We start from the raw sequence: 108,233 nt of genomic DNA, 5'->3' as shown, positions 1-108,233 counted from the left end.
CCGCGGACCCACCAACCTCGACAACCCCGCCCTCCCCAGCGGCGAACACCACCGACGCATCCACCACAGCGAATGGAACATCCACATCGGAACCGACGGCCATCCAACCTGCATCCCACCACCCTGGATACCCCGACAACGCACCGGCCACGACGGAGAAACCCACCTGACACGGTGGGACCTCACAGCGTGGCGTGTTCGACTCGCACCCTGCCGCGTAGATACTCCACAAGCCTGCACACCAGGTAGATCGCGAACGAGATCGCGGTCACGAACGCGCTGATCGGTACACCGGGCGCGAGCGAGAGCACGATGCCACCCAGCACGGCCACCTCGGCGAAGATGATCGCGAGTACCATCGCCCGCGTGGGGCTGGACGTCACCCGGCATGCGGCGGCCGCAGGTGTGACGAGCAGGGCGAGCACCAGCAGCATCCCCACCGTCTGCACGCCAAGAGCGGTGGCGATTCCGACGAGCACCGCGAACAGCGGTGTCAACCACGCTACCGGCACGCCACGTGCGGCCGCTACCACCGGATCAGCGCTCGCGAACAGCAGCGGCCGGTATACCAGTGCCAGCACCAGCAGCACCGCGACGGTGCTGACGGCGTACACCGCGAGGTTGCTGCGGTCGATCGAGACGACCTGGCCGATCAGCAACCCGAGCTGGGTGTGGGCGCGGCCAGGGTAGAGCCACAGCAACAACACCCCCACACCCAGACCGAAGGCCAGCACCACACCGATCACCGAGTCCCGTTCGGAGGACTTGCCGCCGAGGATCCCCAGGAGCAGCGCGGCGACGACCGCACCGGCGATCGCGCCATACTCGACAGCCATCCCCTCGAACACCAGGCCAAGCAGCAACGCGGCTGCGGCACCGGTGAACGCGAGCTCGGCGGTGCCGTGCACCGCGAACGCCATCCGCCGCATCACGATCAGCGGGCCAAGCGCACCTGCCACCAGGCCGAGCAGCGCGGCCGCGAGCAACGCGTTCTGCACGAAGTCCAGCCCGAGTAGGCGCATGGTGAGCTCGATGTCGAACAGGTTCTCCATCACGACACCCGTTCCGCCACATGGTGCGGCTCGTCCTCGCACAGTGCAACCTGAGCCCCTGCGACGTGGAGCTGCCCGGCGATCCTGACAACCTCGACGGGGGTGTTGTAGAGGCCCGTCAATGTCGCGGAGTTCATCACCTCGTCCGGGGCTCCGATACGGAAGTCTCCGGCGTTGAAGTACAGCACACGATCCACATAGGAAAGTACCGGGTTGATCTCGTGGGTGACGAACACGACGGCGGTGCCTGCGTCCCGCCTACGCTTGTCGATCAGCTCACCGACGCTGCGCTGGTGCGTCACGTCGAGCGAAAGCAGCGGCTCGTCGCACAGGAGCACGCTCGGCTCCCCAACCAGGGCCTGCGCTACCCGCAACCGCTGCCGTTCCCCGCCCGAGAGGCGAGTGATCGGCTGGTGCGCGAACGGGGCCGCGCCGACCGCCTCGACCGCCTCAGCGATCCGGCGATCCCGTACCCTCCTGCCGCGCACACCCACACCCCAGCGGTGCCCGTCGAGGCCCAGACCGACGAGATCGACACCGCGCACCACAGGTGCCTCCTCGGTGGTGCCCTGCTGGGGGATGTAGCCGATCCCCGGGGCGCGGCGGGTATGCCGCACCCCGGGGAAGGCGACCGAGCCCGCGCTGAGCGGCAGCTGTCCGAGCAGCACCTTCAGCAGGCTGCTCTTTCCCGAACCGTTCGGGCCGAGCACAGCCAGGAACTCGCCTCGCGCGAGGTCGAGGTCAAGACCGGACCACAGGGTGCGCGAGCCGAAGCTCAGGCTCGCACCCCTGACCTGGACCGCTGTGTCCGTCATTGCTCAGCCGCTGCCACCAGTTCATCCAGTTGACCAGCCACCCATTCGACATAGCCAGCAACACCCTCGGGCAACGTCTCGCTGATGTCAACAACCGGGATTCCCGCCTCCTCGGCCTCGGACACCACCGTCCGGGTGACGGGCGTGTCCGTCTGCGGGTTGTTGATCAGCACGTCGATCTCGCCGTTGCCGATGGCCTGCAACACCTCGTCCTGCGCCGCAGCGGGGACGTCGGAATGCGCCTCGATAGCGTCGCTGAAGTCCTGCGGCGTGATGTCGTCGATGTGCGCGGACTCAAGCAGGTAGTAGGCAACCGGCTCGGTGGCGATCACGGTCAGGTCGGGGTGAGCCTCGCCCAACTCGTGCAGCTGCTCCTCCAACCCGTCGAGTTCGGTGATGAACTCAGCGGCATTGTCCTCGAACTCCTCGCGGTGCTCGGAACTCAGCTCGCCCAGCTCGTGCGCGACCTCCTCCGCAACCGCCTTGACCGTGTCGAGGTGGTACCAGACGTGCTCGTTCACCCCGTGCCCGTGATCGTGGCCGTGGCCGTGCTCGTCCTCGTGGCCGTGCTCGTCCTCGTGGCCATGCTCGTCCTCGTGGCCATGCTCGTCCTCGTGGCCATGCTCGTCCTCGTGGCCATGCTCGTCCTCGTGGCCATGCTCGTCCTCGTGGCCATGCTCGTCCTCGTGACCGTCCTCAGCGAGCCCGGACAACTTGAACGCCTCGATCGTCAGCAGGTCGTCTTCCTGCTCGGCGAACTGCTCGGCGAAGGGATCGAAGCCGCCGCCGTTATAGACCATCAGGTCCGCCTCGGCGGCGATCAGCCCGTCCTCCGGGGTGCTCTCGTAGGTGTGTGGATCGACCGCCGGATCCTCGATGATCGAAGCGACATCGACGTGGTCCCCCCCGACGGCCTCCACCACACTTCCCCAAGCGGTCGTAGACGCGGCGACGGAGATCTCGCCACCACCTTGGCCGCCTGACTCCTCGTCCCCCTCGGCTGCACAGGCCGCGGCGACGAGTGCGGCTGCGCTCAGCGCGGACGTCGTGCTCAGCAGCCTCCATCGCTTATCGGCTCGTTCGGTCGTGGTCATCGCATCAGACTCCATACAGTTCGGGCACGCGGTACCAATCGATAATGGAAACGGTTGTCGATTTATCTTACACCGTCCGGGCGATGAAGCCGAGATGTCAGCACTCTGCGTGATACAGCGCACGGCGACGAAAACGGAAACCGCGCATACGAACGGCACCCGAATACGTGAAGCGCCGCTGTTGCACGGCGAGAGCCAGCCGGCAATCGGGCAGCCCGTACGAGGACCAATGTTGTCGCTATATCGATATCGTGACTTCATCACGCCGGGTGCGCTGGACACCGGAGCTCATTGCCGGTACGGCTATAGCCCGGCCCGCAACCCTCGGCTTCTGAATCGGCTTCTGAACCGTTACGGTTCCATTCATGAGCCGCCCGATACGCACCAGACGGCAAGCGACACTGGCGTCGCTTGCGGCCGAACTCGGCGTGTCACGTACCACCGTCTCCAACGCGTACAACCGCCCCGACCAGCTCTCCCCTGAGCTGCGGCGACGCGTCCTGGAGACGGCGAAGAAGCTGGGCTACCCCGGACCGGATCCGGTAGCCCGGTCGCTGCGTACACGCAAGGCGGGCGCCATTGGTCTGCTGCTGACCGAGAATCTCTCCTACGCTTTCCGGGACCCGGTGGCGCTCGGTGTACTCGAGGGCATCGCGCTCGCCTGCGAGGACAGTGGCATCGGTCTGCAGCTGCTCCCCGCGGGCCCCGGCAACGACGACGTCTCGACAGTGCACCGCGCGGGGGTGGACGGCTTCATCGTCTACTCGGTGCCCGACGACGACGCCCACCTCGCCGGGGTGCTGCAACGGCCGGTCCCGACGGTGATCATCGACCAGCCGTTGATCGACGGGGTGGACCGGGTCGGCCCCGATGACGAGGCCGCCATGACCTCCATCGCGAACCACATCATCGAGCTCGGCCACCGCTCCATCGGCGTGCTGTGCATGCGGCTGTCCCAGGACCGCAACGACGGCCCCGCACCCTTGCTGCGGCAGCACCAGGCGCACTACCACATCCAGCGCACCCGGTTGAACGCGCTGGCCACGACCTTCGACAACGTGGGAGTGGACTGGTCCACGGTCCCTGTCGTCGAGCGGTTCGACCATACCGTCGCCGACGGTGCCTCAGCCGCAGCCGAACTCCTCGAAGCCGAACCACAGGTCACCGCACTGATCTGCACCTCGGACATCCTCGCGCTCGGCGCGCTGGAGGAAGCCGTGCGCAGGGGTCTCCGGGTGCCCGCCGACCTCACCGTCACCGGCTTCGACGGCATCGCCGACGCCGAACGCGCTGGGCTGACCACGGTGCACCAGCCGGTGAAGGAGAAGGGCCGCGCCGCGGGGGACCTGCTGCTCGACCCGACCCGCACCACCGGAACCGCCCCGGGCTCCGCTCAGGTCATCACCCTGGAAACCGAGCTGAAAATCGGCACCACCTCGGCACAGCCCCGCACCACGGAGCAGCACTGGTTCGGCCTGTAACAGCCCGGCAACGCTCGGGGTGACCTGCGTCCAACTGTATTGCCGGAACACATATGCACGGGATGCAATAGCTCAGCGAACCACCGATAGCCGAAGGGAACCGCCGTGACAACCACCGACGAACTCCTCAACCGCAACGCCGAGCGCACCGTCCCGGCAACCACCGGTGGGTCCTCAGCCGTGCCTTCGCGCAACGTGGCCGTCGTGACCTGCATGGACACCCGGATCAGCCCGTACGAGGTGCTGGGCTTGCACACCGGCGAGGCCCACGTCCTGCGCAACGCGGGCGGAATCGTCACCGACGACGTGATCCGCTCGCTGGCGCTGAGCCAGCGCAAGCTGCAGACCCGCGAGGTGATGGTCGTCCAACACACCGGCTGTGGCGTCGGCACGGTCACCGAAGACGGCTTCAAGGACGAACTGGAGTCCGCCACCGGCGTGCGGCCGACGTGGTCGGTCGAGGCCTTCGCCGACGTGTACGAGAGCGTGCGGCGCTCGGTCCGGCGGGTCCGCAGCAGTCACTTCCTGCCGCACGCCGACCAGGTACGTGGCTTCGTCCTGGATATCGATTCCGGGAAGCTCACCGAGGTGAGCTGAGCGCCACCTGGCACAGGCGTGATCATGGTAGGGCTACCATCGCCGTACCATGACCATCGATCCCGACATCCTCATCGACTGGTTCGACGACCACGCGCGGGACCTGCCGTGGCGATCGCCGGACTGCGCGGCGTGGGGCGTGCTGGTCAGCGAGATCATGCTGCAGCAGACCCCGGTGGCACGGGTGCTGCCCGTCTGGCAGGAATGGCTGCGTCGCTGGCCGAGTCCGGCCGCGCTCGCCGGTGCCAGCCAGGCCGAGGTGCTGCGCGCGTGGGGCAAACTCGGCTACCCGCGCCGCGCGCTGCGACTGCACGCGGCGGCGAGCGCGATAGCCGAACAGCATGACGACACGGTTCCAGCCGACGTAGCAGCCCTCGAGGCGCTACCGGGAATCGGCACCTACACCGCGAGGGCGGTGGCCGCCTTCGCCTACGGACGGCGCGTCCCGGTGGTCGACACCAACGTGCGCCGGGTCGTGGCACGGGCCGTGCACGGTGCGGGTGATGCCGGACCGTCGACGAGCACCAAGGACCTGACCGACGTCGACGAGCTGCTGCCCGCATCCCAGGAACGGGCAGCCCGGTTCTCCGCTGCCCTGATGGAGCTCGGCGCACTGGTGTGCACAGCGCGGTCGCCGCGCTGCCAGGATTGCCCGGTTCGCGCCAGCTGCGCGTGGCAGCGGGCGGGCAAGCCCGCCTATACCGGCCCCGCCAAGCCGGTTCAGCGTTTCGCCGGCACAGATCGCCAGGTCAGGGGACTGCTGCTGGACGTGCTCCGCGATACGGCGGAACCGGTGACGAAAACCCGGCTCGACACGGTGTGGCCACAAGACGGCCAGCGGGATCGCTGCTTAGACTCACTACTGGCTGACGGGCTCGTCGAGCAGACCGCGGACGGCAGGTTCGCGCTACCGGGAGAGCAGTAGATGGCAGCGGAGTCGAGGCACACGCGGCGCTGGGCGCTGCGAGGTGGCCTCACGCTCCTGGCAGGCGTCGCTGGCGGCGCCACCGCCGTTCCCAGCGCGGTGGCGCAGCCGTCGGGCTCTGCGGGCACCGCAGCCGAACCCCAGGTATTCGGCACCGAGCGGTGGCTGGCACGGGAACCTGCGGAGCCCGTCGACGTCGCGAGCTACCCACCTTCCTACATCGTGGTGCATCATACGGTGAACCCCGGCAACAATTCGGACTTCACGCGGCGGCACGCCTTCCGCATCTCCCGCTCGATCCAGGATTTCCACATGGACTCCCGCGGCTGGATCGACTCCGGGCAGCAGTTCACCATCAGCCGGGGTGGTCACATCACCGAGGGTCGCCACCGTAGCCTCGAGATCCTGCGTGGCGGCAGGCACCACGTGGTGGGCAACAACGTCGGTGGGCACAACGACGAGGTCATCGGCATCGAGAACGAGGGCGACTACCGCACCGAGGACGTCCCGGACCGGCTGTGGAGCTCGCTGTGCGACCTGGTCACCTACATCGCCGACCGGTACGGTATCCCGCCGGAGCGGATCGCGGGACATCGCGACTTCAACACCACCGCGTGCCCCGGTGACGTGCTCTACGCCCGGCTGGACGAGCTACGGGCCGAGGTCGGCAGGCGGCTTGGCAGGCCGGTACGCGGCAGGCCTGCGCGGTCAGAGTGGCCACTGCTCCGGCCAGGGGATCAGGGCGAGCAGGTGCGGGTGGCGCAGCGGCTGCTGCGCGATCACGGCGCGCGTGACGTCGAACCGGACGGGGTCTTCGGGGAGGTAACCAGGGACGCGGTCGTGGAGCTCGGCCGCAGGTACGGCGCGGAAACCGCGACGTGCTGCGGCAGCACGCACGGAGACGAGCCCGGCATGCTCGGTGCCGACCTGTGGCCGAAGCTCGCGGGCAGCCCGCGGATGTGATCTGCCCCCTGGCGGCTTACCCTTGGCGCATGGCTGTCGTAAAGATCAACGCGATCGAGGTCCCCGAAGGCTCCGGCCCCGAGCTGGAACGCCGGTTCGCCGAACGCGCCCGCACCGTCGACTCCGCACCCGGTTTCCTCGGCTTCGAGCTCCTCCGCCCCACAGGTAATGAGAGCCGCTACTTCGTCTACACCAAGTGGGAGACGGAGGAGGACTTCCAGAATTGGGCCAACGGCCCAGCGAAGGAAGCGCACGCCGGTGAGCAGCGCCAGCCGGTGGCCACCGGTGCGAGCCTGCTCGAGTTCGAGGTGGTGCTGCGCAGCGAGCCGGTCGCCAGCGGTGAGGAGCCCACGGGCCAGCAGGAGCACACCTGACGGTGACCGCGCTGTCCACGAGATACGCGGATGCCGCCGAGCTCGTCGCCGCCGCCGACGGTTTGCTGGTTTGCGCGGGTGCGGGCATGGGGGTCGATTCCGGGCTGCCCGACTTCCGTGGCAACGAAGGTTTCTGGCGCGCCTACCCGCCCTATGCCAGGCTCGGGCTGGGTTTCACCGACCTGGCAGATCCCGCGCACTTCGCGACCGACCCCGAGTTCGCCTGGGGTTTCTACGGTCACCGCCTCGAGCTCTACCGCCGCACCGAGCCTCACCGCGGTTTCGGGCTGCTGCGGCAGTGGGGTCAGCGCACCGGTGGTGGTGTACGGGTGTTCACCTCGAACGTCGACGGCCAGTTCCAGCGGGCCGGTTTCCCGCACGAGCAGGTCTGCGAGGCGCACGGCTCCATCCACCACCTGCAGTGCCTCGCAGGATGCACCGGTGAGATCTGGCCCGCCGACGGGTACTCGGTGACCATCGATCCGGACACGATGCGAGCCCGGCCACCACTGCCGAGCTGTCCCGGTTGTGGTGCCGCCGCCCGCCCCAACATCCTCATGTTCGGCGACGCCGATTGGATCGCCGACCGGAGCCAGGAGCAGCTGACGCGGCTACGCGCCTGGCAGCGGGAGCGGAGGTCGCTGGTGGTGATCGAGCTCGGTGCAGGCACGGCGGTCCCCACCGTGCGCCGCTACGCCGAGGCCGCCACTGCCACGTCTGGCGCGCTGATCCGCATCAACCCGCGGGAACCGGAGACGCGCTCGGGGACCTCGCTGCCCACCGGTGCGCTCGAAGCGCTGCAGGAGATCGACCGGCGGCTACGGGAGGTCGTCCGGCGGTCGCACCGATAACAGGAATGATCACTCCTCTCGGAGTGCGGTGTCGGCGGGAAGGCCCGCTGCCCTGTAGGCCGGATACACCCCGCCGAGCATCAGTGCGGCAGCGGGGAACCCCAGGAGGCCGAATAGGATACTCCAATCCGGGAACAGAATCTCATCGGGAACTGAGACGCCAAGGATGTTCTCCCCGGCGAGCAGAGTCGAACCGATAGCTCCCGTTGCCGTTCCGACGGCGACTCCCACTAGCCCGGCGAGCAGCCCGTATGTGGCGAGCTCGCCTAGCAACGTGCCGGTAATCCGGGTGCGAGTGAACCCCATAGCGGTCAGGACGCCAATGTCGCGCCGCCGAGTACGGGCGACGTTCGCGCCAATCGAAATACCGGAGCCCAAGCAGTACAGACCGACGACACCGAGCAAGCTCCACCCGAGGAGCTCCACAACAGTGACGGACTCACCGAGGCCAGTAAGTTGCCCTTGCAAGCTCTCGGCATAGAATCCACGTTCAGTGAGCGCGCGTTGCACGCCGAGGACCTCGTCGCCGGATTCGGCTTCCACAATCGCTTTCGGAAACGGAACACGGGTACCCAACGATCCGGGAGGAACTCCCTCCCTGGCAGCCGCGATCTCGATCGCGGTTTCATGCGCGAAGTAGGCGGCTCCCGGCCCGTCGGGATTCCCGAAGCCTGAATCGTAGACTCCGACGACCCGCACATCACGGTACGCAGGCTCGCCAGTTTCGGGGCCGCTGCGTTCGGTGTACTCGATTTCCAGAGTATCGCCCAGGTACTCGGCCAGGGCTTGGCCTTCGAAACGGTCAGGCAGGATCACCTCGTTAGGTTGCAGTGGCAACACGGGGTCCCGAATGGCTTGCACGATCGGGGGTTGGCCAACGTCAATGTGCGGTGTAGCCCAGAGCGCACCGGCGGGAACGGACTGGTCAGTGAATAGGAAGCCTTCCTGTACCCAGGGCTGTACTTGCCGCACACCGGGAATCCGGCCCATCTCCTCCAGCGCATCGCGTGTCACCGGCCGCACGTCACCGATATGCTCGGACGACACGGTGACGCTACGGTACGCGCCAGTCTCCGTGACCTGTTCCTGGGTATGCTGCTGAGCAGCATCACCCACCATCATCACCCAGATCACGAGGACTACCCCCACAGCACTCAGCACAAGCAAGCTACGTTGACGACGCAGATCGGAACGGACGTGACGACGAACAAGCAAGCCGTCGAACATGATCTCTAACGCACCTCCTCCGCGCTCGTCGTCAGACGTCCAGCATCGAGATAAGCGACGCGGTCTGCTACGCGCCCAACAGCAGCGTCATGTGAAGCGATCACTACGGTCCGACCGGAGCGTGCGACGCTGGAAAACGTATCGAGCACCTTACGAGCTGCCGTCTCGTCGAGTCCCGAGATTGGCTCATCGGCGAGCACGACCGGCGGGTCATTGATCAACGCACGAGCCAAACCAACCCGCTGGCGCTCCCCGCCGGAGAGCTCTTCGGCACGTGCATCGCCCCGATCCGCGACCGCGAACTCCTCCAACAGATCCGCAGCCCGATTGCGGATCGACTGTCGCGCTCCGTGCCCCGCGATGAGCACGTTCTCCTGTGCGGTCAACGCTGAGAGCAGGTGATGGTGTTGAAAGACGAATCCGAGCAACCGAGCCCGGAGCCGCGCGGCATGCGGATTCGACCGCAGATCTGCACGCTGTCCCGCCAACCACACCTGGCCAGCATCCGGGCGTATGAGCAGACCGATGATACCGAGCAACGTGGACTTACCCGCCCCGGATGCTCCTCGAATCCACAACACCTCGCCCCGATCGGCAGTCAACGAGACATCCCTAAGCACCGAACACCCGGGAAACGACTTCGTGATGCCGCTCAACTGGACGCCCGGATCGGGTGCGAGCTGAGACTCGCTTCCAGCTGTTGTCATCTATGGTCCAACCCTTCACGGATCACCAAGGCAGTAGTCGCCAGGCCACACTCCGATGTCCCGCGATCAGGCCGGTACAGCCGGGTAAATCCCTGGCAGCCACGCAGCTCCGTCGTCCATGTATAGGCGTCATCCAGTAGCGCATTGTATTCGGATTGCGGTAGGTCTCCAGCGATCGCAGCGACCCCAGCAAGGAGCTCACGAAGGGTGAGCTCCTCGTACCCGGCTCGCAACAGGTCAGGGGTATCGTCCAGCAAATCTCGATAGTACTCCGTAATCCGTTCCTGCTTTTCCTGCGCAACGAAGGGTCGTAGGCCGAGTAACGTCCATGCCTGGTAGCGATCCTCGTCATCGCGTACCGGAAACGGCTCAGGGACGTGTAACTGCGGCACCTCGCCGCCCAGCTGCTGTAGCATATTGACCAGCATCCACACCGAGTCGAGCTGCTCACGGAACAGCGGTCCCTCCAACTTCCGGCGCAATGTCGCGGAGGCCTCCGCGCGGAGCTCGTCGTCGACGTCGTCAACCTGAAGCAGTGTCGTCGCACCGTAGGCGACATCGAGGTCCGCACCCCGGCGCCGTGCCTCGTTGATCTCTTCACGCACCGCCTCGCGGGTTTCCGGTCCGAGAATTTCCTCAGCCGCCTGTGCGTAGGAAGCGAGCCATGCCACGAGGTAGGTGGTCCGCAACGTACCGAACGCATGGACTCGCTTCCTGAGCAGTCCGGATTCGTCATCGATCCGATCAGCACTCTGCCCAACCAGACCGGACAACGCGGCAGTATCCCCTGACGCTTCGAGCCACACACGCGAGGCGAACCCGACGAGCGGGTCATCCAAGTCGGCCGGATCATCCAACACAGGGCTAACGAGCTGCCGGGCGTCCGCAGCACGCGTGGGAGCCACTTGCCCGGTCACGTGCCGCTCCACGCACAGTGCTCCGTACAAGTTCATCATGCTCGACAGATCATGCACCTCCGGCACGGGCGGCACCTCGATCCCCGTGGTCCAGTCGCGGCCGTCGTCCAGGATCGCCGCGGCATCCAGTGCTCGGCACTGTGCGTAAGGACGAGACACCTCGTCAACCCGCTGAGGCAGTTCGTCGAGCAACCGCTGCCGACGCTCGGCGGCCAGCGGGACGTCCGCGAGCTGGGCTACCTCGAGCATCGCGGCGACCTCCGCTATCCAGCGTTGCGAATCGTCCCGATCCAGCCGCATCGCCGACATGTCCACGTGCTGTCGCAGTAGATCCCGCGCGTCCGGCCAGTGCCGCAGGGTCTGCGCCACCCACCACTGCCCCCACACCGGCTCTTCCGCCACAACCTGGCTCGCGAGCTCATCGAGGCGGTCGATCGAACCTGACTCCGGCAATTCGCCGACCTCAGCCAGTACCTCGAAGACGTACGTGCTGGCCTCGAACGAGGCACCCCCACCCCGTCAGCCGCAGGATGCTTGTACAGCCCGGCGGAATCCCGTAACGACAGCAGGTCCTCGGCCAACTCTTGTTGTGCTGCATCTAACGGTAGCTCCCGCCACCACCATCGCAACGGATCGATCAGCAGGAAGCCGACCAACAACACGATCAACACCAAGGGTGAGCCGTACCGGGCGGGTGGCCGCCCCAGCCAGGGGCGACCACCCGCCGACTTCTCAGCCGACACACTCACGTAAGATCAAAGACCTTATCAGAAAAGTGACGTTGTGTTCGCATTTACCGTAACTGTTTGCCCATTATAAAACGCAGCCGCTGTCACTGTATTCTCCGTCCATACTGTGCGCCAATTTACAGAGAAGTTACCAGACAAGTACGAGCCTCGCTGGCCACCGCTGTTGGTCCAAGTGGTACTCACACTGGAACCACTGTCACCGAACGCGTCCACACTCGCACCGAGCCCGTAGCCATCGATCGTGGTGGTGTTCCGAACCCAATCCGACCCCGAAACAGGGGAGTGCCCACCTTCAATGACAGCGGACGTATTATAATCCCGACTTCGCGACACTGCGCTCTCCGTCCAGATGTTCGCATTCAGCGCAGCACTATTGGTGAAGGGCGAGCTGTTGCTGTCACTTGCGAGCGGCTCAACCCCATCCGGGCCATCGAGTGCGCTCTCCTGAGCCGCTGCGGCTCCCGGCAACGCTAGAGACCTGTACATGCTGCCATGGCCGCGACAGTACGACGTACACGAGGCATACCAAGACTCCTTCCCCAGTCAAACATAATATCGATTCCCTGTAGCAATACGGGAAAACAAAAAATCTCTCATAAATGAGATCGAATACGAGCGGAAGCTCACCCCCAGATGAAACTTAGGCCATCCCAGTCACAAAAAACACTACCAATAGCAACCAAGTCACACAACTCAAAAAATAGAACTAAACGTGTACGTCAAACGGAGCAGCTGCGTAACGTGGTCAGGCACTGCTGCACTACAGCAGAAAGCTTGCCGATCCCCTAATATCGGCACTTGCTCGGGGTTCCTTATGCGAATGTCGGCAGATACACCACGATGGTTCAGTGGAGATGGTTCCCAGTTTCCCGGTCGGCAGCCGACCCGCATACCAAGGGCCGGCCCCTTTCAGGGCCGGCCCTTGGTATGGTCGACAACTTACGACTCGGAGGCCTCGCCGCTCTCGCTGCCGCCGCTGCCCTCACCGCCGGTCGCCGCGACGTCGACCGGGGGTGCGTCGGGCACGTCGGCGGGGCGAGTCTCGCCGCGGAAGACGAAGTAGGCGTCTTCGTGCCTGCCCGTCTCCTCGTCGTAGTTCTCCACGTCGACGACGACGATCTGGCCGGACTCGATCTCGCCGAAGAGGATCTTCTCGGACAGCTGGTCCTCGATCTCGTGCTGGATGGTGCGCCGCAGTGGCCGCGCACCGAGCACCGGATCGAAACCACGCTTGGCGACGACCTGCTTGGCCCGATCGGTCAGCTCCAGCGCCATGTCCTTCTTCTTCAGCTGCGTCTCGACCCGCTCGGTCATCAGGTCGACCATCTCGATGATCTGCTCCCTGGTGAGCTGGTGGAACACGATCACGTCGTCGATGCGGTTGAGGAACTCCGGCCGGAAATGCTTCTTCATTTCCTCGTTGACCTTCTGCTTCATCTTGTCGTAGCGGGTTTCCTCGCTACCGCCGGAAGAGAAGCCCAAGCTCACCGACTTGGAAATGTCCTGGGTACCCAGGTTCGACGTGAAGATGAGCACGGTGTTCTTGAAGTCGACTGTGCGGCCCTGACCATCGGTGAGCCTGCCGTCCTCGAGCACCTGCAACAGCGTGTTGTAGATCTCCTGGTGGGCCTTCTCGATCTCGTCGAAGAGCACCACGGAGAACGGCTTACGGCGAACCTTCTCGGTGAGCTGGCCGCCCTCCTCGTAGCCGACGTAGCCGGGGGGAGCACCGAACAGCCGCGATGCGGTGTAGCGGTCGTGGAACTCACCCATGTCGATCTGGATGAGGGCGTCGTCCTCACCGAACAGGAAGTTCGCCAACGCCTTGGACAGCTCGGTCTTCCCGACACCGGAGGGACCGGCGAAGATGAACGACCCCGATGGACGCTTGGGATCCTTCAGCCCGGCGCGGGTCCGGCGGATCGCCTGAGCGACGGCCTTGACCGCGTCGTCCTGGCCGATGATCCGCTTGTGCAGCTCGTCCTCCATGCGGAGCAGCCGGGTGGTCTCCTCTTCGGTGAGCTTGAAGACCGGGATACCCGTCCAGTGGGCCAACACCTCGGCGATCTGCTCGTCGTCGACCTCGGTGACGACGTCCAGGTCGCCGTCCTTCCACTGCTTCTCACGCTCGGACTTCTGGCTGAGCAGGGTCTTCTCCTCGTCGCGCAGCGACGCGGCCCGCTCGAAGTCCTGCGCGTCTATCGCCGACTCCTTCTCCCGCCGCACGTCGGCGATCTTCTCGTCGAACTCGCGCAGGTCCGGCGGCGCGGTCATCCTGCGGATCCGCATCCGCGCACCCGCCTCATCGATGAGGTCGATCGCCTTGTCCGGCAAGTACCGGTCGTTGATGTAACGGTCGGCCAGTGTGGAAGCCGCGACCAGCGCCGAGTCGGTGATCGAGACACGGTGGTGCGCCTCGTAGCGGTCCCGCAGCCCCTTGAGGATCTCGATGGTGTGCTCCAGCGAGGGCTCGTTGACCTGGATGGGCTGGAAGCGGCGCTCCAGTGCGGCGTCCTTCTCGACGTGCTTCTTGTACTCCTCGAGCGTGGTGGCGCCGATGGTCTGCAGCTCACCACGGGCGAGCATCGGCTTGAGGATGCTGGCCGCGTCGATGGCGCCCTCGGCGGCACCGGCACCGACCAGGGTGTGCAGCTCGTCGATGAACAGGATGATGTCGCCGCGCGTCTTGATCTCCTTGAGCACCTTCTTCAAGCGCTCCTCGAAGTCACCGCGGTACCGCGACCCGGCGACGAGCGAGCCGAGGTCGAGGGTGTAGAGCTGCTTCTCTTTCAGCGTCTCCGGGACCTCGCCCTTGACGACGGCCTGGGCGAGCCCCTCGACCACCGCGGTCTTGCCGACACCGGCCTCGCCGACCAGCACGGGGTTGTTCTTGGTGCGGCGGGACAGCACCTGCATGACCCGCTCGATCTCCTTGCTGCGCCCGATGACCGGGTCCAGCTTGCCTTCCCGTGCCGACTGGGTCAGGTTGCGACCGAACTGGTCGAGCACCAGCGAGGACGACGGGGTCCCTTCGCCGCGGCCGCCACCTGCCTCGGCAGGTTCCTTGCCCTGGTAGCCGGACAGCAGCTGCAGCACCTGCTGGCGCACGCGGTTGAGGTCGGCGCCGAGCTTGACGAGGACCTGCGCGGCCACGCCCTCACCCTCACGGATGAGGCCGAGCAGGATGTGCTCGGTGCCGATGTAGTTGTGGCCGAGCTGCAGCGCCTCGCGCAGCGAGAGCTCAAGCACCTTCTTCGCGCGCGGCGTGAACGGGATGTGCCCGCTCGGCGCCTGCTGACCCTGGCCAATGATCTCCTCGACCTGCTGGCGGACACCCTCGAGCGCGATCCCCAGGGACTCGAGCGCCTTGGCAGCGACACCCTCACCCTCGTGGATCAGACCAAGAAGGATGTGCTCGGTGCCGATGTAGTTGTGGTTGAGCATCCTGGCCTCTTCCTGGGCCAGCACAACCACCCGCCTCGCGCGGTCGGTGAACCTCTCGAACATTCCCACTCCCTCGACTGCTGCGTCGGCGGTGATGAGGCAGCCACGCCGGTGGACGTGGCCTTTTCAGCACCGTACGGACCACTGTAGTAGTCATCCCCTGCTCCCTGGGCACCCACTACAGCCGAATTCCACCTTCGAACGGACCGTCTCACTTACCTGCCGTCGACCGCCGTCGACCGCGTTGCCCGCCGCCGGGCTGGTCGGCGGCCTCGAACCACTTCACCACGACCGTGCCCGCAACGCATACCCGCGGACACGGGCCGCTGACGCCCACGGGCGCGGCTGGATGACCGCCCGCAGGCGACGTCCCGCTAGCGGCACGAAAACTTGCTGGTCACACCCTGACAACGTGGCAGCCTACGCCCGGGATTCCCGAAGCGGACAGCTGTCCGCCGAGCGCGAACACGGAGGTTAGCGGCCGTTCGCTCGTCTCGGCTCCGACCGGCGCAGGCATATACCGGCCAGCACAGCCACCGAAGTGACGTACGACATCTGCACGATCGACACAGACACGATAAAGTTAGGCATACCTAAGCACCCGAACGGAGCAGCGGAGGTCGCGATGCGCGCACGGACATCACTCCGTGACGCCCCACGCGCCACACCCGCCCTGTCCGATTCCCTCACCCGGATCAACCAGCGCCAGGAGCTGGTCACGATCGAGCTCGGCGCCGGCACGCCGGAACCATCGCGGCGACCGATGCGGCGGCAGGACCGGCACCACTGCGCCGGGATCCTCGCCGAGGGTTTGGCAGGCTGGCACGCGATCACCGCCCGGTGGTTGCAGCAGGAGTACGGCGAGGCACCCGAACGCACCGTCGCGGCCCACGTCCGCTCCTGGTATCTGAACGTGCCCGCGTTGGCAGGGGCGCTGCTGTTCCACCACGACCGGCGGGTGCCGTGGCTGCGCCCCGCGGACCTGTCGTTCCGTCTCGCCGCCGACGGCAAACCGGCGCCCGAGACGATCACCCTGCACAGTGCCGCCTTCGCCTGCCTGCCGGATGATCCGGCGGCGGGCGATCCCGCGGCCACCGTGGTGGACTGCGAGCACAGGCTGGCCGCGCTACTACGCGCCCGCTATGCCGCGCACGGGGCAGAATTCGTGCGCACGTACCGACCTGCTGTGCGATTCGGCAGTCGCAATCTGTGGGGTGCGGTCACCGACGCGCTCGACATCAGTATGTGGCGCGCCGGAAAGCACGCGGGCGACGAGGCCGCGGGAGTGGCCGACGCCGCATTGCTCCTTCCGGAAAAGTCCGCGCCGTTCACCTCGGCGTCGACCCTACGACAGGCTTCCGGGAGTAACAGTCATACCGAGTGGACGCGCCGCAAAGAATCGTGCTGCTTCCACTACCTGCTCGCCGACGGCAAGGGAGAATGCGCCACCTGTCCCAGAGTGGTTCCGCCACGTCGTGAGTGATCGAACGGCCCGAGCTCGATCGATCACTCACGACGTGGCCATCCACCACTCACTTCCGCTTGTGATAGGCGTCGACAACCTCGCTCGGGATACGACCGCGATCGGATACCTGATATCCGTTCTTACGCGCCCACGCGCGAATCGCCTGGTTCTGCTCCCTGTCAACCGAAGCGCTACGGCTCGCGCGTCCACCGCCGCTCTTACTCGAGCTCTTCTTCCTGCCACCCGCGCGGCGGGCGTGTTCGATGTACTGCGCCAGCGCGTCCCTGAGCTCCTCGGCATTCTCCGCGGACAGGTCGATCTGGTACGTGACACCGTCCAAACCGAACTCGACCGTCTCCTCGGCCTCCCCGCCGTCCAAGTCATCGATCAGCGATACGAGTACCTTCTGCGCCATTCGTTTCCTCCAGCACCAGAATGATCTACGGCTCCTACACGTGCAATGCCAACCTACCGGATCGCAACGACTGCATCTGCCACGTATTAGTACTCTAATTCCACTCTAATCGCAAATCCGATCCGGGGTCACACACCGGGCCCCGCCTCCACTATTAGTCATGATGTGCGGGGTTCCCCGGAACGTGCCACCCCAAGAACGATCGGTCGACCACCCAACCCCCGTGATTCTTCCCGATTCCGGCATACCCGGGAAGCTGCTGAGCACGATACACCTATCGAACACGCTCGAATGGTTGCACCGGCTCGGGATCGCCTGGTTCGCGTCGTGTTCCGGCGGCGACGGTAACAATACCAGCCGCTTTACCAGGCACGGAGCGGGCCCGCGCGCGGCTTGTCCCGGGATCAGTCGGGAGAATCCGCGCCCTTCACCGAGCGGGCTGCCACAGAAAATCCACCCTGATGATGGGATACCGGACGCGGATCACGAACGGTCGCTAGCAGCGCTAGCGCGCGTTTCGCTCGAATGCCAGCCGCAACCCCATCAGGGTCAGGTCGGGCCGGTGATCGGTCACGGTCGCCAGTTCGTGCACCAGCAACGGTGCCAATCCGCCGGTGGCGACCACCGCCACCTCTGATCCACCGGCCATGCCCCCCTCGCGCAGCTCGTGGATGATCCGGTTCACCAGGCCGTCCACCTGCCCGGCGAAACCGTACAGAATGCCGGATTGTAGGCACTCCACCGTGGTCTTGCCGATCACCGACCGAGGCGGCACCAGCTCCACGGCACGCAGGGCAGAGGCACGGGAGGCGAGTGCGTCCAGCGAGATCTCCACCCCGGGAGCGAACGCCCCACCCAGGAACTCCCCGGCGGCCGACACCGCGTCGACCACCGTCGAGGTGCCGAAATCCACCACCACGCACGGGCCGCTGTGCAGGTGGTACGCGGCCACCGCGTTGGCGATCCGATCCGCACCCACCTCCCTTGGGTTGTCGACGCGCAGCGGCAGACCGGTACGCACCCCCGGCTCGATGATCACGGCGGGAATCAGCTCGTAGTAACGCGCGAACATCACGCGCAGCTCCCGCAGCACCGGCGGAACCGTGGACAGCGCGCTGATCCCGGTGATCTCACCGGCATGCTCGCCGAGCAACCCGCGCATGGTCAGCGCGAGCTCGTCGGCGGTGGTGTGCGGCTCGGTCCGCATCCGCCAGTCGTCGACGAGTTCGGCAGCATCCCCCTTGCCTCCGTAGAGGCCGATGACGATGTTGCTGTTGCCGACATCGACGGTGAGCAGCATCGCGGGCGCCTAGCCGCCCGCCCTGGCGAGGGTGGCTGGCCGTTCCACCGGCACGGCCCCGCTGACCAGCCCGGAACCTTCCGGCGCGTGCCCGGGGTCACCGCCCGATTGCTGGATACGGTTATCGGCGTCCACGAACAGGATCCGCGGCTCGTAGCTGACCGCCTCGTCATTGCTCAGCTGCGCATACGACAGCAGGATCACCAGGTCACCCGGGTGAACCAGGTGCGCGGCTGCTCCGTTGATGCCCAGGATCCCGCTATCGGCCTCACCGGGGATCACGTAGGTCTCCAGCCGTGCGCCGTTGGTGATGTCGACGATCGTGACCTGCTCGCCCGGCAGCAGGTCGGCCTCGCGCATCAGCGTCTCATCGACGGTGACGGACCCGACATAGTGCAGATCGGCCTGGGTCACGGTGGCACGGTGGATCTTGGACTTCAGCATGGTGCGGTACATGAATCACCCTCCTGGGTCGGTGTCCGGCGGGGTACCGAGCACGAGACCGACGTTGTCGATCAGTCGGGTGCTGCCCACCCTGGCGGCGATGAGCAGCCGAGCGCTCCCCTCGGCGGGCGCGGGCTCCAGTTCCGGCCCCCGCAGCTCCAGGTAGTCGACCGCGACCTCGGGTTGGGCCGCCAGCGTCGCGCGGGCGGCCTCGTACACCGCCTCGGCGCCGTGCACCCCCGCGTGCGCCCCCGCCGTCAGCGCGGCCGACAGCACCACCGCCTGCTCCCGCTGCTCGGCGTCGAGGTAGCTATTGCGGGAGGACAGTGCCAGCCCGTCGCGCTCACGCACGGTCGGAACACCGATCACCGAGGGTTCCATGTTCAGGTCACGCACCATACGCTTGATCAGCACGAGCTGCTGGTAGTCCTTCTCCCCGAACAGGGCGTAATGCGGCCGCATCACCTGGAACAGCTTGGCGACCACGGTCAGCACCCCGCTGAAGTGCCCCGGCCGGTGTTCCCCTTCCAGCTGCTCACCCAGCGGTCCCGGATCCACGGTGACCGAGGCACCTTCCGGGTAGAGCTCGGTGACCTCTGGGGTGAACACCAGCTCCACCCCGGCCCGCCGCAGCGCTTCCAAATCGTCGTCGAGCCGTCGTGGATAGGTCTCGTAGTCTTCACCCGGCCCGAACTGCAGCGGATTCACGAAGATCGACACCGCAACCACCGCGTTCGGGATGCGACCGGCTCGGCGCACCAGCTCGAGGTGCCCCTCGTGCAGCGCACCCATCGTCGGTACCAGTGCGATCGTGCTGCCGACCTGGCGGAGCGCGCTCGCGGTGCGCGTGGCGTCCTCGGCACGGTGCAGCACGTTCAGCTCGCCCCTGGTGAACCGTGTCGCGTTCGGGATCATCGGCTACCCCCCAGCGTGCTCTCGATCTCGGCAGCGGCACCCTCAGCCAGCAGCCCGTCCTCCCTGGCGCGTTCCGCGGTGCGCCGCGCCAGTGCCGTGTAACAGTCGGCCACCCTCGGGGCCCGCTCGCCGAGCACCTCCAGGTGGGTGCGCACGGTTTCGGTGTCACCCCGCGCGACCGGGCCGGTGAGCGCGCGACCGCCGTGGCGGAGGGCGTTGTCCAGCGAAGCCGACAGCAGCGGGCCGATCAGCCGCTCGGCGTTTCCGATGCCGGCGTCGCGCAGCACTTCCACGCAGTCCGCGACCAGCGTGAGGAGATGATTGGCACCGTGGGTCAGCGCGGCGTGGTACAGCGGCCGGACACCTTCCGCGATGCGCACCGGCTCGGCCCCCATCTCCACCGCCAGCGCCTCACCGACCTGGTAGGCGGCCTCGTCGCCGTCGCCAGCGGTCACGCCGACACAGCACGCCGCGAGACGCTGGATGTCCTCCTCGCGACCGGTGAACGTCATGGCGGGGTGCAGCGCGACACACAGCGCGCCCACACCTGCCGCCGGTGCCAGCACGTCGACACCGTGTGCCCCCGAGGTGTGCACCACGATCTGGCCGGAACGCAGCGCGCCAGCGGCTACCAGGCCGCGCACCGTACCGGCAAGCGCGTCATCGGGGATCGCCAGCACGACCAGATCGCTGCGGGCGGCCACCTCGTCCGGCCGCGCGAGCTCCACCCCGGGCAGCAGGGTCTCGCAGCGACGTATCGAAGCGGCTGATACACCGGATGCGGCGATGACGGAATGCCCCGCCGTCGCCAGGGTCGCGCCGAGAACGCTGCCCACCCTGCCCGCCGAGACGACACCGACGGACAGCCGCGCTGGCCGCTCCATAGATCGTTGCTCCTTCGCTCGTTCCAGTCCCGCTCGGGCACCGAACGCTGCCGGGTACCGGACGATGTGAGCGCGAGAGTAACCGAGGTGTCGGCGTGCGCGCCTACCGGCCGTGACCAGTTTCACCTGGTCCCGGGACACGGCCTTGGGTCACGCACGCCGCCTGCGCCTGCGCGGCTGAACCTCCGAACCGTAGGAGGCGAGCAGCTCGCTGACCGGTCTGCCCGCGGAATGCGACCCACCGGTGTCGGGTTCGGGGCCGCCCGCGTTGCTGTCCGACCTGCCGGGGCTCTCGCCCTGCTGCCCGCGTGGTTGGCCGTCGTCGGCGCCCCACTGTTGCCAGGTGCGCGGTTCGTGCTCGTGCCTGCGGGGCACCTCGGGCCCGGGCCGCGCGCCCTCGTGGCTGTGCCGGGCGGCGCGCGAGGCCGCTGCCACTGTGGCAGGCCGCTGGCGCTGCTGGCGTCCCCCGGTTCGCGTGGTAGGGCGATCCGAGACCGAGAACCACGGCGACGGGGAATCCGCGACCGGCGCGCCGTTCCCGCTGCCATGGCCGTTGCGGTACGGCTCGCCGTGATCGGTCACCGGCGCGAACGTGTCGGTTGGCGGGTCAACCTGCCGTGCCGCTCGTCCCTGATCGGACACCACCCGGCCCGCGCCCTGCTCGAGGTACTTGAAGTCGTCGCCCGACGCCCGCATGCGGGTGGCTTGCGCGGTCAGCGCGATGCGCTCGTACAGCACCTCGCCGTCGAGCAACTGCCGCAACGTCTGCTGTAGTTGCTCCAGCTCCGCCCGCAACGCGTTCACCTGCTCCTGCGCGTTGCTCTCCAGCTCTCGGCGCTTGCGCAGCTCGAACTCGAGCTCGTGCTCCTTGCGCGCGGCGATCTCCCGTTCGAGTTCGCGCTCGTAGATCTCCTTCGCGTTGGCCGCCGAGGCCGCCGACTCCTCTGCCTGCGCGCGGTACCTCGTCGCCACGATCGCCGCGAGCAGCACCGCCCACAACGCGGCGACCAGCCCCAGCCGCAGCAGCCTGGTATCGGCCGACAGCAACAGGACGCCCGTCGCCGCCACGACGAGTACCCCGCCGAGAACGGCCATGACGGTACCCGCGCGCCCGCCGCCAGCGACCTTCATGAGGCTGAGCCTACCTTCCAGTGACCATACCGATACCAACTCGGTACTTTCGTTGTCCACCGTTACGCGGTTTGTGGGCTTCGTTTGTCACCGATTCCATCTCGTACCGGCTCGCCGTAACCGGTCGCCCACGGTGTGTGGGCACGTGTTCACGCGTGCGGGTCCCTGCTCTCGTCCCGATCATCCATCCCAGGGGCGCGGCAGCAGTGTTCCAGCCAGAGGGCGGCGCCGATCAAGCACGCCGCGCAGATCGCGCCCACCACGGCCGCGGGCAGGTCGTCGCCTGCCGCGGCGATCGTGCCTGCGCGCGGTGCCAGGTAGGCGATCCCGGCAAGCCATCCCCCGACCATGATCGCCCCGAGCAGCGAGGACGCCTTGGCCAGAACGGCGAACCGTGCGATCAGGATCGCGTCGTAAACCACCCTGCCGCTTGCGATCCGGTTGCGCGCGCTCGCGGCGAACCCGAGCTCGATCAGCGCGAGAACCAGCAGGGTCCCGCCCGCGAGCGTCGGCAGATCCGGCATGGCGTGGTAGGCCTGATCGAACAGCAGGTACCCGACTCCGAACCCGATCAGGCCAGCGGTCAGCAGGTCCCTGGCCCGCGTGAATCGCATTCGCTCAGCGTATCCGGGCGGGCTCGGGTCCTGCGGCACGGGCCGTCACACCAGCCGCAGGTCGTCCCTGCGCCGCACCGCCTCGCGATCGGCCTCGTCGAGCCCATCCAGGAGATCGGTGACCGCGCCGTACCCCGACAACCAAGCACCGGGGTCGGCATCCAGCCAGGGGATCAGCACGGTGGCGCGGGAGGCCGCGCCGGGATGCGGCAACAGCAGCTCCGGATCCTCGGAACGGATCCCGTCGACGGTCACCACGTCCACATCCAACGTGCGCGGCCCCCACCGCCGCTCGCGGACGCGGCAGGCCAGCTGCTCGAGTCGCTGCGCCCACCGCAACCACGCCCAGTGGTCGAGCTCGGGGTCGGCGACCACACACACCGCGTTGAGGAAATCCGGTTGGTCGGTCACTCCCCACGGCCGGGTCTCGTACACCGCGGAGATCGCCAGCACCGCCCCGCCCAGGCCGGCCACGGCTTGCCGCAGGTACCCGATGCGGTCGCCCAGGTTCGATCCGAGGGACAGCACTGCGCGGGTCACCCGGCTCGCTCCCTGCTGACCGTCACCGACACGTCATCGAAACCGACCTCGATCGGAGCCTCTGGCTTGTGCACCGTCACCTCTACCCGTTGGCCGCCCGCGGTCAGCACCTCGTCGGCGATCCGCCCGGCGAGCGCTTCGATCAACCGGTAGGGCGCGCCGGTCACGATCGCCGCGACACGCTCGGCCACCGCGCCGTAGTCGATCGTGTCGACGAGCTCATCGCTGCGCTGGGCGCGTTCCAGATCGGCCCACAGCACCACATCGACGACGAACTCCTGGCCCCGCTGCCGTTCCCAATCGAAGTAGCCGTGGTACCCGGTGGCGCGGAGCCCGCGCAGGGCGATCCTGGTCGAGCGGGCCGCGGACGCAGGCACGCTCACGATTCGCCCGCCATCGCCGCCGCGACGGTCACCGCGTCCACCGATGCTCCGACCTCGTGTACCCGCACGCCCCACGCGCCTGCCCGCGCGACCAGCGCCGAGATCGCGGCGGTGGCCACCTCGCGGCCGTCGGGGTCGCGGGGCCTGCCGTGCTCGTCGGCGAGCAGCGCGCCGAGGAAGCGCTTGCGTGAGGCACCGACGAGCACCGGGAATCCCTCGGCGGCCAGCGTGCCGGTGTGGCGCAGCAGCTCCCAGTTATGCTCTGCCCGCTTGGCGAAGCCGATCCCTGGATCGAGCACGATCGATTCCGGAGCCACACCCGCGGCCACCGCGGCATCCACCCGCGCGAGCAGCTCGTCCCGCACCTCGCCGACCACGTCGGTGTAGCTGGCCAGCGTGTCCATCTCCTTGCTGTGGCCGCGCCAGTGCATCAGCACGAAGGGTGCGCCGGTCGCGGCGGCGACCTTGACCATGTTCGGGTCGGCCAGCCCGCCGGAGACATCGTTGATCACTACGGCGCCCGCACTGATCGCCGCCTCGGCCACCGCAGCGCGCGTGGTGTCCACCGAGAGCGCGATCCCGTCGGCGGCCAACGACTCGATCACCGGAAGGACCCGTTCGATCTCCTTGTCGGCAGGAACCCGGTCGGCACCGGGACGGGTGGACTCCCCGCCAACGTCGATCAGGTCGGCCCCGCGTGCGTACATGACTTGGGCGTGGCGGACCGCGTCGTCGATGTGGAAGTACCGGCCCCCGTCGGAAAACGAGTCCGGTGTGACGTTGAGCACGCCGACCACGGCACAGCGGTCCTCACGGCGGGGGACGCCCGCCCGTGCGGTGAACGCGAGCACGCTCATCGACGTCCCTTGATCAGGGAAAGCGCCTCCGACCGCGTGGAAGCGGAGGTTTTCAGCATCCCGCGCACCGCCGAGGTCGTGGTCCGCGCTCCTGGCTTGCGGATTCCCCGCATCGCCATGCACAGGTGCTCGGCCTCGACCACCACGATCACTCCCCTCGGCTGTAGCCTGCGCTCAAGGGCGTCGGCGACCTGCGAGGTCAGCCGCTCCTGCACCTGCGGGCGCTTGGCGTAGAGATCGACCAGCCTGGCGATCTTGGAAAGCCCCGTCACCCTGCCGTGCTCGTCGGGGATGTAGCCGACGTGGGCGACACCGTGGAACGGGACAAGGTGGTGCTCGCAGGTGGAGAACATCGGGATGTCGGTGATCAGGACCAGCTCGTCGTGGCTCTCGTCGAAGGTCCGGTCGATCACCTCGGCCGGATCGGTGTGCAGGCCGGCGAAGAGCTCCCGGTAGGCACGCGCCACCCGCGCCGGGGTCTCCTGCAGGCCTTCCCTGTCCGGGTCCTCGCCGCAGGCGATGAGCAGCTCGCGAACCGCCTCCTCGGCACGCTCGGCATCGAATGCCCTGCCCGCGGCCGCATCCCACTCATGCTCGGTGCCGGTGTGCCCGTCTCCGGACACGTCGCCGTTCACGCCACGCGAACCGAGCCGGGCCACATACGTCCCGAGCTGCTCACCGTCGATGTTGCCCATCTTGCCCGTCGGGGTCCCCTCGCTGCTGTCCCTGCTGACCTTCACCGTACTGCCCCTCCGCGGGCAGCTCCCCTTGCTGGTGCGGGGGCTGCTGCGGATCGGCGGGTTGTCGCGGCTGCTCGCCGGTGCCCGTACCGCGCTGGTCCTGCGGCCACCAGGGCTGCCGGTTCCGGCCGGACGGTGTCGTCGCGGGCTTCCAGCCGGGTGGTGCGCCGTAGTTCGGCGGTCCGTACCGGTTGCCCCCGTGGCCGGAGCCATCCTGCTGCGGGCCGCCATGTGGCCTGCCGTAGCCGGGATAGGGCTGGGCGCCGTTCCCGCCTGCCTGCCTCGGGTCCTGCTGCTGCCTGCCCGGCCAGCCGCCCCCGTTGGGATCGGCCGGACGGTAGGCGTACGGGTTCGCCGGGGCGTTCCCCCGCTGCTCCTGCCTACCGCCCTGACGATTGTCCTCGGCAGGCTGCGGCGCGCCGTTGTCGGTCGCCGTGGCCGAGGCCACCGGCTCCGGGCGCGGCTGCTGATTACCCTGCTCGCTGCCCTGCTCTGCGGGAGGCGGCCACGGCTCTCCCCGCTCGGCCGCGATCTCGGCCGGGGTCTTGATGGGTGGCTTCTCGGATGGCTCGCGGGAACCGAAGTCGTTGAAGATCGTGATCCTCGGCCGCTTGTTCACATTCGAGAAGATCCGCTCCAGGTCGGGGCGCTGCAGCGTCTCCTTGCGCAGTACCTCGTACACCAGGTCGTCGAGCACGTCGCGGTAGGTCGACAGCACCTCCCACGCCTCGGTGTGCGCGGTCTCGATCAGCTTGCGCACTTCCTCGTCGATCTCGTGCGCCACCTCGAGCGAGTAGTCGGCCTCCTTGCCCGCCGAGCGGCCGAGGAACGGATCCCCCTGGTCTTGGCCGTACTTGACCGCGCCGAGTCGGGCGCTCATGCCGTACTCCTTGACCATCGCCTTGGCGATCTTGGTGGCCTGCTCGATGTCCGAGGACGCCCCGGTGGTGGGCTCGTGGAAGACGAGCTCCTCCGCGGCACGCCCGCCCATGGCGAAGACCAGCCTGCCGATCATCTCCGAGCGGGTCATCAGGTCTTTGTCCTCCTCGGGCACGAGCAACGCGTGCCCGCCCGTGCGGCCGCGCGGCATGATCGTGAGCTTGTACACCGGCTCGATGTCCGGCATCGCCCACGCCGCCAGCGCGTGCCCGCCCTCGTGGTAGGCGGTGATCTTCTTCTCCTTCTCGGAGATGATCCGGCCCTTGCGCGCGGGACCGCCGATCACGCGGTCCACCGACTCCTCCAGCGCGGTCTCGTCGATCTCGTGCTTGCCGAGCCGGGCCGTGAGCAGCGCCGCCTCGTTGAGCACGTTCTCCAGGTCGGCTCCGGACATGCCCGCGGTGCGCTTGGCCAGCCCGTCCAGGCTGACGCCCTCGGCGAGCGGCTTGCTCCTGGCGTGCACCTCCAGGATCGCCTTCCTGCCTCGCAGGTCGGGCGCCTGCACCGGGATCTGCCGATCGAACCGGCCGGGCCGCAGCAGCGCCGGGTCGAGGATGTCCGGGCGGTTGGTCGCCGCGATCAGGATGATGCCGCCCTTGGAATCGAAGCCGTCCATCTCGACGAGCAGCTGGTTCAGCGTCTGCTCGCGCTCGTCGTGACCGCCGCCGAGCCCTGCACCGCGCTGCCTGCCGACGGCGTCGATCTCGTCGACGAAGATGATGCACGGCGCGTTCTGCTTGGCCTGCTCGAACAGGTCCCGTACACGGGAGGCGCCGACACCGACGAACATCTCGACGAAATCGGACCCCGAGATGGTGTAGAAGGGCACCCCAGCCTCGCCTGCGACAGCGCGCGCCAACAGCGTCTTGCCCGTACCGGGCGGCCCGTACAGCAGCACGCCCTTGGGCACCTTCGCTCCCAGCTCGTGGTAACGCCCCGGGTACTGCAGGAAGTCCTTGATCTCGTGAAGTTCCTCGACAGCCTCGTCCGCCCCCGCGACGTCGACGAACTTGCTGGTCGGCATGTCCTTGGTGAGCTGTTTCGCCTTGGACTTGCCGAAGTTGAGCACTTTACTGCCGCCGCCCTGGGCCCTGCTCATGATCCAGAAGAGCAACAGCAGCAACAGGGCAAGCGGGATCATGTAGATCAACATCTGGCCGAGCAGCGTCGTCTGCGTCACCGAGGTCTCGACCTCGACGTTCTGCCCGACCAGCTCGTTGTAGATGTCCGCCGAGATCCGCTCCGGGTACTGGGTGATGACCTGGTCGGTTTGCTCACCGTCGACGCTGATCGGCTCATTCAGCGACAGCAGCAGCTGCTGTTCCTTGTCCTCGATCTCCGCCTCGGTGATGTTTCCCGCGGAGACCTGCTCCATCGCCTGGGACGTCGGGACTTCGGCGTAACCCCTATGGTCGTCGAGCAGCGAGGAGAAGACGAGGTAGAGCACCACGGCGAGCGCGATCCACACCAGTGGGTTCTTGAGGAGGCGCTTTCGGTCCATGCTGATCGGCCGCCTACGGCCTTGACCCTCCCTGACTCGACCTTGGAGTTTGCGATGCCTGGTCACACCGTGTCGCGTGCAGGCAGCGCTGCCCGTGCTCTCACTGATCGCCGCACTCGACCTGCGCACAGTGACCCGTCGCGGACATCACAGTGTCGCAGGCGATGTAGCAGCCGATACCGGCCAGCCTGCAGCACCGATACCGCGTTATCTCAGGGTACCGCCCACCGCCGTGACGGTGTGCCATGGAGCCGGATGTCGGGATCGGCACCATCGGCACCCTCCGGGTCAACGGGTGGCCGGGAGGTCTTGTTCCACAACCGTGGGCGCGCTCCTACGACTTGTGACCCAGTTCGCCCACGACCTCACCGACCAGCTCACCAAGGCGTGTGCGCAGCGTCCTGGTGTCAGCCGGTGACACGGTGAGCCAACGGTGCCCATCCTGGCCGGTCCGTGCCAGGCTCAGGTAGCGCCCGCTCGCGGTGTCGAACCAGGCGAGCACCGGTGAGCGCCTGCGGGCGCCGAACTCGTCTCGCGCGTTGGCCGCGAGCTGACCTCCCCGCAGCCGTGGCTGCGCGACCAACCTGGCGTAGTCCTGCCGCTGGTCACCGGCGGTGCGCTCGGACAGCTTGGGGTGGGAGCTCGACCTGCGGCCGAACCCGAGTCGCTCGGCGAGGCCACCCTCCTGCCGTTCCGCAGCGGACCGTACGGCACCGCCCGCGGCGGTCGCAGGCACCGCGGCGGTACGCGCGGCATCGGCCGCCGAGATCGTGACGGAGCGTTCCGCGCCGCGCGAGCTCGGCGGCAGCAGGTTGACGATCTCGGTGACAGCGCCGTCCTGGTAGATCGACCGTAGCCGGATCCCCTCGCTGTCCTGCACGGCGAGTACCCCGCCCTGTCCGTCGCTCGCGGCGATCCCGGCGACCGGTGCTGCCCCTACCTCTGGGACGTGGAGCGTGTCGATGCTCATGCTGGCGCGCGCGAGCAGCATCAGCCAGTACCCGACGGTGGGGTCCAGCCTGCCGTAGGAGTCCCTGACGCCCTCCGCCCTGAGCTGCTCGTCCACGCGGTGCCGCAGGGCGGTGCGCTCGGCGACCGTCGCCCCGTGCGATGGCACCCGAAGCGGGTAGGGGAGCTCACCGAGCCCGGCCGACTCCCACAGGAAGTCGAAAGTCACCGGCGCGAAGAACCGCGCCGACGTTCCGTTTGCCACGATCTCGTGAACCTCCCCACGTGAGCCTGCTATCCAGCCACCGATGTCCGGCGTACCCCGGCAAGCATCTCACCGATACGGTGCCGCAGTGTCGGCGCGTCGGCAGGCGCGATGGTGACCCACTCCCGGCCGTCACCACCACGGCCTGCCTGTGTCATGTAGCGCCCGCTCTCGGTGTCGAACCAACTCAGCACCGCCGACCGTGCCTTGTCACCGAAGGGTGACCTACCGTTAGCGCCGATCTGCCCGCCACGCAGCCTGGGCTGCGCGTGGAGCCGGGCCAGCGCCTTGCGCTCGGTGTCGGTCTGCGCCCGGACCTCGCCGTTACCGCCCGAGCGCGCCAGCTCCTCACCCGGCCTTCGCTGCAGGAAGTCCGCGCCTGGTCCTGCCATGAGCTGCTCGACCGGCACGGTGACGGACCGCTCCGCGCCCCGCCGCCCGTGTGGCAACAACGACACGATCGCCGTCGCCAGACCATCCGGATCGGCCCGGTCGAGCACCAGCCCGCGCTCGTCCTGCACAGCGAGTACCGCCCGGTCTCCGGTGGCAGCCGCCAGCGCGAGCACGGCCGGGTTTCCCGGCTCGTGGATGTGCACCGAGTCTACGCTCAGCCGCGCCCCGGCCAGCACGTCGAGCAGCTCGGCGAGATCCTGCCGCACCGTGCCACGCTCATCGGCCAGACCACGCTCGGCGAGCTCCCCGAGGGTCCGCCTGCGCAGCGCCGCCCGCTCGGCCATGGTCGCGCCGTGTGAGTGGAGCTCCAGCGGGTAGGGGAGTTCCCCAGCGCTGTACGACTCCCACAGGAAGTCCAGCTCCACCGGGGTCAGCGGCCCCGCCACCGGCATGACCCGCCCTCACTCGTCCTCGTCGACAAGACCGATCACCGGTGGGGCCATGGCTTCGCCCGGCCCGAACAGCTCATCCGGATCCGGCTCGATCAGGTACGACTGGTGGCTGTACTCCTCGTCCTGCGCCCCGGAACCGCCTGCGCCTCCCGCGGCACCGCCGACCGCGCCCGCGGGCGCCACCGGCCCTGCTGCCGGGGCCATGCCCCCGGCAGCCGCGTGCGGGTGCGCGCCGTGCGGCTGCCCGGTCTGCCCCGCAGCGGGCTGACTGGCGGCGGGGTTGGCCGCGGCACCCGAGCCCTCGGGTGCCGCCGGGCCCGTGGCGTGACCGCCCACCTGGTCACCCTGTTGCTGGGCATGCAGCTGGGCATCCTGCGGCTGGCTGCCCTGCTGCTGCGCGTCGTGCCCGCCGTGTCGCTCGCCTGGCCGCTTGCTGGCCGTCTGCTTACCCTTACCGAGGGCCTTCGCGCCCCCGACACCGAGTCCGGTAGCCAGCGCCGCGGCACCCGCTCCTGCCGCGACCCCCATACCGGCACCGCCGCCTTCGGAGACCGGAGCCTGGCCGGTGGTGGTGACCGGTCCGGCCGGAGCACCGACCGCGCCAGCGGAATCACCACCGCCGATCCCGGCGCCACCCGGCTGCTGGCCCGCCGCCGCGCCGCCCGCTGCCGCCCCGGCGGCAGGGACCTGCTGCCCACTACCGGCGCCGCCGAACGTCTCCGCGGTCGGTGCCGATCCGACACCGATGCCGCTACCGTAGCCCCCGATACCGGCACCATCGGCGTCCCCGGACCCGGTCGCGGGCCGCAACGACAGCGACTCCGGCCCGAAACTCGGCGTGCTGCAGTCGACGTCCTCCATGGCGGCCGTGTAGGCGTTGCAGTAGGCGACCTGCTGGGCCTTCACGTTGCGGGCCGTGTCGGCCTGCTCCTTGAGATCCTGTGTCATCGCTTCCGGCCCCCCTGCCAGCAGCGCGTCCAGCGCCTGGTCGGCGTTGAACTCCGCGGGGGGTGGCATCTTCTTGACCTCAGAAGCAGCCGCGGCCTGCTCGGTCATGCGCTGCCCCATGGCGCGGGCGGCCTCACCCGCCGACTCGCTGGACCGCGCGATACCGGCGATCGCGCCCTGCGCCGCCCCGGAAGCCTGCCCGACCCAAGCGTGCCCGAGCTCGCGGACGGCGTCGAAGAGCTGGTTCGACAGGTCGGTCAGCGAGGCCCCGTGCTCCATCCACGCCTGTCCCGTGGCGTCGACGGTGCCCGGGTCGTTCTTCAGCGTCGCCCCGTTGTACAGCTGGTGGGTGTCGAAGCCGTACCAGTTCGGCGGGTTGGTGATCGCGCGATCGGAGCCGTAGTGGAATCCCCCGCCACCGCGCAGCCGTTCGACCAGCGCCTCGTGACTGCCGTTCGACGCCACCGGCACCGGTCCCGGCTGGTAGCCCTGACCGCCGCCACCTGCCGGCTCTCCGGAGCCCTCGGGCGCCTGCTGCGAATCGGCCTGACCGTTGGCCTGCTCGCCACTCGAATAGCCTGTGCGATCGGAATCCATGATTCCCCCTGTCCGTTGTGCCCGTAGGTCGCGGCTCACGCGACGCCTGGATTGGAGCTCGCCAGCACGCTCGCTACAGCTGCCTGTTGAGCGAGGCCGCCGTCGCCGACTCCATCTCGTCGTAGTTGCGGATCGCGGCGTTGATCGCCTGCTCCACCTGTTCGTACTGCGCGTGCAGGTTCCGCAGCGCTTGCAGGTAGGAATCGCCGTAACCGCTGGCCCGATCGGCGTACTTGGCCGACATCGCCTCACCGACGGGATTGGCCCCCAGCTGCGGGAGGACCCCCACCTCGGCGGTCCTGGAGATCAGCGATTCCACCGCATCCTTGCCCGCGCGGATCTTCGACAGCACCGCCTGCGCGGCGTCGGGGTCGATCCCGATCTCGCCGCTGGCTGCGGCCTCCATGAACGCCGCGGTATCCATACCGCTGTAGGACATGGTCACTCTCCCCTGTAGTCATCGGCCGCCCACGGCCGTGGCTCGTCCCTAAGACTAACGCAGACCTGCCGCCGCTACGACGCGTTCCGGGAGAAAAAGGTTCCGTTTCTCCCTCTGCCGAGTGCGCCCTGCCAACCCTCCTGACGTGACGCCGGGACACGGGCGGCTTAGTCCTGGTAGACGTGGGGAGACAAGGTGGCGATGTACGGCAGATCGCGGTACCGCTCGGCGTAGTCGAGACCGTAACCGACGACGAACTCGCTCGGGAGGTCGAAACCAACATACTTCACCGGGACATCCACCTTCACCGCGTCGGGCTTGCGCAGCAACGAGCACACCGCAAGCGATGCCGGGTTGCGCGTGGCCAGGTTGCGCATGAGCCAGGACAGCGTCAGTCCGGAATCCACGATGTCCTCGACGATGAGCACGTCCCTGCCCGAGATGTCGCGATCGAGGTCCTTCAGGATCCGCACGACCCCGGACGAGGAGGTCGCCGAGCCGTACGAGGAGATCGCCATGAACTCCAGCTGGGCGGGGATGGGCAGGGCGCGCGCGAAGTCGCTCATGAACATCACCGCGCCCTTGAGCACACCGACGAGGAGGAGGTCGTCCTCGCTTCCCGCTGGATAGTCCGCGGCGACCAGTTTGGCGAGTTCAGCCGTCTTGTCGTGAATCTCCTGCTCGGTGATGAGCACGGACGCGATGTCGCCGGAGTACACGGTCTGCATCCCCTCTGCTCGGGTACCTGTTTCCTACCTGGCCTCGTCGCATCCCGGACCGTCGCCACCGTCCCGGTGCCGCGGCATGCGATGCACATGAAGCTTCCCATGCGCCCTACTCGCCACCAAGTTCCCCGGTAGCCATACGCCCCCCTGTCCGCGCCACGCACCGACCAGATCGTCGACAGACCGCAGGTGGCCGTCGGTGAGGTCCCGCGCCCCGGCGTCGAGCAGCCATCGGCGGATCGCCCTGCGGCGCACCGCCCGGTGCGCCGCGGCGAGTACTGTGGTCTCCAGCTCACCGGCACCGTCCGACCCCGCGGTGGCTGTCGTGCTCGACGCGCGCGCGTACAGCTGCCCAGCCAGCTCGTCCAGCGCGGTGAGGTCCTCGCGCAGCTGACCAGCGGTCCGCGCGAGGGCGCCTGCCACGCCGCCCTGCAACACCTCCTCGAGCAGCGGCAGCACCTCGCCCCGCAGCCGCGCCCGGGTGAAGCGCGGATCCTCGTTGTGCGGGTCACGCCATGGCCGCAGCCGCAGCTCCTCGCAGGCGCGCTCGGTTACCGAGCGCGGCAGGTCGAGCAGCGGTCGCGCCCACGGCGGATCGACCGGCAGCATGCCTGCCACCGACCGGGGACCGGAGCCCCGCCCGAGCCCGAGCAGCACCGTCTCGGCCTGGTCGTCCCGGGTATGCCCCAGCAGCACCAGCCCGTCGCCTTCCGGCATGGCACCCCGCAGCGCGGCGTATCGCGCCCGCCTGGCCGCCGCCTCCGGACCACCACCATCGCCGACGTCGACGCTGAGCACCCGAACCGTGTCAAGCCCGAGCGACCGCGCGGTTCCCGCCGCCCACTCCGCGATCCCGGCCGAGCCCTCTTGCAGGCCGTGGTCGACAACCAGGCCGCGGGTGGCGAGCCCGAGCCGCGCGCCGCAGTACGCGGTGGCCTCGGCCAGCGCGAGCGAGTCAGCGCCCCCGGACACCGCGACACCGACGACACCGCCGCGCAGGTGCGGCGCGCAGTCGTCACCGGTGAGCATGGCGCGGACCGCCGAACGGACCCGCAGGCAAGCGTGCGACACGACGCGGCTGGTCATCTCACCCGTGGACCCTGCGAAGCCACGCATCGGGTTCGGAGAACTCGCCGCGTGCCGGCAACGTCTCCGGCGACTGCCACACCGCGTTGAACCCGGACATCCCCACCCGGTCGACGACATGCCGGGTGAACGCGGCCCCTTGCTCGTACTGCTTGATCTTGGCGTCGATACCGAGGAGGCTGCGCAACAGCCTGTCGAGCAGGCCGCCGCCCTTGCGACGCTCGGTGAACTTGCGCCGGATGGTGGCCACGCTGGGCACCACCTCCGGCCCCACCGCGTCCATGACGTAGTCCGCGTGCCCTTCGAGCAGCGTCGCCAGCGCGATCAGGCGGTCGAACGCCTGCCGCTGCTCCGGCGACTGCAACGCTTCCGCGAGGCCGAGCGGGCTCGCCGTACCGCTGCGTGCCTGCCGGATGGCCTCCGGCAACCTGCCGAGCGAGCGCGCCGTGGTGTCGTCCATGGCGGCGATGAACCGGCCGACCTCGGTCGCGAAGTACTCCCGCAACCACTCGATCGCGGTGAACTGCAGCCGGTGGGTTGATTCGTGCAGACACACCCACATGCGGAAGTCGTCGCTTGCGACGCCCATGGCGCGTTCCGCCTGGATGACGTTCGGCGCCACAAGCAGCAGCCGTCCCGCATCGGTGCCGCCGTCGCCCGGGGTGCCGAACGGGTCGAACTGCCCGAGCACCTTCGAGCCGAGGAAAGCCAGCGCGAGTCCGGTCTGCACCCCGGCGCCCCCGGCGAGCAATGAGCGGAGCGGACCGTGCTGGTCGGATCGCTTCCCGACCTCGCCCTGCGCCGTGCCGGTGAGCGCCCCGAGCCCCGCCGCAGCGGCACGGACCCAGGCCCTCCGGTCCACCACGGTGCCTGCCACCAGCGGTAGGTGCGCGCCGAGGCCGGTGAGCTCCCGCACGTGCCCTTCCGCGACGATCGACAGTTCGGCCAGCTGCGCCACGGCCCTGTCGGCCTCCGCGCGTGACACGTTCGGGCCGTTACCCACCAGCAAGGTCCCCGTCGTCGCGGCGATCGACCAGTCGACGGGGACGCGATCGGAGGGGCTGCCTGACTCGCTGCTTGACTGGCTGCTGGGGCTCACGTATCCGACGCTACCTGCCGTCACCGCCGTTGCGCTCGACCGGTGGCCGCGCCCGGTCCGGTGTCAGTCACAGCCACATTCCCGCAGTGCCGTCGCGATCTCGTCCAGCGCCTGCCTGCCGTCGTGGATGCTCGCGCCCGTCGACATCACCGCGAAGACGAGCACCCGTCCCTCGCCATCAAGCACGGTGCCAGCCAGCGTGTTCACCTCGGACAGCGTGCCGGTCTTGGCCCGCACCCAACCGCCGCCGCGGTCGGTCGGCGCCTCGGAGTAACGCTCGGTCAGTGTGCCGCTTCCACCGGCGACCGCGAGGCTGTCCAGCAATGGCCGCAGATTCGAAGCCCGGCTGTCCGCCGAGACCGGGGCGGACGCCGCGGCGAGTACATCGGCCAGCAGCCGAGCGGGGATGCGGTTGTCCCTCGACAACCCGCTGCCGTCGCGCAACGTGATGTCGACGGTATCGAAGCCGTTGCGTTCCAGCACATCCAGCGTGGCGGTGGCCGCACCCTCGAACGACGCCTCCTCCCCCTCCGCTAGCGCGACCTGGCGGGCCAGGGCCTCGGCGACCACGTTGTCGGAATCCACCAGGACACTGCGCAGCAGGTCAGACAGCGGAGGTGAAACCACCTCGGCGAGGACCTCGGCGCCGTCGGCGGCGGTGACCACGCTCGGATCTCCGACGCGCGCGTCGAGCAGCTCTGCCAACTCGGACACCAGATCTCTCGCCGGGTTGGCCGAGCGCTCCGCATGCTGGTCGGCCGGGTCGAGGCGCCCACCGTCCAGCATCGCGGGCACCACGGGCGCGCTGTAGGTGGACGGTGTGTCGTCCGGTGTCCAACCGCTCGCGATGGTCTCGCCCGCGTACGTGGACAGGTCGATGCTCACCGTATCCACCGCGCCGCCCGTGGTGTCCAGCACCTGCTCTGCAAGCTCCTCCAGGGTGGCCGCGCCCGAGTAGTAAGGCGCGCCTTCGGCCGTGCTCGCCAGCGTCGGATCGCCCCCGCCGACCACGACCACGCTGCCCGGATCCTCGCCTGCCACGACCGTCGTGGGTATCCGCGCCGTGGCATCCAGCGACAGCAGCGCGGCCGCGGCGGTGAGCAGCTTGGTCGTCGATGCGGGGACCGTGGGCTCCGACGCCTCCCTGTCCCACAGCACAACACCGGTCACCGGATCCATCACGATGCCGGTGAACTCGGCGAGCGAATCACCGTCGGCGGCTTCGGAGATCGCAGCCGTCACGCCTTCGGGCGTCGGCCGTGTTCCATCGGTGTCCACGCCGTGGATGGTGCGTTCGACCGCGGACGGTCCGGGTTCCGGTCCTTGCGGGGCGTTCGGCGCCCACGGCAGGCCGAGCCGGTTGGCCGTCGGCGGCGCCAACATGGTGGCCGCCAGGCCCGCGACCAGCAGCACGGCGACGGTGACCAGCCAGGGCCACATCCTCCGCCGCCGGGAAACCGGAGACTCCTGGTGGGTTCCTGGATCGGGATCGATGCGTTGTGGGCTCGCCTGGCCCGGAGCGGGCGGCACCGGCTGGCCGTGCAGCCTGGCGTCCGGATCCTCGGCGGGCCAGGAATGTCCCCTGTCATCCTCGGTGCCCGCCACCTACGTCACTCCCTCGCCAGCGCCGCGTCGTACCCACCCATCGAGCATAGGCGGACCGTGGCGCCGTCGGCGCCAACCCCAGGGATGCCGTGCGCCTACCGGCGCGCGGGCGCGGTACACCTCACACCGGATGGCCACGGCCTCGTCTCCCCGTGAGCCACGGCATAGTCCACACTGGGAAACCAGTACGTCGCCGGGACGTCACAGTCGCGACCGTACCCAGACCAGTTTGCAGGCACGGCCGGCGCAGCGGGCTCGCAGCCATAGCAGGTACGCGAGGTCATGCTCGGGCCATACATGGAGAGCAGCGAGGACGCCGTGGAGTTCGACGTCACGATCGAGATCCCCAAAGGGGCACGCAACAAGTACGAGGTTGATCACAAGACGGGCCGGATCAAGCTGGACCGCACCCTGTTCACGGCCACCCAGTACCCCGCCGACTACGGCTTCATCGACGACACCCTCGGCCAGGACGGCGACCCGCTCGACGCTCTCGTCCTCGTCCAGGAACCGACGTTCCCCGGATGCCTGATCCGGTGCCGGGCGATCGGGATGTTCCGGATGACCGACGAGAAGGGGCCTGACGACAAGGTCCTCGCGGTGCCATCGGACGACCCGCGGCTGGAGCACCTGCGGGACATCCACCACCTCAACGAGTTCCACAAGCTCGAAATCGAACACTTCTTCCAGGTGTACAAGGATCTCGAGCCCGCCAAGAGCGTCGAGGGAGCGAGCTGGGGCGGCAGGGACGAAGCCGAGACCGAGATCAAGCGTTCGCTGGAGCGCGAGCTCCAGCGCCGCAACAACCTCGGGGACGACCACGCCCACTGAGCCGCCGGGGTCGGGGAGCCGAACGCGACGTCGAGCGCCATAGAAGGCACGGACGTCGCGTTCGGCTCGCTGGTCCCTACTCGTCGATCCGTTCGATACCGGCGCGGTGCCGCTTCGCCAGCTCCTGGTAAACCTCCGCGTTGTGCTCGACCCAGGTGCGCGCCGAGTCACTCAGCGGGACCTGCTTCTTCGCCGGGCTCTCCATCGCGATCGTTTCCTCCGGCACTTCCATATCCGGGGTAACCACCGACCCGGCCGCCACGAGCGCCCTCGGACCGATCACCGCGCGGTCGAGCACCGTCGAGCAGTTCCCGATCAGTGCCCGCTCACCCACCGTGCAGTCGTGCACCAGACACATGTGCCCCACGGTGACGTTCTTCCCGATCTCGCACACCCCCTCGTTGAGGTGCACGACCGCGTTGTCCTGGATGTTCGCGCCCTCCCGCACCAGGATGCGGCCGAAATCGGCGCGTAGTACGGCTCCGTACCAGATCGATGCCCCGGCCTCGACCGTGACATCCCCGACCAGGGTCGCCGTCGGGGCGATCCACGCATCGGGGTGCACGTTCGGGCGGGAGCCCTCAAAAGCAAACATCGGCATAGCCGCATGCTACTGGCCGGTCACACTCGCCGCGCTGATTCCCTTGATCGCCTTGAGCTCACCGAGCAGCGCGGCGCTCGGCTCGACGGGGAAGCGGTCCAGCGCGAACGTGGTCTCTTCGCTCTGCCCCAGCAGCTTCAGGTGCACCGGGGTGTCGCCCTTGTGCACCTCCAGGGTGCGCTTGAGCTCGGAGACCACCCCGGCGTCCAGTGTCTCGGCTGAGGCAAGCAACACGAACGGCTGTTCCTCGGGCTCCGGGCCGATGTCGGACAGGTCCAGCGGGACGAGGCCACCGCCGAACACCGACATCTTGTCGTCGCGCCAATTCACCCGTCCCTTGACCACCACGGCGTTGTCCTCGATCAGGTCAGCCGAGAACAGCGCGTAGGACTTGGGGAAGAACAACACCTCCAGCGAGGCGTCCAGGTCCTCGATGGTGCAGATCGCCCATGGCTCGCCGTTCTTGTTCACCCTGCGGTCCAACGCGGTGATCAACCCCGCGACGGTGATCTCCCCCTCGCTCGGCGGGTCGTGCAGGATCGCCGCGATCGGTTTCGGGGCGTGCTTGCGCAGCACCCGCTCGGCGCCGTCGAGCGGGTGCCCCGAGACGTACAGGCCGAGCATCTCGCGCTCGTAGCCCAGCAGCTGCTTGCGCGGGTACTCCTCGTCGGAGAACGTCAGGTGCGCCAGCGGTGACGAGGACTGCGAGGTGTCCTCGCTCGACCCGGCGCCGAAGAGGTCGAACTGGCCCATCGCCTCTTGGCGCTTCAGCGGCACCACCGCCTCGACGGCTTCCTCGTGGCACTGCACCATCGACAGCCGGGTGTTGCCGAGCGAGTCGAAGGCGCCCGCCTTGATCAACGATTCGACGACGCGCTTGTTGCACACCACCAGGTCGCTCTTGTCGAGGAAGTCGGCGAAACTGGAGAACTTCCCCCTCCCCTCGCGCGTGGCGATGATCGACTCGACCACGTTGCCGCCGACGTTGCGCACCGCGCCGAGACCGAACCGGATGTCGTCGCCGACCGCGGCGAACCGCTGCGCCGATTCGTTGACGTCCGGCGGCAGCACCCTGATCCCGAGCCTGCGGCACTCGGAGAGGTACACCGCCGACTTGTCCTTGTTGTCGCCCACCGAGGTCAGCAGCGCCGCCATGTACTCGGCGGGATAGTTCGCCTTGAGGTAGGCCGTCCAGTACGCGATCAAGCCGTATCCGGCGGCGTGCGACTTGTTGAAGGCGTAGCCTGCGAACGGCAGGATCGTGTCCCACAGCGCCTTGATGGCCTCGGAGCTGAAGCCACCCTCGCGCAACTCGCTGTTGCGCATGCCCTCGGCGAAGCGCTCGAACTCCTTCTCGAGCACCTCCTGCTTCTTCTTGCCCATCGCGCGGCGGAGCACATCTGCTTGGCCCATCGAGTAACCGGCCACCTTCTGCGCGATCTGCATGATCTGCTCTTGGTAGACGATCAGGCCGTAGGTGTCGCCGAGGATGTCGGACAGCGGCTCGGCGAGCTCCGGGTGGATCGGCGTGCTCCGCTGGCGTCCGTTCTTACGGTCGGCGTAGTCGTTGTGCGCGTTGACGCCCATCGGCCCCGGCCGGTACAGCGCAAGCACCGCGACGATGTCGTCGAAGCCGGTTGGCTGCATCCGTCGCAGCAGGTCCCGCATGGCCCCACCGTCGAGTTGGAAGACACCAAGGGTGTCGCCGCGGCTGAGTAGCTTGTAGGCCTCAGGGTTGTCGAGACCGAGCCGGTCGAGGTCGACCTCCTCGCCACGGTTGGCTCGGATATTGGCGATCGCGTCCTCGATGACGGTGAGGTTGCGCAGCCCGAGGAAGTCCATCTTCAACAGCCCGATCGCCTCACAGGACGGGTAGTCCCAGCCGGTGATGATCGCGCCGTCGTCCCGCTGCCACAGCGGGATGCAGTCCATGAGCGGTTCGGATGACATGATCACCGCGCAGGCGTGCACGCCCGCGTTGCGGATCAGCCCTTCCAGCCCCTTGGCCGTGTTGAAGATCGTGGCGACGTCCTGATCGGTCTCGATCAGCGAGCGCACCTCGGCCGCCTCGCCGTAGCGCTCGTGCTCCGGATCGACGATCCCTTCCAGCGGGATGTCCTTGGCCATGATCGGCGGTGGCAGCGCCTTGGAGATCTTGTCGGCCAGCGCGTAGCCCGGCTGACCGAAGTGGACCCGGGCGGCGTCTTTGATGGCGGCCTTGGTCTTGATAGTGCCGAAGGTGATGACCTGTGCGACCTTGTCGGCACCGTACTTCTCGGTCGCGTAGCGCACCATCTCGCCGCGCCTGCGGTCGTCGAAGTCGATGTCGATATCGGGCATCGACTCGCGTTCCGGGTTCAGGAACCGCTCGAACAGCAGTGTCTGGGGGATCGGATCGATGTTGGTGATGCCCAGCGCGTACGCCACCAGCGCGCCTGCGGCCGAACCACGGCCGGGGCCGACCATGATGCCCTGGCTCTTGGCGTAGCGCACCAGGTCGGCGACGACCAGGAAGTACGCCGGGTAGCCTTTGGAGGCGATCACCCCGAGCTCCATCTCGGCCCGCTCGGTGTAGCCCTCGGGGATGCCCTCGGGGAAGCGCCACTCGAGGCCGTCCATCACCTCGTGGTGCAGCCAGCTCGCCTCGGTGTGCCCGTCGGGGACCTCGAAGCGGGGCATCCGGTCGCGGTGGGCGTAGACGTCGGCATAGGAGCCAACCCGCTCGGCGATCTCCAGCGTGGCATCACACGCCCCAGGGACCTCGCTGTCCCAGTACTGCCGCATCTCGTCGGAGGACTTGAGGTAGTACCCGTCACCGTCGAACTTGAACCGGTTCGGGTCGTTCAGTGTCTTGCCGGACTGCACGCACAGCAGCGCGCTGTGCGACTCGGCCTGATCGGCGGTGACGTAGTGCGAGTCGTTGGTCGCCAGCGGTGTCAGCTCCAACTCGCGGCCGATCCGCAACAGGTCCTCGCGCACCTTGCGCTCGATCGGCAGGCCGTGGTCCATCAGTTCCAGGTAGAAGTTCTCCTTGCCGAAGATGTCCCGGTACTCCGCGGCCGCCCGCATCGCCTCGTCGAACTGCCCCAGCCGCAGCCGGGTCTGCACCTCGCCGGAGGGGCAGCCGGTAGTGGCGATGATGCCCTCGGCGTGCTCGGCGATGAGCTCGCGATCCATCCGCGGCTTGCGGTAGTGCCCCTCGATACTCGCCAGCGAGGAGAGCTTGAACAGGTTGCGTAGGCCGGTGGCGTTCTCGGCGATCATCGTCATGTGGGTGTAGGCACCGGCGCCGGAGACATCGCCGCCCTCGCCGTACTCATCCACGCCCCGCTGGCTGCTCTGCCCCCAGAAGACGGGTTTCTTGTAGTGGCGGCTCTGGGGCGCGACGTAGGCCTCGATCCCGATGATCGGCTTGATGCCTGCCTGGACTGCCTGCTGGTAGAACTCGTCGGCCCCGTACATGTTGCCGTGGTCGGTCATGCCGACGGCGGGCATACCCAGCCGGGCCGCCTCGGTGAACAGCGGGACGATCTTCGCGGCGCCGTCGAGCATCGAGTACTCGGTGTGCACGTGCAGGTGAACGAACGAGTCCTGCGACACCTCCGGCGACCTCCCCATGGTTCGCTGCGACATGTGGGCGACGGATCCACTCTAGTCCCCACCCTGGCCCGCACCGTCGTGGCGGGGCGGCGCGTCGATGACCCGCCCGTCCCGCTTCGGCACACCCGGCTGTAGCCCCCTGCGCTGTGTCACGAAGCCCAACACGATGTGGTCAACCAGACAACACAGCATGTCGGAGTGGCCGACACGGCGGATACACTGTCAAGCTCCGTCACAGTGGGTCGGGCGGTACTGGGGGGTGGTAGTGCGTGCAGTTCACAGTTCTCGGCCCGGTGGGTATGGCGACGGAGGACGGACAGGCAGTCCCGCTGTCCGGACGTCTCCGAACCGGGCTCCTCGCGTTGCTCCTGGCACGAGCCAACGACCACGTCCCGGTCGAGGTCCTGCTCGACGCGCTCTGGAACGGGCAGCGCGAACCCACCCGCAGGAGGCCCCTCCAGCTACACATCCACTGGATCCGCAAGGCGCTGGACTCCCCTGACCGGCTGCGCCACGCACGGGACGGCTACCAGCTCGCGGTACAGCCCGGGGAGCTCGACGCCGAACGCTTCGAAAGCCTGCTCGACGAATCGATACGCGAGGGCAACCACGATCCGGGACGTACCGCGGATCGGCTGCGGTGCGCGTTACGGCTCTGGCGTGGCAGGCCGTACCAGGACGTGGACCTCCCCGAGTTGGAGCCCGCGGCGCAACGGTTGATCGAACGCAAAGCCACCGCGACAGAACTGCTGTACGAGGCCGAGCTGCGCGGCGGCAGGCACGCCGCGGTGTTACCCGAGCTGCTGGACGCGGTTGCCGAGTACCCCTTGCGTGAGCGGCTGCGCGCGTCGCTGATGATCGCCCTTTACCGGGCCGGACGGCAGGCGGACGCGCTGACCGCCTACCAGGATGCGCGGCGGCGGCTGACCACCGAGCTCGGCCTCGACCCCGGACCGGAACTGCAGGACCTCCAACTCCAGATCCTGGCCGGTGAACCGGTCGACCTCGGCCGGGACGTTGCGCGGGTATCGGCGCGACCCGCTCAGCTACCCCGCGACGTGACCAGCTTCGTGGGACGCGCCGCCGAGCTCACCGCGCTCGACCACACAGCCGCCGCCGGTGAGCTGTCCCCGGGCTTGGTCACCGTCACCGGCACCGCTGGCGTAGGCAAGACCGCGCTGGTGGTCCACTGGGCACACCACAACCGGACACGGTTTCCCGATGGGCAGCTGTACGTCGACCTCCACGGCTACGGTCCCGAGCCACCGCTGCGTGCCGAGGAGGCCCTGGTCAGGATGCTGCGCGCGCTCGGGGTGGCCGAATCCGAGCTGCCGGACGGCCTCGCCGAACGCACCGACCTGTTCCGCACGGTGGCCAGCGGCAAGCGGATGCTTCTCGTGCTGGACAACGCGCACTCCGTCGAGCAGGTACGTCCGCTGCTGCCGGGCACCTCCTGTCTGGTCGTGGTGACGAGCAGGAACGTACTCGCAGGCCTTGCCGCCAGGGACGGCGGGCTGCGCATCGCGCTGGATCGCCTGCGTGATGACGAGGCGCACTCGCTGCTCAAGGAGCTACTCGGCGAGTACGACCGGATCCGGCCCGAGGCGAGCACCGAGCTGATCGACCGATGTGCGCGGCTGCCACTGGCGCTGCGCATCGCAACCGAGCGGGTCAGACTCCACCCTCACCGCGACACCGCCGACCTCATGGCCGAACTCGCCGACGAGCAGACCCGGCTGGACCTGCTGGACACCGGAGACCCAGCCACCTCGGTCCGCGCGGTGCTGTCCTGGTCGTATCACCACCTGGATCCCGGTGCGGCACGGCTGTTCCGGCTGCTCGGCCTGACCTGCATGCAGTGCCGCTATCCCCGGCACGACTTCGACGGCTACTCCGCCGCCGCGTTGCTGGGCGACGACGACACTCGGGAGAGCAGGAGGCTGCTCGACAGCCTGGTCCGTACAAACCTGTGCGAGGAGACCGCCAGCGGCCGCTTCCAGCTCCACGAGCTGCTCCGCGCCTACAGCACGGAGCTCACCGCCGACCCCGAGGAACTCGACGCCGCACGGCTGCGGTTGTGCGAGTACTTGCTCGCCAATGCCACGCGGGCGCTGGCCGTGCTCGCGCCGGGGGAGATCGCCGAGCCCCCGGAGATCACCGCCACCCCACAGGTGCCGGTGTCCGCCGACCGGGATGCCGCACGGCGCTGGTTGGACAGGGAGCGGCAGAACGTGCTCTGCGTGGCACACCACATCATCGTCCACGGCCACTGGCCCGACGCGCGAGGCGTAGCCACGGCGCTGTACCGCCATTTCACGGGTGACTCCGGCGAGCACCTACTGAGCGGGGAACCTGAAGTATCCCACCCCCGGTAGCGGCCCTGCCCGGCACGAAGCCTGCTGAACCACTCGCGGCGAGGCGGGGTGGGGAAAGCGAGAAGAAAGCGCGCGGAAAACGCGCCTGCCTACCGTCCGTCCCAGTTCGTCCTGACGTTGCCAGCAACACGAGGGGATCCATCCGATGCGAAAGTGGGGGAAACGCATACCAACGCTGTGCGTGACGACCGTGGCCGCGGTGTCGGTCCTGGCGGCCGGCTGCGTACGGATCGAACCGGGTGATTCGGTGACCAGCCGGCCCGGGCTCAACGGAACGGGCTCGGGCCCCGGCTGCGGCATCCAGGACCCGGTACCGGTCGGCGCCGTGCTCAGCCTCACAGAAGGGGCAGCGTTCGCGGGTCAGTACCAACGGGAAGGACTGGAGCTGGGGTTCAAGGAACTCAACGCGCGAGAAGGTGTGCGGTACTCGCTGATCATGGAGGATGACAAGACCGACCTCGGGGAGGGCATCGCCGCCTTCGAGAAGCTCATCCACCGCGAGGATGCCAGTATCATCATCGGTCCCACACTGTCCGATCTGGCGTTTTCCACCTTTGAGGATGCGCAGGACGCCAGGACCCCGGTGCTCGGTATCTCCACGACGGCGGACGGCATACCCGAGATCGGCGACTACGTCTTCCGCAACTCGCTGCCGGAGGAGTACGCGCTGGCCGAGAGCATCCCGGCGGCCAGGGAAGCTCTCGGCCTGGAGACCGTAGCCGTACTACACGACAGCGAGGACGAGTTCACCTCCTCGGCGTACGCGACCATGATCGAAGTATTGAGCGACGAGGGACTCCGGGTCGTCGCCGACGAGAATTTCGAGACCAGCGACACCGAGTTCCGCTCCCAGCTCACCAAGATCGCCGACGGCGATCCCGATGCGCTGGTGCTCTCTGCCCTGCCCAACGCCACTATCCCGCTGGTGCGGCAGGCCCGCGAGCTCGGTATCGACGCACCCATCGTAGGGGGCAACGCCTTCAACTCTCCGGTGATGATCGCCAACCTGGACAGTGCCGCCGAGGGCCTCATCGTTGGTGGCGCCTGGAGCTCCGCGCTCGACAGCGAGGGCAACGCCGAGTTCATCGACGCCTACATCGATGCCTACGGCAGGGCACCCGACCAGTTCGCCGCCCAGGCCTACACCGCGGCCAAGATGATCGACGCGGCCGTCCGCGCCGATTGCGACGGCAACCGCGAGGCGATCAAGAACAACCTCGCACAGCTCGACGGGCTCGAGACCGTGCTGGGCACCGTGTCACTCGACGAAGCGGGCGAAGTCGACCAACAGCCGGTCGTCCAGATCGTCGAGGACGGGGAGTTCACCCTCCTCGAGGGCTGACGGTCGCCACCCCATGTCGCAACAACTGGCAAACGGGCTGTTCTCCGGCGCGATCTACGCACTGTTCGCGATCGGATTCACACTGGTGTTCGGCATCCTGCGCCACCTCAACCTCGCTCACGCGTCGATCTTCACGGCAGGTGCGTACCTGGGTATCGACCTCGTCGCCCGGTTCGGCGTGCCGATCTGGACCGCGTTCCCGCTCGTCGCGCTGGCCGGAGTCGCGCTCGGGGTGGTGCTGGAGCGGGTGGCCTTCCGCCCGCTGGCCGGCCGTGCCGACGAGCACTTCGCGGGCCTGATCTCCTCGGTGGCGTTCGGTGGGATGCTCGTCGCAGCGCTCCAGGCGCGGTACGGAACGCAGCAGCACAGCTTCCCCGTCGACGCCTTCCCGAACCGGATCTACGACATCGCCGGTATCTCGATCAGTCTCGCCCAGGTCATCACCCTTACCGTGGCGCTGTCCGCGATGGCGGCGCTGGCCTGGCTCGTCGCGGCGAGCCAGGCTGGACGGGCCATGCGTGCGGTGGCGGAGAACCCGAACGCCGCCCGCATCCTCGGCGTGCACGTCGAACGCGTCACCGCGAGCACCTACGCGCTCTCCTCGGCGCTGGGCGCGACCGCCGGGGTCCTAATGGTACTCAACGTCGGCCAGGCGCACCTGAGCATGGGGCTGTCGATCGAGCTCACGGGCTTCGCGGTCATCATCCTCGGCGGCATGGGCTCGCTGGCCGGCGCCATGCTCGCGGGGGTGATGCTCGGCCTCGCGGAGAGCCTCACGGTGCACTACATCGGCTCGTCCTACAAGGACGTCGCAGCATTCGTGCTGCTGTTCGCCGTCCTGCTGCTGCGCCCGCAGGGGCTCTTCGGCACCATCCGGGTTCGGGAGGCCTGACGTGGCCGGTTACGAGTCGCTGATCACCACGATCGCCCTCGTGGGCATCCTGGCGTACTCCTTCCACGTTGTGCTGATGGCCGGGCAGCTCAGCCTCGGCCAGGCCGGGTTCGCCTCCCTCGGGGCCTACCTGTCCACACTGGCCGTTCTCGATACCCCGTTGTTCGGCACCGTGTCACCGGTGTGGGTCGGTATTCCCGTCGGCATGCTCGTCGGGGCCTCGGCGGCGCTGTTGCTCGGGCTACCCGTGCTCCGCCTGCGGGGGGTTTTCCTGGCCATCGCCACCATCGCCTTCGCCGAGGTGGTGCGCATCCTCATGCTCAACGCCGAGTGGACCAACGGCGCTCAGGGACTCCGCCTCGACAAGTGGGTGACTCCGGGACTGGCGTGGGCGATGCTCGTGGCGCTGGTGTACGTGTTCTGGCGCCTCGGCCCCAGCCGCGCCGGGCGGGCCTTCGCCGCGGTACGCGAGGACGAGGTGGCGGCCGGGGCTCTCGGGGTCGACGTCGTCCGTACCCGGATGGCGTCCTTCATCGCCTCCGGCGCCATCGCGGGCCTGTACGGCGTGCTCTACGCCTATTTCGTCCGCCGCATCGGACCCAGCGACTTCGGTTTCACCATGATGCTCGACGGGCTCGTCACCGCCGTCCTCGGTGGATTCCTGCTGTACTTCGGGCCCCTGCTGGGCAGCGGCTTTGTCGTGCTCGTTCCCGAGGCGCAGCGAGCAGCCGGTCTCGAGGCGGGCTGGATACACCCGTTGCTCACCGGCGCCCTGCTGCTCGCGGTGATCCTGTTCCTACCTGGCGGCCTGTCCAGCCTGCTTACCCGCCTGCCGCGGCCACGACGGCGTGCCCCCATCCCGGTGACCCTGCCAGTGACCGCGACCGGACACGGGTTGCCGGCGCGAGGCTCTCAGCTCCTCGCTGTGGACGGACTGGGGAAGGAGTACGGAGGCGTCCACGCCGCCCGCGACGTCCATCTCGAACTGCATGCTGGCGAGATACTCGGCATTATCGGACCCAACGGGTCAGGCAAGACCACCCTGGTCAATATGCTCAGCGGGCTCGTCTCGCCGACCTCAGGACGCGGATGGGTGCTGGGTGAGAAGCTTGGTGGTTCGGGGGGGATGCACCGTTTCGCCGCGGCGGGGGTGAGCCGCACCTTCCAGCATGCCAAACTTTTCGACCGCCTCTCGGTCCTGCAGAACGCGCTCGTCGGCACCCACGTGGTGAGCGAGCCCACCTTCCTACGCCGCCTGCTGTGGCTACCATCCGCCCGGCACGACGAGCGGCGAGCGCTCGCGACAGCGGCGGCTCAGCTGGAACGGGTAGGCCTCGCCCATCGGCAGGACCTGTCGGCTTCGCAGCTGTCCTATGGCGATCGGAGGCGGCTCGAGATCGCACGTGCCCTTGCGGCACGGCCCACCCTGCTCATCCTCGACGAGCCCGCCGCTGGCATGAACCCGGTCGAGGCGGCAGGGCTGGCCGACCTGGTGCGTGAGCTGGCGAACGAGGGAGTCACCATCATGCTGATCGAGCACAACGTTCCGATAGTGCTCGACGTCTGCACCCGGGTGCTGGTGTTGAACTTCGGCGAGGTCATCGCAGGCGGCGAACCGGCGTCCGTGGCTGCCGATCCGCGTGTGGTGGAGGCCTATCTCGGCACCGCGGGGACGGGCGATGCCTGAAGCGATGCTCTCGGTACGCGGGCTGCACGTCTCGTACGGGCGCGTGTGCGCGGTGCGCGACGTCTCGTTCGACGTGCCGGAAGGCAGCCTCGTCGCGCTGGTCGGCGCGAACGGCGCGGGCAAGACCACCGTGCTGTCCGCGGTGTCCGGGCTGGTGCGTGCCCGGTCGGGGACGGTGCGCTTCGCGGGCCGCGATGTGACCCGCAAGCCTGCGCACAAGCTCGTCGCCGCGGGGATGGTCCTCGTCTCCGAGGGACGGCAGATCCTTTCCACCCTGACCGTCGCCGAGAACCTGAGGCTCAGCAGGCAACGGCGCAAGGCCCCCGCGGCCACCGTCACCGAGATGTACGAGCGCTTTCCCGCCCTCGCCGATCGCAGGAATCTCCCTGGCGGCTCCCTTTCCGGTGGGGAGCAGCAGATGCTCGCGATCGCCAGGGCGCTGGTCGCTCGCCCCCGGCTGGTGCTGATGGACGAGCCCGCGATGGGATTGGCTCCACAGATGGTCGACGAGGTGTTCCGGGTGATCGAAGCCGTCAGGGCGGATGGCGTCACCGTGGTGCTTGTGGAGCAGAACGCACGCCGCGCGCTGCAGGCTGCTGATACCGGCCATGTCCTCGACCGCGGCACCATCGCCCATTCCGCACCCGCGGCGCAGCTGCTGGACGACCCCCGGGTCGTCCAGGCCTATCTCGGTACGCCGTGAACGGCGCTGTTACCGAGCGACCGGTGCGCGCGGCCGCGAATCGCGCCGGATCCGCGGCCGCGCGCACCGGTGTCAGCCATCTCGCTGGATGGAGCAGCGTAGCGACGGGGAGTGTCCCGCAGCGGTCACTGCTGGGGTCACTACTGGCTACCCGCCGAGGAGAACCGGGAACGCGCCAGGTACAGCGCGGCACCGCCGCCGAGCAGCAACAGGGCACCGACCCAGATCAGCGAAGCGCCACCGAAGCCGGTGTCGGCCAGCGCATCGGACTGCGCGGCGGGCGTCACGTCGTCGTCGGCCTGCGAGGTCGACGCCTTCGCCTCGCTGGTCTCATCGGTCGTGCCGGTGGGCTCGGGATCGGTGCTCTCCTCGGGCTCCGTTGAGGTCTCCTCCCCGTCCGACTTTTCCGGCTTCTCCGGCTTCTCCGGGGCCGGCTTGTCCGACGGCTCGGGCTCCCCTGTCGGTGTCGGCTCGGGCTCCCGCTCGTCCTCCTCACCCGGCTCGCCGCAGGCGAACCAGTGGCTGATCTCCGGGATGTTGTCGTTGGCGACCAGCGGCGCGCGCAGGTCCTCCCACGACACGCCCTCGTCGAGACCGCGCTCACCGGGCTCGTAGATATTGTAGGCAGGGCCACCCTTGACGACGATCCCGGTGACCTCGACCCCGTCGGCGAGCCCGCTGATGGTGAGGTGGGTGTCGGTACCCGGTTCGCCGCCGGAGATCTCGAGGTTGTCCAGGTCCTCGTTCTTCTCGTCCCAGACCGCGATGATCTCACCGCCGAGCTCGGCGTACTCGCAGGTCTTGACGTTGCCGTCGTGCCTTTCCGCGCGAGGGTCCTCCTCGGCGGCGTGGGCGGTCGCTACCACGCCGACCATCATGCCGCCGGCCACCAGGGCCGCGGTGGTCGTGGACGCGAGCACGCGACGCACCCCTGCAGGGGATGAAGTCATACGGTTACTCCTCCGGAGTGGTGAAGCGTCGGGGACGCCCGGTGACACCGTGCCGAGAAGCGCCACTACGGGCACGGCGCGGCACGGGACGGACTGTCCGTGTCACATGATCAATCGATCAGTCACCCGTCAGGGTTACCATTCATCCGATAACGACCTGATATCGACCGGCTGCACTACTCTCCGTGCAACGCTGACCAGGACAACTCCCGTGCTCACCCCCGGGCAGACCGCGGCCTCACCCGCCGCAGGGTGTGGCTCGCTAGAAGTCCGACGGCAGACGCAACACCATACCGGGATGGATCACGTCCGGGTCGCTGATGATGTGCCGGTTGGCCTCGACGATGGGCTGGAAGCCGGTGCCGATATACAGCGGCGCCTGCTCCGCGGCGATGCTGCTGAGCGTGTCGCCCTGCTGCACGGTGTAATGGAAGTGGCTGCGGTAACCGGCGACGATCGCCGTGCCGAACTGTACGGGCACCGATACCAGCCCGGGATGCTCGTCCGCCCCGGTGGCGGGCCCGACTTGCAGCACCCCGTGCGTGGTCGGTGGATCTGGCAGGTCGATCGTGGCCTGCCACTGCGAGCTGAGGTTGGTGTTGGTGGTGAAGGTTTCCTTCAGCACATGCCCGTTGCCGTCGAGCAGCACGATCGTGATGGTGCCTTCGAATCCACCGCCCATTCCCGCGATCAGCAGCGGGTCCCCGACGAGGTCGTTCGGGCGCGGTTGATCGACCCGGAAACTCGGGTCCAATGCCAAAGCCATGACTCCCCATCCCCTTCGATTGTCCGCCCAGTGGTCACCGCGCCACGACAGCGCGTCCTGCCAGCCTGTCAACAGGCCACCGTCGGCGACACCGCCAGCCGGTCGATTCCGGTGGCACGTTCGCGTGACACCCGGCGATGCCGAGCCGGGCGATGCGCATACCACGTTTGACCGTGCCCAGGAACGGGAAGTTAGGTGGCATGCGAGTGAGGAGACACGGGAGCCATCCGGTGCGACTGCTGGCGAACCTGAGCGCGTTGACGCTTGCCGCGGTCAGCTGCAACCCGCCGACCGGCGGCGCGCAGGACAACCGCACGGCCGAGGACATGCCAGGAACGATCGTGGGGGCCTCGGCCCAGGGCGAGCTGGCACCGCCGCCCGAGGCCGACCAGGCCGTCACCTACGGCCCGGAACTCGCACCACCGGGTGCCACGTTGCGCATCGAGTCGCAGAGTTCGGCCGCGGGCACCCACATCGAGTTTTTCGCCGAAGGTCTGATGCCGGATCGCGGCTACGCCGCGCACGCGCACACCGAGCCGTGCGGCACGGACCCATCCGATCCCGGTCCCCGCTTCCAGGACGAGCGTGACCCATCGGTGGCCGAAGGTGAAGACTCCACCGATCCGGACTACGGCAACCCGGAGAACGAGATCTGGCTGGACTTCACCACCGACGGTGACGGCGACGCGGAAAGGATCGTGCAGGTGCCGGTCGGCCTCGTCGAGCACGCGCCCCGGTCGATCGTGCTACACGAAGCGGAGGAGACAGCCACAGCGCCCGGCGAGGCAGGTCAGGCAGGCGAACGGGTCGCCTGCCTGACCATCTCCTACGAGCGGAACCCGTAACCGCCCGTCGTGGGAGCTCACGACTGCGGCATCAGCACGCCGTCGATGATGTACACGGTAGCGTTGGCCGTCTGCACGTTGCCGCAGACCACGGAAGCGTCGTTGACTGTGAAGTCCTCGCCCTCGCCTGCGGTCTGCACGCTGTCACCCTGCAATGTGGCGAAGTCGCCGCCCGACAGCTCGGACGGTTCGATCCGCTGGTCGACAACGTGGTAAGTCAGCACGTCAGTCAGCGCCTCTTGATCGGCAAGCAGCGCGTTCAGGTCCTCCTCGGGGATGACCTCGAACGCGTCGTTGGCCGGGGCGAACACCGTGATGTCCTCCGCGCTGTTGAGCGTGTCAACCAAGTCGGCCTCGCCGACCGCGGTGACCAGCGTCGATAGCACCGGATTGTTGGACGCCGCGGTGGCGACCGGGTCCTGGGCCATGCCGTCGAAGCTACCGTCGCCGTCTTCGGGGACGACACCACAGGCCGGGCCGAACGGACCGGCAGGCGAGACCGCGCCTGCGTCTGCGTCCTCGCGATCCTCGTCACCCGCATCGCCCGCGTCGCCGTTCTCGGCGGCGGTGTCCTCGGCGGGAGCCTCGTCATCCGTACCCATATCGCAGGCGCCCAGCAGCAGGGCGGTGGCAGCGACTCCGGCGAGTATTCCCGCAGCACGTGTCCTTCGCATCAGTTCGTTTCCCTTCGTTCGCTCTACGGCGGCCCCAAGAGGGACCGCGTGATCACTCATCCGGTCACGCGTACGGCGACCGAATGCCATCCGGTTGCTCCGTCCGGGAACGGATCAACACGTTCCTGTTGCTGGACCCGGCCGTCCCCGTCCGCGGCACGCACCTCGAGCCAGCGCGTGCCGCTTGCCAGCTCGGCAGTGAAGCGCCACTGCCGCCAGAGGTCGATGCCGGCATCGGCGGAGAGTTCTGCGTCGATCCACTCGCCACCGTCCACACGCAGCTGTACTGCGCTAATACCGCGGTGTTGTGCCCAGGCGACACCGGCCACGGTGACCTCGCCTGCGGGAACTTCGGCCAGCGGGCGGGGCACGTCGATACGGGAGGCGGTCTTGACCTCACCGATCGGGTCCCACCCCCGTTCGGTCCAGTACGCCTCGGCCTGGTCGAACCGGGTAACATCCAGCTCGACGACCCACTTGGTGGCCGAGGTGTAGCCGTACAGCCCCGGCACGATCATCCGTGCGGGGAAACCGTTCCTGGCAGGCAGCGGCTCGCCGTCGAGTCCGATAGCGAGCAGGGCGTCCCGCCCGTCCAGCACGGCCCGCAGCGGGGTCCCGATCGTCATCCCATCGTGCGAGCGGCTGAGCAACTGATCGGATCCCGCGCGCGGCCCGGCCTCGCGGAGCAGATCGGCCAGCGGTACCCCCAGCCACCGGCCGGTGTCCACGTACGGGCCACCGACCTCATTGGACACACAGGACAGCGTCAGGTCACGTTCGACGAGTTCCCTGTCGAGCAGCTCGTCGAACGTGATCTCGAACGGCCGCTCCACCGCACCGCCGATGCGCAACGTCCAGCGGTGCGCGGGCACCTGGGGGACCACCAGGGCGGTGTCCACGCGATAGAAATCCTCGGCCGGTGTGTGAAACGGCGGCAACCCGGGAACCTGGAGCCGGTAGCCACGGGGAAGCGCAGGCGCCGGATCCGCAGGGGTGGGAAGCACCAGCCCTGCCCGCGAGGACGCGGCGTCGAACCGCACACCCTGCCACCAGCGGCCGCCCGCGGCGGTCGCGGCAGCCGCTCCCGCGGTCCCGAGCCCGGCGAGCAGCAGCGTACGGCGAGCCACCCACCGATCGGGTGCGGCGTCACCGGACGGCTCTTCCCGCTGTGCCGCTTCCAGCCGTGACTGTTCCTGCCGTGGCCGCGCGAGCCGGAGCAACGCGACCAACACGGAGATCGCGACGGCGGCGGCCGCGAGCGCGGGCAGGGCCGCGACCGTCCCGCCGGTCGCGGTCGCCGCCGCCACCATCGCGATCCCGGACAACGCCAGCAGCACCAGCGCACCCGCGACGAGCCTGCGCGTGGCGATACCTCCCGCCACAGCCGCGGCGGTCGCCAGCAGCGCGAGCACCCCACCCACCAGGACGGGACGGTGACCGGAGCCGAAAGTGCTGATGGCGAACTCCTGCACCACCCGCGGCGTCAGCGCGATCGCACCGGAGCCGACCGCGACGACGGGCGAGGTGTCCGGGCCGGTGACAGCCGCCACGAGCTCGGCCACAGCGAGCCCGGCAGCGGTGGCCAGCAGGCCGATAACCGCCCCGACCGCCCACCGCCGCGTGGCGTTTCCGGTCGCACGAGTCCTCGTGGTCATACCCGTGCTTCGACGCGGGCCACCGGGCGGATTGCTCGCGACCGGAACTCGCTCGGCCGAGTGACCACGGTCACTACCGGCGCGCGAGGGCCACACCGAGCAGCACCGCGGCGCTGACCAGGTGCAGTACGTTATCGGCGTGGTTAAGGGCGAGCAGGTTCAACTCCGAGCCGGTCAAGAACAGCCCGGCCACGCCGACCAGCAGGTACACCCCACCGACCAGCCCGTTGGCAGCCATCGCCTGCTTGGTCCCACGCCAGGCCGCCAGCCCGAGCAGCGCGCCCACGGCGATGTGCACCAGGTTGTGCAGCGGGTTGACTTCGAAGATCAGCAGGTGGGCGCCGCTGGTCGCGGCGAAGCCGGTACCAGCGGTCACCGCGAACCCGACGAGGCCGACCAACACGTACACGGCCCCGAACGCTGCACCGACCACCCGGTTGGGTGAGGTCTTGGTGGTGTGTGTGGATCGCGTCATTACAGGCTCCTTAGAGTGGGTAGCTAGCCTTTCCGGCTGGCATTCGGAGCGACCGCGATCACGGATGGGCCCGGTCGATGCCATGCACCGAAGCCGAGCCAATCCGGGAGGGCTCCCGTATCGAATCCCGGTCGATGGCACGTCCGGGACGAGGTGAGAGATGCACGGTGAAGCCACCGAGGGCGCTCGGCCACTGAGCGCGAGCGGTGCCCAGCAAGCGACGCCGGAAGAGTTGATGGCGCGGGTGGCACGCGGTGACGAACACGCCTTCGCCCAGCTGTACGACCAGCTCGCCGATCGCGTTTTCGGCCTCGTCCGGCGGGTGATGCGCGACCCGGCACAGTCCGAGGAGGTCACCCAGGAGGTTTTCCTGGAGCTCTGGCGCACCGCGGCCCGCTTCGACAGCACGCAGGGCAGTGTCGCGGCGTGGTCCATGACGCTGGCCCATCGCCGGGCGGTCGACCGGGTGCGATCGGCCCAGGCCTCGACCGCGAGAGACACCCGCGTGGCCAACCTTCAAGTGGATCCCTACGACAGCGTCGCCGACGAGGTCACCAGCAGGCTGGAGCACCAGCAGGTGCGACGATGCCTTGAGACGCTGACCACGGTGCAGCACGAATCGGTGACGCTGGCCTACTACCAGGGCTACACCTACAGCGAGGTAGCCCGGCTGCTCGACACCCCACTCGGCACCGTCAAGACCAGGCTGCGCGACGGCCTCATCCGGCTACGAGACTGCCTGGGGGTGACACGATGAACGCCGACATCCACATGCTGACCGGCGCTTACGTCCTCAACGCGCTCTCCGAAGACGAACGGGAGGCCTTCGAGGCACACCTGGCGCGGTGTACCGCCTGCGCCAGGGAGGTCCACGAGCTCCGGGAAACCACCGCACGCCTCGGCTTCGCCGCGGCGGAATCGCCACCGGCGTCGCTGCGCTCGCGCGTGCTCGCCGGGGTAAGGAACACCCGCCAGCTACCCCCGGACGAGGGGCCGATCGTGCCGCTTCGCGGCCGCAAGTGGCCGCTGCGGGTGGCAACCGGGCTTGCTGCCGCGAGCATCGCGGGGCTGCTGGCACTCGGCACCCACAGCATGCTGCTCGACCAGGAACTCACCGAGACCAGGCAGGCGCTGGAACGCAGCGAGCACGCCTACGGCGAGCTGACCGAGGTGCTCACCGCACCCGATGCCGACGCGGTTCACCATGACGCCGAGGACGCCGCGGTGACCGTCATCGTCTCCGAGTCCCGGGGCAAGCTCGCCGTGATCCCTCACGGCATGAGCGAACCGCCGGGCGACGACATCTACCAGGTGTGGTTCATCGAGGGTGACACGCCGACGTCGGCAGGCCTGCTGGCCGAACCGGACAGGCCGCTGGTCACCGATGCCGACCACCCGGCGGACGTGCTCGGCATCACCGTGGAGCCCGCGGGAGGTTCGGACGCGCCGACCTCCGAGCCCATCATGGTGGTGGCCTATCCGGGATAGTGGGACAGGTCGCGCGCACCGCCGGTAGCGGCAGGCGATCCCACGCGCCTACCGCACCCGCTCGCGGCGGGCAGCGCTCATCTGGAGACGGATCGCGGTCGGCAAGCTCTCCCTACCGAGGGTCTCGCGCGCGTCGGCCAGTACGCGCCCGTCCAGCACCCGCCACACCTCCGCGAGATCGGCGCCGTCCCGCAACCATACGGTCAGCCGCAGCACCGGGTCCGCCACATCGCCAGCGGTCCGCACGCGTGCCTTGCCGACCCCGTCGATCCGCGCCACATCGGACCGGACCGCCTCAGCGAGCGCGCGGGACCGCACCGTGACACGGGCGTCGTCGTCGAGGGTGACCGTGAAGTCGGGACTGGATTCGGGGCGAACCATCCGTAGCAACCACCACAGGGCGATCAGGGCGAGCACCAGCCCGCCTGCGATGACGGCGAGTCGAGCAACCTCCGGCCGGATCGCGAGCTGCCCGGCCAGGTCGGGCCCCAGTACCGGGCGCTGCTGCCAGCCGAGCCCCGCCAGGTCGTAGCCGATGGCCAGCGCGGTGGCTCCTGCCGCGAGAAGCACCAGCCCAACCAGGAAGGTCAGGCTACGTTCGGCTCCCGCCGAGCGGCGCATCGCCTTGCGCGCCGGGGTGCGGCTCATCCGTCTCCCCCTTCCCCCCGGACAGCGACCACCACGCGTGGCCGCTTCTGCAGCGGCAACCCAGCGAGCGCGGTCGTGACCGCCTCGTGCAGCCGGGGACGCAGTTCGGCGGGGCGCGCGAACCGGCTCCGCGCCGACACCCGGACCTTGCGCGCCGTCGCCGAGACCGACACGGAGTCGACGCCGTCGAGCTCCTCGATGTGGTGCCGCAGCGCCCGCGCCAACGACCGCGGCGTCGTCGACGCGCTCACCTCGGGCTTGGGCGGTTCGAACGGCACCGTGCGGATCCGGGCGGTGGCGGCGAGGAGCACCAGGACCACGCCGAGTGCCAGCGCGGCGATCGCGGTGAGACGGACCGGCGTCGCCTCCCACGTCAGCTCCGCGAGACCGGCCCGCCACTCGGTCCACGGCACCAGTAGCGGCGCTTCCCCGGGGCGCAGCCACCGCCACGAGGTCTCCACGGCGAGCAACACCCCAGCCACGACGACCGCCATGGCGAGAAGGATCGAGAACAGCCGCACGGCGACACGCACGAACCTGCTCCTTCCTCGATGCTCGCGTAGCCGCGAGTACCTACCGCACGCGCGGCTGGATCGGCGGCACGAACGCGGACACGGTGGCTCGGAACCGCCGCACCCGCATCGCGACAGCGTGGTCCAGTTCCGAGGCGATCCGGTCCCGCACCGTCTCGACCGCGGTGCGCACCGCGACCGGGTAGCGAAACGCGAGATCGACCTCGAGGTCCACCTCGTCACCCTTGGTGGTGACCTTGACTTTGGTTCCCGTTTCGACCAGTCCCGCACGCGCCGAACGGCGCCGTGCGGGAGCGGTGTCGGGTACCGAATCGGCGGCGTGCTCGGCGAGCTTGCGGATCACGCCCTGGCCGATCGTCAACGAGCCGCGATCGGCGGCATCCACCCGACCGTCGCACACCACGCCGCCTTCGGGGGGCGATGGCGACGCGAGGTCCGCGGTCGTCATCGCCCTCGCCCCAACAGCTCGCCGAGGTCGATACGCCCATCGAGGGCACCGCCGACCACCAGACCGATGATGCCGACCGCGACCGTCACGAGGAACGCACCGAAACCCTGCGTCACGGCGAGGCCGAGGACGAGGCCGGCGATGATCCCGGTCTGCGTGAAGTTCATACCCGTCTCCCTCATGCCATGGGACCGCTCACCGGCCGAAACCGGCTTGGGGCACGGCGCTGGCGGTCCCTACCCCGGCGGATGCTCGGCTGCGATCACGTCGGCGACCGTGACGTGCACCGCCACGTCGCCTGCCGCCTCGCGGACGTATTGTCGGACCTGTTCGCTGACCTCGACAAGCGAGTCCCCGAGGTAGGCCACGAGGCACACCTCGACCGGATCCCCTGCACCGGTGCAACGCACACCCTCCACCGGTCCACCTGGCAGATGTGTGGCCACCCGCCGGTCGGGACCGCGATGCAGCCCGGCCACAGCCGGGTGGGAATCGACCGCGTCGGCGATCCGTTCGGCGAGTTCCCTGACCGGATCGGTCCCGGTGTGCAGCGTCACGGCCTCACTCCACGCGGCTGGTGGTTTCCTCTTCCTCACCGGGGATGTGGACGTCGTTGACCTCGATATTGACCTCCATCACCTCCAGCCCGGTGAGCTGTTCGATGTTAGTGATGACATTGCGCCTGATCGCGCGAGCCACGTCGACGATGCGCGCGCCGTACTCGACGACGACATCGAGATCGATAGCGGCCTGTTTCTCCCCGACCTCGACGGACACTCCCGAGGTGGACGCGGTTCCCGACCCCGGTATGCGTTCCCGGATCGCGCCGATGGTGCGGGCAACATCCCCACCTAGCTGGTACACACCGGACACTTCCTGTGTCGAGATGCCCGCGATCTTCTGCACGACAGCGGAGGCGATCGTCGTTTTGCCGGTACTGTCGTCCTCGTTCAGCTGCGCTTTCTGCTGCTTCGGAACGGCCTTGGTCGTCGTCGCGGCGTTCCGTGACTCGCCGTCCTGTGCCATGGGTACTCCCATCTGCTCGCTTGGCTACATCCTGCCGTTGTGGCGGGCCGGAACCGGTGGTGACAAGCCCGGCCCGCCCGGCTGCTTCACCGGTCGGTGCCGAACATGCCCTTGGCGGCGTTCTTGGCGGACTCGGCCGCGTCCTTGACCTCCTCGACCGACTCCTTCGCCTTCGCCTTGGCCTGCTCGATCTTGCCCTCGCCCTCGAGATCCTCGTCTCCGGTGAGCTTGCCCGCGCCTTCCTTGGCCTTGCCGGACAGCTCGTCGAACTTGTCGCCAGCGGACACGATGCCCCTCCTTTGGGTCAGCCCTGATCGGACACCCGTTGGACGCCGCCGGAACGCCAGGCGTGTCGCACGGTCACCCGCGGGGGTGGACAGTGCCACCCGCTAGGGGTGGTGCACATCGACCACATGCACGTTCACCGGCGGCACCGTCACCCCGACGAGCGCGCCGAGGCGCTGCCGGAGCCTGCAACTCAGGTGGTCGGCCGCGAGATCGGCAGGCACCCCGAACCGGACGCTGAGCAGCACGTCGAAACCTTCCGGTTCGAGGCTGACGGCCAGCACCCGCACGCCCCCGTACTCGTCGGCCAGCTCCATACCCGCACCGCGGCACAGCGTCACCAGCGCCCGCCCCCCGATACGGAGATCACCACGGTCCTGCGGCACCTCGAGCGGCTCGACGAGCACGCGGTCCCGCATCGCGCGTACCGAACGCAACACCCGATCGACCAGGCCCGCGGGCGTGGGTACCGGCCTGCGCGCCGCGGCGCGCACCAACCGCCACCGCGGGTCCTGCCGCGGGTCCTGTTCGGTCGTCGACCCGTCGCTCATTCAAGCTCCTTGAGTCGCTCCAGCAACGCAACCCTCGCGCGATGCAGCCGGGAGCGCAATGCCGTGGCCGAGACCTGCATGATCTCGGCGACTTCGGCGTAGCTGAACCCTTCCAGCTCGTGCAGCACCAGCGGCACCCGCTGCCCCGGTTCGAGCGTGCCGATCGCTCGCAACACGGCGTCGATCTGTGCCGCTTGAACGGCCCTAGCTTCCGGATAGGTGTCGGGATCGGCGGCAAGGCTCTCGCCCGGCGCGGGCCCACCCCCGTCGGCGGCGAGGTCGGCATCGAGCGACACCGCGGGCTTGCGTTTCCGCACGTGTGCGATGGCGGTGTTGCTGACCACCCGGTACAGCCAGGTCGACACGGCGGCGTCCTGCCGGAACGACCCCAGACCCCGCCACGCCGATATCCACGCTTCCTGCACCACATCCTCGGCGTCGGCGGCATTGCCGACCACCCGCAGCGCCACCCGATACATACGGGGAGTGTGCCTGCGCACCAGCGCGTCGAACGCGGTCGCCTCACCACCGACGGCCCTGTTCACCAGGGCACCATCAGTGGCCTCCATACCGCTCACCGCCCCACGCCGCCCACGATCCCGACTATTGCCATCCTGCTGGACCCACCACCTCCCGGCGAGCGGAAAACAGGCCCTTCACCTGCGACGACACCCTCGAGTGTGATGCGGGAACGGAAAGTCCACGTGAACTCCGGATGACGGGACTGGATTCCACCCTCCAGGGGGAGCAGCGGCCGATGGTGACGCCGGCCGAGGTGCCTGCCCGCCTCGCGCTCACCGACCGGTAAGCACGCTGAGGCGCGCTATGCCCTCAGCTGGTCTCGCCTTTGGCCCACGCCGTCACCAGCTTGCTGGCGTCCGGACGGCTGGGCATCGCGACCAGCACAGGCGGGTTCGGGGTGTGGGAATGAGGGTCCGGGATCCGCACACGGGTGACGGTACCGACCCGCATCGCGGCGGCGATGGGCGCACGCTCCGCCCCAGGCTACTCACCGTCCACTCTCGACCCGAACCTACCGACTCCGGGATGTTCGCGAGTCCGGCGCGATCATCACGACCGGCTCGGGCCGGTGGCGCTTCGGTAGCGCGTAACTCGTTCGTGTGTCGCACGTTACACATAACGAGCGAGGCAGAGGAGCACCGCCATGGTCGCGAGGCTTTCACAGCGGTTCATCACCGGCTGCGCGGCAGCCGTACTGGTGCTCGCGGGGGTGAGCGTGCCCGGCGGGGCGTACGCGCATCCGGGACACGAGCACCCGGGGGACGAGCATCTGGCAGACGGACTCGGCGTTCAGGTGAACACACCGGACGACCTCGCTGGGTTCTTCCCAGCCGTCCAGTGGGGCGACACCGGCGACGTCGACGAGCAGACCGCCGAGTTCGTCTACGCGGGAACCGGGTGCACTCCGGCCAGCTATCTCGAGGTCGCCGACCGCATCCAGGGCAACATCGCGCTCGTCGACAGCCGGGCGAGCCAGACGAACCCGGCAGACGAGTGCCCCGCCTACACCTTCTTGCAGAAGGTTCAGACCGCCCAGCAAGCCGGAGCCATCGGCTTCGTGCAGATCCCGGGTGTGGACGCCGAGGGCGAGCCGGACGAGCCCAGGGGCGATGCCACAGCCGTGACCGCCGACATCCCCGCGCTCGAGGTGTGGCGGACCGACGAAATCCTCGACGTTCGCGACGCGGTGATCGCCGGGGAGGACGTCAACGTGACGCTCACCCGGCCGACGCTGGACGAGCCGCTGTCCGACCTCGTGTGCGAGGACGGCATGGCCGGGCCGTTCGAATGCGACGGTGTCGATCTGCTGGCGTTCGTACCCGAAGCGGAGTTCGATGGCGCTGGCCAGAGCGACCTGTGGGGCTGGACGGATGTCGAGAGCGGCGACGAGTACGTGATCATCGGTAAGACCAACGGCGTCGCGTTCTTCCGGGTGACCGAGCCGACCGACCCCGTCTATCTCGGTGAGCTGCCGAACGATGCGCTGCTGCACCGCATCTGGCACGACATCAAGGTCTACGACGACCACGCCTTCATCGTCAGCGAGTCCGAGCCGCACGGGATGAAGGTATTCGACCTCACCCGGCTGCGTGGCGCCAGCGAGCCCCAGCAGTGGGACGCCGACGCCTTCTACCGGCTCCACTCCGCAGCACACAACGTCGAGGTCAACACCGAGACCGGCTTCGCCTACATCGTCGGCGGCAACGCCGGGCTCCTCGTCCCGGACCACTGCCTGTCGGGGCTGCACATGGTCGACATCAACGACCCCACGAACCCGTCCTTCGCGGGCTGCTACGCCGAGGTGGGCGGCCCGGGCACGCTCGCAAGGACTATCGGCGAACCCGTCACGGACGTCTCCCCCGCCGCCTACGTGCACGACACCCAGTGCGTGATCTACGGCGGCCCTGACGAGCGCTACACCGACCGGGAGATCTGCTTCAACTCCGCCGAGGACAAGGTCATCATCGTCGACGTCACCGACAAGCACCAGCCAGTAACAGTGGGGGTGACCGACTACCCGATGGTGGGTTACACCCACCAGGGCTGGCTCACCGAGGACCACGAATACCTGATCGTCAACGACGAAATCGATGAGACCCGCTTCGAGATCCCGACCCGCAACGTCGTACTCGACGTCACCGACCTGGAGAACCCGAGGACGCACTTCGAGCACTTCCACGACACCCGCGCCATCACGCACAACAACTACGTGCACGAGGGCCTGGTGTACCACTCGAATTACACGAGCGGCTTGCGGGTACTCGACACCGCGTTCATCGGTGACCCCGATGACCCGCGGCTGGAGCCGGTCGGGTTCTTCGACACCTTCCCGTGGCACGGCGACCCGACGTTCGACGGAACCTGGTCGAACTACCCGTTCTTCGCTTCGGGCACGATCGCGGTGAGCGGCATCGACGAGGGCCTGTTCCTGCTCCGGCTCAGCGAGGACACCGACACCGACGGCTGACGTCCGCCACAGCCCCCACCGACAAACCTATGAACAACCCTCCTGGTGCGGCACCCGACGTCGGCTATATCGAGATCACCATGACGGGCTCGGTCGTCGGGGCGTCCGAGCCACCGGCCGGCTCGACCGTGATGCCGAGCTGCGCCGCAGGATCGGCCACGTCACCGACCATCGGTCTGTCCATATCGGTCATGAGACCTGCCGACGTCACGGCGTCGTCATCGATGAACCAGAGCTGGTAGACGTGATCCTCAGGCGGTTCCGCCATCCGGTGTGGGATCACGGTGAGCTTGCCCCGGCTGTCCGAGTGGACGACGGTCACCGCACCGGCTTCGTCCTCCACGCGTACCGCGCGAGCGTCCGGGGCCGTGAGAACCTCCGCCAGCTCGTCATAGGCCTGCTCGGTCTGCTCGAGCGCCTGCCTGGTCTCGCTGAGCTCCTGGTTCGTCAGCCCTACCTGGATACCGAAGACCAGGGCCGCGACGACACCCGCCGCCGCGACCCCCGTCGTGATCCGTAGCGGCCACTTCCTACCCTTGATCGGCACGATCGGCCCCTCGTCGGGGGGAAGCTGGCGGGTCTCCCGCGCCTGCGCCAGCACGCGCGACTTCAGATCGCGCGGCGCAGCGGTGGCCTCCGCGGCAGCGAGGTAGGCGGTCGTCTCGCGCAGCTCCCGCACCTCGTCAGCGCATGCCAAGCACCGCGCCAGGTGCTCCTCGAAGGCCTCACGCTCGCCCTCGGACAGCGCGTCGAGAACGTAGGCCCCCGTCAGCGTGTGAATATCGGCGTTCATACAGTCACCCCCAGACAGTCGCGCAGGCGGATAAGTCCGTCGCGGAGTCTGGTCTTGACGGTGCCGAGCGGCGAGCCGAGCAAGCTCGCGACTTCACTGTAGGTGTAGCCCTGATAGTAGGCCAACGTCACCGACTCCTGCTGCAAGGCCGTCAACGTCTCCAGGCATCGCCGGATCTGCTCGCGCTCCAGCCGCCCGGTGACCTCCTCCGACACGGAATCGAACGGCGTGACCTGCTGGCTGGCCACCCTGCTGTCCCGCTCCGTCGAGGCCTGCGCCGAGCGCACACGGTCGACGGCACGCCGATGTGCCAACATCATGGCCCAGGCCACGACGCTGCCCCTGCTGCTGTCGAAGCGGGTCGCCGTACGCCAGATCTCCAGGAAGACCTCCTGGGTCACCTCCTCGGCCTGGGCGGGATCGCGCATCACCCGCTTGACGAGCCCGAAAATCCGATCGACGAACGCATCGTAGAGACGCGCGAACGCGTACTCGTCACCGAGGGCGACCCGCGCCAACAACTCCTCAGGTGTCAGTGTCACGTCGTCGTTCGCGGCGCGCCATCGTCGCTGACCCCGCTGCTGTGCTCCACCGTGCATGAATCACCTCGTCGCTGCTCTTCCGTCGCAGTCTATTCGGCGCGGCGGCTGATCCGGATTGCCACGACTCGACGAGTCCGGACCAATCCGGTCAAGGCACATCCGCGAATACAAGAAGACAACCGTCCGGCACCTAAGCCAGCACGACGAGGAGGACTCATGGGAAGCACGACGAACACCGGCAAGACCGTCCGGTCGACGAATACATCACCCAACCGAGTAGTTGGGGTGGTGCTCGGCGCGGTGTACCTGCTGGTGGGGCTGGTGGGTTTCGCGGTGACCGCAGGCACCGGCTTCGCCGCGGCAGACGGCTCGCACCTGCTGGTCTTCGAGGTCAACCCACTGCACAACCTGGTGCACATCGGGGTCGGGGTACTGCTCGGGCTCGCCGCCTGGCGCGGTGCCAAGTACGCGATGGGAGCCAACGGGCTCGTCGGCGGGGTCTACCTCCTGGTCGGCGTGGCCGGGCTGTTCATCACCGACTCGCACTTGAACATCCTCGCGCTCAACCACGCGGACAACGTACTGCACCTGGCCAGCGCGGCCGTGTTGCTTGTCGTCGCCCTGACCCGCAAGTAGATCACTTCATCGGGTGAGGTGCCGACCCGTCCAATCCGCACAGCCCGCAGCACCGAAGGACGAGTATGGATGCCACAGCAGCACCGTTCGCGCACCGGACCGCGCGATGGGCGGTAGGAGCGGGGGTCGGGCTGGTCGCCGCCGCTTCCGGCCTCGGTGTCGCCGAGCTGGTCGCGGTCGCCACCGGCCCGGATACCTCGCCGGTCGTGGCTGTGGGGTCAGGGGTGATCGAGCTGACCCCACGGGTGCTCCAGGAGTTCGCGATCAGCACCTTCGGCTCCGGCCACCGTCCGGTGCTGGTCGCCGGGGTCGTGACGATACTCGCGGTGGTCACCGCTGTCGCCGGATGCGCCGCACTGCGCAGGTTCGTCGTCGGCGCATCGCTGCTGCTGGCGTTGACCGGTATCGGCCTCGTCGCAGCAGCCACGACCGCGCAGGCGGGCATCGCGGGAGCGCTGCCGTCTCTGGCGGCAGCGATCACGTCCGTGGCCGTTCTCGCCATCCTGGTCGGGATGACCCGGCGGGTTCCCGGGAGGGACCGTGAGCACGCGCGGGCGCCGCAGCCTGCGCCCGCGCCGGCGGAGAGCACGGCAGACCGTCCCGTCACCCCAGCAGCGGAGGAACGCGCACACCCAGTAGGACGAAGGACCCTTCTCCTCACCGCAGCAGGCACGGCCGGTGTCGCGGTGGCGGCCGGTGTCGGCGGCCGGATGCTACAGGGTCGGCGGTTCGACGTCGCGGCCTCGCGATCGGCGATCTCGCTGCCCGCTCCCGCGGATCCCGCGCCGCCGCTACCCGCCGGGTACCGGTATCGCGTCGACGGGCTCTCCCCGTTCTTCAGCCCCGCCCGCGACTTCTATCGCGTGGACACCGCACTGGTGATCCCGCAGGTTCCCGCGCACCAGTGGATCCTGCGCATCGGCGGTTCGGTCGAGCGTCCGCTGGAGATCACGTTCGACGAGCTGCTCGATCGTGACCTGACCGAACGGGACATCACACTGTCCTGTGTATCCAATGAGGTCGGTGGCCCCTACGTCGACACCGGTCGGTGGCTCGGCTTCCCGCTGGATCAGCTCCTCCGGGAAGCTGGACCGCGCGGCGATGCCGATCAGCTGCTCAGCACCTCGCAGGACGGCATGACGATCGGGACCCCGCTGGAGGCCGTGCTCGACGGCCGCGATGCGCTGCTGGCGGTGGGGCTGAACGGCGAACCGTTGCCCGCACGGAACGGGTTTCCCGCCCGCATGATCGTGCCGGGCCTGTACGGCTACACCTCGGCGACCAAATGGGTGGTCGAGCTGGAGGTCACCCGCTTCGACGAGGTCGACGCGTACTGGACGGCACGAGACTGGGATCCGATCGGCAGGGTCAAGACGGCTTCCCGGATCGACCTGCCGCGCCCGTTGGAGCAGCTACCGCAGGGTGAGGTGACCGTAGCCGGGGTCGCGTGGGCACAGCACAGGGGAATCAGCGCCGCCCAGGTGCGAGTCGACGGTGGCCAGTGGCAGGAAACCGAGCTGACCGAGCCGGTCAGCGATGACACGTGGCGCCAGTGGCGCACGACCGTCCGGGTGACACCGGGCTCTCGTCGTCTCGAGGTCAGAGCCGCCGACGGCACGGGCGCGTTCCAGCCGGAGGAACGTGTCGACCCGTTCCCGGACGGTGCAACCGGATGGCACTCGGTCGCGGTGACCGTGACCGAGTGAGCACGCGAGCGATCCCGACAAACGGGGCGCGGGTAACCACAGAAAGGAAAGTATCTGATGCGAAAGACACGGATATCGGGCATCCTCGCGGGGGTGGCGGCTACGGCGCTGCTGCTCGGAGCGTGTGACATGGCCGAGGACGAGGAAGCCGCCAACGGCGACACGGCCGCGGAGACCGACAACGGCACCGACGACGAGAGGGACCACGACGACGCCGACGATGCTCCTACCGGCGTGTTCGGCGTCGCTTGTGATGCCGTACCGGAAGACGGCGACGGCAGCTTCGAGGGCATGGCCCAGGACCCGGTGGCTACCGCGGCCTCCAACAACCCGGTGCTGTCGACGCTGGTCACAGCCGTCGGTGAGGCCGAGCTGGTCGACACCCTCAACGGCGCGGAGGACATCACGGTGTTCGCCCCGGCCAACGACGCGTTCGAGGCCATCCCTGAGGAGGACCTCGAGGCGTTGCTCGCCGACCAGGAGGCGCTGACCGATGTGCTCACCTACCACGTCGTCGACCAGCGGCTCGATCCCGGCGAGCTGGATGACGGCACCTTCGAAACCCTCCAGGGCGACAGCGTGACGACGACCCAGGACGGCGAGGACGTCACCGTCAATGACGCATCCGTGGTGTGCGGCAACGTGCAGACCGCCAACGCCACCGTCTACATCATCGACGGCGTGCTCATGCCGCAGGCCTGATCGCGACCCCGGCGCACGAGGTGAGGTGTGGCACGCACCCGCGGGTGCGTGCCACACCTTTCTCATGGGCAACGCCCGGCAGGCATCCGGAACCGATTTATCGACAGATCACCCATCCGCGGCATGGCGTGTTCCGAATCCCTCGTGCTTCCCACTCACATCACGAAGGAAGGGATAGCCATGCCGAGATTATTGAGAACATCGCTGGTGGCTCTGCCCGCGGCAGGTGCTTTGTTGATTTCCGCCTGCGGCGGCAGCACAGCCACTACGGGCTCGACCGAACCGGCTTCCGGCACCAGCCACGGTGGAGCCGCACACACTCAGGGTGAGGGGGAGCTCACCGCCGGGGACCTGCGGATCACGTTGGAACGCCAGCTCGGGCAGCACGCCCTGCTGGCCGTCGAGGCGATGCGTGCCGGTGTCGCCGGGCAGGATCACTTCGAGGCCGCGGCCGCCTCCCTCGACCAGAACACCGACGATCTCACCGCATCCATCAGCTTGGTCTACGGCGACGAGGGCGGTGAAGCGTTCAACGAATTGTGGACCGACCACATCGACTTCTTCGTCCAGTACACCACCGGCGTCGCCGAAGACGATCAGGACGCGCAGGACGAGGCCATCGAACGGCTCGACCAGTACCGCGAGGACTTCGGCGCGTTCCTCGAAGACGCCACCGAGGGCGAACTCCCGCAGAACGCGGTCGCCGACCTGCTGCAAGAGCACGTGAACCAGCTGCTCGAGCAGGTCGACGCGTACGCGGCGGAAGACTACTCCGCCGCAGCCGATCAGACGCGTCAAGCCTATGCCCATATGTTCGGCACGGCGCAGGGCCTGACGAACGCGATCGTGGCCACGCAGGACGGCTTCGAGGGTGACCATGAGAGCTCGGCCGCCCAGCTGCGTTCGGACCTGGGGCAGTTGCTCGGTGAGCACGCCCAGGTCGCTGTCCAGGCGATGCGCGCGGGAGTGGCCGGTCAGGACGACTTCGAGGCGATCGCGGGCGCCCTCGACGGCAACACGCAGGATGTGACCGGAGCCATCACCGGCGTGTTCGGCGAGGAAGGCGGCCAGGCGTTCATGGAGATGTGGGCCGACCATATCGACTTCTTCGTGCAGTACACCGTCGGCCTCGCCGACGGCGACGACGAGGCCCAGCAAGACGCCAGGGACCGTCTCGAACAGTACCGGCAGGACTTCTCGCAGTTCCTCGACGAGGCCTCCGACGGCAGCATCCCGGCCGATGTCGTCGCCGAGAGCCTCCAGGTGCACGTCGACGACCTGATCGACCAGGTGGACGCTTTCCACGCAGGCGAGTTCGACAACGCGTTCGGCACCGCCTATGCCGCCTACAACCACATGTTCGACACCGCTGCGGCACTCGCAGGCGGCATCGTCGACTTCATGGGTGAGGAGATGCCGGAAGACGGTGTCGAGACCGGAGGGGGCGGCACCGCCCGCTGAGCATGAGCGAGCAGGAGATCCGCTCATGCTCCACGCGCGGGGTCCGGCCGCGGACGCGGCCGGACCCCGTTCCCACCCGTAACGACCCGCGGGAAGGAACGTGCGGTGAGAAAGAGCGTTCGACGTGGCCACTGTTCTGTCGCTTGCGCTGCTGTGTCGGCCCTGATCCTGAGCGCCTGCGCTGGGGGTGGCGATCGCAGCCCCGACACCGGCGCGGCAGCGGGGTCAACCGCGGTTGCGGATTCGCCGGATCTCGACGCGGCCCGCGACTACCGGTCGGCACGCGAGCCCGAGAGCGTGGGGGATCCTGTAGCGGTATCCATCCCGGCGATCGGTGTGGACGGTCCGTTGACCCGCACCGGCATCGACGACGACCGCGAGCTCGAGGTCCCCGATTTCGGCGACATGAGCTGGTACGAGGACGGTACCGCGCCCGGTGCGCCGGGACCTGCCGCGATTCTCGGGCATGTCGACACCCGTGACGGCCCCGATGTGTTCTACCGCCTGCACGAGCTCGAACCGGGTGACGCCGTGGTCGTCGACACCGAGAACGGCGAATCCCTGGAGTTCGTCATCGATCGCGTCGAGCAGCATCCCAAGGACGAGTTCCCCACTGAGAAGGTGTGGCTGCCCAGCGCCGAACCGCGCCTCCAGCTGATCACCTGCGGTGGCGAATTCGACCGCGACGCCGAAAGCTACCGCGACAACATCATCGCGTTCGCCACCCTGAGTTGATCGGGAACGGACTGCTCATCGACCGGATACGTGAGGACACCGACCATGATCCGAACGAGAACGACAGCCACGGCGGCCATCGCCGCAGCGCTCGCACTAGCCGCATGTGCGCCCGCCGAAGAGGACAACGATCGACAGACAGCACAGACACCCGAGCGACCCACCGAGGAGTCACCGCAGCGGGACGACGACACCGACGAGCCCGCCAGCCCGCCGCCGGACGGCGCGGAGGAGACAGTCGAGATCGTCGACTTCCAGTTCGAGGCAGACGACCTCGCGGTTCCCGTGGGAACGACCGTCACATGGATCCAGCGGGACGAGTCCCTGCACACCGTCGACTTCGACGACGGGGAGGAATCCGGGGATCTGGAGGCTGGCGAGAGTTACTCGCGCACCTTCGACGAGCCGGGGGAGTACCCCTACGACTGCTTCTATCACCCGCGCATGACCGCAACCGTCACCGTCACCGTCACCGAGTGAACGAGGCTCCCATTCCGGACCGTAGTCGCAGCAATAGCCATGCGGCGCCATGATGAGGATGCTCCATGCCCGACGGGCACCCATCGAGCATCACCAACCAGCCGTCACGGCTGGCCTCACGCCCGGAGCAGGCTTTCGGTGCGCCGCCTCACTAGATGCAGCCCGGAAAGCCCGGGCAGCGTATCGATCTTGGAATCGACGCGGTCAGCAGCCTTGTCACCGTCGGTCCCGGACATCAGATGCCCGACCAGGTGCCGGACCTCGGCTCGCGGCATCACGTTCGCGCCAACCGGCTGCCAAGCCCGTGCCAGCGCGAACCGGGTCAGCCGTTGCGCACGGCTGCTGCGACCAAGCCGCTCCCGGGCCTGCGTGGCATAGAACGCGATGTGGCGCGTTTCCTGTGCCGCGATGCGCGACAGCAGCTCCGTCAGCGTGGGATGGTTCTCGATCCGCATCAGCCGGGTGTAGCCCGCATGGGTCAGCCACTCGTTGACCGCACCCCAGCTCATGTGCGTCGCGACGAAATCGTCGCCAACCAGGTTGGCGATCACCGACTGTTTGATCGGTGCCAGCTTGTCCCGCCATCCCTGACGCAGCCGGACCTCCCGCACGTGCGCGCTGCCCGTCGGCACACCGTGCGCGCTGAGCACGTCGGCGAGCACCTCGCCATGCCAGTACTCCTCGTAGTTCCACATGGTCAGAAACGTCGTGACCTCAGGATCCGCGTGGCTCGGGGTGACGAGCAGGTCTCGCAGGTAGCAGACGGTGTGCGATTCGACGTCGCACATGTACCGAAGCACCCGCAAGGTACCCGGCGAAAGCGGACGGTCCCTGAAGACGGTCAGGTCGATGTCGTCCCAGCGCACCGGCGCAGCGGCGCGAGCGTAGTCGTCTACACAGAATCCCATATCTCTGGTTCGTCACCACACCCTGAGCGGATTGCCATGAGACCCCACCAGTGGACGCATGCCGCACTCATTCTTGTCGTCGACGCCTTCTGGGACAGGCGGAATCGGTCGGTGTCGCGCTATGCGGCCGAGCTCGCGCGATCGGCGATGGTGCGCCCCAGGACCGCGGTGAGCCGTTCGATCGTGCCGGGAACGAGCCAGTAGTACACCCAGGTGCCGCGCCGTTCGCAGTCGATCAACCTGGCCTGGCGCAGCTGCTTGAGGTGGTGCGAGATCGTTTGCTGCGATACCGCGAATGCCGGGGTCAGCTCGCAGACGCACACGCCTTCCTCGGCCTGCGCGGCCGCGATCATCGAGAGCAACCGCACCCGCACGGGGTCGCTCAGCGCCTTGAATGCCGCCGCCACGTCGACAGCCTCATCCACCGTCATCGCCGGCGGCCTCGCCGGGCAGCAGGCCACAACATCCTCAGCTTGATTCGACATATATCGATATTGACATATATCGAACCAGTCGGCAAGCTTGTATCGACGAACATCGAATCAAGACTCAGGAAGGGAAGGGTGTCTGAGATGAACGAGCAGCACACCGAGCTGCGCGAGACCGTCCGCGACCGCTACGCCGCGGCCGCGACGGCGGTCACCAGCACGAACCCGTGTACGGGCAGCGGCACACCGGAGGCTGACAGCGGCTGCTGCGGACCGCAGGCCGTCGAGGTCGACGAGAACTTCGGCGCCGGCCTCTACGCCGCCGACGAGCGGGACGCGCTGCCGGCCGAAGCGGTGGCCGGCTCTCTCGGGTGCGGCAACCCGACCGCCGTCGCCGAGCTGCGCACCGGCGAGACCGTGCTCGACCTCGGCTCCGGTGGCGGCATCGATGTGCTGCTGTCCGCTCGCCGGGTCGGCCTTGCCGGCAAGGCCTACGGCCTGGACATGACCGAGGAGATGCTCGCCCTGGCACGCGCCAACGCGGCCAAGGCGGGTGCCACGAACGTGGAGTTCCTCAAGGGAACCATCGAAAGTATCCCGCTGCCGGCCGGCAGCATTGACGTCATCATCTCCAACTGCGTCATCAACCTCTCGGTCGACAAGCCGGCTGTGCTCGCCGAGATCCACCGCGTGCTCGCACCCGGAGGCCGGATCGGCATCACCGATGTCGTCGCCGAGGATCACCTCACCCCGGAGCAACGAGCCGAACGAGGCTCCTATGTCGACTGCATAGCCGGGGCACTGTCGTTCGCCGAGTACCGGGAAGGCCTCAGCACTGCCGGCCTCACCGGCATCGAGATCACCACCACGCACCGAGTCGGCGACGGGTTGCACTCCGCCATCATCCGCGCGATCAAGCCACGTGATCCGTGAGCTGTGGGGGGACGGCGCTCCCGCCGGTACCGGGCCCGGAACGAACGTCACGTCCGTGCCTTCTCTGGCACTGAACGTCACGTTGGGCTCGCACCAAGCGAACGGGCTGGGCAGGGCGCGGGAGCAGCGCGCCTGCGTCAGGCGTAGGTGTAGGCGTCCAGCGAATAGCTGTCGGCTTCCCTGCGCGCGCTGATCGTCGATGTCGGGCGCAGGATCGCCGCCTCGCCGTGCTGGTTGAAGTAGTAGCTCCGCGAGGTCGCGCAGCTGCCGAGGTAAAACACCGAGTCGTTCAGCTTGGCGGTGACACGCTGGAGGAACTCGTCGTTCGCCTCATGGGTGACTTCGAACGTCCGTGCACCACGACGGCGTAACTCGCCGAAGAGCCGGCGGATATGGCGCATATGGGTCTCGATCGTGGTGAAATAGGACAGGCCGCTGTAGGAGTACGGGCTGGCCAGCGTCAGAAAGTTCGGGAACTCCGGAACCGCGATCCCCTCGAAAGCCTGGAACCGGGTCTGCCGCCACCACGTGCCGAGGTTGCGCCCGCCGCGACCGATCACCTCGATCGCGGGGAAGTTCACATCCCACAAGTCGAACCCGGTGGCAAGGACCAGCGTATCGATCTCGGCCTTGCTGCCGTCGCCCGCGACGATCCCGTCCGGTTCGATCCGCTCGATACCCGAGGTCTGCAGGTGCACATGGGGTTTGGTGAACGCACGGAAGTAAGTGTTGGAGAACGTGGGCCTCTTGCAGCCGAAGTCGTAGTCCGGTGTGAGCTTGCGGCGCAGCTCGGGATCGGCCACCTGGCGGCGCAGGTGCCTGCGCGCCACGGCGGCCGCTGCCCGGTTGAGCGCCCTGGCCTGCCGGAACCGCAGCACGCCTCCGATCATCACCAGCTCGAGCAGGCCGGTGTTGGCCAGCCGCGCCAGCTTCTGGGTGACCGGAAGGCGCGCGAACAGCTTCTGCACCGCCGCCGGGATCGGCCCATCGATCTTGGGCACCACCCAGATCGGGGTGCGCTGGTAGACCGTCAGCTCGTCGACCGTGCGGGCGAGCTCCGGGATTAGCTGCACCGCGGTGGCACCCGTGCCGATCACCGCGGCACGCCTGCCCGTGAGATCCACCGAGTCGTCCCAGGCGGTGGTGTGCATGACCCTCCCGGCGAAACCGTCGATACCGGGGATGTCGGGTGTGTGCGGCTGAGAGAGGAAACCTGTCGCGGTGACCAGGTAGCGGGTGATGATCGGCGGTTCGCCTGACACGCTGAGTACCCAGACCTGGCCCTCCTCGTCCCAGCGAGCGCCCTCGACAACGGTGCTGAATCGCATGTGCCGTCGCAGGTCGTACTTGTCGGCGACATGGTCGGCGTAGCGCTTCAACTCGTCCCCGGGAGCGAAAAGCCGCGACCAGTACGGGTTCGGCTCGAACGAGTACGAGTACGTCACCGAGGCGATATCGACCGCGAGACCCGGGTAGCGATTGACATGCCAGGTGCCACCGAGATCGTCCTCTCGCTCCACGATGAGCAGGTCCGACACTCCCATGCGTTTGAACTGGATGGCCGCCCCCATGCCACCGAACCCCGCACCGACGATGACGACCTCGTGATCTGGTGTCAATGCGCCTCCTCGATCCCGCGACAGCCGAGAACCAGCCGGTGCCGAGCGCGGTCATCGCCGACCAGATTCAGATACTATCAGTACTCGAAATTCGACGACAGTCGCGCGGTTATACTCATCCGGCTAGTACGACTTCACGGAGCGCGGTTCAGGCTGTGGAGCCGAGGATGGGTTCGGAGGCGCGGATACCCTCGTCGCTGGTCTGCTGCCCGGCGCGATGCCGTTGACGCCCCGGCCTCGAACTCCTAGTGTCATGGAGCGTCAACCCGGCAGCAGAGCGTCCAGATGCTGCTGCACCGGCTCGTAGAATCCGTGCGGCACGTACTCGGCAAGCTGGTCGTGTGCCAACCACGCGAGATCGGCAAGCTCCTCGGTGTCGACCACGCTCGCCTCACCTTGAACGACCCCACATGCGACATACACCATCGACCGCCCGGTCACGGGGTGAACCCGCTCGCCAAGCACCCGCCATCCGACGACGGTCAGCCCCGTCTCCTCACGTGCCTCTCGAACGGCAGCCTCGCCAGGCGACTCACCGTCCTCGACCTCGCCAGCGGGAAACTGCCACACCAAGCTACCTTCGGCGACACGCCGTCGCACCAGCAGCACCGCGCCGTCCCGCACGATGACGGCCGCCGCGATCGGCGGGCGGGCGAGGCCAGCAGTCCGGGTCACTGGGACACCTCCACCCGGCACAACACCTCGTAGCCGATCGGTTCGTCAATCGGTCCGTCCCTCGAGAGTCGTCAGGCCCCATCCGCACACCACGCGGATGGGGCCTGACCTGGGAGCCGCCTAGGGGATTCGAACCCCTGACCTATTCATTACGAGTGAATCGCTCTGACCAACTGAGCTAAGGCGGCGTGCGTAGCCAGTGTAGCGACCCAGGCACGGCCAGGTGCCACCCCCACCTCCCCGTCGGCGCCCCGCGTCACGTGCGGGCATGAGCACCGGTGGTGACCTAGGATTTCGGTGCGACCACCGTCGCGACCACCGGCGATGAAGGGCACCTGCCGATGCATCGACGTTCGCTGCGCGTGCCGGCGATACTGCTCGCCTGCGCGCTGCCCCTGCTCGCGGCTGCTCCGGCGGGAGCGGGGCAGGAACCGCCGGCCGAAGGGCATGCCGTCGGGCACGCGGGCAGCGCGTTCGGCCTGAGCCGGGTGCTGGCCGGCACCATCCCGGTGGATTCCCTTGCCGCCGAGATCGACGAGGACGTGCTGGCCACCGACAACGGCATCGGCCTGACCAGTGCACGAGCGAACTCCACGAGCCGGGCCACGTTCGAGCGCGCGATGGCCCAGGCCGCCCCGCACGGAGCCGCGGCAGAAGGCGCGCCCACCATCCCGCGCCCGGTGCCCGGCACCGTGCTGCAAACCGCGCTGGAGGACAACGAGGAGCCGCGCACCGACGAGGTCGAGCAGACCGACCCGCCGCCCGCTGTCCTGGCCTCGGTGGGGGATATGGACGCCAGCGTGCACGCCAGGTGGAGCGATACCGACGGCCCGTGCGTGGACCCGATCGCCGACGTCGAGCTGTCGGCCACCGAGCTCGCGCTCGGCGCGGCAGTGTTCACCGTGCCCGATGTCGCCGTCGACGAGCTCGACCTCCCGCTGGCAGAGGGCTACGAGCCGGAGGGCGCCCTCGGCACGCTCGGCGGGCTGCTCACCGGCATCGACGCCGAGGGCGAGGCCGACGGCACGCTGGTGAGCGTGCCGGACGGGCTGTCGTCACGTTCCAGGGTGACGTTGACCGAGCTTGACGACGCCGAGGGCGAGGCCGTCTCATCGGCGACGGTGGTGGAGGCCTCGGCCCTCAGCGTGCTGGCCGGAACGCCGATGGCGATCGACATCGAGGTCGCGCGCGCACCCCGGCTTGAGGTGACCTCCACCGGCGACGCCGCTACGTCCGAGGTGGACTACCGGGTGGCCGAGCTGGAGGGAACCCTCGACGGCGAGACGCTGTTCGAGCTCGACGCCGACGAGCGCAGCGTCGACGTACCCATCGGCGTGCCTACCGAGGAGTTCGCCGAGCTCGACGTCGCCGAGGAACTCGCCGGGCTGCCGATCGTGGGCGGCGTGGGAGCCTCGACGGACGGGGACGTGCTCCCGCTGCCGGAAGAGGCCGACGATCACATCCTCGACCTGTTCGTGCTGCGGCTGAGCACCGCGGGGTTGGACGAGCGCAGCGGGGCCGAGGAACACCCCTTCCCCGGCTACCGGCTTGGTGCCTCGGCACGGCTGCTGGAGGTGCAGCTGTTACCCACCGAAGCGCTCGCCGAGGCGCTCGCCGAGCTCGACGTGGAGCCGCCGTCGGCGCTGGCCCAGTTCACCGTCGGAGAGCAGGTCGCGAGCGCGTATACGCCCACCGGCGGGGTCGTGTGCGGGCCGACCGACCCGGCCGCCGTACCGGACCAACCGGCGGCCGAACTGAGCGGCTCCGCCTACGCCACGCGCCCGATCGCACTGGCAGGTGCGGCCGTTCTGCTGGCAGGGGTGGCGTTGGTGGTGATGGCCACCGCCAGGCGCGGTGCGCGCCCGAAACCGGTGCCGTATCCCAGGGATGAGGAAGGTTAGCCGTTGACCAGCTCGGCTGCCATCGCCTCAACCGCGATGCGGGGTTTGACGTTCCAGCGAAGCGCGTCCCGGCAGGTCAGCACGGCTTCGAGCTTACGAAGCGTCACCTCGGGCTGCCACCGCCGAGCAGCCTCGACGATCTGCTCGGTGTGGTCGGGGTGGTTCAGCGAGGCGCCGCCGGAACCCCGCGCGGCGGTGGTCACCAGCACATCCCGGTAGAAACCCGCGAGGTCCACCAGCGCGAGGTCGAGCGTGTCCCGCTGCGTCCGCGTCGCCCGCATCTTCTGCCGCTTCTCCAGCTGTTTGACCGCCGCGTCCGCGGCGCGTTTCGCCGAAGCGGTGCCCTTACCGCTGCCGTCGGCGCCCATCGCGGTCCGCAGCTCGTCCTTCTCCGGCTCGTCGCGCGCCTTGCTCTCCTCCTCGGCGTCGGTCTCCGCGGCGCGCAGCAGCACCTCGGCGCAGTCGAACGCGTCCGTCAGCCGCTGCGCCTGCACTGGAAGGCGCAGCACATCCGCCCTGCGCTGCCGCGCATCGGGGTCGGTGGCCAACCGGCGCGCTCTACCGACGTGCCCCCCGCAAACCGAAGCGGCCCACTCCGCGTCGCTCGTGGTGATGCCATCCCGCTGCACCAACACCCGCGCGATCGCCTCGCGCGGCGGCGTGCGCAGCGCCACCACGCGGCACCGGGAACGGATGGTGATCGAGACGTCCTCCGGGTGGTCCGAGGGAGCGCACAGCAGGAAGACGGTACGCTCCGGCGGCTCCTCCACCGCCTTGAGCAGCGCGTTCGACGCTCCTTCCGTGAGCCGGTCGGCATCGGCGATGATCACGACCTGCCAGCGCCCCGTGGCGGGGTGGCGGGCGGCCGTCTGCACCAGCGCCCGCATCTCGGCCACCGGGATCGACAGTCCTTCCGGCTCCACCACATGCACATCAGCGTGCGTACCGGCCAGCGCCGTGGTACACCCGCCGCACTGCCCACAGCCGGTGCCCACCGCGCACTGCAACGCTGCGGCGAACGTCCGCGCAGCCACCGACCGGCCCGACCCCGGCGGGCCGGTGAACAGCCACGCGTGGGTCATCGCCTCGCTCCGCGTGGCAGCGGCCGACAGCGTCTCGATCGCGGGCTCCTGCCCGACCAGTTCCGACCACACGCTCCGGTCCTGCATGCTCACCCAACCTCCACCTCGCGTCGCACGGGTGACGGCGACAGCAACCCGCGTTCCACCAGACCCGCTTCCACGGCGATCCGTACCCGCTCGGCCACCTCGTCGTCGTCACCGTCGGCGTCCACCACGATATAGCGACCCGTTTCCGAAGTGGTCATCTCGGTGAACAGCCCGTCGAGCCGCCATTCCCGCTGCGTATCGAGACCCTCGTGCCGGTCCTGGCGCAATCTCGGCCTGGCGTCCAACAGCACCGTCAGGTCGGGGCGGAGGCTGCCGGTAGCCCAGTCCGCCAGCCCTTCCAGCTCCGCGTCGTCCATCCCGGCCGCTACCGACAGTCTCGCCATCGGCGAGTCCGCGAAACGCTCCATCACGACCACCGCGCCGTCGTCCAGGGCGGGCCGGACCTCCCGCTCCACCACGTCGGCCCGTACCGCCGCCGCGGCGAGCGCCCGCGCCCGCGCCCCGTGCAGGTCGGCCGCGGCGAGCAACGAGGCGAGCCTGCCCTCGTCCAACGCAGGATCGGCGGCCAACCGCACCGGCCGCGGCAGACGGGCAAGGTGTCCGGCCAGTGCTGCGGCCTGGGTGTGGGTATCGGTCGTCGTGGTTCCCTCCAGCGCGATCAGGACCCCGTTGACCCGGCGCGGATTACGACGCAGCGCGTTGCGCAGGTCACTCAGAATCGGCACGCTGCGCCGCGCGTCCATCAGCCGGTAGGCCAGCACGCCAACCAGGATGGCCAGCACACCACCACCCAGCAGCACCGGCCGCGTCCCGTCGATCACGACGACGGTGTCGAAAAGCGTCACCGTCCGGGGCCGTGTCAGGCCGATCAGCAGCGGGACCACCGCCATCGTGCCGCCGAGCACGATCTTCATCAGGGACTGGTACAGCGCGTTGATTCGGCCGCGGATGCTGTCGTCGATCCGGGTCCCGATGATGGTGACCCCGGTCAGGAACGCGGCACCGGCACAGGCACCCACCAGCGCCACGGCGACGAGCGACACGAGCACGTGCGGGGACAGCGCCACCACGATGAGCACCAGGCCCGCGCACACGATGGCGGTACCGAACAGCCGATCGTGCGGTAACCGCCGGGCCAGCCTCGGTGTCGTGGTCATTCCCAACGCCATGCCGGTGAACACCGCCACGAACAGCAACCCGAAAGCGGCATCCCCGGCCAGCAGGCTGTTGGCGTAGGCGTTCGAGGACCCGATCACCGCCCCGCCTGCGGCGAACGCGCCGAGCATGCCGATCAGCAGCCCGCGTACCAGCCGAGTGTCGCGCACGTACCGGAACCCCTCGAGCACCATCGCCAGCGGCCCGCGCCGCGCCGAACCCTCGCTGTCCTGCTGCCGCAGCCGGTGGCACCCGTCTACCGGATGGACGTTTCGTAGCGACAGCTCCGGGATGCGTGTCGCCACCAGTACCGCGCTGCCCAAGAACAGCGCCGCGTTCAGCACCAGAATCACCTGGGCGAGTCCCAGCTGCCCCAGCATGGTCTCCGGCAGGTTCAACGCGGGGCCGAACCCGGTGATGACCGCGTACAACCCGGCGCCGCTGACCACCGCGACCCCGTAGGTCATCACCAGGTTGAGCTGGTTGGCCGTCTCCACCTGATCGGGGCGTCGCAGCAGGTTCGGCACCGCGGCGTCCTTCGAGGGGATCCACAGCATGGCGCAGAACCCGACGAGGAAGCTCCCGATGAACAGCCACAGCGGCTCACCGACCACAGCGATGGACAGCAGCAACCCGCAGCGCGCCACATCGGCGGCGACCATAATCTTGCGCCGGTCGAACCGGTCCGCGAGCAGCCCACCGAGCGGGGCGAACAGCAAGCCGGGCAACAGCAGCGTCAGCACCACACCGGTGAACGCGAAGTTCTGAGCCATGTAGCTGTCGGTCAGCTTAGTGACGTAGCCGGTGAGGCCGAGCAGCGTCAGCCAGTCCGCCGTGCTGCACAGGAAGGTCACACCCCAGAGCCTGCGGAAAGGCTTGATCCCCAGCACCCGGCGAGCGCGGTAGACGATCGAGCTGGACGGCGGGGCGGCGCCCCCGTCCAGGAGCGTGTCACCACCGATAAGCGCCACCTCGATTCACCCGTCCCCGCACCCCGACGCGGGTGCCGACACATGCCAGCGTCAGCGTAACGTCAGCGGTGCCGGGAAGGGGCGAAGAGTGGCGAGAAAGGCTGCCAGGATACCGTCCCTGCGACGGTGGTCAGCGATGCCATCGCGCCGCGTGAAGCCCTGGCGATCAGCCACTCGACAGGCAGGCAAGGGTGGCCGCGCTCGATGTCGTGCGCCGTCATCGGTGTGCCGTATCACTCGTTCACGTCCAGGTCCAGACCTTGCACCTTATTTCGATATCTGTCAATTTAGACGTATGCCTAATCAAGATCCGTCGTACGAGTCATGCGGATCGCCACTGGCAGGGGAGCCGCTCGACCAGCGGGAAGCCGAGCAGCTCGCGGGCGTGTTCAAGGCTCTGGCGGAACCCGCGAGGCTGCGCTTGCTGTCGCTGATCGCCGCACACGCGGGCGGCGAGGCGTGCGTGTGTGAGCTCACCGGGGCGTTCGAGGTCTCTGGGCCAACCATCTCGCATCACCTGAAGGTACTCCGTGAAGCGGGGTTGATCGAAGGCGAACGGCGCGGGACGTGGATCTACTACCGGGTGCGGTCAGATGTGCTCGGCCAGTTGTCCTGCGTGTTGCGACCCGCTGATAGCAGCGCCGTGCGGGCATGACTGAGGTGCGCATCGCTGATCGCGCCCGGTCTCCTGTCGTCACAGGTCTGTCCGCACTAGACCGTTATCTGCCATTGTGGATCGGGGCCGCGATGGCAGGCGGGCTGCTGGCAGGCAGCTGGATACCTGGATTGGGACCGGCGCTCGACGCGATCCAGATCGACGGGATCTCGCTACCGATCGCGCTGGGGCTGTTGGTGATGATGTACCCGGTCCTGGCGAAGGTGCGCTATGACCGGTTGGACACTGTCACCGAGGACAAGCGGCTACTGGTGACATCGCTGGTGCTGAACTGGGTCGTGGGTCCGGCAGTGATGTTCGCCCTAGCGTGGATCTTCCTACCGGACCTGCCCGAGTACCGCGCCGGCCTGATCATCGTCGGGCTCGCCCGGTGTATCGCGATGGTGATCATCTGGAACGACCTCGCACGAGGTGATCGCGAAGCCGCTGCCCGTCCTGGTCGCGCTGAACTCCCTTTTCCAAGTGGTGGCCTTCGCCGCACTGGGGTGGCTCTACTTGTGGTTGCTACCGGGGTGGCTCGGACTCGAGCAGTCCGGGCTCGATGTGGCCGTGTGGGACATCGCGTACTCGGTGCTGAGCGCTCCGCAGGATGTCGCCCGGATCGCCATCCCGCTCCTGGTCTACTTCGGATTGATGTGGCTCGGCTCGTTGGCGTTGGGTTGGATACTGCGGATGCCGTACAGCAGGGCTGTGGCGTTGACGTTCACCGCGGCAGGCAACAACTTCGAACTGGCGATCGCGGTGTCCATCGCGACGTTCGGCGTCACTTCAGGGCAGGCGCTCGCCGGGGCTGTCGGGCCGCTGATCGAAGTTCCGGTATTGGTTGGACTGGTATACGTCTCCCTGCGAGTCCAGCGCTACTTCACTCGGGCCGACGCGGGACCCGGCTGAGCTCTGTGACAAGGAGGAAGCGCCGTGGAGACGACACCGAAAGTGCTGTTCGTGTGCGTACACAACGCGGGTCGTTCCCAGATGGCAGCCGCGTTGCTAGAGCATCACGGGAGAGGAAGGGTCGCGGTGCGCTCCGCGGGTACGGCGCCAGCCGGAGAGGTCAACCCACTCGTCTGTCACGCGATGTCCGAGCTCGGTATCGATATCACTCGCGCCCAGCCCCAGCAGCTCACATCCGACTCGGTTGAGGCGTCCGACGTAGTGATCACGATGGGGTGCGGTGATGCGTGCCCGGTCTATCCGGGCACACGCTACCTCGATTGGCCACTTGACGACCCGGCAGGTCAGCCGCTGGAGGTGGTCCGAAAGATCCGGGACGAGATCGAGGCGCGAGTGCGTGGCTTGCTCAACGAGCTCGACGCCGTTGCCGACTAGTGCCGCGTCGCGTCGGGAATGTTCGATCTACGCGAGGTGTACCGGAGATCGAGCGAATGCCGTCCGAGGCCTACGGCGACACCATTCCCGCCACGGTGGCCAGCAGCGACACGGCGATGATCACGAACAGCAGCAGCATGATGACCGCCACAGCCACCCCAGCCGAGGTCTTGGCCTGCCCGTCGGTGAACACCCGCCGTGCCTGCGAGGTCGCTCCCGCCATCAGGCGGTGCGCGTTCCCGTCACCGGCGGAGTCGCTGTCTCCGGAATCCTGCCGTGAGCCCGTCGCTCCGGCCCCGCCATCGCCCTGCCCCGCGGGATCGTCCTCGAGCGCTGCCTTGATGAAGTCCGCGACCCTGTCGGGGTCTGACTCGATTCGCCGGCGAGCAGGTGCGTCGAAGCTGTCGCTGTCGGTTCCCGGTACCGAAGCACGCGTACTCTCCCCAGTGATCAACCCGGCCAGCGGGTCGGGATACATGGGTTCGGGTGATGGTGCCTGGGTGCCGTCGACGGTGTTCGACCGTGGCCGCATACCCTCTCACTCCCACTGATACGTGTTGTCGGATCTGACCCGCTCGGGAACGTCCGCAGCTCAGGGTATCCAGCCTCGCCGCCACAGTCAGTAATGCATGCGAGCGAAAATCCGCAAGAACCGTCACGCTCGGTAGTCGCGCACTCCTCTAGTAGGGAGAGTCACTTCGATTTCGCGGTGGAGCGGCGCTTCTTCGGCGCGGGTCCTTTCGCCCGCTTCTCCGCGAGCAGCTCAGCGGCGCGCTCGTCGGTGAGCTCCTCGACGGTGTCACCCTTGCGCAGCGAGGCGTTGTACTCCCCGTCGGTCACGTACGGGCCGAACCTCCCGTCCTTGACCACCATCGGCTTGCCGGTCTCGGGGTCGTTGCTCAGCTCCTTAAGCGGAGCCTTCGCGGCAGCTTGCCTGCCCCGGCGCTTCGGCTCCGCGAAGATTTTCAACGCCTCGTCCAGCGTGACGGTGAAGATCTGTTCCTCGGTTTCCAGCGACCGGGAATCGGTGCCGCGCTTCAGGTACGGGCCGTACCGCCCGTTCTGCGCCGTGATCTCCTCGCCGGACTCCGGATCGACCCCGACCACCCTCGGCAGCGAGAGCAGCTTGAGCGCATCCTCCAACGTGACCGTATCCAGCGACATCGACTTCAACAGTGACGCGGTGCGCGGCTTGGGCTTGCTGGACTTGCCGCCCTTCTTCGCCTTCCCGTTGCTCCCGCTGCTGCTGTTGCTGTCCGTCGCCGTGGCATCGTCCGGCAGGATCTCCGTGACGTACGGGCCGAACCGCCCGTCCTTGGCCACGATCTCGTGGCCGGTTTCCGGGTCAGTGCCCAGCACCCTGCCCTCGACCGGGGTGGCGAACAGCTTCTCGGCCACCTCCGGAGTCAGCTCGTCCGGCGGTAGGTCCTCGGGCAGGTTCGCACGTTGCGAGCCGCCGTCGACTTCCCGCTCCAAGTACGGCCCGTAGCGACCCACCCGCACGTACACCGTGGTGCCGGAGTCGTCGGTGTACATCGGGATCGAATTGATCTCCCGCGCGTCGATATCCTCCACGCCGCTGCCGACCAGCTTCTTCAACCCGCCCGAGCGGCCGACCGAACCCTCCGGCCCGACGTCGCCACCGAAGTAGAAACCGGACAGCCAGCGTGTCCGGTCCTGGTTGCCCGCGGCGATAGCGTCGAGTTCGTCCTCCATGGCCGCGGTGAAGTCGTAGTCGACCAACCGCTCGAAGTGCTGCTCAAGCAAGCCGACCACGGAGAACGCCAACCAGGAGGGCACCAGCGCGGAGCCCTTCTTCCACACATAGCCCCGCGCCTGAATGGTGTTGATGATCGAGGCGTAGGTGGACGGCCTGCCGATGCCCAGCTCCTCGAGCGCCTTGACCAGACTCGCCTCCGTGTAGCGCGGCGGGGGGTTGGTGGTGTGCCCGTCCGGCTGCAGCGCGATCGACCGCACCCGCTGGTCCCGCTCGAGGTGCGGCAGCCTGCGCTCGGCGTCATCGGCCTCGCCGCCTGCCTCGCTGTCCACCGCCTCGACGTAGGCGCGGAGGAACCCGGCGAAGGTGATGGTGCGGCCGGTGGCTGAGAAGACGCACTCCTCACCGGTGCCTGCGGCGACGCCAGTGATCCGCACCGACATCGTGGTTCCCTTGGCGTCCGCCATCTGCGAGGCGATGGTGCGCTGCCAGATCAGCTCGTAGAGCCGGAAGTCGTCGGTCTCCAGCTCGCCCGCGACCTGTCCCGGGGTGCGGAACGTCTCACCCGCCGGGCGGATCGCCTCGTGCGCCTCCTGGGCGTTTTTCACCGTGCGGGTGTACTGGCGCGGCTTCGGCGACAGGTACTCGGCACCGTACAGCTCGGTCGCCTGCTGCCGTGCGGCGTTGATCGCGGTTTCCGACAGCGTCGTCGAGTCGGTCCGCATGTAGGTGATGTAACCGTTCTCGTAGAGCCGCTGGGCGGCCCGCATCGTGCGGTCCGCCGCGAACCGCAGTTTCCTGCTGGCCTCCTGCTGCAACGTGGAGGTCATGAACGGGGCGTACGGCTTGCGGGTGTACGGCTTCGACTCGACGCTGCTGACCGTGAAGTCCTGGCCGGTGAGCGCCTCCGCCAACCGGGTGGCTTCGGCCTCATCGAGCACCCGCGTCTCGGCGCCTGCCGTCGCGGACTCCTTCAGCCTGCCGTCCGGGCCGAAATCCTTCCCGGTCGCCAACCGGGCCCCGTCCACCGACACCAGCCGCGCGGGAAACGTACCCGCACCGTTGCCGTCAGCGCTGTCACCCTCACCGGCGTTCATGGTGGCCGCGATGTCCCAGTAGCTCGCGGAGGTGAATCGGATGCGCTCTCGCTCCCGCTGGACAACCACCCTGGTCGCCACCGATTGCACCCGGCCGGCCGACAGCTTCGGCATGACCTTCTTCCACAGCACCGGCGAGACCTCGTAGCCGTACAACCGGTCGAGGATCCGCCGGGTTTCCTGCGCGTCGACCAGGTTCGAGTCCAGCTCTCGGGGGTTCTCCGCGGCCGCGCGGATGGCGGGCTCGGTGATCTCGTGGAACACCATCCGGCGCACCGGCACCTTCGGTTTGAGGGCCTCGAGTAGGTGCCACGCGATGGCCTCGCCTTCGCGGTCACCATCAGTGGCGAGATAGAGCTCGTCGACGTCGGCCAGCAACTGCTTGAGCTCGTTGACGGTCGGCTTCTTGTCCGGAGTGACGACGTAGAGCGGTTCGAAGTCGTTGTCGACGTTCACGCCCAGCCGCGCCCACGGCTCACCCTTGTACTTCGCGGGTACGTCCGATGCCCCCCTCGGCAGATCCCTGATGTGCCCCTTCGACGACTCGACGACGTACTCGCCGCCGAGGTAAGAAGCGATCTTGCGAGCTTTGGCAGGCGACTCGACGATCACCAGCCTGCGACGCGACGCCCCGCCCGATGCGGCGCGACCGCCGCGCTTGCTCCCTGTCGATCCAGCCACTGCTCGGCAGCCTCCGCTTCTTCGTCGCTCAGCAAGGGTCCCCGGCACGATCTCCCAGGGTGAACCTGTACCGAGCGGTACGTACTCGCTCAGGGTGGCAGAACGAACAGCACCCCACCCCGTGTTCCACCACTAGCATGCACAACGGGTCGCGCACCTCGGCAGGGTGGTGTGATCTGACCGTCACGACCCGCCCTCACGGGCCGCGTGAAGCACCGTCCCGGGCACCGCGCCGGAGTCCTACGGCCTACGAGGCTGCCACGGCGCGGGCAGGCGCCGGCCACTGGCCCTGGGCACCCGGCGGTGCGGGACCGATCAGCTCGGCGAGCCTGCGCATCCGCCGGACTCCCTCGATCCGGACCGCCGGGCCGCCGGACCGGGCTCCCAGCAGGTTTGACGAATACGCGGCAGATGTCAACCCCATCGCGCTTAACCTGCTGAGCAACGGCCGGTGGGTTCCCGTAGCGCGCGTGTCGAGCTGCAGCAGGTAACCCCTGCCACCGCGCTTGCCAGACGGCCAACCGCACGCCAACATCCACAACCGGAGCATCGCCCCGTCAAGCGCGAGATCCCCCGGCACCGCCTTGACCGCTCCCCGGGTCCACGCACGCGCCAGCGGCAACAGGTCGGCACGGAACGCGGTTCGCACGCACGGCAAGCCGTCCTCGGCGGCGGTCACCTGCGCATCGACGCCCCTGGCACCGCACTCGGCGAGCAGCGCCTCGGCCCGCCACTGCTCGGCAACCACCACCGACAGTCGAGCCGCCGTATCCGCGAAGCAGGCGATCTGCCCCGAACCGCACAGCAGCCCGGCGAGATCGGTGACGGCGGGGGCGCTCGCCTCGGCGGAGAAGAACGTCAGCTGTGCCACGCCCCACAGTGTAGAACACGCGTTCGAGGTTTGTCGTGGCCTCGTTCCCGCCGGATCGGGTGAGTGGCCGGTCGCTAATCACGGCCGGGATCGATGCTCGGTTTCGAACCGGAGGCCATGAACTCACCGCAGGACTCCGCCGACCGGCTGGCCTCGGCGAACTCGGGTACGCGCTCCATCCCGCCGAGCAGGTTCACCTCGCCCACCTCGTCGAGGACCGAGGTGGTGACCTCCAGCGCGTTCCTGGTCTCCTCGGCGCCCGGTTCACCCCGTCGCACCTCATCCAGCCGTTCCCTGGCGACCTCCGAGCGGTCATGGAGCTCCTGGAAGGCGTCCTTGGCCTTGTCGGCGGCCTCGTCCCCGCCCGGAATCGGCGACGGTTCGAGATCGTCGAGCTCCGCGACGAGCTCGTCCAGTCCGCCACTGACCTGGGCGAGCATGTTCATCGAGGTCTCCGAGGCACGCTCAGGGGAGCTCGGGTCGACCTTCGGTGCCCGGGAAACGACCTCCACCAGCCCGAGTGCCGCGCTGCAATACTCCTCCGCCCACACCACCGCGGGCTCGTGGCCGCCGTCGGTCGCTGACTCCGGGGGACCGACAGCGGTGTCGGCGTCGCGTTCCGCCGTGCCCTGACCGCACCCGGCGAGCACGGCCACGCAGACGATCACGGCCGTCACAGTTGTACGCTGCCGCATAACCGCACTCCTCGCAGCTCCCCGACGGCGACTCGTAGTCGCTCACCCTAATACAACTGGCCCCATCTCGCGCCTCGAGCGAGATGGGGCCAGTCGCGGGTTGCCTGCTACGAGGAGCGTGCCTCCTCCTGCGCCGGGCTGTCGGAGATCGAACCAGCGCGCCGCTTGGCGACCACGATCGCCGTCACGATGATCGCGACAGCGATCAGCGCGATCGTGATGCGAATCGGGTCGGAGGCATCCGGGCCCACGCTGAACTGCACCACGGCGGGCGCAATCAGCAGCGAGACCAGGTTCATGACCTTCAGCAGCGGGTTGATCGCCGGTCCCGCGGTGTCCTTGAACGGATCACCGACCGTGTCACCGATCACGGTCGCCGCGTGCGCCTCGGAGCCCTTACCGCCGTAGTTGCCGTCCTCGACGAGCTTCTTGGCGTTGTCCCAGGCGCCGCCGGAGTTGGCGAGGAACACCGCCATCAACACGCCCGCCGTGATGGCACCGCCCAGATACCCGGCGAGCGCTCCGGTGCCGAGGCCGAATCCGACCGCGATCGGGGCGAAGATGGCCAACAGCCCAGGCGTGGCCAGCTCCCGCAGCGAGTCCCTGGTGACGATGTCGACCACCCGGCCGTACTCGGGCTTGCTTGTGCCCTCCATGATCCCGGGAATGCTGCGGAACTGCCGCCGCACCTCCTGGACCACCGCTCCCGCCGCACGCGAGACCGCGTTGATCGCCAGACCGGTGAACAGGAACACCACGGAGGCGCCGATGATCACGCCGACCAGCGTGTTCGGGCTGACGATCTCGACGTTGAACGAGTTCGGCAGCTCGCCGGGGGCCAGCCCCATCTCGGCGACCCGGTCCCGGATCGAGGTCATGTACGAGCCGAACAACGCGGTCGCCGCGAGCACGGCTGTGGAGATCGCGATGCCCTTGGTCACCGCCTTGGTGGTGTTGCCGACCGAGTCCAGCTCAGCGAGCACCTGCGCGCCCTCGCCCTGGATGTCACCGGACATCTCGGCGATGCCCTGGGCGTTGTCGGCCACCGGCCCGAAGGTGTCCATGGCGACGGTGACGCCGACGGTGGTCAACAGCCCGGTCCCGACCAGCGCGACCAGGAACAGCGCGATCAACACCGAGCCGGTGAGCAGGAAAGCACCGTACACCGCGGCGGCGACGACCAGCGCGGTGTAGACCGCCGACTCGAAGCCGACGGACAGGCCCGACAGGATCACGGTGGCGGGGCCGGTGCCACCGGTCTTGGCCACATCCTGCACCGGCTTGCGCTCGGGCGCGGTGAAGTAGCCGGTCAGCCACATGATCACACCCGCGAGCACGATACCGATGATCACAGCCGCGCTGGCCACCAACGCCGGGTTGGCGGTGGTTTCCGGGTCGTCGAACTCGGCGGGCAGGAAGATGAACGCGGCGGCCACCGACAGCACCGCGGAGATCGCCCCGGACAGGTAGAACGAACGGTTGATGGCCCGCAGGCCGGATTCCGACCCGCGCACGCGGGTGATATACACGCCGATCACCGCGGTGACCACACCGATGGCGGGCACGATCAGCGGGAACGTCATCCCGGCGGCCTCGGCACCGAACGCGAAGCTTCCCAGGATCAGCGCGGCGACCAGGGTCACCGCGTAGGACTCGAAGAGGTCGGCGGCCATACCCGCGCAGTCGCCGACGTTGTCGCCGACGTTGTCGGCGATGGTCGCGGCATTTCGGGGGTCGTCCTCGGGAATGTTCTGCTCGATCTTGCCGACCAGGTCGGCACCGACATCCGCCGCCTTGGTGAAGATACCGCCACCGACACGCATGAACATGGCCAGCAAGGCGGCACCGAGCCCGAAGCCCTCCAGCACCTTCGGGGCATCGCCCGCGTAAACCAGAACCACCATCGCGGCGCCGAACAGGCCCAGCCCGATGGTGAACATGCCAGCCACGCCACCGGTGCGGAAGGCGATGCGCAGCGCCTGTTGGCGGTTCGCTCCCTCGCGGGCCGCAGCCGCCACGCGCACGTTCGTTCGCGTGGCAAGCCACATGCCCAGGTAGCCGATCGCGAAGGAGAACGCGGCTCCCACGAGGAAGAAGATCGAACGGCCGATCCGTTCCGCCCAATCGTCGGCGGGAAGGAAGAACAACAGCACGAACACCACCGCACCGAAGATGGCGAGGGTGTTGCGCTGCCTGTTGAGGTATGCGGCAGCACCTTCCTGCACGGCCCTGGCGATCTCCTGCATGCGCTCGGTGCCCTGGCCGGAGGCCAGCACCTCGCGCAGCAGGCCGTAACCAACGGCCAGCGCAGCAAGGGCGATCACGGCGACCACGGCTACGATGCCGTAGTCACCTCCGGACAGCTCCGGACTGTCCGCGAGGAATAGCCGGGACATTCGTCCTCCTGTTCATCGTCCACATCTCGCCTGTCGCCAGCGCCGAGGGCGACAACCCAAACCTGCGCCGCCACTGACGTGGGACCTGTATCACACGGGTGATGTGGGCGGAGTCTATTGGTCCGAAGGCGCCGACCGTATTGTGGGTCCGCTCACACCGCCGCCAAGCTGGCCGGAACCCTCCCGGGTGCATACTGGGTAGCCGGGAGTAGGCAAGGGCGGTCGGCGCCGCACCGCAACCGGCGTGGGAGAGGCAGCGCACGAGGAGATGCCAGGCCAAGCTGGACAGTTGCTTGAGCGCATCCTGTCCGGGCTGGCCCCGCAGGAGTGTCCCGTCACCCACCACACCGTGCTACCCGCGCGGGACGGTTCGACCGCGGATTGGCCAGCGTGGGCACCCGACGACGTGGTCACCGCACTGGCCGGCACCGGGATCCGTTTCCCCTGGTCACACCAGCGACTGGCCGCCGACACCGCCTGGTCCGGCCAGCACGTGGTGCTGTCGACCGGTACCGCCTCCGGGAAGTCCTTCGGCTACCGGTTGCCGGTGCTCTCGGCGCTCTACACGGCGAACGCGCACGAGACCGGCAACGGCGGCGCGAGGCAACGCTCTGCCGCCACCGCCACCGGCGCGCACTCCGCTACCGGCGCCACCGCGCTGTACCTGGCACCGACCAAGGCGCTGGCCGCCGACCAGGTCCGCGGCGTCACCGAGCTGCAGCTACCCGGCATCCGCGCGGCGACCTACGACGGTGACACCCCCACGGCCGAACGCGACTGGGTCCGCACACACGCCAACTGGGTGTTCACCAACCCCGACATGCTGCATTTCGGCATCCTCGCCAGGCACAGCCGCTGGCAGCGGCTGCTGCGTGACCTGCGTTACATCGTGATCGACGAGTGTCACAGCTATCGGGGTGTCTTCGGTTCACACGTGGCGCTGCTGCTGCGCAGGCTGTACCGGATCGCGGAGCACTACGGCGCGCGACCCGTGCTCGTGCTGGCCTCGGCGACGATGGCCGAGCCCGCGGAGTTCGCGACACGGTTGACCGGACTGGACTGCACGGCGGTCACCGAGGACGCTTCACCCCACGGCGCGCGTACTGTGGCGCTGTGGGAGCCCCCGCTGCGACCGGAGGTCACCGGGGAGAACGGCGCCCCGGTGCGGCGTTCGGCTGGCGCCGAAGCCGCGCGCGTGCTGGCGGACCTCGTCACCGAGGGAGCGCGAACCCTGGCGTTCGTGCGGTCACGACGCGGGGCCGAGCTGACCGCCCTCACGGCGGCGCGTTATCTGTCCGAAGTAGACCAGGACCTCGCGGCGCAGGTCGCCGTCTACCGAGCGGGCCTGCTCAGCGAGGAACGGCGCGCGCTGGAACGCGATCTCCTCGACGGGCGGCTGCGCGGGGTGGCGACCACGAACGCGCTGGAACTCGGCGTGGACATCGCCGGCCTGGACGCAGTGGTGCTGGCGGGCTACCCGGGAACACTGGCGTCGTTCTGGCAGCAGGCGGGGCGTGCGGGCAGGGCGGGCGCTGAATCGCTCGTGGTGTTCATCGCCAGGGACGATCCACTCGACACCTACCTCGTCCACAATCCGTCGGCGATACTGGACCAGCCGTTCGAGGCGACCGTGCTCGATCCCGGCAACCCCAACGTACTGGCCCCGCACCTGGTCTGCGCGGCGGCTGAGCTACCGCTACGCGCCGGTGAACTGGACCGATTCGGCAGGGGAGCCAGGACGCTACTGGACTCGCTCGCCTCCTGCGGCACGCTGCGGCGCCGGGCGAGCGGCTGGTACTGGACGTCGCTGCGCCACCCGCACGAGGAGGTGGCGATCCGGGGCACCGGAGGTGAGCAGATCACCGTGGTCGAGGGGGAAACCGCCCGCATTCTGGGCACTGTGGACCCCGCTACCGCGTGTGCCACGGTACATCCCGGCGCCGTGTATCTGCACCAGGGAACGTCCTACGTGGTCGACGAGCTGGACCTGGACCACCACGTGGCCTTCGTGCACCACGAGGACCCGGAGTGGAACACGACGGCACGTCAGACCACGGATATCGCCGTGCTGGAGGTGGAACGGCAGCTCGACGCGGGCGGTATCCGCATGGCGCTGGGCACTGTCACGGTCACCGAGCAGGTTGTCGGCTACCTGCGGAAGCTGCCGAGCGGCGAGGTCATCGATCAGGTCCCCCTCGACCTACCGCCGCAGCGATTAACCACCCGCGCGGTCTGGTACTCGATCAGCGAGGAGCTGCTGAACGGCAGGGCACCGGGGGGCGCTCGGTTGGATCCGGAGCGCCTCCCCGGTGCCCTGCATGCAGCCGAGCACGCGGCGATCGGCCTACTACCGCTGTTCGCCACCTGCGACCGGTGGGATGTCGGCGGCGTGTCCACGGCACTGCACGAGGACACCGGGGAGGCAACGGTGTTCGTGCACGATGGGCATCCCGGGGGCGCGGGATTCGCCGACCGTGGTTACGCCACTCTCATCCCGTGGTTGGCCGCTACGCGGGAGGCGATCGTCTCCTGCGAGTGCTCGGCCGGATGCCCGTCCTGCGTTCAGTCGCCGAAATGCGGTAATGGCAACGAACCGCTGGACAAGGCCGGGGCGGTGACCGTACTCGACATCGTTCTCGGGGCCACCCGCGAGGAGGGGATCGGCGGTACGTGAGGGATGAGGGAGCGATCCCCCACCACACCCTCCGCGCGGTGAACGATGCCGGTACAACGGTCTCACCTGCCCCTATGCTGCGGAGGTACCCACGGGGTGAGAGGTATCCTCCGCGAGCTCGGTCACGCCGGTCGTGACCGCCCGCAGGGCACGGACGAGGATTCCGTGCACGGCAGCCGGGTGCGGCAACTTCCACTCCCAGATCTCGGGCTTGACCCGCCAGTGCACGACTCCGTGCTCGAACGGGGTCGGCGGAACGGGCACGAAGCTGCCCTCGCCGTGCCATCGCACCCCGGCACGCTCGGCGAGCTCGTCGGGAACCGGGCGACCCGCTTCGGTGAGATACAGCCACTTGCCGTTCGGCATCGACATGATCGGTGCCGGCCGCTCGGCGGCACGAAGTAGCGTGGCCGCCATCCGGCCCAGCTCGTCGTCGACCTCGACGGCATCCACGACGCTCCCGGTCGCCACGAGCACGCTGTACGGGTGGGTCGCCCACCATCCCGCGATGCGCTGAGGGTGGGGCTCGTGGCGCTCCACCCAACCTGCCCGTACGGGCACCGGGCTGCCCTCGGTCGAGGCCCCCCGGTAGGTACCGGGGACGACGGGCCACCCCCTCGAGGCCAACCCGATCGCGGCGGCACGCAACTCGATACGGAACGCGTCTCGCCACCCAACAGTGTCCAACATCTCCTACTCCCGCCTCCATCTGATAGTGGGTTCGGTGCTGATCACTCCCCGACCAGCACCGCACCGTGTGAGCTGGCTCACCGCCAGCCAGCACCGGCTCACGTCAACCGAGTTCGGCATCGCACTCACCGGTTCTGCTGTGTTGCTGTGACCAAGTCAACAACACGACGGCGCGTCGCCGGAAGTGCGCGGTCGGTAACCGGCTGTCAATGGGCGATGAACGACGTGGTGGAACGGCCGCACCAAATTCCGATCTACCGCTCACAGCCATCGATCAGCCGTCAACGGGGCCTGCTCGCGCCACCGCCCGCGCCGCACCGAACTCGCCGGGCACCATCGGTGGTGGCACACGCACCTCGACGACCGCATCCCACTCGCGCAGTTCACAGCTGTACAGCCGGGCACTCATCCGGTCGGCAACCCGCCCGGCCGCATCGCAGGCCGCACCGGTACCGCTCGTCGCATCCGCCGCAGCGGCCAGCGCGGCCAGATCCGCCACCGCTGCGGCGCGGTGCCGCGCGACGGTAGCGGCACCCAGCGACATCAACAACGTGTAGACCAGCAGTATCGCCAGCACCGCACCTGCTGCCCACACCGTGGCGAACCCGCGATCATCGCGACCGCTCATCCCCCGCCGCTCCCGGTTCGATGACGGCGAACGCCTCAGCGGTGACGTTCACCCCGGGCAACAGACCGCCCACCGACGGCGCCGTGACGGTCACCGTGACTTCCCCGGCGGCGACATCCACGTCCCACCGAGCGCCGGAAGGGGCGATACGGGACACCGCCCGGTCCACCCGCTCCGGTTCGCCGCGGGCGACGAGTCTGGCAGCCTCCCGCGCCGCATCGGTACAGCGCAGCTGGTCGGTCACCGCCGCGATCCCCGCCACGGTCACCACCAGCACCGCAACCAGCACCAGCACCGCGATCGCCGCCTCGACAGTGACCGCACCACGGTCATCGGCCCGCACCGTCACCCGCCGGCTCGCCCCTCGGCGCGCCATCGCGAGTCAGACCCCGCTCGACAAGGCACGTTCGATCAACGACGTGAGCCCGCCGACGACGGAATCACCGGTCACCACGCTGTAGAGCACGGCAGCGAACGCAGCGGCGGCCACGGTGCCGATGGCGTACTCCGCGGTCGTCATCCCGTCGTCGCTTGCCCACATCCGACGCAGCCGCGGCACCAGGTGCCGCGGCAGGCACGGCGGGTGGTAGCTGCGCCGAACCGTCGTCGTTTCGTTCCGCATCGGTGCCGCGGGAACATTCAGGGTCATCGGCATGAAACGTCACCTCCATGATCGGGCCAGCTTGGTCCATTCCGTGTCACTCCAGCGGTGCTCCGTCGAGCACCCCGACGGCCCATCACCGCGATCGGTGCGCGGGCCGCCCTCACACCCCCATGAACTCCCCGGCGAGGCCGGCGATCACCGGCGCGACCCCCAGGCAGAGGAACGCGGGCAGGAAGCACAGGCCGAGCGGTGCCGTGATCAGTACCCCGGCCCGCTGCGCGTCGGCTTCGGCACGGTCGGCGAGCTCCCCCCGGACGCGACCGGCCAGCTCCACGGCCGTTCCCGCCAGCGCCGTTCCCGAGCTGGCCGCCCGGCGCGCCGCCGTCGCCAGCTCCGCGGTGTCCGGACAGGACAGCGCGGGTTGCCAGGCGGCGCGGGGATCCGCCCCCAGCGCGAGCAGCTCCGCCGTGTCCCGCAGCGCCTTCGACGCCGGTCCGCGCACCACCTCGGCCGCCGTACCGATCGCTTCGGGGACGGCCAGCCCCGCCCGCAGGCTCGTGGCGAGCAGGTCCCATCCCGTGGCGAGGTCCAGCCGATCGGCGATGCTGCTCCTGCCTCGGCCAAGCGAGCCCGCCAGCAGGCGGCGACACCCGGCGACCAACACAGCGGTCAGCAGCCCGGCGCACAGCGCGTACCAACCGCCGAACACCACCAGCGGCACGCTCGCGAGTACGGCGATACCGAGCACGGTGCGGGCGCGGCCGGATACCCCGCGGCGCCGCGCGGCCGGAGGCCGGGGCAGCAGCTCCCGGGCCCGAGCGGACGCTACGGCACCAGAGGGCATCACGAGCACGCCCGCTGCGATCATCGCGACAGTGACCGCGCTCATACCGGCACGTCCTGCCGGGTCAGCCGGGCGCTCCACATCGTGCCCGCGCACAGCAGCACACCGCCCAACAACAGCAGGACCTGACCGTGCCCGGTCATAGCGAGCACCGCGACCGGGCCAGCGCCCATGAGCTCGCCGAGGGCGATGCCGAGCACCGGCAGCGCGACCAGTACCAGCACACTCGCCCTCGGCCCCGCCATCCTCGCCGATCGCTGCCCGGCAAGCCGGGCGGCGGCTTCGAGGTCCCCGCGTACCGCGTCCAGCGCCTCGGCCAGCGGCACGCCGGAGCGCTCGGCCAGCGACCACGCGCGGGCGATCCGCAGCAGCGGCCTGCTGGCCGCACCGTCACCATTCGCCGCGCCGGGAACCACCGTCCCGGCTTCCCCACCCAGCCGGGTATGGGCAGCCATGGCATGCAGCGCCGACCCTTCCGGGGTGTCCTGCCCACCCGCATCCTCCGCGGCGTCGAACACCGCCGTCGCGGGATGTACTCCGGCACGGAGCCTGCCGACCAGCGTGCGCAGCGCGGCCGCACCACGCCGCGCCGTCGCCAGCCGCGCCCGCTCCCGACGGCGCTCCCACGCCATACGCCAGGTCAGCAGCGTCGCCATACCGAACACAGCCGCACCAGCCGGGCCGAGCCAGGCAAACCCGGCAAGCACGGCAAGCACCGCCCCGGTCAACACCGCCCCGGCGCGCCACCCGGGCAAGTGCCGCACCACTGCTGGCGGCGGGAACGTGGTCAGGGGCGACGGCGCGCGCCGCCGCGTCCCGCCGGTACACCGGCGCAGTCGCGCGGGAGCACGCCGGATCGGCAAGCTGGCAACGCCCAGACCGAGCAGCGAAACCACGAGCATGGTCGGTGCGGTCATGTCAGCCCCACTCCCCGGTGTGCCAGCGCGCGAGTGAGCAGGTCCCGATGCTCGGTCCAGCTTCCCGACCGCCAGGCGGGAACGATCTCCACGCCGCCGCCCGCCCGGCGCAGCACGCCGATGTCCTCGAGTGCCCTGCCGCCGTCAGATCTGCGTCGCATATGCAGCACCACCTGCACCGCCGCGGCAAGCTGACCGTGCAGCGCATCGCGGTCCATGCCGCCAAGCGCGGCCAACGCCTCCAACCTCGCCGGCACCTCGGCGGGCGAGTTGGCGTGCACGGTGCAGGCACCACCGTCGTGCCCGGTGTTGAGCGCGGTCAGCAGATCGACCACCTCGCGTCCCCTGACCTCACCGAGCACCAGCCGGTCGGGACGCATGCGCAGTGCTTGACGCACCAAATCGCGCAACGTGATCTCACCGGCCCCCTCGACGTTGGCCTGCCTGGCGAGCAGCCGGACGAACTGCGGGTGTCCCGGCCGCAGCTCGCCGGCATCCTCCACGCAGACGATGCGCTCACCCGCAGGCACGGCTGCCAGCAGCGCACCGAGCAGCGTGCTCTTACCCGAGCCGGTGCATCCGGTCACCAGGAACGCCAACCGCGCGGTAACGATCGCTTCCAGCAGGGACTTCGTCGGCCGGTCGAAGGTGCCCCGTTCGGCGAGCTCGACCAGGTCGTACGCGGTGTGATGCAACACCCGCAGCGAGAGGCAGGTGCCGTCGGCGGCCACCGGGGGAAGTACAGCGTGCATCCTGATCGGCCGTTGCGCGCAGGATTGCGGTAACCAGCCGTCTACGTAGGGTTGGGCGTCGTCGAGCCTGCGCCCCGCTGTCAGTGCCAGCCGCTGGGCCAGCCGACGTACCGCCTGCTCATCGGCGAAGCTGACCGTGCTGTGGCGCAGCCCGCCATGGCCGTCCACCCATACCTGATCGGGCGCTGACACCAGCACATCCGTCACGTCCGGATCACTCAACAGGTGCTCGAGCGGTCCGAGTCCGACAAGCTCCTGCCGCACCGTGCGCAACGCCCGCAACATGTCGCCGTGGGTGGTAACCCCACCGATCTCCGCGCGCACCGCTTCGGCCATGGCCGAGGGCTGGACGCTGGTGCCTTCCTCGGCCAGTCGCCTGCGCACCCGTTCCACGAGCTCGGGACGCATCAGGCTGCCCCGTACTCGCCGCTTGCCTCGGGCAACGCGCACAGCACCGCTCGCGCACCGGTGGCCAGCGGTCCGCGCGGGCGTGGCCGGAACTGCCCCCGCTCCAGCGCGGCCGCCAGCCGCGGTTCGGCGCGCATCGCGGTGACCAGCGGCAGCTCCAGCACATCGGCGATCTCCTGCGCGGGCAGCGCTTCTGGTGCGGGCCCACGCACCACGAGCCCGAGCCGGTCGGTCAGCTCGCGTAGCCACCCGAGCACCTGCTGGGCGGAGGTACACGCCCGTACCTCGGCGGGTATCACCACGCACACCAGATCGGCGAGCTCCACGACGCGACGGCACGCGGGATCGGGGCGCCGAGGGAGGTCGCATACCACCGTCCTGCCCGCTCGCCTGCCCGCCTCCAGTACGGCCGCCACACCGTCCTCGCTCGGCCCGCCACCGTCGCGTCCGCAGGACAGCACGGCCAGCTCACCACCATCGTGGGAGAATCGCGGGAGGGCGTCGCGCAGCGCACGCATCGACACCCGTCCCGACCCCAGGTTCAGCTCGGGCCAGCGGGACCCGCTGTCCAGTTCCGCCCCGAGCACCAGGTCGATACCGCCCGCCAGCGCGTCGCAGTCGACGAGCAGCGCGTCCCGCCCGGTGTGGCAGGCGGTCAACGCGACGGCGCTCGACAGTACCGACGCCCCCGCGCCCCCGCGCCCGCCAACCACCGCGACCACCGTGCCGTCGCCGGCACCGGGCCCGTCCGCGGCATCGGCCAGTACCGCCACCAGACACGACTCATCGTCCGGCAGTCGCAGCACCTGCTCGGCACCCACCCGGAAGGCCTGCTGCCAGGTCTCGGGGGAGGGTTCGTCGCGGCAGATCAGTACCACGGTGCCTTCGGCTCGCGAGGTCCCCGCAGCCCCGGGAGGCCCGGAGGTCCCGGGCATCACCTGCCGCGTCAGGCACCGCGGCAGGGCCGCTTCGTCCAGGATCAGCAACGGGGCGTCCCTGAACCGGGATCGCGCCGCGTCGAGGTCGACGGCTCGTTCGAGCTCGCAGCCGACCGAGGCGGCCAGCCGCAGTACCTGGTCGAGCTGGTCCTCGTCGTCGACGACGACCAGCGGGCGGGACACCGCCCCGGTGTCGGAGCCGCTCGCGGTGTCGGATCGTACGTCGGTCATCGCCCTACCCCCGTCCGGCTTCGCATCAGGCGGATACGGGTCAACCGTCACCGCCTGCCCCCGTCACCGCCAAGACCCGCCCCGCCGTTCCTGTGGACAACCGCCCCGTGTGGATAGCTCCGGAAGAAAACCCCACTCGGCCGACCCGTATCGAGCCGAGTATCACTCCGGCCACGACATGTCGCGGTCGCGCCTTATGCTGGCCTCATGGGCAAGCCCCTCGATCGCATGACCGGCAACCGGACCGCGGCATTCTTCGACCTCGACAAGACCATCATCGCGTCGTCCAGCGCGCTCGCGTTCAGCAAGCCGCTGCTCCGGCAGGGCCTGATCAACCGGCGCGCGGCGCTCAAGAGTGCCTACGCGCAGCTGGTGTTCTCGCTGTCCGGCGCGGACGCGGACAGGACGGAACGGCTGCGCGCACAGATCTCCGCGCTGTGTTCCGGGTGGGACGTCGCTCAGGTCAGCGCGATCGTGCAGGAGACGCTGCACGACGTCGTCGACCCGCTCGTCTACGCGGAGGCCACCGAGATCATCGCGAGCCACAAGGCCGACGGGCACGACGTCATCGTGCTGTCGGCGACCGGAGCCGAAGTCGTCCAGCCGATCGCCGAGATGCTGGGAGCCGACTCCTGGGTAGCCACCCGCATGGAGATCGTGGACGGGCGCTACTCCGGGAACGTCGAGTTCTACTGCTACGGCGAACAGAAGGCGGCCGCTGCGCAGCAGCTCGCCGAGACACACGGCTATGAGCTCCAGCATTGCCACGCCTACACCGATTCGAGTACCGACCTTCCGCTGCTGGAGGCTGTCGGCAATCCCTGTGCGGTGAACCCGGACAGGGCGCTGCGCAAGCTGGCGGACGAGCGGGGATGGCCGATGCTGACCTTCAACAAACCGGTCTCGCTGCGCTCCAGGCTTCCGGGGGCGGGTGCCACCGCGGTGGCACTCGGCGTCGGTGTGGGAGCGGTGGCAGCTGGCGCCACGTGGTACGGCCTCCGGCACCGCCGGAAAGGGCACTGACCTCGGCCGGATCACCCCCAGGAACCACAGCGCCAACGCGCACACCGGAACCGGATCTTAGCAGGTCAGGGTGCATAAGTCACGGCAATTGCCGTCTGTACCGGTGCACCCGTATCAGTCCCGGCGCACCCCTTGCAGTGCCAGCGGCCCCTGGGTAAAAAGAAGGTGCGGACTCCTGGAGGCCAGGGACGGGACACCAAGCGAAGTCCCATCCCCCCCGAAGGGACTCCGTGCGCGGACGTCGGGAACCCACGCGGAGCACGCCGCGGGAGGCTTGTCGTCAAGGGACTGCGTACCGGGACGCCGGGCGCCGAGTCCCAGGGAATGCGACACGAAACGCACGCATGGTACCCCGATCGCCTGCGCTATCCGGCGGCGTCAGCTGGCATTGTCCAGCGGGCGCCGCCTACTTATGTCTTGCACCGGCCTGCACCGGCCAGCGCCCCTACTGCTCGGCCCGCTCGGTGCTGGCGTCGGCGATGCTCCGCGCCTCCCTGGCACCGGCCTGGATCGTCTCGCAGCAGAACAGCAGCCAGTCGCTCACACCTTCCGGCTGCCCACCAGCGAAACTCGCCGCGGTATCCCGGTAACGGCGTAGCCGCCGCAGGTACGCCACCTCCGGGACGCACAGGCCTTTGGGGTCGAGACCGGTCGCGATCATGGTGAGCCTGCTCGCCGCGCGCGCCACCACGCCGTCCGCGGTGCCGAACGCCTCCAGGCTCAGCAGCTCACCGTGCACCACGGCGGCCAGCACCGGGCCCGGCACGGAGGTGCCCCCAGTCACCAGCTCGGCGAGCAGCTCGAGCCGCTCGGAGACCTCGGCGGTACCGCGTGGCCTGCCGAGCCAGTCGGGATCGTCGACCAGGTCCGCCGCTGCCAGCACATGGAGCCTGGCGAGCACCTGCATCGGGGCGCGCTGCCACGTCGGCAGCAGCGAACCGAGTGCCTCACCGACGCGCAACGCCCCAGCCAGCGACGGCTCGGCCACCTGCCCACCGGTGGGCAGCTCGGCGTCGGCGCCGTCGATCGCCGCTGACGCGCGCGCCGCTCGCACCGACGCTTCCGCGGCCGTCGTCGCCCAGCCACGCCGGTTCGCCGGATGCGCGTGTACCCCGTCGACGGCCTCGCGCGCGGCGGTGACCGCATCGCCGACGCCGGGCAGGTCGAGCAGGGGAGCCAACGGATCTGTCACAGCCACCGACCCTAGCGGGCCCACAGTGGCGCTGTTGGGCCGGCGGTGGACGAGGTCCGCTGGATCACTGCAACGGACCGATCGGGGGCGGGGCCGGACCGCTCGCCGCTCGTACGGGTGCACCCGTTTCGCTCGGGTACTAACGTCAGTACCGTAGCGGCGTCACCCACCATGGCGTACATCACGATCGAGTTCGGCTACGAGTACGAACACGGCCGGCCGTGTGGGCGGGCACGGTCACAGGCATACGGATTCGAGGAGGCCCCGCACCATGGCAGAGCAATCCCCAGCGCTCGACAACTTGCTCAGCGAGAACCGTACGTTCGGCCCGAGCCCGGAGTTCGCGGCGCGCGCGAACGTCACGGCCGATGCCTACGCCGAGGCCGCGGCCGACCGTGAGGCGTTCTGGGCGGCCCAGGCTGAGCGTCTTCACTGGGATACCCGGTGGAGCCAGGTCCTCGACTGGTCGAACGCGCCGTTCGCGGAGTGGTTCGTCGGCGGGAAGCTCAACGTCGCCTACAACTGTGTGGATCGCCATGTCGAGGCCGGCTACGGCGACCAGGTCGCCATTCACTGGGTCGGCGAGCCGGGTGACACCAGGGACATCACCTACGCCGAGCTGCGGCGTGAGGTCTGCCGCGCGGCCAACGCACTGACCTCGTTGGGAGTCACGGCACACGACAGGGTGGCCATCCAGTTGCAGATGATCCCCGAGGCCATCGTCGCGATGCTCGCGTGCGCCCGGATCGGCGCGCTGCACAGCGTGGTGTTCGGCGGATTCTCGCCGGCGGCGCTACGCACCCGCGTGGACGACGCGCAGGCGAAGGTCGTCATCACCTCGGACGGGCAGTACCGCAGGGGCAAGGCAGCGCCGATGAAGGCGGCCGTTGACGAGGCGCTGACCGGCGCGGAGACCGTGGAGAAGGTCCTGGTGGTGCGCCGTACCGGCGACGAGATCGGCGAGGTGCCGTGGCAGGAGGACCGCGACCTGTGGTGGCACGAGCTGCTCGACTCGCAGCCCGAGGAGCACACGCCGCAGGCCTTCGACTCCGAGCACCCGCTGTACATCCTCTACACCTCGGGGACGACCGGCAAACCGAAAGGCATCCTGCACACCTCGGGTGGTTACCTGACCCAGGCGGCATACACCCATCACGCGGTCTTCGATCACAAGCCCGGCGAGGACATCTACTGGTGCACGGCCGACATCGGCTGGGTGACCGGCCACACCTACATCGTGTACGGGCCGCTGGCCAACCGGGCTCGGCAGGTCGTCTACGAGGGCACCCCCAACACGCCGCACGAGGGCAGGCACTGGGAGATCGTGCAGCACTACAAGGTGTCGCTGTACTACACCGCCCCCACACTGATCCGCACCTTCATGAAGTGGGGCGACGACATCCCGGCCGCTTACGACCTCTCCTCGCTCCGGCTGCTCGGCACCGTCGGTGAGCCCATCAACCCGGAAGCGTGGATCTGGTACCGCGAGCACATCGGTGGTGGCACCGCGCCGATCGTCGACACCTGGTGGCAGACCGAAACCGGCGGCATCATGATCGCCCCGCTGCCGGGTGTCACGCACACCAAGCCGGGTTCGGCACAGCGACCGCTGCCGGGAATCTCGGCCAAGGTGGTCGACGATTCCGGCGCCGAGGTACCGCACGGTTCCGGTGGTTACCTCGTGCTGGACAAGCCGTGGCCCGGCATGCTGCGCGGCATCTGGGGCGACGACGAGCGGTACCGGGAAACGTACTGGTCCCGGTTCGCCGAGCAGGGATACTACTTCGCAGGTGACGGCGCGAAGTACGACGATGACGGCGATATCTGGCTGCTCGGCAGGGTGGACGACGTCATGAACGTCTCCGGGCACCGGATCTCCACCACCGAGGTGGAATCGGCACTGGTCTCGCACCCGGACGTGGCCGAGGCCGCCGTGGTGGGCGCCACCGACGAGACCACCGGGCAGGGGGTGGTCGCGTTCGTGATCCTGCGTGGCGGGGCGGCATCGGCCGCTGATGGTGACAGCAGTGCCGCCGTTGACGCACTGCGGCAGCACGTGGCCGCCGAGATCGGGCCTATCGCCAAGCCCCGGCAGATCATGGTGGTGCCGGAGCTGCCCAAGACCCGTTCCGGCAAGATCATGCGCCGCCTGCTGCGGGACGTGGCCGAGAACCGGGAGATCGGTGACGTGACCACCCTGGCCGATTCCTCGGTCATGGACCTGATCTCCGAGGGTCTGCGCAAGGGCACCGACGAGGACTAGCCGCGGGCAGGCCGTGCCCTCGCGGAGCGCCGGTAGACACACAGCCGGATACTCCGCGGGGGCACGCATGGTGCCCCTCGATGAGCACGACCGCCCGCGAACCCATTCACACGCTCACTGTCGGTGCCGCACATTAGTGTCCACGCATGACATTGAAACTCGAAATGGTCACGATCGACTGTGCGGATCCCCAGCGGCTGGCCGAGTTCTGGACACACGTCCTCGACATGCACGTCGCCGCGGATTACGGCGAGTTCATCATGCTCGCGCCGAACACCGAGGGTACACCGCATCTGGGGTTACAGCGGGTTCCCGAACCGAAATCGGTGAAGAATCGGACCCACCTCGACCTGCTCTCGACCGACCGCGCCGGGGATGTGCGGTGGCTCGTGCAGCTGGGAGCCACCGAAGTGGCCGAGGAATCCATCCCCGACTTCCTCGACTGGACCGTACTCACCGACCCCGAGGGAAACGAGTTCTGCGTAGGCCAGCTCCAGGAATAGCTCCGCACCGGATGCCGGTGACACGCGCTCTCAGGCAGGTGCGCGCGTCACCGTGATGGCTGACTAGCTCGTCCCTGGTCGGCCAGGTCGTCGTAGCGGGTCTGCGTGGCCAGCGGGGCACCCGTCAGATAGCCGGACCTGCCGAGCGCGTGACCGCCCACCGCCGCCGTGGCCAGATTCACCACGATCGCCAGGGTTGCCTTCACGGCGTTGAGCGCCCCCGGCTCGTGCAGCACCACGCCGAGCAGGATCAGCGCGATACCGAGCCCTGCCGCCGTGGTGATGGCGCTAATGCGGGCGTACAGATCCGGTAGCCGCAACACCCCCACTCCCGCGAGAGCGAACACCACCGCGCCGAGCACGATCAGCACGGTCCCTGCGATCTCCAGCGCGAACGTCATCGATACCCCCTCGTCACCAGCCGAGCCAACGACAGCGTGGCGAGGAACCCGACCACGGTGGCCACCAGCACGATATCCAGCACGATCTCGGTGTTCATCCGCAGGCCGAGCAGCGCGACGACCCCGATGAAGCCGAAGAACACCAGGTCCGCCGCGACGCCCCGGTCGGCGTCGCTCGGTCCGGTCAGCACCCGGTAGGTCGCGGGTATCAGCGTCAACGCCACTATGACGAGCGCGACGTCCAGGATCACCTCCATCATGGCGCGCCTCCACTCAACCGCCGCGCCTGCGCAGGCAGTTCCCCGGCATCGCCGTACCGGCGCATCCCGATCAGCATCCGGCGCTCCAGGTCGTACAGCTCCGCGCGAAACGCCGCAGCGTCGGGCGCGTACATCCCGTGCACGTACAGCTCGGGCGGGTCGTGGGACACCGACAGCGTCAGGGTCCCCGGGGTCAGCGAGATGAGGTTGGCCAGCATCGTGATCTCCAGATCCGTACGGCACCGCAACGGTAGCCGGACGATGCCCGCCTCCATGCCGCTACCCGGGGTCACGACATCCCAGCCGACACTGACATTGGATCTGATCAGCAGCCAGATGAAGTACAGCAGGAAGCCCACTGCACGCACCGGCCAGCTCAGAAAATTGATCATCCGATCACCGCCTCGATGTATGCGGACGGATCCAACAGCCCCAGCGCCGCCTGCTCGGACAGCGCAAGGAGGAGCTGCCCACCGACGCCGAGCGACAACGTCACCGCAGCCAGGACCAGCCCCGGCAGCGCGAGCGACGGCGAGATATGGGTGAGCAACGCCCCTGGCTTGCGCGCGCTCACCGCGTGCACCTCGTCCTCATGCGCACGGCCCCAGAACACGCCCTTCCAGATCTTGAGCATGGACATCAAAGTGAGCAGGCTGACGATGATCGCGATCACCGCCGCGTAGATCTGCTCCTCGCTGATCGCCGCTGTCACCAGCGTCAGCTTGGCGACGAATCCGGAGAACGGGGGTAGACCGGCCAGCGAGAACGCCGCGCCGAGGAACGCGGCCGCCACCACCGGTTCCGTCCTGGCGATGCCGGATATCCTGCCAAGTTCGTTGGTGCCGTAGGCGACCTCCACGGCACCGGTCGACAGGAACAGCGAGGCCTTCACGATCATGTGATGGAGCAGGTAGAAAATACCGGCCATCAGCCCGATCGGTCCGAACAGCGCGACCCCGAGCAGGATATAGCCGATCTGGCTGACCATGTGGAACGCGAGGATAGAGCGGGTGGTTTCCTCGCCGACGGCACCGAGCACCCCGATCAGCATGGTCGCCGACATGACCAGCACACCGATCCACAGGTACCGGCTGTCCCCGTCGAAGATCACGGCGTAGAGCCGGTAGATCGCGTAGATCGCGACCTTGGTGTGCAGTCCGGAGAACAGCGCCGTCACCGCCGGCGAGGTGTACGGGTAGGTGCGGGCCAGCCAGCCGTGCACCGGAACCACCGCGGCCTTGATGGACAGCGCGATGAGCACCGCGCCCATCGCGGCACCCACCACAGGCGACTCCTTGCCGAGCCCGGCCAGTTCGGCGATGTTGACGGTACCCGCGGCCCCGTACACCAGAGCGACGCCTGCCAGCAGGATCGTCGAGGTCAGCAGGTTCATGGTCACGTACAACCTGCCCGCCGACAGCCGGGACATACCGCCGAGCATGGCGATCAGCCCGTAGGAGGGCAGCAGCATGACCTCGATGAACACGAACAGGTTGAACAGGTCCGCGGTGAGCAGGGCACCGTAGACACCAGCGGAAAGCGTGAGCACCAGGGGAGCGAAGTAGTGCCGGTCGTCATCCCCGGACGCCACGCCGAACGCCGAACACACCAGGCTCAGCAGCGCAGTCACCACGACCATGAGCGCACTGAACATATCGGCCACGAACGGGATGGCGATCCCGTCCGGCCACAGAGCGATGTTGTGGCCGAGCACCTGCCCACCCCAGGTCTCGACGACGAGCCACACCGCGAAGGCGAGCGCGAACGCGTTGGTGCCCAGCAGGATCACCCGGCGTAGCGCCACGGGCTCGCGCATCACCACCAGCAGCGCCGCGGCGAGCAGCGGCACGATGACGAGAACGGCAAGCAGCGCGCTGTTCATGTCCTGTCCTCGGTGTCGTCGTCGCCCTTACCCGCACCGGCGAGGGCGAGCATGTAGATCGTGATGGAGAACGCGATCACGATCGCGGTCAAGGCGAACGCTTGCGGTAGCGCATCAGCCGCATCGGCCAGGTCGCTCAGGTGCACCAGCGGCTCGTCCCGCCGCGCGGCGACACCGGCCGAGATCAACATCAGGTTGGCACCGTGGCTCAGCAGGACGAAGCCGAACGTGATGCGCACCATCCCCCGCTGCAGCACGAGGTAGACACCGCCGGCTACGAGCACGCCGATGAACAACGCCAGGGTCATCGTTGCTCACCTCCCGCCACCGACGTGGTCTCCGCGGGGTCGGCTGTGTCCTGCCCGCCAGGGCTTTCGGCCTGCCCATCGGGTGGAACCGGTTGTCGGTTGTCCATCGACCCGCGATCGGTGACCTCGTACTCCTCGATGCCCAGCCGGTTGAGCGCCGCGATGATCACGCCGATCACCGCGAGGTAGACACCGACGTCGAACACCAGCGCGGTGGTGAAGTGGTATGTGACGTCCCCGAACAGCGGGACGTCCGCGTGGAGCGGGCGCAGGAACGAGCCATCGGCGAAACCGAGCACGCCGGTCAGCGTGGCGAGCCCGATGCCGCTGGCGATCAGCCCGACGTAGGGCCAGCGGATCGGTGCCGCCGCCGCGCTCGGTGCGCTGAGGTAGGCCAGCGCGAAACCCGCGCCACCGACCAGGGCCGAGATGAAGCCACCGCCGGGCTCGTCGTGCCCCCGGAGCAGCAGGTACAGCGACAGCAGGATCAGCAGCGGCGCCAGCCACCGACCGACGGTCCTGGCGAGCACCGTGTTGCCGGTCGCCGACCCGATCGCGGTCCCGGAGAACGTCGCCACCCGGGAGCCGCGGTCACCCGGCAGCAGCCCGCTGGAGTCCAGCACCGCGATGATGATCAACCCGGCGATACCGAGCACCGTGAGTTCGCCGAGCGTGTCGAGCGCGCGGTAATCGACCAGGATCGTGTTGACCACGTTGGTGCCGCCGGTGTCCTCCTCGGCTTCGCGCAGGAAGTACTCGCCGGCTGGCGAGATCTCCCGCCTCCCGGTCAACGCGTACGTACCCAGCGCGGCAGCGGAGCCCGCGATCAGTGCCACCACCGCGGCGAAGCCCTTGCGCGCCCGGCTCGTGGGATGGAACAGCGTCGGCAACCTGCGCAGGATCAGCACGGCGACCACCACCGTCAGCACCTCGACCAGTAGCTGCGTCAACCCGACATCGGGAGCGCCGAGCAGGAAGAAGAACAGCGCCACCACGAAGCCGACGACGCCGAGCAAGGCGAGCGCGGCCAGCCGCGATTTCGCGATCACCATCCCCACGATGCCGACCACCAGCAACCCGATCAGCAGCCAGTCGACCGGCTCGGTCACCGGCTCCGGGAAGGGCGGGACACCGATACCGCCAACCAGCACGGCGCCCGTCAGCACCGCGATCAGCGCCACAGGCAGCGCGAGGTGGCGCGTCGGCGCGTTCGTCCTTGTGAGGTCGCCGACCCTGGCGCCGAGCGCGATGGTGCCGTCGAAGCACCGCTCGAACACCCCGACCCCGGTGACCGGGAACAGTGGCCGGTCGAGCAACCGGTCGATGGCCTCACGCTTGACGAACAGCACCACACCGACGGCGATGGTGATCGCCGACATGTACACCTCGGGAGCGAGGCCGTGCCACAGGCTCAGGTGCACCTCGCCGGGGATCCCCCTGGTATCCAGCACGATACGATCGATGAGCAGGTCAAGCCAGCCGGCATAGAAGCCGAGTACCAGACCGGCGATCGAGGACACCGCTGCCGGCAGCAAGAGCACCAGCGACGGTTCGCGCAGCTTGGTCTGAGTCGTGGGGCCGCCGAAGGCACCGTAGACGATCCGGAACGAGTACGCGAAGGTCAGCACCGCGCCGACCACCGCAACCGCCCCCACCAGCGGGCCGGCGAACTCCGGCCCCGGTGCTTCCAGGAAGCCCGCGAAGAGCTTCTCCTTGGAGATGAACCCGAGCAGCGGTGGCACACCGGCCATGGACAGCGCCGACAGCGCGGCCAGCGCCGCGGTGATCGGCATGACCCGGCGCAACCCGGTGAGCCTGCGAATATCCCTGCTGCCGACCTCCCTGTCGATCACGCCGACCAGCATGAAGAGCGTGGCTTTGAACAGCGCGTGCGCCAGCGTGTGCACCCCAGCCGCCGCGAGTGCGGCGGGGGTGCCGATCCCGATCACGGCGACGAGGAAGCCGAGCTGGCTCACCGTGGAATAGGCGAGCAGCTCCTTGAGGTCGTGCCGCTGCAGCGCGAACAGCGCACCGATGATCGCGGTCAGCAGACCGAAACCGATGAGCGCCACATTCCACGTCACGTTGTCGGCCAGCGCAGGGGAGAACCGCATCAGCAGGTAGATGCCGGCCTTGACCATGGCCGCGGCGTGCAGGTAGGCGCTGACCGGAGTGCTGGCCGCCATCGCGTCCGGCAACCAGTAGTGGAACGGGAACTGGGCGGACTTGGTAAACGCCGCGATGATGATCAGCACGCCCACGGTGGTGGCGAAGGCCGGATCTTCCTGCCACGCCGGGTCCGCCAGGATCACACTGAGCTGGGCCGTGCCGATGTGGACGATCATCACGATCACGGCGGCCAGCAACGCCAACCCGCCGGCTGCCGTGAGCAACAGCGTCCGAACCGCGGGTTTGTTCGCGGTCAGCCCGGTTCGCCCGATCAAAAAGAACGAGCAGATCGTGGTCAGCTCCCAGAATACGAAGAGCAGCACCACGTCGTCGGCGATCACCAAGCCGAACATGGCCGCCGCGAACAGCGACATCAGGAAGTAGTAATCGGCGTGCTTCCCACGGCTGAAGTACTGCGCCGAGTAGCCCATGATCAGCGCACCGACGCCGAGCACGAGCACCACGAAAAGCAGGCCGGTGCCGTCGAGCAGCAGGTTGAACGACACATCGAAGGTCGGCATCCACGGCGCGGAGAACTCGATGTCCTCGCCGTGCGTCACGATGCGCGGGGCGTCGACAGCGATGATGGCGCCGAGGAGCAGGAATACGACCGCGAGGGGCCACCCCGCCGCCCTACCGAGAAAACGATCGAGCATCGGGGCAGCCAGCGCGACCAACGCGAGCAGGCTGAGTACCAACGGCAGAACCACGGAGCTGCCCTTTCCGACGGATGCACGGCACGGAGAGATCGACTGTCCACGACAGGATCTCTGACTCGGACACGACTGTCACGTTGCTAGCAGCAGCCTGGCGCGTCCCTACCCGCAGGCTGTCAGCGCGTTACCGCACTGGTGACGGGGGGCATCCGCTTCCGTGGTGTCCCCAGGTACTGCTGTATCCGTTGGTGCCTGCCGAACGTGACGAGGCAGAGGGAACCGTCCGGCAACGCGATGCGGCACCTGCCGCAGCTGGCACGCTGGCACGAGACAGCCGCGAGCGCCCAAGGTCACACGGCCGGGGCATTTCCGCTGGCACCTCATCTCTCGGCCTCGTCCGTTCGTTCGCAAGTGGCACGATATCAGGCGAACGGATGACACTCGCGAGATCAACGCAGGCCATCGTGGGGTCTGTCACATCCGCTTCCGGGGTCAGAATCGGCCCGTTCGGCAGATCGACTCAGGTACGGAGGTCGCTGCACCTCGAAGTGTGCGCCATGGCACGATTGAGCCCGTGACTCAACGCAGCGAGAACGACGGTGCACCGAACATACCGCACCTCCCCCTCACGGAGGATCAAGGCGTTGGCGGTGCAGCGGGAAGCGACCAGTCGATCGGCTCGCTGGTGCGCGACGCGTCCGAACACGTCTCCACGCTGGTCCGGGCCGAGTTCGAACTGGCGAAGTCGGAGGTTGTCGGCGAGGTCAAGAAGGGCGTTCGGGGGAGCGTCTACTTCATCATCGCCGGGGTCATCGCGCTGTACAGCTCGTTCTTTTTCTTTTTCTTCGTCGGCGAGTTGCTGTCGGAGTGGCTCCGGCGCTGGGCGTCATTCGGCATCGTGTTCCTGCTGATGCTGCTCACCGCGGGCGCGTTCGCCTACCTCGGCTACCGCAAGGTACGCAAGCTCAAAGCTCCCGAACGCACCATCGACAGCGTCCGGGAAACCGCCGCGACCCTGCGCCGGGGCCAGGAACACCACCCGCCCGAGGAGGTACCCGCCGACGCGGTGGGTGGGTACCGGCCCCGCTAGCGGCCGGCAGAAGCAAGGTACAGGCGCGTACTTTCGGTGAGACAGCACCCGGATCCGTCCAGCGTCCGGTTTTCCGGCCCCTGGCGGCACCGCGACATCTCGGCCAACGGGACCTCGCTGCACGTGGCCGAGCACGGTGCCGGGCCAGTGGTACTGCTGCTGCACGGGTTCGCGGAATGCTGGTGGGTCTGGCACGCGCAGCTGATCGGGTTGGCCGAGGCCGGCTACCGACCGGTAGCTGTGGATCTGCGCGGCTACGGGGATTCGGACAAACCGCCGCGCGGTTACGACGCGTGGACGCTCGCGGGCGACGTCGCCGGG

104 protein-coding genes, 1 tRNA gene and 1 pseudogene (1 of these 106 cut by a window edge) are annotated in these 108,233 nt (G+C 68.4%); 34 read left to right on the top strand and 72 right to left on the bottom strand.

What is annotated here, in order from left to right; translation table 11 throughout:
- Window positions 1-182: 182 nt before the first annotated feature.
- From F8178_RS02990 to F8178_RS02980, 3 genes are read right to left on the bottom strand one after another with little or no spacing between them, the layout of a single operon-like run.
- Window positions 183-1,052, bottom strand: coding sequence for a metal ABC transporter permease (locus tag F8178_RS02990; protein WP_317493030.1), 870 nt, complete (start codon window positions 1,050-1,052; stop codon window positions 183-185).
- A complete protein-coding gene (locus F8178_RS02985; RefSeq protein WP_317493029.1) occupies window positions 1,052-1,867 on the bottom strand; it encodes an ATP-binding cassette domain-containing protein in 816 nt (271 codons plus the stop codon). The genes F8178_RS02990 and F8178_RS02985 overlap by 1 nt, the downstream gene beginning before the upstream one ends.
- On the bottom strand, window positions 1,864-2,961 hold the full coding sequence (locus tag F8178_RS02980; protein ID WP_317493028.1) for a metal ABC transporter solute-binding protein, Zn/Mn family: 1,098 nt from the start codon (window positions 2,959-2,961) through the stop codon (window positions 1,864-1,866). Before F8178_RS02980 ends, F8178_RS02985 begins: the two co-directional genes overlap by 4 nt.
- Before the next feature lie 365 nt (window positions 2,962-3,326).
- Between F8178_RS02980 and F8178_RS02975 the strand changes: the two genes are divergently transcribed.
- The 6 genes from F8178_RS02975 (at window position 3,327) to F8178_RS02950 (ending at window position 8,152) form a co-directional block, all read left to right on the top strand.
- Window positions 3,327-4,442, top strand: a complete 1,116-nt coding sequence (locus F8178_RS02975) for a LacI family DNA-binding transcriptional regulator (protein WP_317493027.1) — start codon at window positions 3,327-3,329, stop codon at window positions 4,440-4,442.
- Window positions 4,443-4,547: 105 nt separating this feature from the next.
- Window positions 4,548-5,039 carry a carbonic anhydrase gene (locus tag F8178_RS02970; protein WP_317493026.1) on the top strand — a complete coding sequence of 164 codons (492 nt, stop codon included), beginning with the start codon at window positions 4,548-4,550 and terminating at the stop codon, window positions 5,037-5,039.
- A 49-nt stretch (window positions 5,040-5,088) separates the two neighbouring features.
- Entirely contained in the window at window positions 5,089-5,964 is an 876-nt protein-coding gene (locus F8178_RS02965) for an A/G-specific adenine glycosylase (RefSeq protein ID WP_317493025.1), read from the top strand.
- Entirely contained in the window at window positions 5,965-6,927 is a 963-nt protein-coding gene (locus F8178_RS02960) for an N-acetylmuramoyl-L-alanine amidase (RefSeq protein WP_317493024.1), read from the top strand.
- 29 nt (window positions 6,928-6,956) lie between these two features.
- Window positions 6,957-7,301, top strand: a complete 345-nt coding sequence (locus tag F8178_RS02955; RefSeq protein ID WP_317493023.1) for an antibiotic biosynthesis monooxygenase — start codon at window positions 6,957-6,959, stop codon at window positions 7,299-7,301.
- Between the two features lie 11 nt (window positions 7,302-7,312).
- Window positions 7,313-8,152 (top strand): Sir2 family NAD-dependent protein deacetylase, encoded by an 840-nt coding sequence (locus F8178_RS02950; protein WP_317493070.1) that lies wholly within the window; start codon window positions 7,313-7,315, stop codon window positions 8,150-8,152.
- A 9-nt stretch (window positions 8,153-8,161) separates the two neighbouring features.
- Here the strand turns inward: F8178_RS02950 and F8178_RS02945 are convergent, their stop codons facing one another.
- The 4 genes from F8178_RS02945 to F8178_RS02930 form a co-directional block, all read right to left on the bottom strand.
- On the bottom strand, window positions 8,162-9,379 hold the full coding sequence (locus F8178_RS02945; protein ID WP_317493022.1) for an ABC transporter permease: 1,218 nt from the start codon (window positions 9,377-9,379) through the stop codon (window positions 8,162-8,164).
- Between the two features lie 5 nt (window positions 9,380-9,384).
- A complete protein-coding gene (locus F8178_RS02940; RefSeq protein WP_317493021.1) occupies window positions 9,385-10,086 on the bottom strand; it encodes an ATP-binding cassette domain-containing protein in 702 nt (233 codons plus the stop codon).
- Window positions 10,083-11,456 (bottom strand): hypothetical protein, encoded by a 1,374-nt coding sequence (locus F8178_RS02935; protein WP_317493020.1) that lies wholly within the window; start codon window positions 11,454-11,456, stop codon window positions 10,083-10,085. Before F8178_RS02935 ends, F8178_RS02940 begins: the two co-directional genes overlap by 4 nt.
- 1,235 nt (window positions 11,457-12,691) lie before the next feature.
- Entirely contained in the window at window positions 12,692-15,259 is a 2,568-nt protein-coding gene (locus F8178_RS02930; RefSeq protein ID WP_317493019.1) for an ATP-dependent Clp protease ATP-binding subunit, read from the bottom strand.
- A 562-nt stretch (window positions 15,260-15,821) separates the two neighbouring features.
- On the opposite strand from F8178_RS02930, the gene F8178_RS02925 reads away from it, so the two are divergent.
- Complete coding sequence (locus F8178_RS02925; RefSeq protein WP_317493018.1) at window positions 15,822-16,679, top strand: (2Fe-2S)-binding protein; 858 nt, start codon at window positions 15,822-15,824, stop codon at window positions 16,677-16,679.
- A gap of 49 nt (window positions 16,680-16,728) precedes the next feature.
- Here F8178_RS02925 and F8178_RS02920 read toward each other — a convergent pair whose 3' ends face one another.
- The 20 genes from F8178_RS02920 to dacB form a co-directional block, all read right to left on the bottom strand.
- The gene (locus tag F8178_RS02920; protein WP_317493017.1) at window positions 16,729-17,076 is read right to left on the bottom strand and encodes an Lsr2 family protein; all 348 of its coding nucleotides are present in this window, start codon (window positions 17,074-17,076) and stop codon (window positions 16,729-16,731) included.
- Window positions 17,077-17,581: 505 nt separating this feature from the next.
- Window positions 17,582-18,376, bottom strand: coding sequence for a type III pantothenate kinase (locus tag F8178_RS02915; protein ID WP_317493016.1), 795 nt, complete (start codon window positions 18,374-18,376; stop codon window positions 17,582-17,584).
- A 9-nt stretch (window positions 18,377-18,385) separates the two neighbouring features.
- Window positions 18,386-18,832, bottom strand: coding sequence for an aspartate 1-decarboxylase (gene panD / locus F8178_RS02910; protein ID WP_317493015.1), 447 nt, complete (start codon window positions 18,830-18,832; stop codon window positions 18,386-18,388).
- Between the two features lie 3 nt (window positions 18,833-18,835).
- Entirely contained in the window at window positions 18,836-19,735 is a 900-nt protein-coding gene (panC, locus tag F8178_RS02905) for a pantoate--beta-alanine ligase (protein WP_317493014.1), read from the bottom strand.
- Window positions 19,732-20,619, bottom strand: coding sequence for a DUF2520 domain-containing protein (locus F8178_RS02900; RefSeq protein WP_317493013.1), 888 nt, complete (start codon window positions 20,617-20,619; stop codon window positions 19,732-19,734). Before F8178_RS02900 ends, panC begins: the two co-directional genes overlap by 4 nt.
- A 150-nt stretch (window positions 20,620-20,769) precedes the next feature.
- A complete protein-coding gene (locus F8178_RS02895) occupies window positions 20,770-21,750 on the bottom strand; it encodes a DUF6779 domain-containing protein (RefSeq protein WP_317493012.1) in 981 nt (326 codons plus the stop codon).
- Between the two features lie 149 nt (window positions 21,751-21,899).
- Complete coding sequence (locus tag F8178_RS02890) at window positions 21,900-22,364, bottom strand: DUF3180 domain-containing protein (RefSeq protein ID WP_317493011.1); 465 nt, start codon at window positions 22,362-22,364, stop codon at window positions 21,900-21,902.
- Between the two features lie 45 nt (window positions 22,365-22,409).
- Window positions 22,410-22,904: a 2-amino-4-hydroxy-6-hydroxymethyldihydropteridine diphosphokinase gene (gene folK / locus F8178_RS02885; RefSeq protein ID WP_317493010.1), complete on the bottom strand. Its 495-nt coding sequence runs from the start codon at window positions 22,902-22,904 to the stop codon at window positions 22,410-22,412.
- The gene (folB, locus tag F8178_RS02880) at window positions 22,901-23,287 is read right to left on the bottom strand and encodes a dihydroneopterin aldolase (RefSeq protein ID WP_317493009.1); all 387 of its coding nucleotides are present in this window, start codon (window positions 23,285-23,287) and stop codon (window positions 22,901-22,903) included. The genes folK and folB overlap by 4 nt, the downstream gene beginning before the upstream one ends.
- Window positions 23,284-24,144 (bottom strand): dihydropteroate synthase, encoded by an 861-nt coding sequence (gene folP, locus F8178_RS02875; RefSeq protein ID WP_317493008.1) that lies wholly within the window; start codon window positions 24,142-24,144, stop codon window positions 23,284-23,286. Before folP ends, folB begins: the two co-directional genes overlap by 4 nt.
- A complete protein-coding gene (folE, locus tag F8178_RS02870) occupies window positions 24,141-24,839 on the bottom strand; it encodes a GTP cyclohydrolase I FolE (protein WP_396344961.1) in 699 nt (232 codons plus the stop codon). The genes folP and folE overlap by 4 nt, the downstream gene beginning before the upstream one ends.
- Window positions 24,820-27,324 carry an ATP-dependent zinc metalloprotease FtsH gene (gene ftsH, locus F8178_RS02865; protein ID WP_317493006.1) on the bottom strand — a complete coding sequence of 835 codons (2,505 nt, stop codon included), beginning with the start codon at window positions 27,322-27,324 and terminating at the stop codon, window positions 24,820-24,822. Before ftsH ends, folE begins: the two co-directional genes overlap by 20 nt.
- A 334-nt stretch (window positions 27,325-27,658) precedes the next feature.
- Window positions 27,659-28,537, bottom strand: coding sequence for an ESX secretion-associated protein EspG (locus F8178_RS02860; protein ID WP_317493005.1), 879 nt, complete (start codon window positions 28,535-28,537; stop codon window positions 27,659-27,661).
- A gap of 29 nt (window positions 28,538-28,566) precedes the next feature.
- Window positions 28,567-29,382, bottom strand: a complete 816-nt coding sequence (locus tag F8178_RS02855) for an ESX secretion-associated protein EspG (protein ID WP_317493004.1) — start codon at window positions 29,380-29,382, stop codon at window positions 28,567-28,569.
- A gap of 9 nt (window positions 29,383-29,391) precedes the next feature.
- On the bottom strand, window positions 29,392-30,927 hold the full coding sequence (locus tag F8178_RS02850) for a hypothetical protein (RefSeq protein ID WP_317493003.1): 1,536 nt from the start codon (window positions 30,925-30,927) through the stop codon (window positions 29,392-29,394).
- Between the two features lie 73 nt (window positions 30,928-31,000).
- Window positions 31,001-31,366 (bottom strand): hypothetical protein, encoded by a 366-nt coding sequence (locus tag F8178_RS02845; RefSeq protein WP_317493002.1) that lies wholly within the window; start codon window positions 31,364-31,366, stop codon window positions 31,001-31,003.
- 167 nt (window positions 31,367-31,533) lie between these two features.
- Window positions 31,534-32,085: a hypoxanthine phosphoribosyltransferase gene (gene hpt / locus F8178_RS02840; RefSeq protein ID WP_317493069.1), complete on the bottom strand. Its 552-nt coding sequence runs from the start codon at window positions 32,083-32,085 to the stop codon at window positions 31,534-31,536.
- 33 nt (window positions 32,086-32,118) lie between these two features.
- Complete coding sequence (gene tilS, locus F8178_RS02835) at window positions 32,119-33,177, bottom strand: tRNA lysidine(34) synthetase TilS (protein ID WP_396344953.1); 1,059 nt, start codon at window positions 33,175-33,177, stop codon at window positions 32,119-32,121.
- 1 nt (window position 33,178) lies between these two features.
- Window positions 33,179-34,276, bottom strand: coding sequence for a zinc-dependent metalloprotease (locus F8178_RS02830; protein ID WP_317493001.1), 1,098 nt, complete (start codon window positions 34,274-34,276; stop codon window positions 33,179-33,181).
- Between the two features lie 63 nt (window positions 34,277-34,339).
- Entirely contained in the window at window positions 34,340-35,881 is a 1,542-nt protein-coding gene (dacB, locus tag F8178_RS02825; RefSeq protein ID WP_317493000.1) for a D-alanyl-D-alanine carboxypeptidase/D-alanyl-D-alanine-endopeptidase, read from the bottom strand.
- Between the two features lie 318 nt (window positions 35,882-36,199).
- On the opposite strand from dacB, the gene F8178_RS02820 reads away from it, so the two are divergent.
- Window positions 36,200-36,712: an inorganic diphosphatase gene (locus tag F8178_RS02820; RefSeq protein WP_317493067.1), complete on the top strand. Its 513-nt coding sequence runs from the start codon at window positions 36,200-36,202 to the stop codon at window positions 36,710-36,712.
- Window positions 36,713-36,788: 76 nt separating this feature from the next.
- Here F8178_RS02820 and F8178_RS02815 read toward each other — a convergent pair whose 3' ends face one another.
- Together F8178_RS02815 and dnaE are read right to left on the bottom strand one after the other, a co-directional pair.
- The gene (locus tag F8178_RS02815; RefSeq protein ID WP_317492999.1) at window positions 36,789-37,313 is read right to left on the bottom strand and encodes a gamma carbonic anhydrase family protein; all 525 of its coding nucleotides are present in this window, start codon (window positions 37,311-37,313) and stop codon (window positions 36,789-36,791) included.
- Between the two features lie 9 nt (window positions 37,314-37,322).
- The gene (dnaE, locus tag F8178_RS02810) at window positions 37,323-40,913 is read right to left on the bottom strand and encodes a DNA polymerase III subunit alpha (protein WP_317493066.1); all 3,591 of its coding nucleotides are present in this window, start codon (window positions 40,911-40,913) and stop codon (window positions 37,323-37,325) included.
- Between the two features lie 269 nt (window positions 40,914-41,182).
- Between dnaE and F8178_RS02805 the strand changes: the two genes are divergently transcribed.
- The 5 genes from F8178_RS02805 to F8178_RS02785 all read left to right on the top strand — a co-directional run bounded on the left by F8178_RS02805 (window position 41,183) and on the right by F8178_RS02785 (window position 47,912).
- Window positions 41,183-43,288 (top strand): BTAD domain-containing putative transcriptional regulator, encoded by a 2,106-nt coding sequence (locus F8178_RS02805; protein ID WP_317492998.1) that lies wholly within the window; start codon window positions 41,183-41,185, stop codon window positions 43,286-43,288.
- A 247-nt stretch (window positions 43,289-43,535) separates the two neighbouring features.
- Window positions 43,536-44,630 carry an ABC transporter substrate-binding protein gene (locus tag F8178_RS02800; protein WP_317492997.1) on the top strand — a complete coding sequence of 365 codons (1,095 nt, stop codon included), beginning with the start codon at window positions 43,536-43,538 and terminating at the stop codon, window positions 44,628-44,630.
- A 13-nt stretch (window positions 44,631-44,643) separates the two neighbouring features.
- Window positions 44,644-45,522: a branched-chain amino acid ABC transporter permease gene (locus tag F8178_RS02795; protein ID WP_317492996.1), complete on the top strand. Its 879-nt coding sequence runs from the start codon at window positions 44,644-44,646 to the stop codon at window positions 45,520-45,522.
- Window position 45,523: 1 nt separating this feature from the next.
- Window positions 45,524-47,209, top strand: coding sequence for a branched-chain amino acid ABC transporter ATP-binding protein/permease (locus F8178_RS02790; RefSeq protein WP_317492995.1), 1,686 nt, complete (start codon window positions 45,524-45,526; stop codon window positions 47,207-47,209).
- Window positions 47,202-47,912 (top strand): ABC transporter ATP-binding protein, encoded by a 711-nt coding sequence (locus tag F8178_RS02785; protein ID WP_317492994.1) that lies wholly within the window; start codon window positions 47,202-47,204, stop codon window positions 47,910-47,912. The genes F8178_RS02790 and F8178_RS02785 overlap by 8 nt, the downstream gene beginning before the upstream one ends.
- Window positions 47,913-48,052: 140 nt before the next feature.
- Here the strand turns inward: F8178_RS02785 and F8178_RS02780 are convergent, their stop codons facing one another.
- The gene (locus F8178_RS02780) at window positions 48,053-48,862 is read right to left on the bottom strand and encodes a hypothetical protein (protein WP_317492993.1); all 810 of its coding nucleotides are present in this window, start codon (window positions 48,860-48,862) and stop codon (window positions 48,053-48,055) included.
- A gap of 262 nt (window positions 48,863-49,124) precedes the next feature.
- A complete protein-coding gene (locus F8178_RS02775; protein ID WP_317492992.1) occupies window positions 49,125-49,628 on the bottom strand; it encodes a Gmad2 immunoglobulin-like domain-containing protein in 504 nt (167 codons plus the stop codon).
- 230 nt (window positions 49,629-49,858) lie between these two features.
- On the opposite strand from F8178_RS02775, the gene F8178_RS02770 reads away from it, so the two are divergent.
- The gene (locus tag F8178_RS02770; RefSeq protein WP_317492991.1) at window positions 49,859-50,473 is read left to right on the top strand and encodes a superoxide dismutase; all 615 of its coding nucleotides are present in this window, start codon (window positions 49,859-49,861) and stop codon (window positions 50,471-50,473) included.
- 17 nt (window positions 50,474-50,490) lie between these two features.
- Here F8178_RS02770 and F8178_RS02765 read toward each other — a convergent pair whose 3' ends face one another.
- From F8178_RS02765 to F8178_RS02755, 3 genes are all read right to left on the bottom strand, one after another.
- Window positions 50,491-51,147, bottom strand: coding sequence for a fasciclin domain-containing protein (locus F8178_RS02765; protein ID WP_317492990.1), 657 nt, complete (start codon window positions 51,145-51,147; stop codon window positions 50,491-50,493).
- Window positions 51,148-51,203: 56 nt separating this feature from the next.
- Window positions 51,204-52,802 (bottom strand): molybdopterin-dependent oxidoreductase, encoded by a 1,599-nt coding sequence (locus tag F8178_RS02760; RefSeq protein ID WP_317492989.1) that lies wholly within the window; start codon window positions 52,800-52,802, stop codon window positions 51,204-51,206.
- A gap of 73 nt (window positions 52,803-52,875) precedes the next feature.
- Entirely contained in the window at window positions 52,876-53,277 is a 402-nt protein-coding gene (locus F8178_RS02755) for a DUF4383 domain-containing protein (protein WP_317492988.1), read from the bottom strand.
- 160 nt (window positions 53,278-53,437) lie between these two features.
- Between F8178_RS02755 and sigK (F8178_RS02750) the strand changes: the two genes are divergently transcribed.
- Both sigK (F8178_RS02750) and F8178_RS02745 read left to right on the top strand, forming a co-directional pair.
- Window positions 53,438-54,034: an ECF RNA polymerase sigma factor SigK gene (gene sigK / locus F8178_RS02750; protein ID WP_317492987.1), complete on the top strand. Its 597-nt coding sequence runs from the start codon at window positions 53,438-53,440 to the stop codon at window positions 54,032-54,034.
- Complete coding sequence (locus tag F8178_RS02745; RefSeq protein ID WP_317492986.1) at window positions 54,031-54,765, top strand: anti-sigma factor; 735 nt, start codon at window positions 54,031-54,033, stop codon at window positions 54,763-54,765. The genes sigK (F8178_RS02750) and F8178_RS02745 overlap by 4 nt, the downstream gene beginning before the upstream one ends.
- A 48-nt stretch (window positions 54,766-54,813) precedes the next feature.
- Here F8178_RS02745 and F8178_RS02740 read toward each other — a convergent pair whose 3' ends face one another.
- The 9 genes from F8178_RS02740 to F8178_RS02700 all read right to left on the bottom strand — a co-directional run bounded on the left by F8178_RS02740 (window position 54,814) and on the right by F8178_RS02700 (window position 58,825).
- Window positions 54,814-55,413 carry an alkaline shock response membrane anchor protein AmaP gene (locus tag F8178_RS02740; RefSeq protein WP_317492985.1) on the bottom strand — a complete coding sequence of 200 codons (600 nt, stop codon included), beginning with the start codon at window positions 55,411-55,413 and terminating at the stop codon, window positions 54,814-54,816.
- Entirely contained in the window at window positions 55,410-55,946 is a 537-nt protein-coding gene (locus tag F8178_RS02735; protein WP_317492984.1) for a DUF6286 domain-containing protein, read from the bottom strand. The genes F8178_RS02740 and F8178_RS02735 overlap by 4 nt, the downstream gene beginning before the upstream one ends.
- A 40-nt stretch (window positions 55,947-55,986) precedes the next feature.
- Window positions 55,987-56,394, bottom strand: coding sequence for an Asp23/Gls24 family envelope stress response protein (locus F8178_RS02730; protein ID WP_317492983.1), 408 nt, complete (start codon window positions 56,392-56,394; stop codon window positions 55,987-55,989).
- Window positions 56,391-56,561, bottom strand: a complete 171-nt coding sequence (locus F8178_RS02725) for a hypothetical protein (RefSeq protein ID WP_317492982.1) — start codon at window positions 56,559-56,561, stop codon at window positions 56,391-56,393. Before F8178_RS02725 ends, F8178_RS02730 begins: the two co-directional genes overlap by 4 nt.
- A 69-nt stretch (window positions 56,562-56,630) precedes the next feature.
- On the bottom strand, window positions 56,631-56,951 hold the full coding sequence (locus tag F8178_RS02720) for a hypothetical protein (RefSeq protein ID WP_317492981.1): 321 nt from the start codon (window positions 56,949-56,951) through the stop codon (window positions 56,631-56,633).
- Window positions 56,952-56,955: 4 nt separating this feature from the next.
- Complete coding sequence (locus tag F8178_RS02715; RefSeq protein WP_317492980.1) at window positions 56,956-57,420, bottom strand: Asp23/Gls24 family envelope stress response protein; 465 nt, start codon at window positions 57,418-57,420, stop codon at window positions 56,956-56,958.
- 86 nt (window positions 57,421-57,506) lie between these two features.
- The gene (locus F8178_RS02710; RefSeq protein WP_317492979.1) at window positions 57,507-57,707 is read right to left on the bottom strand and encodes a CsbD family protein; all 201 of its coding nucleotides are present in this window, start codon (window positions 57,705-57,707) and stop codon (window positions 57,507-57,509) included.
- 102 nt (window positions 57,708-57,809) lie between these two features.
- Window positions 57,810-58,256 (bottom strand): hypothetical protein, encoded by a 447-nt coding sequence (locus F8178_RS02705; RefSeq protein WP_317492978.1) that lies wholly within the window; start codon window positions 58,254-58,256, stop codon window positions 57,810-57,812.
- On the bottom strand, window positions 58,253-58,825 hold the full coding sequence (locus F8178_RS02700) for a sigma-70 family RNA polymerase sigma factor (protein WP_317492977.1): 573 nt from the start codon (window positions 58,823-58,825) through the stop codon (window positions 58,253-58,255). The genes F8178_RS02705 and F8178_RS02700 overlap by 4 nt, the downstream gene beginning before the upstream one ends.
- 596 nt (window positions 58,826-59,421) lie before the next feature.
- Here F8178_RS02700 and F8178_RS02695 point away from each other — a divergent pair.
- Window positions 59,422-61,245 (top strand): choice-of-anchor B family protein, encoded by a 1,824-nt coding sequence (locus F8178_RS02695; RefSeq protein WP_317492975.1) that lies wholly within the window; start codon window positions 59,422-59,424, stop codon window positions 61,243-61,245.
- Window positions 61,246-61,309: 64 nt separating this feature from the next.
- Here the strand turns inward: F8178_RS02695 and F8178_RS02690 are convergent, their stop codons facing one another.
- Window positions 61,310-62,038, bottom strand: a complete 729-nt coding sequence (locus F8178_RS02690) for an anti-sigma factor (protein ID WP_317492974.1) — start codon at window positions 62,036-62,038, stop codon at window positions 61,310-61,312.
- Complete coding sequence (gene sigK / locus F8178_RS02685) at window positions 62,035-62,637, bottom strand: ECF RNA polymerase sigma factor SigK (RefSeq protein ID WP_317492973.1); 603 nt, start codon at window positions 62,635-62,637, stop codon at window positions 62,035-62,037. Before sigK (F8178_RS02685) ends, F8178_RS02690 begins: the two co-directional genes overlap by 4 nt.
- 159 nt (window positions 62,638-62,796) lie before the next feature.
- Here sigK (F8178_RS02685) and F8178_RS02680 point away from each other — a divergent pair, with 159 nt between their 5' ends.
- The 6 genes from F8178_RS02680 to F8178_RS02655 all read left to right on the top strand — a co-directional run bounded on the left by F8178_RS02680 (window position 62,797) and on the right by F8178_RS02655 (window position 68,300).
- Window positions 62,797-63,216: a DUF4383 domain-containing protein gene (locus F8178_RS02680; RefSeq protein WP_317492972.1), complete on the top strand. Its 420-nt coding sequence runs from the start codon at window positions 62,797-62,799 to the stop codon at window positions 63,214-63,216.
- 65 nt (window positions 63,217-63,281) lie between these two features.
- On the top strand, window positions 63,282-64,922 hold the full coding sequence (locus tag F8178_RS02675; RefSeq protein ID WP_317492971.1) for a molybdopterin-dependent oxidoreductase: 1,641 nt from the start codon (window positions 63,282-63,284) through the stop codon (window positions 64,920-64,922).
- A 57-nt stretch (window positions 64,923-64,979) separates the two neighbouring features.
- Window positions 64,980-65,624, top strand: coding sequence for a fasciclin domain-containing protein (locus tag F8178_RS02670; protein WP_317492970.1), 645 nt, complete (start codon window positions 64,980-64,982; stop codon window positions 65,622-65,624).
- A 180-nt stretch (window positions 65,625-65,804) separates the two neighbouring features.
- Window positions 65,805-67,085, top strand: a complete 1,281-nt coding sequence (locus F8178_RS02665; RefSeq protein ID WP_317492969.1) for a hypothetical protein — start codon at window positions 65,805-65,807, stop codon at window positions 67,083-67,085.
- A gap of 153 nt (window positions 67,086-67,238) precedes the next feature.
- Window positions 67,239-67,820, top strand: coding sequence for a class F sortase (locus F8178_RS02660; RefSeq protein WP_317492968.1), 582 nt, complete (start codon window positions 67,239-67,241; stop codon window positions 67,818-67,820).
- A gap of 45 nt (window positions 67,821-67,865) precedes the next feature.
- Window positions 67,866-68,300 carry a cupredoxin domain-containing protein gene (locus tag F8178_RS02655; RefSeq protein WP_317492967.1) on the top strand — a complete coding sequence of 145 codons (435 nt, stop codon included), beginning with the start codon at window positions 67,866-67,868 and terminating at the stop codon, window positions 68,298-68,300.
- A gap of 116 nt (window positions 68,301-68,416) precedes the next feature.
- On the opposite strand, the gene F8178_RS02650 is transcribed toward F8178_RS02655, so the two are convergent.
- Together F8178_RS02650 and F8178_RS02645 are read right to left on the bottom strand one after the other, a co-directional pair.
- A complete protein-coding gene (locus F8178_RS02650) occupies window positions 68,417-69,208 on the bottom strand; it encodes a hypothetical protein (protein ID WP_317492965.1) in 792 nt (263 codons plus the stop codon).
- Between the two features lie 119 nt (window positions 69,209-69,327).
- Window positions 69,328-69,639, bottom strand: a complete 312-nt coding sequence (locus F8178_RS02645; protein ID WP_317492964.1) for a metalloregulator ArsR/SmtB family transcription factor — start codon at window positions 69,637-69,639, stop codon at window positions 69,328-69,330.
- Window positions 69,640-69,780: 141 nt separating this feature from the next.
- On the opposite strand from F8178_RS02645, the gene arsM reads away from it, so the two are divergent.
- Window positions 69,781-70,569: an arsenite methyltransferase gene (arsM, locus tag F8178_RS02640; protein WP_317492963.1), complete on the top strand. Its 789-nt coding sequence runs from the start codon at window positions 69,781-69,783 to the stop codon at window positions 70,567-70,569.
- A 137-nt stretch (window positions 70,570-70,706) separates the two neighbouring features.
- Here the strand turns inward: arsM and F8178_RS02635 are convergent, their stop codons facing one another.
- The 3 genes from F8178_RS02635 to F8178_RS02625 form a co-directional block, all read right to left on the bottom strand.
- Window positions 70,707-72,188 carry an NAD(P)/FAD-dependent oxidoreductase gene (locus F8178_RS02635; RefSeq protein WP_317492962.1) on the bottom strand — a complete coding sequence of 494 codons (1,482 nt, stop codon included), beginning with the start codon at window positions 72,186-72,188 and terminating at the stop codon, window positions 70,707-70,709.
- A 261-nt stretch (window positions 72,189-72,449) separates the two neighbouring features.
- Entirely contained in the window at window positions 72,450-72,863 is a 414-nt protein-coding gene (locus F8178_RS02630; protein WP_317492961.1) for an NUDIX hydrolase, read from the bottom strand.
- 114 nt (window positions 72,864-72,977) lie between these two features.
- A tRNA-Thr gene (locus F8178_RS02625) sits at window positions 72,978-73,051 on the bottom strand.
- 153 nt (window positions 73,052-73,204) lie between these two features.
- Here F8178_RS02625 and F8178_RS02620 point away from each other — a divergent pair.
- Complete coding sequence (locus F8178_RS02620; RefSeq protein WP_317492960.1) at window positions 73,205-74,764, top strand: hypothetical protein; 1,560 nt, start codon at window positions 73,205-73,207, stop codon at window positions 74,762-74,764.
- Here F8178_RS02620 and F8178_RS02615 read toward each other — a convergent pair.
- Window positions 74,761-75,933: a DNA polymerase III subunit delta' gene (locus F8178_RS02615; RefSeq protein WP_317493065.1), complete on the bottom strand. Its 1,173-nt coding sequence runs from the start codon at window positions 75,931-75,933 to the stop codon at window positions 74,761-74,763. The two genes, F8178_RS02620 and F8178_RS02615, sit on opposite strands and share 4 nt — an antisense overlap.
- A gap of 2 nt (window positions 75,934-75,935) precedes the next feature.
- Complete coding sequence (locus tag F8178_RS02610) at window positions 75,936-78,020, bottom strand: MFS transporter (protein ID WP_317492959.1); 2,085 nt, start codon at window positions 78,018-78,020, stop codon at window positions 75,936-75,938.
- A gap of 295 nt (window positions 78,021-78,315) precedes the next feature.
- On the opposite strand from F8178_RS02610, the gene F8178_RS02605 reads away from it, so the two are divergent.
- The 3 genes and pseudogenes from F8178_RS02605 to F8178_RS02595 all read left to right on the top strand — a co-directional run bounded on the left by F8178_RS02605 (window position 78,316) and on the right by F8178_RS02595 (window position 80,022).
- A complete protein-coding gene (locus F8178_RS02605) occupies window positions 78,316-78,675 on the top strand; it encodes a metalloregulator ArsR/SmtB family transcription factor (RefSeq protein WP_317492958.1) in 360 nt (119 codons plus the stop codon).
- Window positions 78,672-79,587 (top strand): annotated as a pseudogene (locus tag F8178_RS02600) (arsenic resistance protein). Before F8178_RS02605 ends, F8178_RS02600 begins: the two are co-directional and overlap by 4 nt.
- Before the next feature lie 81 nt (window positions 79,588-79,668).
- On the top strand, window positions 79,669-80,022 hold the full coding sequence (locus tag F8178_RS02595; RefSeq protein WP_396344960.1) for an arsenate reductase ArsC: 354 nt from the start codon (window positions 79,669-79,671) through the stop codon (window positions 80,020-80,022).
- A gap of 70 nt (window positions 80,023-80,092) precedes the next feature.
- Here the strand turns inward: F8178_RS02595 and F8178_RS02590 are convergent, their stop codons facing one another.
- From F8178_RS02590 to F8178_RS02570, 5 genes are all read right to left on the bottom strand, one after another.
- Window positions 80,093-80,554 (bottom strand): hypothetical protein, encoded by a 462-nt coding sequence (locus tag F8178_RS02590; RefSeq protein ID WP_317492956.1) that lies wholly within the window; start codon window positions 80,552-80,554, stop codon window positions 80,093-80,095.
- 161 nt (window positions 80,555-80,715) lie between these two features.
- A complete protein-coding gene (gene topA, locus F8178_RS02585; RefSeq protein ID WP_317492955.1) occupies window positions 80,716-83,517 on the bottom strand; it encodes a type I DNA topoisomerase in 2,802 nt (933 codons plus the stop codon).
- Between the two features lie 247 nt (window positions 83,518-83,764).
- Window positions 83,765-84,388, bottom strand: coding sequence for a hypothetical protein (locus tag F8178_RS02580; RefSeq protein ID WP_317492954.1), 624 nt, complete (start codon window positions 84,386-84,388; stop codon window positions 83,765-83,767).
- A 74-nt stretch (window positions 84,389-84,462) separates the two neighbouring features.
- Window positions 84,463-85,083, bottom strand: a complete 621-nt coding sequence (locus F8178_RS02575; protein WP_317492953.1) for a hypothetical protein — start codon at window positions 85,081-85,083, stop codon at window positions 84,463-84,465.
- A gap of 107 nt (window positions 85,084-85,190) precedes the next feature.
- A complete protein-coding gene (locus tag F8178_RS02570) occupies window positions 85,191-87,479 on the bottom strand; it encodes a sodium-translocating pyrophosphatase (protein ID WP_317492952.1) in 2,289 nt (762 codons plus the stop codon).
- Between the two features lie 268 nt (window positions 87,480-87,747).
- On the opposite strand from F8178_RS02570, the gene F8178_RS02565 reads away from it, so the two are divergent.
- Window positions 87,748-90,153: a DEAD/DEAH box helicase gene (locus F8178_RS02565; RefSeq protein WP_317492951.1), complete on the top strand. Its 2,406-nt coding sequence runs from the start codon at window positions 87,748-87,750 to the stop codon at window positions 90,151-90,153.
- Window positions 90,154-90,225: 72 nt separating this feature from the next.
- Here F8178_RS02565 and F8178_RS02560 read toward each other — a convergent pair whose 3' ends face one another.
- The 8 genes from F8178_RS02560 to ssd form a co-directional block, all read right to left on the bottom strand.
- Entirely contained in the window at window positions 90,226-90,843 is a 618-nt protein-coding gene (locus F8178_RS02560) for a bifunctional DNA primase/polymerase (protein WP_317492950.1), read from the bottom strand.
- Window positions 90,844-91,117: 274 nt separating this feature from the next.
- The gene (locus tag F8178_RS02555; RefSeq protein WP_317492949.1) at window positions 91,118-91,471 is read right to left on the bottom strand and encodes an Rv3654c family TadE-like protein; all 354 of its coding nucleotides are present in this window, start codon (window positions 91,469-91,471) and stop codon (window positions 91,118-91,120) included.
- The gene (locus tag F8178_RS02550; RefSeq protein WP_317492948.1) at window positions 91,455-91,820 is read right to left on the bottom strand and encodes a TadE family type IV pilus minor pilin; all 366 of its coding nucleotides are present in this window, start codon (window positions 91,818-91,820) and stop codon (window positions 91,455-91,457) included. The genes F8178_RS02555 and F8178_RS02550 overlap by 17 nt, the downstream gene beginning before the upstream one ends.
- 33 nt (window positions 91,821-91,853) lie before the next feature.
- Entirely contained in the window at window positions 91,854-92,012 is a 159-nt protein-coding gene (locus F8178_RS02545) for a DUF4244 domain-containing protein (protein ID WP_317493064.1), read from the bottom strand.
- A gap of 223 nt (window positions 92,013-92,235) precedes the next feature.
- Window positions 92,236-92,964 carry a type II secretion system F family protein gene (locus tag F8178_RS02540; RefSeq protein ID WP_317492947.1) on the bottom strand — a complete coding sequence of 243 codons (729 nt, stop codon included), beginning with the start codon at window positions 92,962-92,964 and terminating at the stop codon, window positions 92,236-92,238.
- Entirely contained in the window at window positions 92,961-93,836 is an 876-nt protein-coding gene (locus F8178_RS02535; RefSeq protein WP_317492946.1) for a type II secretion system F family protein, read from the bottom strand. The genes F8178_RS02540 and F8178_RS02535 overlap by 4 nt, the downstream gene beginning before the upstream one ends.
- On the bottom strand, window positions 93,833-94,996 hold the full coding sequence (locus F8178_RS02530; RefSeq protein ID WP_317492945.1) for a TadA family conjugal transfer-associated ATPase: 1,164 nt from the start codon (window positions 94,994-94,996) through the stop codon (window positions 93,833-93,835). The genes F8178_RS02535 and F8178_RS02530 overlap by 4 nt, the downstream gene beginning before the upstream one ends.
- Window positions 94,996-96,165 (bottom strand): septum site-determining protein Ssd, encoded by a 1,170-nt coding sequence (ssd, locus tag F8178_RS02525; protein WP_317492944.1) that lies wholly within the window; start codon window positions 96,163-96,165, stop codon window positions 94,996-94,998. Before ssd ends, F8178_RS02530 begins: the two co-directional genes overlap by 1 nt.
- Window positions 96,166-96,372: 207 nt before the next feature.
- Here ssd and F8178_RS02520 point away from each other — a divergent pair, with 207 nt between their 5' ends.
- On the top strand, window positions 96,373-97,188 hold the full coding sequence (locus tag F8178_RS02520) for an HAD-IB family hydrolase (RefSeq protein WP_317492943.1): 816 nt from the start codon (window positions 96,373-96,375) through the stop codon (window positions 97,186-97,188).
- 445 nt (window positions 97,189-97,633) lie between these two features.
- Here the strand turns inward: F8178_RS02520 and F8178_RS02515 are convergent, their stop codons facing one another.
- On the bottom strand, window positions 97,634-98,380 hold the full coding sequence (locus F8178_RS02515; RefSeq protein WP_317492942.1) for an oxidoreductase: 747 nt from the start codon (window positions 98,378-98,380) through the stop codon (window positions 97,634-97,636).
- 271 nt (window positions 98,381-98,651) lie between these two features.
- On the opposite strand from F8178_RS02515, the gene acs reads away from it, so the two are divergent.
- Together acs and F8178_RS02505 are read left to right on the top strand one after the other, a co-directional pair.
- Window positions 98,652-100,643, top strand: coding sequence for an acetate--CoA ligase (gene acs, locus F8178_RS02510; RefSeq protein ID WP_317492941.1), 1,992 nt, complete (start codon window positions 98,652-98,654; stop codon window positions 100,641-100,643).
- A gap of 146 nt (window positions 100,644-100,789) precedes the next feature.
- The gene (locus F8178_RS02505; protein ID WP_317492940.1) at window positions 100,790-101,146 is read left to right on the top strand and encodes a VOC family protein; all 357 of its coding nucleotides are present in this window, start codon (window positions 100,790-100,792) and stop codon (window positions 101,144-101,146) included.
- A gap of 47 nt (window positions 101,147-101,193) precedes the next feature.
- Here F8178_RS02505 and F8178_RS02500 read toward each other — a convergent pair whose 3' ends face one another.
- Genes F8178_RS02500 through F8178_RS02475 form a run of 6 tightly spaced genes read right to left on the bottom strand, consistent with a single transcriptional unit; the run spans window position 101,194 to window position 106,876 of the window.
- Window positions 101,194-101,547, bottom strand: a complete 354-nt coding sequence (locus F8178_RS02500) for a monovalent cation/H(+) antiporter subunit G (protein WP_317492939.1) — start codon at window positions 101,545-101,547, stop codon at window positions 101,194-101,196.
- On the bottom strand, window positions 101,544-101,807 hold the full coding sequence (locus tag F8178_RS02495; protein ID WP_317492938.1) for a monovalent cation/H+ antiporter complex subunit F: 264 nt from the start codon (window positions 101,805-101,807) through the stop codon (window positions 101,544-101,546). The genes F8178_RS02500 and F8178_RS02495 overlap by 4 nt, the downstream gene beginning before the upstream one ends.
- Window positions 101,804-102,199: a Na+/H+ antiporter subunit E gene (locus F8178_RS02490; protein WP_317492937.1), complete on the bottom strand. Its 396-nt coding sequence runs from the start codon at window positions 102,197-102,199 to the stop codon at window positions 101,804-101,806. Before F8178_RS02490 ends, F8178_RS02495 begins: the two co-directional genes overlap by 4 nt.
- Window positions 102,196-103,689 (bottom strand): monovalent cation/H+ antiporter subunit D family protein, encoded by a 1,494-nt coding sequence (locus tag F8178_RS02485; protein WP_317492936.1) that lies wholly within the window; start codon window positions 103,687-103,689, stop codon window positions 102,196-102,198. Before F8178_RS02485 ends, F8178_RS02490 begins: the two co-directional genes overlap by 4 nt.
- Window positions 103,686-103,997 (bottom strand): cation:proton antiporter subunit C, encoded by a 312-nt coding sequence (locus F8178_RS02480; protein WP_317492935.1) that lies wholly within the window; start codon window positions 103,995-103,997, stop codon window positions 103,686-103,688. The genes F8178_RS02485 and F8178_RS02480 overlap by 4 nt, the downstream gene beginning before the upstream one ends.
- Window positions 103,994-106,876, bottom strand: coding sequence for a DUF4040 family protein (locus tag F8178_RS02475; protein WP_317492934.1), 2,883 nt, complete (start codon window positions 106,874-106,876; stop codon window positions 103,994-103,996). The genes F8178_RS02480 and F8178_RS02475 overlap by 4 nt, the downstream gene beginning before the upstream one ends.
- A gap of 520 nt (window positions 106,877-107,396) precedes the next feature.
- Here F8178_RS02475 and F8178_RS02470 point away from each other — a divergent pair.
- Complete coding sequence (locus tag F8178_RS02470) at window positions 107,397-107,912, top strand: phage holin family protein (RefSeq protein WP_317492933.1); 516 nt, start codon at window positions 107,397-107,399, stop codon at window positions 107,910-107,912.
- Between the two features lie 36 nt (window positions 107,913-107,948).
- On the top strand, window positions 107,949-108,233 hold the 5' portion of the coding sequence (locus F8178_RS02465; RefSeq protein ID WP_317492932.1) for an alpha/beta hydrolase. Its footprint extends 660 nt past the window's final position; 285 of the gene's 945 nt are visible here — the first part of the coding sequence; the start codon lies at window positions 107,949-107,951; its stop codon lies off the right edge, out of view.

It is taken from the genome of Haloechinothrix sp. LS1_15 (assembly GCF_033042135.1).
Lineage (GTDB): Bacteria > Actinomycetota > Actinomycetes > Mycobacteriales > Pseudonocardiaceae > Haloechinothrix.
This window is presented reverse-complemented; position numbering and strand designations above follow the sequence as displayed.

What these genes read in the sequence shown, in the direction of transcription:
- F8178_RS02925 (WP_317493018.1), top strand. Translation starts at nt 15,822, where the DNA reads ATGCGCGCACGGACATCACTCCGTGACGCCCCACGCGCCACACCCGCC.
- F8178_RS02975 (WP_317493027.1), top strand. Translation starts at nt 3,327, where the DNA reads ATGAGCCGCCCGATACGCACCAGACGGCAAGCGACACTGGCGTCGCTT.
- F8178_RS02940 (WP_317493021.1), bottom strand. Translation starts at nt 10,086, where the DNA reads ATGACAACAGCTGGAAGCGAGTCTCAGCTCGCACCCGATCCGGGCGTC.
- ssd (WP_317492944.1), bottom strand. Translation starts at nt 96,165, where the DNA reads ATGACCGACGTACGATCCGACACCGCGAGCGGCTCCGACACCGGGGCG.
- F8178_RS02850 (WP_317493003.1), bottom strand. Translation starts at nt 30,927, where the DNA reads ATGGATTCCGATCGCACAGGCTATTCGAGTGGCGAGCAGGCCAACGGT.
- F8178_RS02500 (WP_317492939.1), bottom strand. Translation starts at nt 101,547, where the DNA reads ATGACGTTCGCGCTGGAGATCGCAGGGACCGTGCTGATCGTGCTCGGC.
- F8178_RS02680 (WP_317492972.1), top strand. Translation starts at nt 62,797, where the DNA reads ATGGGAAGCACGACGAACACCGGCAAGACCGTCCGGTCGACGAATACA.
- F8178_RS02915 (WP_317493016.1), bottom strand. Translation starts at nt 18,376, where the DNA reads ATGCTGCTCACCGTCGATGTCGGCAACAGCAACATCGTCATCGGCCTC.
- F8178_RS02530 (WP_317492945.1), bottom strand. Translation starts at nt 94,996, where the DNA reads ATGCGTCCCGAGCTCGTGGAACGGGTGCGCAGGCGACTGGCCGAGGAA.
- F8178_RS02505 (WP_317492940.1), top strand. Translation starts at nt 100,790, where the DNA reads ATGACATTGAAACTCGAAATGGTCACGATCGACTGTGCGGATCCCCAG.
- F8178_RS02490 (WP_317492937.1), bottom strand. Translation starts at nt 102,199, where the DNA reads ATGATCAATTTTCTGAGCTGGCCGGTGCGTGCAGTGGGCTTCCTGCTG.
- F8178_RS02980 (WP_317493028.1), bottom strand. Translation starts at nt 2,961, where the DNA reads ATGACCACGACCGAACGAGCCGATAAGCGATGGAGGCTGCTGAGCACG.
- F8178_RS02900 (WP_317493013.1), bottom strand. Translation starts at nt 20,619, where the DNA reads ATGGAGCGGCCAGCGCGGCTGTCCGTCGGTGTCGTCTCGGCGGGCAGG.
- F8178_RS02485 (WP_317492936.1), bottom strand. Translation starts at nt 103,689, where the DNA reads ATGAACAGCGCGCTGCTTGCCGTTCTCGTCATCGTGCCGCTGCTCGCC.
- F8178_RS02745 (WP_317492986.1), top strand. Translation starts at nt 54,031, where the DNA reads ATGAACGCCGACATCCACATGCTGACCGGCGCTTACGTCCTCAACGCG.
- folP (WP_317493008.1), bottom strand. Translation starts at nt 24,144, where the DNA reads ATGAGCGTGCTCGCGTTCACCGCACGGGCGGGCGTCCCCCGCCGTGAG.
- F8178_RS02595 (WP_396344960.1), top strand. Translation starts at nt 79,669, where the DNA reads ATGGCAGCCGCGTTGCTAGAGCATCACGGGAGAGGAAGGGTCGCGGTG.
- tilS (WP_396344953.1), bottom strand. Translation starts at nt 33,177, where the DNA reads ATGACCAGCCGCGTCGTGTCGCACGCTTGCCTGCGGGTCCGTTCGGCG.
- acs (WP_317492941.1), top strand. Translation starts at nt 98,652, where the DNA reads ATGGCAGAGCAATCCCCAGCGCTCGACAACTTGCTCAGCGAGAACCGT.
- sigK (WP_317492973.1), bottom strand. Translation starts at nt 62,637, where the DNA reads ATGCACGGTGGAGCACAGCAGCGGGGTCAGCGACGATGGCGCGCCGCG.
- F8178_RS02655 (WP_317492967.1), top strand. Translation starts at nt 67,866, where the DNA reads ATGATCCGAACGAGAACGACAGCCACGGCGGCCATCGCCGCAGCGCTC.
- F8178_RS02890 (WP_317493011.1), bottom strand. Translation starts at nt 22,364, where the DNA reads ATGCGATTCACGCGGGCCAGGGACCTGCTGACCGCTGGCCTGATCGGG.
- F8178_RS02930 (WP_317493019.1), bottom strand. Translation starts at nt 15,259, where the DNA reads ATGTTCGAGAGGTTCACCGACCGCGCGAGGCGGGTGGTTGTGCTGGCC.
- folE (WP_396344961.1), bottom strand. Translation starts at nt 24,839, where the DNA reads ATGGGCAACATCGACGGTGAGCAGCTCGGGACGTATGTGGCCCGGCTC.
- F8178_RS02760 (WP_317492989.1), bottom strand. Translation starts at nt 52,802, where the DNA reads ATGACCACGAGGACTCGTGCGACCGGAAACGCCACGCGGCGGTGGGCG.
- sigK (WP_317492987.1), top strand. Translation starts at nt 53,438, where the DNA reads ATGCACGGTGAAGCCACCGAGGGCGCTCGGCCACTGAGCGCGAGCGGT.
- F8178_RS02535 (WP_317492946.1), bottom strand. Translation starts at nt 93,836, where the DNA reads ATGACCGCACCGACCATGCTCGTGGTTTCGCTGCTCGGTCTGGGCGTT.
- F8178_RS02545 (WP_317493064.1), bottom strand. Translation starts at nt 92,012, where the DNA reads ATGTGGGCAAGCGACGACGGGATGACGACCGCGGAGTACGCCATCGGC.
- F8178_RS02590 (WP_317492956.1), bottom strand. Translation starts at nt 80,554, where the DNA reads ATGCGGCCACGGTCGAACACCGTCGACGGCACCCAGGCACCATCACCC.
- F8178_RS02560 (WP_317492950.1), bottom strand. Translation starts at nt 90,843, where the DNA reads ATGTTGGACACTGTTGGGTGGCGAGACGCGTTCCGTATCGAGTTGCGT.
- F8178_RS02695 (WP_317492975.1), top strand. Translation starts at nt 59,422, where the DNA reads ATGGTCGCGAGGCTTTCACAGCGGTTCATCACCGGCTGCGCGGCAGCC.
- F8178_RS02895 (WP_317493012.1), bottom strand. Translation starts at nt 21,750, where the DNA reads ATGAAGGTCGCTGGCGGCGGGCGCGCGGGTACCGTCATGGCCGTTCTC.
- F8178_RS02620 (WP_317492960.1), top strand. Translation starts at nt 73,205, where the DNA reads ATGCATCGACGTTCGCTGCGCGTGCCGGCGATACTGCTCGCCTGCGCG.
- F8178_RS02480 (WP_317492935.1), bottom strand. Translation starts at nt 103,997, where the DNA reads ATGACCCTGGCGTTGTTCATCGGCGTGCTCGTAGCCGGCGGTGTCTAC.
- F8178_RS02815 (WP_317492999.1), bottom strand. Translation starts at nt 37,313, where the DNA reads ATGCCGATGTTTGCTTTTGAGGGCTCCCGCCCGAACGTGCACCCCGAT.
- F8178_RS02555 (WP_317492949.1), bottom strand. Translation starts at nt 91,471, where the DNA reads ATGAGCGGTCGCGATGATCGCGGGTTCGCCACGGTGTGGGCAGCAGGT.
- F8178_RS02845 (WP_317493002.1), bottom strand. Translation starts at nt 31,366, where the DNA reads ATGTCCTACAGCGGTATGGATACCGCGGCGTTCATGGAGGCCGCAGCC.
- F8178_RS02670 (WP_317492970.1), top strand. Translation starts at nt 64,980, where the DNA reads ATGCGAAAGACACGGATATCGGGCATCCTCGCGGGGGTGGCGGCTACG.
- F8178_RS02690 (WP_317492974.1), bottom strand. Translation starts at nt 62,038, where the DNA reads ATGAACGCCGATATTCACACGCTGACGGGGGCCTACGTTCTCGACGCG.
- F8178_RS02650 (WP_317492965.1), bottom strand. Translation starts at nt 69,208, where the DNA reads ATGGGATTCTGTGTAGACGACTACGCTCGCGCCGCTGCGCCGGTGCGC.
- F8178_RS02920 (WP_317493017.1), bottom strand. Translation starts at nt 17,076, where the DNA reads ATGGCGCAGAAGGTACTCGTATCGCTGATCGATGACTTGGACGGCGGG.
- F8178_RS02565 (WP_317492951.1), top strand. Translation starts at nt 87,748, where the DNA reads ATGCCAGGCCAAGCTGGACAGTTGCTTGAGCGCATCCTGTCCGGGCTG.
- F8178_RS02955 (WP_317493023.1), top strand. Translation starts at nt 6,957, where the DNA reads ATGGCTGTCGTAAAGATCAACGCGATCGAGGTCCCCGAAGGCTCCGGC.
- F8178_RS02705 (WP_317492978.1), bottom strand. Translation starts at nt 58,256, where the DNA reads ATGAGCGACGGGTCGACGACCGAACAGGACCCGCGGCAGGACCCGCGG.
- F8178_RS02795 (WP_317492996.1), top strand. Translation starts at nt 44,644, where the DNA reads ATGTCGCAACAACTGGCAAACGGGCTGTTCTCCGGCGCGATCTACGCA.
- ftsH (WP_317493006.1), bottom strand. Translation starts at nt 27,324, where the DNA reads ATGGACCGAAAGCGCCTCCTCAAGAACCCACTGGTGTGGATCGCGCTC.
- F8178_RS02755 (WP_317492988.1), bottom strand. Translation starts at nt 53,277, where the DNA reads ATGACGCGATCCACACACACCACCAAGACCTCACCCAACCGGGTGGTC.
- panC (WP_317493014.1), bottom strand. Translation starts at nt 19,735, where the DNA reads ATGATCCCGAACGCGACACGGTTCACCAGGGGCGAGCTGAACGTGCTG.
- F8178_RS02780 (WP_317492993.1), bottom strand. Translation starts at nt 48,862, where the DNA reads ATGACTTCATCCCCTGCAGGGGTGCGTCGCGTGCTCGCGTCCACGACC.
- F8178_RS02855 (WP_317493004.1), bottom strand. Translation starts at nt 29,382, where the DNA reads ATGCCGGTGGCGGGGCCGCTGACCCCGGTGGAGCTGGACTTCCTGTGG.
- F8178_RS02765 (WP_317492990.1), bottom strand. Translation starts at nt 51,147, where the DNA reads ATGCGAAGGACACGTGCTGCGGGAATACTCGCCGGAGTCGCTGCCACC.
- F8178_RS02785 (WP_317492994.1), top strand. Translation starts at nt 47,202, where the DNA reads ATGCCTGAAGCGATGCTCTCGGTACGCGGGCTGCACGTCTCGTACGGG.
- F8178_RS02945 (WP_317493022.1), bottom strand. Translation starts at nt 9,379, where the DNA reads ATGTTCGACGGCTTGCTTGTTCGTCGTCACGTCCGTTCCGATCTGCGT.
- F8178_RS02725 (WP_317492982.1), bottom strand. Translation starts at nt 56,561, where the DNA reads ATGAACTTCACGCAGACCGGGATCATCGCCGGCCTCGTCCTCGGCCTC.
- F8178_RS02575 (WP_317492953.1), bottom strand. Translation starts at nt 85,083, where the DNA reads ATGCGGCAGCGTACAACTGTGACGGCCGTGATCGTCTGCGTGGCCGTG.
- F8178_RS02540 (WP_317492947.1), bottom strand. Translation starts at nt 92,964, where the DNA reads ATGAGCGCGGTCACTGTCGCGATGATCGCAGCGGGCGTGCTCGTGATG.
- panD (WP_317493015.1), bottom strand. Translation starts at nt 18,832, where the DNA reads ATGTACCGCACCATGCTGAAGTCCAAGATCCACCGTGCCACCGTGACC.
- F8178_RS02965 (WP_317493025.1), top strand. Translation starts at nt 5,089, where the DNA reads ATGACCATCGATCCCGACATCCTCATCGACTGGTTCGACGACCACGCG.
- F8178_RS02615 (WP_317493065.1), bottom strand. Translation starts at nt 75,933, where the DNA reads ATGCAGGACCGGAGCGTGTGGTCGGAACTGGTCGGGCAGGAGCCCGCG.
- F8178_RS02645 (WP_317492964.1), bottom strand. Translation starts at nt 69,639, where the DNA reads ATGACGGTGGATGAGGCTGTCGACGTGGCGGCGGCATTCAAGGCGCTG.
- F8178_RS02675 (WP_317492971.1), top strand. Translation starts at nt 63,282, where the DNA reads ATGGATGCCACAGCAGCACCGTTCGCGCACCGGACCGCGCGATGGGCG.
- F8178_RS02960 (WP_317493024.1), top strand. Translation starts at nt 5,965, where the DNA reads ATGGCAGCGGAGTCGAGGCACACGCGGCGCTGGGCGCTGCGAGGTGGC.
- arsM (WP_317492963.1), top strand. Translation starts at nt 69,781, where the DNA reads ATGAACGAGCAGCACACCGAGCTGCGCGAGACCGTCCGCGACCGCTAC.
- F8178_RS02740 (WP_317492985.1), bottom strand. Translation starts at nt 55,413, where the DNA reads ATGAGCCGCACCCCGGCGCGCAAGGCGATGCGCCGCTCGGCGGGAGCC.
- F8178_RS02985 (WP_317493029.1), bottom strand. Translation starts at nt 1,867, where the DNA reads ATGACGGACACAGCGGTCCAGGTCAGGGGTGCGAGCCTGAGCTTCGGC.
- F8178_RS02700 (WP_317492977.1), bottom strand. Translation starts at nt 58,825, where the DNA reads ATGGAGGCCACTGATGGTGCCCTGGTGAACAGGGCCGTCGGTGGTGAG.
- F8178_RS02715 (WP_317492980.1), bottom strand. Translation starts at nt 57,420, where the DNA reads ATGGCACAGGACGGCGAGTCACGGAACGCCGCGACGACGACCAAGGCC.
- F8178_RS02520 (WP_317492943.1), top strand. Translation starts at nt 96,373, where the DNA reads ATGGGCAAGCCCCTCGATCGCATGACCGGCAACCGGACCGCGGCATTC.
- F8178_RS02495 (WP_317492938.1), bottom strand. Translation starts at nt 101,807, where the DNA reads ATGATGGAGGTGATCCTGGACGTCGCGCTCGTCATAGTGGCGTTGACG.
- F8178_RS02775 (WP_317492992.1), bottom strand. Translation starts at nt 49,628, where the DNA reads ATGGCTTTGGCATTGGACCCGAGTTTCCGGGTCGATCAACCGCGCCCG.
- F8178_RS02730 (WP_317492983.1), bottom strand. Translation starts at nt 56,394, where the DNA reads ATGACGACCGCGGACCTCGCGTCGCCATCGCCCCCCGAAGGCGGCGTG.
- F8178_RS02990 (WP_317493030.1), bottom strand. Translation starts at nt 1,052, where the DNA reads ATGGAGAACCTGTTCGACATCGAGCTCACCATGCGCCTACTCGGGCTG.
- F8178_RS02665 (WP_317492969.1), top strand. Translation starts at nt 65,805, where the DNA reads ATGCCGAGATTATTGAGAACATCGCTGGTGGCTCTGCCCGCGGCAGGT.
- F8178_RS02605 (WP_317492958.1), top strand. Translation starts at nt 78,316, where the DNA reads ATGCCTAATCAAGATCCGTCGTACGAGTCATGCGGATCGCCACTGGCA.
- F8178_RS02570 (WP_317492952.1), bottom strand. Translation starts at nt 87,479, where the DNA reads ATGTCCCGGCTATTCCTCGCGGACAGTCCGGAGCTGTCCGGAGGTGAC.